Source organism: Taklimakanibacter albus (genome assembly GCF_016595235.1).
Taxonomy (GTDB): domain Bacteria; phylum Pseudomonadota; class Alphaproteobacteria; order Rhizobiales; family Aestuariivirgaceae; genus Taklimakanibacter; species Taklimakanibacter albus.
This window is the reverse complement of record NZ_JAENHL010000007.1, coordinates 1017341-1130323: the sequence shown is the minus strand read 5'-3', so window position 1 is coordinate 1130323 and position 112983 is coordinate 1017341. Positions and strand designations below refer to the sequence as shown.

109 protein-coding genes and 1 riboswitch (2 of these 110 only partly in view) are annotated in these 112983 nt (G+C 63.2%); of the genes, 50 read left to right on the top strand and 59 right to left on the bottom strand.

Annotated features, from left to right (window positions below):
• On the bottom strand, window positions 1-1094 hold the 5' portion of the coding sequence (locus tag JHL16_RS16995) for a 4-hydroxyphenylacetate 3-hydroxylase family protein (protein ID WP_200186062.1). The gene continues 358 nt to the left of window position 1, outside the view; the window shows 1094 of its 1452 coding nt (coding positions 1-1094); the start codon lies at window positions 1092-1094; its stop codon lies off the left edge, out of view.
• Between the two features lie 64 nt (window positions 1095-1158).
• Entirely contained in the window at window positions 1159-1791 is a 633-nt protein-coding gene (locus tag JHL16_RS16990) for a HutD/Ves family protein (RefSeq protein ID WP_200186061.1), read from the bottom strand.
• Window positions 1792-1932: 141 nt separating this feature from the next.
• Between JHL16_RS16990 and JHL16_RS16985 the strand changes: the two genes are divergently transcribed.
• Both JHL16_RS16985 and JHL16_RS16980 read left to right on the top strand, forming a co-directional pair.
• Entirely contained in the window at window positions 1933-2355 is a 423-nt protein-coding gene (locus JHL16_RS16985; protein WP_137856107.1) for a GlcG/HbpS family heme-binding protein, read from the top strand.
• Between the two features lie 5 nt (window positions 2356-2360).
• A complete protein-coding gene (locus JHL16_RS16980) occupies window positions 2361-2978 on the top strand; it encodes a glutathione S-transferase (protein ID WP_200187169.1) in 618 nt (205 codons plus the stop codon).
• 2 nt (window positions 2979-2980) lie between these two features.
• Here the strand turns inward: JHL16_RS16980 and JHL16_RS16975 are convergent, their stop codons facing one another.
• From JHL16_RS16975 to JHL16_RS16960, 4 genes are all read right to left on the bottom strand, one after another.
• Window positions 2981-3670: an alpha/beta hydrolase gene (locus tag JHL16_RS16975; RefSeq protein WP_200186060.1), complete on the bottom strand. Its 690-nt coding sequence runs from the start codon at window positions 3668-3670 to the stop codon at window positions 2981-2983.
• 126 nt (window positions 3671-3796) lie between these two features.
• Window positions 3797-5428 (bottom strand): L,D-transpeptidase family protein, encoded by a 1632-nt coding sequence (locus tag JHL16_RS16970; protein WP_200186059.1) that lies wholly within the window; start codon window positions 5426-5428, stop codon window positions 3797-3799.
• Window positions 5429-5569: 141 nt separating this feature from the next.
• Window positions 5570-5968 carry a DoxX family protein gene (locus JHL16_RS16965; protein ID WP_420884542.1) on the bottom strand — a complete coding sequence of 133 codons (399 nt, stop codon included), beginning with the start codon at window positions 5966-5968 and terminating at the stop codon, window positions 5570-5572.
• A 113-nt stretch (window positions 5969-6081) separates the two neighbouring features.
• Complete coding sequence (locus tag JHL16_RS16960) at window positions 6082-6726, bottom strand: TetR/AcrR family transcriptional regulator (RefSeq protein ID WP_200186058.1); 645 nt, start codon at window positions 6724-6726, stop codon at window positions 6082-6084.
• Between the two features lie 83 nt (window positions 6727-6809).
• On the opposite strand from JHL16_RS16960, the gene JHL16_RS16955 reads away from it, so the two are divergent.
• Together JHL16_RS16955 and JHL16_RS16950 are read left to right on the top strand one after the other, a co-directional pair.
• Entirely contained in the window at window positions 6810-7550 is a 741-nt protein-coding gene (locus tag JHL16_RS16955) for an SDR family NAD(P)-dependent oxidoreductase (protein ID WP_200186057.1), read from the top strand.
• Between the two features lie 89 nt (window positions 7551-7639).
• On the top strand, window positions 7640-7885 hold the full coding sequence (locus tag JHL16_RS16950; protein ID WP_200186056.1) for a GlsB/YeaQ/YmgE family stress response membrane protein: 246 nt from the start codon (window positions 7640-7642) through the stop codon (window positions 7883-7885).
• Between the two features lie 61 nt (window positions 7886-7946).
• Here the strand turns inward: JHL16_RS16950 and JHL16_RS16945 are convergent, their stop codons facing one another.
• The gene (locus tag JHL16_RS16945; protein WP_200186055.1) at window positions 7947-8936 is read right to left on the bottom strand and encodes a zinc-dependent alcohol dehydrogenase family protein; all 990 of its coding nucleotides are present in this window, start codon (window positions 8934-8936) and stop codon (window positions 7947-7949) included.
• Window positions 8937-9041: 105 nt separating this feature from the next.
• Between JHL16_RS16945 and JHL16_RS16940 the strand changes: the two genes are divergently transcribed.
• On the top strand, window positions 9042-9941 hold the full coding sequence (locus JHL16_RS16940; protein ID WP_200186054.1) for a LysR family transcriptional regulator: 900 nt from the start codon (window positions 9042-9044) through the stop codon (window positions 9939-9941).
• Window positions 9942-9948: 7 nt separating this feature from the next.
• Here the strand turns inward: JHL16_RS16940 and JHL16_RS16935 are convergent, their stop codons facing one another.
• Window positions 9949-10977, bottom strand: coding sequence for a trans-3-hydroxy-L-proline dehydratase (locus tag JHL16_RS16935; protein WP_200186053.1), 1029 nt, complete (start codon window positions 10975-10977; stop codon window positions 9949-9951).
• 66 nt (window positions 10978-11043) lie between these two features.
• Between JHL16_RS16935 and JHL16_RS16930 the strand changes: the two genes are divergently transcribed.
• Window positions 11044-11553, top strand: a complete 510-nt coding sequence (locus JHL16_RS16930; protein WP_200186052.1) for a TIGR00645 family protein — start codon at window positions 11044-11046, stop codon at window positions 11551-11553.
• Window positions 11554-11565: 12 nt separating this feature from the next.
• On the opposite strand, the gene JHL16_RS16925 is transcribed toward JHL16_RS16930, so the two are convergent.
• From JHL16_RS16925 to JHL16_RS16910, 4 genes are all read right to left on the bottom strand, one after another.
• On the bottom strand, window positions 11566-13008 hold the full coding sequence (locus tag JHL16_RS16925; protein ID WP_200186051.1) for a sodium:proton antiporter: 1443 nt from the start codon (window positions 13006-13008) through the stop codon (window positions 11566-11568).
• 79 nt (window positions 13009-13087) lie between these two features.
• Window positions 13088-14248, bottom strand: a complete 1161-nt coding sequence (locus JHL16_RS16920; protein WP_200186050.1) for an acetyl-CoA acetyltransferase — start codon at window positions 14246-14248, stop codon at window positions 13088-13090.
• 40 nt (window positions 14249-14288) lie between these two features.
• On the bottom strand, window positions 14289-15665 hold the full coding sequence (locus JHL16_RS16915; protein WP_200186049.1) for a glutamine synthetase family protein: 1377 nt from the start codon (window positions 15663-15665) through the stop codon (window positions 14289-14291).
• 20 nt (window positions 15666-15685) lie between these two features.
• Window positions 15686-17038 carry an aspartate aminotransferase family protein gene (locus JHL16_RS16910; protein ID WP_200186048.1) on the bottom strand — a complete coding sequence of 451 codons (1353 nt, stop codon included), beginning with the start codon at window positions 17036-17038 and terminating at the stop codon, window positions 15686-15688.
• Between the two features lie 126 nt (window positions 17039-17164).
• On the opposite strand from JHL16_RS16910, the gene JHL16_RS16905 reads away from it, so the two are divergent.
• A complete protein-coding gene (locus tag JHL16_RS16905) occupies window positions 17165-18022 on the top strand; it encodes a D-amino-acid transaminase (protein ID WP_200186047.1) in 858 nt (285 codons plus the stop codon).
• Between the two features lie 2 nt (window positions 18023-18024).
• Here JHL16_RS16905 and betA read toward each other — a convergent pair whose 3' ends face one another.
• Window positions 18025-19680, bottom strand: coding sequence for a choline dehydrogenase (gene betA / locus JHL16_RS16900; RefSeq protein ID WP_200186046.1), 1656 nt, complete (start codon window positions 19678-19680; stop codon window positions 18025-18027).
• Between the two features lie 83 nt (window positions 19681-19763).
• Window positions 19764-20642, bottom strand: coding sequence for a MurR/RpiR family transcriptional regulator (locus JHL16_RS16895; protein ID WP_200186045.1), 879 nt, complete (start codon window positions 20640-20642; stop codon window positions 19764-19766).
• A gap of 83 nt (window positions 20643-20725) precedes the next feature.
• Between JHL16_RS16895 and JHL16_RS16890 the strand changes: the two genes are divergently transcribed.
• The 7 genes from JHL16_RS16890 to JHL16_RS16860 all read left to right on the top strand — a co-directional run bounded on the left by JHL16_RS16890 (window position 20726) and on the right by JHL16_RS16860 (window position 29573).
• Entirely contained in the window at window positions 20726-21523 is a 798-nt protein-coding gene (locus JHL16_RS16890) for an N-formylglutamate amidohydrolase (protein ID WP_200186044.1), read from the top strand.
• A 30-nt stretch (window positions 21524-21553) separates the two neighbouring features.
• Window positions 21554-23299 carry an amino acid permease gene (locus JHL16_RS16885; protein ID WP_200186043.1) on the top strand — a complete coding sequence of 582 codons (1746 nt, stop codon included), beginning with the start codon at window positions 21554-21556 and terminating at the stop codon, window positions 23297-23299.
• Between the two features lie 78 nt (window positions 23300-23377).
• On the top strand, window positions 23378-24859 hold the full coding sequence (locus JHL16_RS16880; RefSeq protein ID WP_200186042.1) for an amino acid permease: 1482 nt from the start codon (window positions 23378-23380) through the stop codon (window positions 24857-24859).
• Window positions 24860-24931: 72 nt separating this feature from the next.
• Window positions 24932-26308: a glutamine synthetase family protein gene (locus tag JHL16_RS16875; protein WP_246770958.1), complete on the top strand. Its 1377-nt coding sequence runs from the start codon at window positions 24932-24934 to the stop codon at window positions 26306-26308.
• Between the two features lie 12 nt (window positions 26309-26320).
• On the top strand, window positions 26321-27715 hold the full coding sequence (locus JHL16_RS16870; protein WP_200186041.1) for an aldehyde dehydrogenase family protein: 1395 nt from the start codon (window positions 26321-26323) through the stop codon (window positions 27713-27715).
• A 6-nt stretch (window positions 27716-27721) separates the two neighbouring features.
• Window positions 27722-28882 (top strand): iron-containing alcohol dehydrogenase, encoded by a 1161-nt coding sequence (locus JHL16_RS16865; protein WP_200186040.1) that lies wholly within the window; start codon window positions 27722-27724, stop codon window positions 28880-28882.
• Between the two features lie 85 nt (window positions 28883-28967).
• Complete coding sequence (locus JHL16_RS16860) at window positions 28968-29573, top strand: hypothetical protein (RefSeq protein WP_200186039.1); 606 nt, start codon at window positions 28968-28970, stop codon at window positions 29571-29573.
• A gap of 1 nt (window position 29574) precedes the next feature.
• On the opposite strand, the gene JHL16_RS16855 is transcribed toward JHL16_RS16860, so the two are convergent.
• The 4 genes from JHL16_RS16855 to JHL16_RS16840 all read right to left on the bottom strand — a co-directional run bounded on the left by JHL16_RS16855 (window position 29575) and on the right by JHL16_RS16840 (window position 32820).
• A complete protein-coding gene (locus tag JHL16_RS16855) occupies window positions 29575-30009 on the bottom strand; it encodes a copper chaperone PCu(A)C (RefSeq protein ID WP_200186038.1) in 435 nt (144 codons plus the stop codon).
• A gap of 5 nt (window positions 30010-30014) precedes the next feature.
• Window positions 30015-31130 (bottom strand): nickel/cobalt transporter, encoded by a 1116-nt coding sequence (locus tag JHL16_RS16850; protein WP_200186037.1) that lies wholly within the window; start codon window positions 31128-31130, stop codon window positions 30015-30017.
• Entirely contained in the window at window positions 31127-31762 is a 636-nt protein-coding gene (locus JHL16_RS16845) for a DUF1007 family protein (protein WP_200186036.1), read from the bottom strand. Before JHL16_RS16845 ends, JHL16_RS16850 begins: the two co-directional genes overlap by 4 nt.
• 107 nt (window positions 31763-31869) lie before the next feature.
• The gene (locus JHL16_RS16840; RefSeq protein WP_200186035.1) at window positions 31870-32820 is read right to left on the bottom strand and encodes a zinc ABC transporter substrate-binding protein; all 951 of its coding nucleotides are present in this window, start codon (window positions 32818-32820) and stop codon (window positions 31870-31872) included.
• Window positions 32821-32971: 151 nt separating this feature from the next.
• Here JHL16_RS16840 and JHL16_RS16835 point away from each other — a divergent pair, with 151 nt between their 5' ends.
• Window positions 32972-33694, top strand: a complete 723-nt coding sequence (locus JHL16_RS16835) for a cytochrome c biogenesis protein CcdA (RefSeq protein ID WP_200186034.1) — start codon at window positions 32972-32974, stop codon at window positions 33692-33694.
• Here the strand turns inward: JHL16_RS16835 and JHL16_RS16830 are convergent, their stop codons facing one another.
• A complete protein-coding gene (locus tag JHL16_RS16830) occupies window positions 33695-34546 on the bottom strand; it encodes a LysR substrate-binding domain-containing protein (protein WP_200186033.1) in 852 nt (283 codons plus the stop codon). It lies immediately after the preceding gene.
• Between the two features lie 99 nt (window positions 34547-34645).
• Here JHL16_RS16830 and JHL16_RS16825 point away from each other — a divergent pair, with 99 nt between their 5' ends.
• The gene (locus tag JHL16_RS16825) at window positions 34646-34810 is read left to right on the top strand and encodes a hypothetical protein (RefSeq protein WP_200186032.1); all 165 of its coding nucleotides are present in this window, start codon (window positions 34646-34648) and stop codon (window positions 34808-34810) included.
• Between the two features lie 12 nt (window positions 34811-34822).
• On the opposite strand, the gene JHL16_RS16820 is transcribed toward JHL16_RS16825, so the two are convergent.
• From JHL16_RS16820 to nthA, 5 genes are all read right to left on the bottom strand, one after another.
• The gene (locus JHL16_RS16820; RefSeq protein ID WP_200186031.1) at window positions 34823-36265 is read right to left on the bottom strand and encodes a sugar-transfer associated ATP-grasp domain-containing protein; all 1443 of its coding nucleotides are present in this window, start codon (window positions 36263-36265) and stop codon (window positions 34823-34825) included.
• 121 nt (window positions 36266-36386) lie between these two features.
• The gene (locus tag JHL16_RS16815; RefSeq protein WP_200186030.1) at window positions 36387-37298 is read right to left on the bottom strand and encodes a Kdo hydroxylase family protein; all 912 of its coding nucleotides are present in this window, start codon (window positions 37296-37298) and stop codon (window positions 36387-36389) included.
• A 154-nt stretch (window positions 37299-37452) separates the two neighbouring features.
• A complete protein-coding gene (locus tag JHL16_RS16810) occupies window positions 37453-37749 on the bottom strand; it encodes a nitrile hydratase accessory protein (RefSeq protein ID WP_210346032.1) in 297 nt (98 codons plus the stop codon).
• Complete coding sequence (gene nthB, locus JHL16_RS16805; protein ID WP_200186028.1) at window positions 37736-38395, bottom strand: nitrile hydratase subunit beta; 660 nt, start codon at window positions 38393-38395, stop codon at window positions 37736-37738. The genes JHL16_RS16810 and nthB overlap by 14 nt, the downstream gene beginning before the upstream one ends.
• Window positions 38392-39018: a nitrile hydratase subunit alpha gene (gene nthA / locus JHL16_RS16800; protein ID WP_200186027.1), complete on the bottom strand. Its 627-nt coding sequence runs from the start codon at window positions 39016-39018 to the stop codon at window positions 38392-38394. Before nthA ends, nthB begins: the two co-directional genes overlap by 4 nt.
• Window positions 39019-39078: 60 nt before the next feature.
• Between nthA and JHL16_RS16795 the strand changes: the two genes are divergently transcribed.
• Both JHL16_RS16795 and JHL16_RS16790 read left to right on the top strand, forming a co-directional pair.
• On the top strand, window positions 39079-39756 hold the full coding sequence (locus tag JHL16_RS16795) for a haloacid dehalogenase type II (RefSeq protein WP_200186026.1): 678 nt from the start codon (window positions 39079-39081) through the stop codon (window positions 39754-39756).
• 10 nt (window positions 39757-39766) lie between these two features.
• Window positions 39767-40324, top strand: coding sequence for a DUF1349 domain-containing protein (locus tag JHL16_RS16790; protein WP_200186025.1), 558 nt, complete (start codon window positions 39767-39769; stop codon window positions 40322-40324).
• 131 nt (window positions 40325-40455) lie between these two features.
• Here the strand turns inward: JHL16_RS16790 and JHL16_RS16785 are convergent, their stop codons facing one another.
• On the bottom strand, window positions 40456-41235 hold the full coding sequence (locus JHL16_RS16785; protein ID WP_200186024.1) for a gamma-glutamyl-gamma-aminobutyrate hydrolase family protein: 780 nt from the start codon (window positions 41233-41235) through the stop codon (window positions 40456-40458).
• A 56-nt stretch (window positions 41236-41291) separates the two neighbouring features.
• Here JHL16_RS16785 and JHL16_RS16780 point away from each other — a divergent pair, with 56 nt between their 5' ends.
• Window positions 41292-42494, top strand: a complete 1203-nt coding sequence (locus JHL16_RS16780) for an acyl-CoA dehydrogenase family protein (RefSeq protein ID WP_200186023.1) — start codon at window positions 41292-41294, stop codon at window positions 42492-42494.
• A 34-nt stretch (window positions 42495-42528) separates the two neighbouring features.
• A complete protein-coding gene (locus JHL16_RS16775; RefSeq protein WP_200186022.1) occupies window positions 42529-43728 on the top strand; it encodes a pyridoxal phosphate-dependent aminotransferase in 1200 nt (399 codons plus the stop codon).
• Window positions 43729-43747: 19 nt separating this feature from the next.
• Here JHL16_RS16775 and pdxR read toward each other — a convergent pair whose 3' ends face one another.
• Window positions 43748-45157: a MocR-like pyridoxine biosynthesis transcription factor PdxR gene (gene pdxR / locus JHL16_RS16770; RefSeq protein ID WP_246770957.1), complete on the bottom strand. Its 1410-nt coding sequence runs from the start codon at window positions 45155-45157 to the stop codon at window positions 43748-43750.
• A 101-nt stretch (window positions 45158-45258) separates the two neighbouring features.
• On the opposite strand from pdxR, the gene JHL16_RS16765 reads away from it, so the two are divergent.
• Both JHL16_RS16765 and JHL16_RS16760 read left to right on the top strand, forming a co-directional pair.
• Window positions 45259-45708, top strand: coding sequence for a carboxymuconolactone decarboxylase family protein (locus tag JHL16_RS16765; RefSeq protein ID WP_200186021.1), 450 nt, complete (start codon window positions 45259-45261; stop codon window positions 45706-45708).
• Window positions 45705-46175, top strand: a complete 471-nt coding sequence (locus JHL16_RS16760; protein ID WP_246770956.1) for a cupin domain-containing protein — start codon at window positions 45705-45707, stop codon at window positions 46173-46175. Before JHL16_RS16765 ends, JHL16_RS16760 begins: the two co-directional genes overlap by 4 nt.
• Before the next feature lie 78 nt (window positions 46176-46253).
• On the opposite strand, the gene JHL16_RS16755 is transcribed toward JHL16_RS16760, so the two are convergent.
• The 12 genes from JHL16_RS16755 to JHL16_RS16700 form a co-directional block, all read right to left on the bottom strand.
• Window positions 46254-46625: an endonuclease domain-containing protein gene (locus JHL16_RS16755; RefSeq protein WP_200186020.1), complete on the bottom strand. Its 372-nt coding sequence runs from the start codon at window positions 46623-46625 to the stop codon at window positions 46254-46256.
• A gap of 124 nt (window positions 46626-46749) precedes the next feature.
• Window positions 46750-47649 (bottom strand): MurR/RpiR family transcriptional regulator, encoded by a 900-nt coding sequence (locus JHL16_RS16750; RefSeq protein WP_200186019.1) that lies wholly within the window; start codon window positions 47647-47649, stop codon window positions 46750-46752.
• A 2-nt stretch (window positions 47650-47651) separates the two neighbouring features.
• Window positions 47652-49253, bottom strand: coding sequence for a dipeptide ABC transporter ATP-binding protein (locus JHL16_RS16745; protein WP_200186018.1), 1602 nt, complete (start codon window positions 49251-49253; stop codon window positions 47652-47654).
• A 2-nt stretch (window positions 49254-49255) separates the two neighbouring features.
• On the bottom strand, window positions 49256-50086 hold the full coding sequence (locus JHL16_RS16740; protein WP_348647225.1) for an ABC transporter permease: 831 nt from the start codon (window positions 50084-50086) through the stop codon (window positions 49256-49258).
• A gap of 17 nt (window positions 50087-50103) precedes the next feature.
• Window positions 50104-51069, bottom strand: coding sequence for an ABC transporter permease (locus JHL16_RS16735; RefSeq protein ID WP_246770955.1), 966 nt, complete (start codon window positions 51067-51069; stop codon window positions 50104-50106).
• Window positions 51070-51266: 197 nt separating this feature from the next.
• A complete protein-coding gene (locus JHL16_RS16730) occupies window positions 51267-52787 on the bottom strand; it encodes an ABC transporter substrate-binding protein (RefSeq protein WP_200186017.1) in 1521 nt (506 codons plus the stop codon).
• A 112-nt stretch (window positions 52788-52899) separates the two neighbouring features.
• Window positions 52900-53340 (bottom strand): YqaA family protein, encoded by a 441-nt coding sequence (locus JHL16_RS16725; protein WP_200186016.1) that lies wholly within the window; start codon window positions 53338-53340, stop codon window positions 52900-52902.
• A 3-nt stretch (window positions 53341-53343) separates the two neighbouring features.
• Window positions 53344-54660 carry an MFS transporter gene (locus tag JHL16_RS16720; protein WP_200186015.1) on the bottom strand — a complete coding sequence of 439 codons (1317 nt, stop codon included), beginning with the start codon at window positions 54658-54660 and terminating at the stop codon, window positions 53344-53346.
• Window positions 54661-54753: 93 nt separating this feature from the next.
• Window positions 54754-55020, bottom strand: coding sequence for a metal-sensing transcriptional repressor (locus tag JHL16_RS16715; protein ID WP_200186014.1), 267 nt, complete (start codon window positions 55018-55020; stop codon window positions 54754-54756).
• 75 nt (window positions 55021-55095) lie between these two features.
• Window positions 55096-59022 carry an autotransporter domain-containing protein gene (locus tag JHL16_RS16710; protein WP_200186013.1) on the bottom strand — a complete coding sequence of 1309 codons (3927 nt, stop codon included), beginning with the start codon at window positions 59020-59022 and terminating at the stop codon, window positions 55096-55098.
• Between the two features lie 173 nt (window positions 59023-59195).
• Window positions 59196-60461: a chromate efflux transporter gene (gene chrA / locus JHL16_RS16705; RefSeq protein WP_200186012.1), complete on the bottom strand. Its 1266-nt coding sequence runs from the start codon at window positions 60459-60461 to the stop codon at window positions 59196-59198.
• A 23-nt stretch (window positions 60462-60484) separates the two neighbouring features.
• Window positions 60485-61303: a chromate resistance protein ChrB domain-containing protein gene (locus tag JHL16_RS16700; protein WP_200186011.1), complete on the bottom strand. Its 819-nt coding sequence runs from the start codon at window positions 61301-61303 to the stop codon at window positions 60485-60487.
• A gap of 259 nt (window positions 61304-61562) precedes the next feature.
• On the opposite strand from JHL16_RS16700, the gene JHL16_RS16695 reads away from it, so the two are divergent.
• Both JHL16_RS16695 and JHL16_RS16690 read left to right on the top strand, forming a co-directional pair.
• The gene (locus JHL16_RS16695) at window positions 61563-65039 is read left to right on the top strand and encodes an indolepyruvate ferredoxin oxidoreductase family protein (protein WP_200186010.1); all 3477 of its coding nucleotides are present in this window, start codon (window positions 61563-61565) and stop codon (window positions 65037-65039) included.
• Between the two features lie 262 nt (window positions 65040-65301).
• Window positions 65302-65397: riboswitch (yybP-ykoY riboswitch) on the top strand.
• Window positions 65398-65474: 77 nt separating this feature from the next.
• The gene (locus tag JHL16_RS16690; RefSeq protein WP_200186009.1) at window positions 65475-66032 is read left to right on the top strand and encodes a manganese efflux pump MntP; all 558 of its coding nucleotides are present in this window, start codon (window positions 65475-65477) and stop codon (window positions 66030-66032) included.
• On the opposite strand, the gene JHL16_RS16685 is transcribed toward JHL16_RS16690, so the two are convergent.
• Window positions 66001-66408 carry a GFA family protein gene (locus JHL16_RS16685; protein WP_200186008.1) on the bottom strand — a complete coding sequence of 136 codons (408 nt, stop codon included), beginning with the start codon at window positions 66406-66408 and terminating at the stop codon, window positions 66001-66003. The two genes, JHL16_RS16690 and JHL16_RS16685, sit on opposite strands and share 32 nt — an antisense overlap.
• 105 nt (window positions 66409-66513) lie before the next feature.
• On the opposite strand from JHL16_RS16685, the gene ku reads away from it, so the two are divergent.
• On the top strand, window positions 66514-67350 hold the full coding sequence (gene ku, locus JHL16_RS16680) for a non-homologous end joining protein Ku (RefSeq protein WP_200186007.1): 837 nt from the start codon (window positions 66514-66516) through the stop codon (window positions 67348-67350).
• A gap of 3 nt (window positions 67351-67353) precedes the next feature.
• Here ku and JHL16_RS16675 read toward each other — a convergent pair whose 3' ends face one another.
• Window positions 67354-68751 (bottom strand): DUF1254 domain-containing protein, encoded by a 1398-nt coding sequence (locus JHL16_RS16675; RefSeq protein ID WP_200186006.1) that lies wholly within the window; start codon window positions 68749-68751, stop codon window positions 67354-67356.
• A gap of 168 nt (window positions 68752-68919) precedes the next feature.
• Between JHL16_RS16675 and JHL16_RS16670 the strand changes: the two genes are divergently transcribed.
• Both JHL16_RS16670 and JHL16_RS35265 read left to right on the top strand, forming a co-directional pair.
• Window positions 68920-69576 (top strand): hypothetical protein, encoded by a 657-nt coding sequence (locus JHL16_RS16670; protein ID WP_200186005.1) that lies wholly within the window; start codon window positions 68920-68922, stop codon window positions 69574-69576.
• 13 nt (window positions 69577-69589) lie between these two features.
• Entirely contained in the window at window positions 69590-69721 is a 132-nt protein-coding gene (locus tag JHL16_RS35265) for a hypothetical protein (protein WP_281436018.1), read from the top strand.
• Window positions 69722-69762: 41 nt separating this feature from the next.
• Here the strand turns inward: JHL16_RS35265 and JHL16_RS16665 are convergent, their stop codons facing one another.
• Window positions 69763-70251, bottom strand: coding sequence for a hypothetical protein (locus JHL16_RS16665; protein ID WP_200186004.1), 489 nt, complete (start codon window positions 70249-70251; stop codon window positions 69763-69765).
• A gap of 248 nt (window positions 70252-70499) precedes the next feature.
• Between JHL16_RS16665 and JHL16_RS35260 the strand changes: the two genes are divergently transcribed.
• The 7 genes from JHL16_RS35260 (at window position 70500) to JHL16_RS16640 (ending at window position 75035) form a co-directional block, all read left to right on the top strand.
• Window positions 70500-70625 carry a hypothetical protein gene (locus tag JHL16_RS35260; RefSeq protein ID WP_281436017.1) on the top strand — a complete coding sequence of 42 codons (126 nt, stop codon included), beginning with the start codon at window positions 70500-70502 and terminating at the stop codon, window positions 70623-70625.
• Window positions 70626-70698: 73 nt separating this feature from the next.
• Window positions 70699-72225, top strand: a complete 1527-nt coding sequence (locus JHL16_RS16660) for a PAS domain S-box protein (protein WP_200186003.1) — start codon at window positions 70699-70701, stop codon at window positions 72223-72225.
• 70 nt (window positions 72226-72295) lie between these two features.
• Window positions 72296-72475, top strand: coding sequence for a hypothetical protein (locus JHL16_RS16655; protein WP_200186002.1), 180 nt, complete (start codon window positions 72296-72298; stop codon window positions 72473-72475).
• Window positions 72476-72502: 27 nt separating this feature from the next.
• A complete protein-coding gene (locus tag JHL16_RS35255) occupies window positions 72503-72634 on the top strand; it encodes a hypothetical protein (protein WP_281436016.1) in 132 nt (43 codons plus the stop codon).
• A 13-nt stretch (window positions 72635-72647) separates the two neighbouring features.
• On the top strand, window positions 72648-73547 hold the full coding sequence (locus JHL16_RS16650) for a hypothetical protein (RefSeq protein ID WP_200186001.1): 900 nt from the start codon (window positions 72648-72650) through the stop codon (window positions 73545-73547).
• Window positions 73548-73669: 122 nt separating this feature from the next.
• A complete protein-coding gene (locus JHL16_RS16645) occupies window positions 73670-74680 on the top strand; it encodes a DNA topoisomerase IB (RefSeq protein ID WP_200186000.1) in 1011 nt (336 codons plus the stop codon).
• Window position 74681: 1 nt separating this feature from the next.
• Window positions 74682-75035, top strand: a complete 354-nt coding sequence (locus JHL16_RS16640) for a hypothetical protein (RefSeq protein ID WP_200185999.1) — start codon at window positions 74682-74684, stop codon at window positions 75033-75035.
• 293 nt (window positions 75036-75328) lie between these two features.
• On the opposite strand, the gene map is transcribed toward JHL16_RS16640, so the two are convergent.
• From map to JHL16_RS16625, 3 genes are read right to left on the bottom strand one after another with little or no spacing between them, the layout of a single operon-like run.
• Complete coding sequence (gene map, locus JHL16_RS16635; protein ID WP_200185998.1) at window positions 75329-76078, bottom strand: type I methionyl aminopeptidase; 750 nt, start codon at window positions 76076-76078, stop codon at window positions 75329-75331.
• On the bottom strand, window positions 76075-77001 hold the full coding sequence (locus JHL16_RS16630; RefSeq protein WP_348647224.1) for an arginase family protein: 927 nt from the start codon (window positions 76999-77001) through the stop codon (window positions 76075-76077). The genes map and JHL16_RS16630 overlap by 4 nt, the downstream gene beginning before the upstream one ends.
• Window positions 77002-77022: 21 nt before the next feature.
• A complete protein-coding gene (locus JHL16_RS16625; RefSeq protein ID WP_200185997.1) occupies window positions 77023-78861 on the bottom strand; it encodes a sensor histidine kinase in 1839 nt (612 codons plus the stop codon).
• A gap of 132 nt (window positions 78862-78993) precedes the next feature.
• Here JHL16_RS16625 and hemH point away from each other — a divergent pair, with 132 nt between their 5' ends.
• The 3 genes from hemH to JHL16_RS16610 all read left to right on the top strand — a co-directional run bounded on the left by hemH (window position 78994) and on the right by JHL16_RS16610 (window position 81568).
• Window positions 78994-80022, top strand: coding sequence for a ferrochelatase (gene hemH, locus JHL16_RS16620; RefSeq protein WP_200185996.1), 1029 nt, complete (start codon window positions 78994-78996; stop codon window positions 80020-80022).
• Between the two features lie 89 nt (window positions 80023-80111).
• The gene (locus tag JHL16_RS16615; protein WP_200185995.1) at window positions 80112-81101 is read left to right on the top strand and encodes an SPFH domain-containing protein; all 990 of its coding nucleotides are present in this window, start codon (window positions 80112-80114) and stop codon (window positions 81099-81101) included.
• Between the two features lie 17 nt (window positions 81102-81118).
• Entirely contained in the window at window positions 81119-81568 is a 450-nt protein-coding gene (locus JHL16_RS16610) for an NfeD family protein (RefSeq protein ID WP_200185994.1), read from the top strand.
• 270 nt (window positions 81569-81838) lie between these two features.
• On the opposite strand, the gene JHL16_RS16605 is transcribed toward JHL16_RS16610, so the two are convergent.
• Window positions 81839-82846 (bottom strand): KpsF/GutQ family sugar-phosphate isomerase, encoded by a 1008-nt coding sequence (locus JHL16_RS16605; RefSeq protein WP_200185993.1) that lies wholly within the window; start codon window positions 82844-82846, stop codon window positions 81839-81841.
• A gap of 206 nt (window positions 82847-83052) precedes the next feature.
• Here JHL16_RS16605 and JHL16_RS16600 point away from each other — a divergent pair, with 206 nt between their 5' ends.
• Window positions 83053-84327 (top strand): outer membrane beta-barrel protein, encoded by a 1275-nt coding sequence (locus tag JHL16_RS16600; protein WP_200185992.1) that lies wholly within the window; start codon window positions 83053-83055, stop codon window positions 84325-84327.
• A 65-nt stretch (window positions 84328-84392) separates the two neighbouring features.
• Here JHL16_RS16600 and galU read toward each other — a convergent pair whose 3' ends face one another.
• Entirely contained in the window at window positions 84393-85283 is an 891-nt protein-coding gene (gene galU / locus JHL16_RS16595) for a UTP--glucose-1-phosphate uridylyltransferase GalU (protein WP_200185991.1), read from the bottom strand.
• Between the two features lie 127 nt (window positions 85284-85410).
• On the opposite strand from galU, the gene galE reads away from it, so the two are divergent.
• The 5 genes from galE (at window position 85411) to JHL16_RS16570 (ending at window position 90437) form a co-directional block, all read left to right on the top strand.
• A complete protein-coding gene (gene galE / locus JHL16_RS16590) occupies window positions 85411-86403 on the top strand; it encodes a UDP-glucose 4-epimerase GalE (protein WP_200185990.1) in 993 nt (330 codons plus the stop codon).
• A gap of 85 nt (window positions 86404-86488) precedes the next feature.
• Window positions 86489-87697, top strand: a complete 1209-nt coding sequence (locus JHL16_RS16585; RefSeq protein ID WP_200185989.1) for a lytic murein transglycosylase — start codon at window positions 86489-86491, stop codon at window positions 87695-87697.
• Between the two features lie 10 nt (window positions 87698-87707).
• On the top strand, window positions 87708-88688 hold the full coding sequence (locus tag JHL16_RS16580; protein ID WP_200185988.1) for an SGNH/GDSL hydrolase family protein: 981 nt from the start codon (window positions 87708-87710) through the stop codon (window positions 88686-88688).
• A gap of 204 nt (window positions 88689-88892) precedes the next feature.
• Window positions 88893-89576 (top strand): methyltransferase family protein, encoded by a 684-nt coding sequence (locus JHL16_RS16575; protein WP_200185987.1) that lies wholly within the window; start codon window positions 88893-88895, stop codon window positions 89574-89576.
• An 87-nt stretch (window positions 89577-89663) separates the two neighbouring features.
• Window positions 89664-90437: a sterol desaturase family protein gene (locus tag JHL16_RS16570; protein ID WP_246770954.1), complete on the top strand. Its 774-nt coding sequence runs from the start codon at window positions 89664-89666 to the stop codon at window positions 90435-90437.
• Window positions 90438-90453: 16 nt separating this feature from the next.
• Here the strand turns inward: JHL16_RS16570 and JHL16_RS16565 are convergent, their stop codons facing one another.
• From JHL16_RS16565 to gltB, 10 genes are all read right to left on the bottom strand, one after another.
• A complete protein-coding gene (locus tag JHL16_RS16565) occupies window positions 90454-91350 on the bottom strand; it encodes an ROK family protein (RefSeq protein ID WP_200185985.1) in 897 nt (298 codons plus the stop codon).
• Between the two features lie 5 nt (window positions 91351-91355).
• Window positions 91356-92147, bottom strand: coding sequence for a 6-phosphogluconolactonase (locus JHL16_RS16560; protein WP_200185984.1), 792 nt, complete (start codon window positions 92145-92147; stop codon window positions 91356-91358).
• A gap of 23 nt (window positions 92148-92170) precedes the next feature.
• A complete protein-coding gene (locus JHL16_RS16555) occupies window positions 92171-92950 on the bottom strand; it encodes an ABC transporter permease (RefSeq protein ID WP_200185983.1) in 780 nt (259 codons plus the stop codon).
• A complete protein-coding gene (locus tag JHL16_RS16550; protein WP_200185982.1) occupies window positions 92950-93840 on the bottom strand; it encodes an ABC transporter permease in 891 nt (296 codons plus the stop codon). The genes JHL16_RS16555 and JHL16_RS16550 overlap by 1 nt, the downstream gene beginning before the upstream one ends.
• Window positions 93818-94921, bottom strand: a complete 1104-nt coding sequence (locus JHL16_RS16545; RefSeq protein ID WP_200185981.1) for an ABC transporter substrate-binding protein — start codon at window positions 94919-94921, stop codon at window positions 93818-93820. Before JHL16_RS16545 ends, JHL16_RS16550 begins: the two co-directional genes overlap by 23 nt.
• Before the next feature lie 68 nt (window positions 94922-94989).
• A complete protein-coding gene (locus tag JHL16_RS16540) occupies window positions 94990-96042 on the bottom strand; it encodes an ABC transporter ATP-binding protein (RefSeq protein WP_348647222.1) in 1053 nt (350 codons plus the stop codon).
• 5 nt (window positions 96043-96047) lie between these two features.
• Window positions 96048-97307 carry an ROK family transcriptional regulator gene (locus JHL16_RS16535; protein ID WP_200185980.1) on the bottom strand — a complete coding sequence of 420 codons (1260 nt, stop codon included), beginning with the start codon at window positions 97305-97307 and terminating at the stop codon, window positions 96048-96050.
• A gap of 111 nt (window positions 97308-97418) precedes the next feature.
• A complete protein-coding gene (locus JHL16_RS16530) occupies window positions 97419-98837 on the bottom strand; it encodes a glutamate synthase subunit beta (RefSeq protein ID WP_200185979.1) in 1419 nt (472 codons plus the stop codon).
• A gap of 9 nt (window positions 98838-98846) precedes the next feature.
• Complete coding sequence (locus tag JHL16_RS16525) at window positions 98847-99440, bottom strand: glutathione S-transferase family protein (protein ID WP_200185978.1); 594 nt, start codon at window positions 99438-99440, stop codon at window positions 98847-98849.
• A complete protein-coding gene (gene gltB / locus JHL16_RS16520; RefSeq protein WP_200185977.1) occupies window positions 99440-104119 on the bottom strand; it encodes a glutamate synthase large subunit in 4680 nt (1559 codons plus the stop codon). Before gltB ends, JHL16_RS16525 begins: the two co-directional genes overlap by 1 nt.
• Window positions 104120-104616: 497 nt before the next feature.
• On the opposite strand from gltB, the gene JHL16_RS16515 reads away from it, so the two are divergent.
• Window positions 104617-105669 carry a threonine aldolase family protein gene (locus tag JHL16_RS16515; RefSeq protein ID WP_200185976.1) on the top strand — a complete coding sequence of 351 codons (1053 nt, stop codon included), beginning with the start codon at window positions 104617-104619 and terminating at the stop codon, window positions 105667-105669.
• On the opposite strand, the gene JHL16_RS16510 is transcribed toward JHL16_RS16515, so the two are convergent.
• Window positions 105666-106544: a phosphotransferase family protein gene (locus JHL16_RS16510; protein WP_200185975.1), complete on the bottom strand. Its 879-nt coding sequence runs from the start codon at window positions 106542-106544 to the stop codon at window positions 105666-105668. The two genes, JHL16_RS16515 and JHL16_RS16510, sit on opposite strands and share 4 nt — an antisense overlap.
• Window positions 106545-106563: 19 nt before the next feature.
• A complete protein-coding gene (gene gcvA, locus JHL16_RS16505) occupies window positions 106564-107469 on the bottom strand; it encodes a transcriptional regulator GcvA (RefSeq protein ID WP_200185974.1) in 906 nt (301 codons plus the stop codon).
• Window positions 107470-107556: 87 nt separating this feature from the next.
• Between gcvA and solA the strand changes: the two genes are divergently transcribed.
• The 4 genes from solA to JHL16_RS16485 are packed head-to-tail and all read left to right on the top strand — an operon-like array spanning window position 107557 to window position 110682.
• A complete protein-coding gene (solA, locus tag JHL16_RS16500) occupies window positions 107557-108729 on the top strand; it encodes an N-methyl-L-tryptophan oxidase (RefSeq protein ID WP_200185973.1) in 1173 nt (390 codons plus the stop codon).
• Window positions 108726-109487 (top strand): ABC transporter substrate-binding protein, encoded by a 762-nt coding sequence (locus JHL16_RS16495; RefSeq protein WP_200185972.1) that lies wholly within the window; start codon window positions 108726-108728, stop codon window positions 109485-109487. The genes solA and JHL16_RS16495 overlap by 4 nt, the downstream gene beginning before the upstream one ends.
• Before the next feature lie 23 nt (window positions 109488-109510).
• The gene (locus JHL16_RS16490; RefSeq protein WP_200185971.1) at window positions 109511-110311 is read left to right on the top strand and encodes an amino acid ABC transporter permease; all 801 of its coding nucleotides are present in this window, start codon (window positions 109511-109513) and stop codon (window positions 110309-110311) included.
• A 35-nt stretch (window positions 110312-110346) separates the two neighbouring features.
• Entirely contained in the window at window positions 110347-110682 is a 336-nt protein-coding gene (locus JHL16_RS16485; RefSeq protein ID WP_200185970.1) for an antibiotic biosynthesis monooxygenase family protein, read from the top strand.
• Here JHL16_RS16485 and JHL16_RS16480 read toward each other — a convergent pair.
• Entirely contained in the window at window positions 110679-111683 is a 1005-nt protein-coding gene (locus JHL16_RS16480; RefSeq protein WP_200185969.1) for a 4-hydroxyproline epimerase, read from the bottom strand. The two genes, JHL16_RS16485 and JHL16_RS16480, sit on opposite strands and share 4 nt — an antisense overlap.
• Before the next feature lie 380 nt (window positions 111684-112063).
• On the opposite strand from JHL16_RS16480, the gene JHL16_RS16475 reads away from it, so the two are divergent.
• Entirely contained in the window at window positions 112064-112921 is an 858-nt protein-coding gene (locus JHL16_RS16475) for an FAD binding domain-containing protein (RefSeq protein ID WP_200185968.1), read from the top strand.
• Between the two features lies 1 nt (window position 112922).
• Window positions 112923-112983, top strand: partial view of a (2Fe-2S)-binding protein gene (locus JHL16_RS16470; protein ID WP_137856202.1) — the 5' end (the start) only. It continues 416 nt past the right edge of the window; the window shows 61 of its 477 coding nt (coding positions 1-61); it begins with the start codon at window positions 112923-112925; its stop codon lies beyond the right edge, outside the window.

The window sequence follows — 112983 nt, the reverse complement described above, 5'->3', positions numbered from 1 at the left end:
ATGCGGCCGGCATAGAGGATCGACTGATGCGGCATCAGCAGGCCGCCCGGGCTCTTCTGCGCCAGCGCGATAGAGGCGGTGAGATGGGCGTTGATGCCTTCGCGGTAGCAGACGAGGTCGGCAAGCTTCTCGCGCACCGCCTGCAATTTGTCGAGGCCGGTCTGCTTAGCGTTCCACAAGGCCGCGCCGATCATCATGTCGGCGACGTAGAGAAGACGCAGCGTGTAGGGGAAGGCCGAATAACGATGCAGCGTGCCGCGGATATAGGCGGCGGCGCGGGTGTGGCGATAGAAGAAGATGTCCTCCCAGGGGATGAGGACATTGTCGAGGACCATCAGAAAGTCGACTTCGTCATATTTGTTGGCGAGCGGATAGTCTTCCTTGCTGCCTTTGCCGGCGAAGCCCGAACGAGCGATCATCTTCACGCCGGGCGCGCCCATCTTGACGATGCCGCCGACCGCATAGTTCGACAGCTTCTCGTTGGTCCAGGCGCCGACCGTCGGCTTGAGGAAGGCCTGGTCGGCATAACCCGCCGCCGTCTCATATTTGGCGCCGCGCACGATGATGCCCTTGTCGGTCTCCTTGACGACATGGACCATCATGTCGGGATCCTGATCCTGCGGCGGCTTGGAGCGGTCGCCCTTGGGGTCGGTATTGGCCGAGACGTGGAAGACGTCGGTCTCGATCACGCCCTGGATATGGCGGGCGATGTTTTCGGAGAATTGCGAATCGATTTCGTTGAGTACGTCCTGGCCGTCATAGAGCGACCACATCTCGCCGACCGTCTCGTCGCCGACGCGGGTGACGACGCCGCTGATATCGGAGATGACGGTGTCGACCGCCTTCCACTTGTCGTGCCAGTCCTTCTGCTCCTTGGGCAGGCGGTTGAAGATCGAATGGGTACCGGCGGTATCGCTGTAGGTGAGGGTGTCGGCGTGGCTGTTGTCATGCTGCATGTCATACATGCGGGCGCGGATGTCGATGATCGGCTTCATCGCCGGATGTCTGGTCACATCCTTGACGCGTTCTCCGTCGACCCAGACCTCGCGTCCGTCGCGGATGCCTTCCCGATATTGCTCACCTGTTCTGATCATTGTCTTCACGCTGTTTCTTGAGGATGCGGGAAGCCTAGGAGAGGACGTTGGATAGCGAAAATAATTAATTCCTGCGGATTGCTTCAAAAAAACCAAAGGCCCGGTCTTTGCCCTGGGCGGCAGGTTCCAGCCGGGCCAGGAGGGCCTTGGCGCCCGGGGCGCCGGTCAGGTCGATTCCGGCCGGACCCATGGCCAGCAAGGTCTCGCCCGGAGCGCAGCGGAGGATGAAGGTGCCCGTTTCGGCGGTCCAGGGACCGGCGGCGGCGAAGAGCAGGAGCACGCCCCCTGCCGGTGGCGCGACCCGGTGCCGGCCTTCCGTCAAAAGTTTTACCGATGAGCGCCAAACGGTTTCCCGGGTCATGACATTGAGGACACGGGTATCGGCGCCGGAGGCCTCGCAGTCTGGGGCTTTGCCGCTGTCGAAAGTGAGGGGCGTCAGGAGCGCGAGCCGTTCCACGTGGCCGTCAGCGAAAGTGAGCGCCATCGCATCGCCCGACAGGCGGGTGATGTGCCGGGTAATGCCAGGAAAAGCGGAGAAGGTGCTGGCGGGCGGGATGTCGGCGAGGCTGATACGGATATCGAAATCATCCGACGCCGGCCACAGAATCACATCGCGCGTGACGCCCTGGCCGTTTTTCCAGGGCTTCGTCACATAATCTTCGGCGCCAAGCCGCCGCAACGTCGTCTGGTCGGTCATTCTCTTACCTTAGACGATAGAGCGCTGAAGCGAGGGGAGCCATGAATAGGATTTTCCGATCCAGACGGAAGCGGAAAAGTTATTTATCGCCAGTCCCGCGTGATCCATCGTCATGCCCAAAAGACAAGGAGCGACAAGCAGATGACGACCAAACCGGCGCTGAAGCTGACACATGAGGGCGCGCTCAAGGCGCTTTTGGGAGCGGTCGCCAAGGCGAACGAGCTCGGCGTGCCGCAGAACATCACCGTGGTCGATGAGGGCAGCAATATTCTGGCCTTCCTGCGCATGGACGGCGCCAAGCTGCTGTCGATCGAGACGTCGCGGTCGAAGGCGATCACCGCTGCCTCGCATCGCCAGCCGACTTCGAGGCTCGACCCCAAGAATGAGATCAAGCTCGCCATCGCGGCCGGCGGCCGGCTCACCAATCTCGAAGGCGGCCTCCCGATCATCATCGACGGCTTCTGCGTCGGTGCGATCGGCGTGGGTTCCGGCACCGGCGCGCAGGATGTCGAAGTGGCGCGCGCCGGACTCGCCGCCATCGGCGCCGAGGACCAGGTGCCGTGACCATGCTGAAGCTTTTCTATGCGCCGACCTCGGCCTATGTGCGCAAGGTCATGGTCACCGCGATTGAATTGGGCCTCGCCGACAGAATAGAGAAGCTGCCAAGCGCCGCGCATCCGGTGAAGCGTGACGAGCGCATCGCGCTCGCCAATCCGCTCGCCAAGATCCCGGCGGCGATCACGCCCGAGGGCGACACGCTCTTCGACAGCCGGGTCATCTGCGAATATCTCGATGCGCAGGCGCCCGGTCTCAATCTGTTTCCGGCCGAGCCCAGGACGCGTTGGCAGGCGCTCACTCTGCAAGCTTTAGGCGACGGGCTTGTCGATGCCGCCTTGCTGTCGCGTTATGAGATGGCGATGCGGCCGCCGGAGCGGCAATGGGACGATTGGGTGCAAGGACAGCTGGCCAAGGTCGATGCCGCGGTGGCGCGGCTCGACGAGAAGATCGAGATGGTCGCGGGGCCATTGACCATCGGCCAGATCGCCATCGGCTGCGCGCTCGGCTATCTCGATTTCCGCTTTGCCCACCGGCCCTGGCGGGAGAAACATCTGCGGCTCGCGGCCTGGTATGCGGCCTTCGCCGAACGCCCGTCGATGCAGGCGACGATCCCGCGTGACGCGGCCTGAGGTCAGGATGCCGCGACGGCCTCTTCGATGAGCGCCACCACGGCATCGGGCTGCGAGGCGAGCGAGGCATGGCTCGCCTTCAAGGTGATGACCCTCTTGGCGCCGAGGCGGCCCGACATCATTTTCTGATTGTCGGGCGCGATCATGTGATCCTCGCTCGATATCTGATACCAGGATGGTTTCTTCTTCCAGGCGGGCTTCGAGATGTTCTCGCCGAAGGTGCTGGCGAGCGGCGCCTTCTGGGTCGCCGCCATCACCAGCGCCTCGTCAGCGGTGAGATCCTGGCAGAAACTCTCATGGAACTTGTCGCGCTTGATCCACAGATAGCCGTCGCTGTCGGGTGCGAGATTGGCGGCGGCGGCCGGCGGGTTCTTGGCGGTGATGGCGCCCGGGCTCTCCCCGGCATCGGGAGCGAAAGCGGCGATGAAGACGAGACCCGCCACATTGGGCTGGTCGCCGGCTTCGGTGATGACGGTGCCGCCATAGGAGTGGCCGACCAGGATCACCGGCTGCTTCTGCTGGGCGATCATCTTGCGCGTGCGTTTGGCGTCGTCGGCGAGCGAGGTCAGCGGATTCTCGACGGCGATGACGGAGTTGTGGCCTTTGCGCGCCAGAGCCACGATGACCTTGCTCCAATGAGCCGCGCCGCCCCAAAAGCCATGCACGAGAATGATGCTGGTTTGCTTGGGCATGGAACTCTCCTCGAACTGTTGCTGGATCGTGCCGGGAGCCGATCTTGATCGCGCCCGCGACCGAACGCAAGCAAGCGTTGCCTTACAAAGAGGTTACACTACTCTGTGAGAGAGGTGGTGACGCAATCACCCGCCGGCTTCCGCTCCGGCCAGCACGCGCGCCAGTTGCTCGTCGCGCTTATAGACGTCGCGGCGGAAATGGATCGAGCCGTCCTTGTTGGCCCAGGCGGTCATGTAGGTCACATGCACGGGCACCTGTGTCTTCAGATTGATGATGCGCTGTCCGCCCTCGGCGATCTGGGCATCGATGCGGGCCTTGGACCAGCCTTGATCGGCGAGCAGCAACTCGGCGAGCTCGAGCGGGTTCTGCACCCGGACGCAGCCATGGCTGAAAACGCGCAGATCGCGGTTGAACAGGCTCTTCGACGGCGTGTCGTGCAGATAGACATTGAAGCGGTTGGGGAACATGAACTTCACCCGCCCCAGCGCGTTCTTCGGTCCCGAATCCTGGCGCAGCGAATAGGGCATGCGGTTGATCGACGACCAGTTCACGCTATAGGGATCGACTTCCCTGCCGCTGTCGCCATTGCCGGCGAAGACGCGGATGCGCTCGCGCTTGAGCACGCCCGGGTCACGCCGGAGCTTGGGCAGGTATTCATTGTTGGCGATATTGGGCGGCACATTCCAATAGGGGTTGAGAACGATGTATTTCATCTTCTCGGAAAAGACCGGCGTGCGGGTGAAGGGCTTGCCGACCACGACGCGCGCGGTGTGCACGGTCTTGCCGTCCTTCACCACCTTCAGTTCCTGATCGGCGATATTGACCAGGATGTAATATTTGCCGAGATCGTCATCCATCCAGCGCCGGCGCTCCATATTGAGCTCGAGCTGCTGGATGCGGTCGGCGACCGGAACATTCATGGCCTCGAAGGTGGTCTGCGCCATGATGCCGTCTTCGGTCAGGCCGTGGCGGTACTGGAACCATTTCACCGCGGCGACGAGATCGGCGTCGTAGAGGTCGCTCTCCTTGTTGGCGCCTTCGGGAAGATCGCCGGTGAGGATGAGATATTTGCGGATGGCGGGGACGCGCTTGTCATTCATGCCGGGCTTGAGCGCCGCGCCCTTGCCGATCACCGGGAAGCCGCCCTTTACCTCGATCTCGCGATAGGCGGCGAGCGCCGATTTGAGGCGTTGATATTCGGGCGTCTGCGGCTCGAGCGAGCGCACATAGTCGGCAATGTTGTCGGCACGTTCGGCGCCGTCGATCAACGTCAGCGCGCCCATCTGCTTGGAGGTGATGGCGTTTTCCTTGCCGGCCGTCTGCGGCTCGACGATGCCGCGATTGATGTCACGGCCGAAATCGAGGAAAGCGCGGGTCAACAGGAATTCGAGCTCGGCCAGCTCACGCGGCGTCTTTGCCGTCTCCAGCTTCTGTTCGATCTCGCCGACGCGGTAGGCGACGGGATCGAGCCCCATATCGGCCGCGCCCTTGATCGCCATGAGGATATCATGGGCCTTGGCCTTGGGACCTGAATCGCGCACCCAGAGCGGCTTGTAGTCGCGATCGTCGGCATAGAAGACATAGACCTCGACGATGCGGTCATCCGACTGCTGGTCGCCCATCAAAGGCTCGCCATTGTCGATGATCTTGCGGATCTCGGCGGCGACCTGCTCATTCTCCACGGCGTGCGCCAAGGGCGCTGCGACCAGCAGTAGAATGAATACCGGCGCCCAGGCGATCAGGCGGGCAAGGGACATGGATGTTCCTCCGTAAACTCCATGTCCTGAAGCTTATGGGGGAAGCATGATCCGCGCCAGGGTCAATCTGCCCGATACGTAAGAATTAAGAAAAAAGGCCCGTCTTGCGAACGGGCCCTCTTGTCTCGATCAGGGAAAGGCTCAGGCCTTGCCGCGACTCGCATCGACGCTCCAGGGGCCAGGGCCTGCGGCGGCGATATAGAGGAACACGAAGCTGAACATGATGGCCAGCTCGCCGCTGTTGAGGATGGGGTGGAAGTTCTGCGGCGCGTGCACCATGAAATAGGCGACCGCCATCAGACCCGACAGGATGAAGGCGGTGAGACGGCTGAATAGGCCAATGACGAGGAGGGCGCCGCCGACGATCTCCAGGATGCCGGCGATGCCGCCGGGCGACCCGACCGGTATACCGTACATCCCTTCGACGGCTGGGAAGCCGAAGAATTTTGCCGAGCCGTGGGCAAAGAAAAGCAAGGCGGCGATGATGCGCAGCACGCTCAACAGCTGCGGCGCGAAGCGCGATAGAAACATAAAGTCCATGGAATCCCCTTGTCCGTTGGTTACCGCCAACCATGCCTCTTATCCGGTGGGCCGGCGCAATTTCGCTAGCGAGGCCAACCTAGAATGGCAACGCCGCGGGTTTCACTTTCTCGTTATCGCTCGGGTAAGGTTTTTCGGCAAGCCACCAGCGGCTCCCAGGCAGCCATGGCCCCGTCGATGATCGCTTCAAGGTCCAGGCGCGAGGCGCCGTCGCGCGCCTGGATCGACAGGCCTTCGAGCAACGTAGCGTAAAAACCGCCGATGCGCTCGGCATCGGCCGTCTGCGGCACGTCACCTTCCACCATGCCGTGGGCGATACGGGCCTTGAGGGCGACACGCGATTCGCGGCGGTGCCGGGCGAGGTGATCGCGCACATCCTTGTTCTGGGGTGTGCCGAGAAGCGCCGACAGCACGATCATGCAGCCCGGCGGCTTGCCCGCCTGCGTATAGGTCGCCGCATAATCGCGCAGCATCGTCTCGATCGCCTGGCGCGCCGTCGGCGCGGTTTCGAGGACGCGCTGGGCCGGGACACCTTCGATCTCATTGTAGAGATCGACCGCCTCGCGAAAGAGCGCCTCCTTGCAGCCGAAGGCGGCATAGAGGCTCGGCCGCTCGATGCCCATGGCCTCGGTCAGGTCGGAGAGCGAGGTGCCCTCATAGCCGCGCTCCCAGAATACCTCCATCGCCCGGCGCAAAGCCAAGGCGCGGTCGAAATTGCGCGGCCGGCCGCGCTCTACCGGGGGGCGATCCTTTTTCATACCAATCAGTAAATAATTCTCTTGACGGATTGATGCAAGGCCTCCAGATATATTTACCTATCAGTACATAAATGGAGAGTTCCATGAACCACCTGTCCGGAAGAACGGCCCTCGTCACGGGCGCCAGCCGCGGCATCGGCGCGGCAATTGCCAAACGCCTGGCGGCGGAAGGGGCGGATGTCGCCATCACCTATGCCAAGGGCGCGGACGCAGCGGCGAAGATCGTCGCCGAGATCGAGGCTCGGGGCCGCAAAGGCCTCGCCATCGAAGCCGACAGCGCCGATCCGCAAGCGGTACGCCGCGCCGTCGCCCAAACGGTACAAGAGCTCGGCCGCCTCGATATCCTGGTCAACAATGCCGGCGTGTTTCCCTACGGCCCCTTCGAGGCGATGACCCTCGAGGAATTCGATCGCACCATGGCGATCCATGCGCGCGCCGCCTTCGTCGCCGCCCAGGAGGCCTCGCGCCATATGAGCGAGGGCGGACGCATCATCTCGATCGGCAGCAATCTCGCAGAGCGCGTGGCGCATCCGGGTGTCACCCTCTATGCGATGAGCAAATCGGCGCTCATCGGCTTCACCAAGGGACTGGCGCGCGATCTGGGACCGCGCGGCATCACGGTCAATCTCGTCCAGCCGGGCTCGACTGAAACCGATATGAACCCCTCCGACGGCGAAAGTTCCGATGAGCAGCGCGGCCTCACCGCGCTCGGCCATTATGGCGCGGCGAGCGACGTCGCGGCGGCCGTCGCCTATCTGGCGAGCGACGGCGCGCGCCAGGTCACCGGGGCTTCGTTCCTGGTCGATGGCGGCGCCAATGCATGACCAAGATGTCGGGGTAAAACCGTCTTTCGGCTCTGGTGGAGGGTGGCAATTCTGATAGGCTCGCCGATGTAGGCAACCCGGAGGGCTATATGAGCATCATCATTGCGATCCTGATCGGCCTCGTCGCCGGCTGGCTGGCCGGCCAGATCGTCAAGGGCGGCGGCTACGGCCTCATCGGCGATATCATCGTCGGCATCGTCGGCTCGGTCATTGCGAGCTGGCTGTTTCCGCGGCTCGGCATCTCGCTCGGCGGCGACATCGTCGGCGCGATCATCTCGGCCACGATCGGCGCCATCATCCTGCTCGTCATATTGCGGCTCATCAAACGCGCCTGAGCAGGCTTGATTGTGTTCGAATGAAGCTCCCGGCCGGCAACGGCCGGGAGCTTCATTTTCGTCACAGTGTGACGACGATCTTGCCGAACTGCTCGTTCGATTCGAGATAGCGATGCGCTGCGACGATCTCCTCGAATGGAAACACCTTGGCGATGACGGGTCGGAGCGTACCGGTCGAGAGGCCGTCGAGGATGAAGACCTTCGCCGCGTCACGCCGGGCCGCATCGGCGATGATCTCGTGGACGAGATAGCCGCGCAGCGTCAGGCGCTTGCTGAGCACGGTGAAGAGTGGAAAGGGCGTGGGCTCCGGGCTCAGCCCGCCATATTCGATGAGGATGCCGCCCGGCGCCATCGCTGCCGTCAACGGCTCGAATATGGGTCCGCCGATCGGATCGAACACGACGCGGACACCTCGCGTGCCGGCGATCTGCCGCAGCCGTTCGCCCAGATCCTCTTCGGCTGAGGCGACGACATGATGAGCGCCCTCGGCGAGCAGGGCGGCCTGCTTGCGCACGGTCCGCGTGACCGCGATCACGGTCGCGCCCACCTGCCTGGCGATTTCGATCGCGGCGAGGCCGACGCTGCTCGAGGCGGCGGTGATGATGACGATGTCGCCGGCCGTCAGCTTCGCGATGTCGATCAACGCGCCATAGGCGGTGAGATACTGCATCCAGCTCGCCGCCGCCTGCGCGAAGCTCAGGCCCGGCGGGTGCTTCACGACGAATTCGGCCGGAAAGCGGATGAGCTCGCCATGGACCGGACAGCGCACCATCGAGACGGGCGGCAGGACGCTGACGGCATCGCCGATGGCGAACCCCGTGACACCATCACCCAGTGCCTCGACGAGACCTGCCGCCTCGAGGCCCAGGCCCGAGGGCAGGGCCGGCGTTTCGATATAGGTGCCCCGGCGCATCAGCGCCTCGGCCCGGTTCAATCCCAAAGCCTTGACCTGGATACGGATTTCGCCCGGACCCGGCGCCGCAACGGCGATGTCCTCGATGCGCAGGACATCGGGCCCGCCTGTCTCATGAAACCGGATGCTTCGTGCCATTGGGTGCCTTCATTCCGAACTGATTACGCTGAATGAGCTATGCCAACCCAGGAATTGGCGATAAATAAGCATTCAGGCACAACAGTAGAAACCATTGGTTCTGAAATGGATCGCCTTGCCAGCATGGATGTCTTCGTCAAAGCCGTCGATCTCGGCTCCTTCGCGGCCGCCGCCGCGGCGCTCGATCTCTCAGCCCCGATGGTCGGCAAACATGTGCGCTTTCTCGAAACCCGCCTCGGCGTCCGTCTCCTCAACCGCACCACGCGCCGGCAGAGCCTGACCGAATTCGGGCGGGCTTATTATGAGCGCTGCCGGCTCATTCTGGCCGAAGCCCAAGCCGCCGACGCGCTGGCCGCCGATCAGTTCGCTGAGCCCCGCGGCCGCCTGCGCGTCGCCTTGCCGGCTCTCTATGGCCGCTATTGCGTGGCGCCGGTCCTCCTTGATTTCGCGCGCCAGCATCCGGCGCTCGAGCTCGATCTCTCATTGGGCGATCCGCTGATCGATCTGGCTGAAGGCAATTTCGATCTCGCCATCAGGACCGGCGACCTCAAGGACGAGGCCGGCGTGATGACGCGCCGCGTGGCGCGCCAGCTGATGATCGTCTGCGCCGCGCCTGCCTATATCGCGCAGCATGGCGAGCCGCGGCAGATCGCGGATATCCACCAGCACGCCACCATCCTCTATGCCCGCGGCGGCCGTGTCCGCTCCTGGCTGTTTCCGCGTGGCGGCGAAGTTCCCGCGGAAATCACACCGCAGAGTCGCTTCCGGCTCGACGACATGGCCGCGATCGCCGATGCCGCCGCCGCCGGCATGGGGCTCGCCTGGCTGCCGAGCTGGCTGGTCCGCGCCGAGCTGCGTTCAGGTGCGCTCAGGCAGGTTCTGCAAAGCGAAGCTGAGTTTCCTTATGATTGCCACGCGCTGTGGCTCGCGACACCACATCTGCCGTTGAAGATCCGCGCCGCTATCGACGCGCTGTCGGCGCGGTTGCCGGCCTATACGGCGTGACGGAGCCTCAAAGCTTCGGCCAGGTGTCGGCGATCTTGTAGCCCGCAGGCCAGGGATCGTCAGGATCGAGCAACAAGGTCGATGTGCCGGTGATCCAGGCGCGCCCGGCGATCGAGGGGATGATGGCCTTGCGACCCGCAATTTCCGTCTCCTCCTCGAGGCGGCCGTCGAAGCGCGACTCGATGATCGAGCGGCCGATGAAACGCTCGCCTTTCTTGAGCAAGCCCTTGGCGTGCAGCACCGCCATCAGCGCCGAGCAGCCGGTGCCGGTCGGCGAGCGGTCGAGCTTGCCGGGATTGACGACACAGGCGTTGCGACTGGACAGCTGGCCGTCGATCTTTTCGAGCTCGCCCGTCATGAAGCAGAAGGAGATGTGATCCCAGCCGGTCAGCACCGGATGGCGGAAACCCAGCTGCGCATTGGCGGCGGTGACGAGCTTGCGGCCCATGACCGCGATGTCGCGCGCCTCTTCCGGCTTCATCGCGAAGCCGAAGTCTTTGGCCCGTGCGATGACGAAACTGTCGCCACCAAAAGCGATGTCGACGGTGACGGTGCCGACTCCCGGCACGTCGAGTTGCACGCCGAGCTTGTCGGCAAAGGAAGGCACGTTGCGCAGGCTGATGCGCTCGGCCTTGCCATTGCGGCACGACGCACGGATATGGATGAGGCCCGCCGGGGCTTCGAGCACCAGATCGGTTTCCGGCTCCTGCATCGGCAGAATGCCGGTATCGAGCAGCACGGTCGCGACGCAGATGCAGTTCGAGCCCGACATCGGCGGGGTATCCTCGGGCTCCATGATGATGAAACCCATCTGGGCGTCCGGATGCTTCGGCGGAACCAGCAGGTTGACATGGCGGAATACGCCGCCCCGGGGCTCGTTCAGCACGAAATTGCGCAAAGTGCCGTCGCTGGCGATGAAGCGCGACTGGTCCCACAAAGTGGCGCCGGGCGGCGGCGCCACACCGCCTACAATGACGTCGCCGACCTCGCCCTCGGCATGGCAGCCGACGATCTGGATCGCCTTGCGGCTTCGCATGATTTCTGCCTCTTGATTGCCCAATTTGATAGGTTATGAGAACCTCGAAGACAACGGAAGGGCCCCATGAAATCCATCGAACATTTCATCGAATCGATCATCCTGGCATCGCGCTGGCTGCTCGTGGTGTTCTATCTGGGGCTCGCGGTGGCGCTCGCCATCTATGCCTTCTCCTTCGCCAAGAAGCTCGTCGAATTCGTCAGCGTGGTCATGGTGCTCGAGGACACCGACACGATCCTCAAGATGCTGGGCCTCATCGACGCCGCATTGGTCGCGAGCCTTGTCGTCATGGTGATCATCTCGGGTTATGAGAACTTCGTCAGCCGCTTCGACAATGCCGATGGCGAAGTGCATTGGCTGGGCAAGATCGACGCCGGCTCGCTCAAGGTGAAGGTCGCCTCGACGATCGTCGCCATCTCCTCCATCCATCTGCTGCAGGTGTTTCTCAACTCGGCGCAATATACGTCCGATCAGATCATGTGGCTGACCATCGTGCACATGGCATTCGTCGTCTCGGCGATCTTCCTCGCCGTCATCGATAAGGTGATGTCGGGCACCAAGAAAACAGACGAGTAGGGCGCAATCCCGTTACATATAGAAGATGAAGGTCAGCACCGCGAAGAGCGGCAGCAGGATCGCCATCGACCACAGCATGTAGCCGAAGAAGCCCGGCATCCGCACGCCGGCGCGCCGGGCGATCGAATAGACCATGAAATTGGGCGCGTTGCCGATATAGGTGAGGGCGCCCATGAAGACGGCGCCGGCCGAGATCGCGGTCAGGGTCATCGCGCCCTCGGTCATCAGCGACTGCGGATCGCCGCCCGCCAGCTCGAAGAACACCAGATAGGTCGGGGCATTGTCGAGAAAGGCCGAGAGCATGCCGGTCAGCCAGAAATAGGCGGCCGGATTGGCCTCGCCGTCGGCGCCGGTCACCAGCGCCACGAGCGGCGCGAACATGCCGTTCTCGCCCGCCTTCAGCATGGCGAGCACCGGGATGATGGTGATGAAGATGCCGGCGAAGAGCTTCGCCACTTCCTTGATCGGCTCCCAGGAAAAGGCATTGGCCTCGCGGTCCGACTTGGGAGTTACCGCAAGTGAAACGAGCGTCACGGCGACCATCACGATATCGCGCAGGATGTTTACGATCTCGGCATCGACGCCCATGATGTGGACCGTGCCGAGCGAGGTCGAGGCGCTGAGCAGGATGGCGCCGATGATGACGCCGAGCAGGATGATGTTGAGGCCGCCCGACATGCGCAGCGGCTCGTCACCGGGCGTAGGATCCGGCTTCGAATGGCCGTCCTGGCGGTAGATGACGCTGTCGAGGACGAAGAACAGCACGAGGAGAACGGCGACCAGGAACAGCGTTTCGGGGAAAAGGTGCTCGGTGGTCCAGAAGAAATCAACGCCGCGCAGAAAGCCTAAGAACAGCGGCGGATCGCCGAGGGGGGTGAGCGAGCCGCCGATATTGGCAACCAGGAAGATGAAGAAGATGACGACATGGGCGTTGCGCTTGCGGTCGTCATTGGCGCGCAGCAGCGGGCGGATCATCACCATGGCCGCACCGGTGGTGCCGGTGAAGCTCGCCAGCGCCGAGCCGATGGCGAGAAGCCCGGTATTGACGGCGGGCGAGCCATGCAGATTGCCGCGCAGCACGACGCCGCCGGCGACCGTGAAGAGCGCCAGCAGCAGCAGGATGAAGGGGATATATTCGAGGATGATGGCATGGCCGATCGATGCGATTGCCGTGCCCGAATCGAACAGCGCGAAGAGCGGAATGATGATGAGGGCCGCCCAGAAGGCGGCGATCTTGCCCTGGTGATGCTCCCAGAAATGATGCGCGAGGAGGGGAAGCAGCGCGATCGACAGAAGAATGCCGACAAAGGGGATGGCCCAGGGCAGGATCAGCTCGGCGCCGTTGAGTTCCGCGGCCTGGGCCTGGCTTGGCCAGAAGAGGACAGGGAGGAGTGTCAGGAGAGAGAGCACGCGGCGTTCTTTGGGGTGAGCCGATGCCGACCGTGCGTGAAACATAGCTGTCTTCAAAGCCCCTCACCCTCCCCATTGCCGGCGCAATGGGTTCCCCTTTCCCCGCTCATGCGGGCGAGGGAATTTACCGCAACCGCTCCAGGATCGAAACATAATTGGCGACCGCGGCACCACCCATGTTGAAAATCCCGGCCAGCTTCGCGTCCTTGACCTGCATGCCCTCGGCCTTGCCTTCGAGCTGCAGCGCCGCCATCACATGCATCGACACGCCGGTGGCGCCGATCGGATGACCCTTGGATTTGAGGCCGCCCGAGGGATTGACCGGTAATTTGCCGTCCTTCTCGGTCCAGCCCTCGGCAATGGCGCGCGCACCCTGGCCACGCGGCGCCAAGCCCATCGCCTCATATTCGAGCAGCTCGGCGATGGTGAAACAGTCATGCGTCTCGACGAAGGAGAGATCGGCAAGGCTTGTGCCGGCGCGCTCATGGGCTTTTTTCCAGGCGACTTCGCAGCCTTCGAAATTGACGATGTCGCGCGCCGACATCGGCAGATAATCCTGGACATGGGCGAGACCGCGCAGATGCACCGCCTTTGGAAAACGCAAGGCTGTCTCCGTGTCGCACATCACGATGGCCGCGGCGCCGTCCGATACCAGCGAGCAGTCGGTGCGCCGCAACGGACCGGCGACGATCGGGTTCTTGTCCGACACGGTATTGCAGAACTCGACCGACAATTCCTTGCGCAACTGCGCATAAGGATTGGCAACGCCGTTCTTGTGGTTCTTGGCGGCGATGCGGGCCAGTGCCTCCGACTGATCGCCATGGCGCTGGAAATAGAGTTCGGCGATGCGCCCGAAGATGCCGGCGAAGCCGCCCGGCGTGTCGCCTTCCTCGGCGCGGTAGGAGGCATTCAGCAGGATGTCGCCGATCTGGTCGCCCGGTGCTGTCGTCATCTTCTCAGCGCCCACCACCAGCACGAAGCGGGCGGCGCGCGCAGCGATCGATGTATGCGCGGCATGGATGGCGGCGGAGCCGGTGGCGCAGGCATTCTCCACCCGCGTCGCCGGCTTGAAGCGCAAAGCGGGCGACGCATTGAGCGCAAAGGAGGCCGGGAAGGACTGCTTCTCGAAGCCGCCGAAATTGCCGACATAGATGGCGTCGATATCGGCAGGCGCCAGGCCTGCATCGGCGATCGCTTCCGTCGCGGCACCGACGATCAGGCTTTCGAGTGTCTCGGCTTCGAGCTTGCCGAATTTCGAATGCGCCCAGCCAATGATGGCGGTCATGGGTCAGCTCCCTGAATGAGGTCACTGACCCATAAGATAATCAAATCGTCCGCAGATACCACTCGTAATCGCGCGCCGTCGGCTCGGCGAAGAAGCGGTCGGCCTCGACCTCCTTCAGCGTGCAGAAGGTGTCGACGAAGTCCTTGCCGAAATAATCCTTGAGGATCGAGGCGCGCCAGAAGGCATCGATCGCCTCGAACCAGTTGCCGGGGATGTATTTGGCGCGCTTCTCATAGCCGTTGCCGGTGACGGGAGCACCCGGATCAAGCTTCTCGGAGATGCCGTAATGCATGCCGGCGAGGATGGAGGCCATCACCAGATAGGGATTGGCGTCGGCCCCGGCCGGACGGTGCTCGATATGGCAGGTCTCGGGCGCTCCCGCCGGGATACGCAGCGAGACGGTGCGGTTGTTGATGCCCCAGCTCGCCGAGACCGGCGCGTAGGAATTGCGGCGGAAGCGGCGATAGGAATTGGCGTTGGGTGCGAAGATCAGCATGGATTCGGCCATCGACGCCTTGAGGCCGCCAAGCGCGTTGAGCAGCAGCTGGTTCTCGGTCGGGTCGGCGGCGGCGAAGAGATTCTTGCCGGCTTCGTCGGCCAGGCTGACATGGATGTGCATGCCCGAGCCCGTCCATTCGGAATAAGGCTTGGCCATGAAGGTGGCGACGAGGCCATGCTTGTCGGCCGCCGCCTTGATCAGCCGCTTCAGCATGATGCCTTCATCGCAGGCTTTCAGCACGTCGGCGCGGTGGCGCAGCACGATCTCCATCTGGCCCGGCGCATATTCCGAGATCAGCGTCTTGGCCGGTAAGCCCTGGATGTCGGCAAAGGCATAGAGGTCCTGGAAGAAGGGTGCGAAATCGTCGAGATCCTGCAGGTGATAGGCCTGGTAGTGTTGCGGGCGGGCGCCGTTGGTGAGGGCCTTGGGGGCTCTCGGCGTGCCGGCGAAGGCCGCCTCGCGGTCCATCAGGAAGAACTCGACCTCGACGGCGCCGACCGGCGTCATGTTGAACTCGGCGAAGCGGCCGACGATCTTTTCCAGCGTATTGCGCGGATCGGCGTAATGGGGAACGCCGTCGAGATCATGCGCGGCGGCGATATATTGCGCCGCCGGCTGCGCCGCCCAGGGAATGGTCGTCATGCTGCCGGGAATGGGCCACAACAGCAGGTCGCGGTCGCCTTCGTCGAAGACGAGACCGGTCTCGGGTACATCCTGGCCGGTGGCGTCGAGGACGAGCGCCGAGATCGGCAGGAAGCGGCCGTCGCGCCAGCCGGGCACCAGCTCGTCGCGGCGCAGGATCTTGCCGCGCTGGATGCCGCACAGGTCGGTCCAGATCAGATGAAAACTTTCGATACCCGGATTGGCGTCGAGAAAGGCCTGAGCTTCACTCTGGCGCTGCGGGGTGATGACGGTCATGATTCAAGGACTCCATCCCGTCAGACGAGCTCGGCAAGGCACTGGTCGAGGCCGGTGATCAGGCTCTCGACATGCGCTTCGCTCGTCGCGGGACATATCAACATCATATTATGGAACGGCGTGATCACCACGCCGCGGTTCAGGAGATAATGGTGAATGGCCATGTCGATCGGGCGGTGAATGATGCGCCCCGCTTCGCCGCCATTGCGCGGACGGTCCGGGCTGCACATGAATTCGACACGCGCGCCGACGCGCACGACATGCCACGGTGCCCCATATTTGATGATGACATTCGCGATACCTTTTTCGAGCCTTCTGGCGAGCTCGATCAAAGGGGCGAAAGCCTCCCGGGTAAAATAGGTCTCGAGCATGGTGCGCATGAGCGCCATTTGCAGCTTCGAGCCTGAAAGCGTGGTGCCGATGCCGGAACGGCCCGGCTCACGGTGTTCGAGATATTTCCTGATGCGCCCGGCAGTTTCTTCCGAGAAACCATAGACCGCCGCGGGCACGCCGCCGGCGATCGGCTTGCCGAGCACGATGGCGTCGGGTTCGAGCCCGTGGGCGCCGGAATAACCGCCGGGGCCCGACGACATGCAATGGGTCTCGTCCATCACGAGCAGCGTGCCGGTGCGCCTTGTGATCTGGCGCAGTGCGTCATGGAAGCCCTCATCGGGTAGCACCATGCCAATATTCGTCATCAGAGGCTCGGCCAGCACGCAGGCGACATCGCCTGGCGCCAGCGCCGCCTCGAGCGCTGGAATATCGTTGAACTCGACGACCTTGGTGAATTGCGTGATGTCGCGCGGCTCACCGATCAGAGCCGGATCGGCGACTTCCTTGCCGTCTGCGAGCGTGACGAAGGTTTCATCCACGGCGCCGTGATAGCAGCCATTGAAGACGAGGATCTTCTTGCGCCCGGTGATGGCGCGGCACCAGCGCAACACCGCGCGATTGGCGTCGGATGCGGTCGCCGTCACCTGCCACATGGGCAGGCCAAAGCGTTCGGCGAGGAGACGTCCGACGACGGCTGCGTCGGGCGAGGGCAGCATGGTGGTGAAGCCGTCGAAGCTCGCCTGACGCAAGGTTTCGGCCAGCGCCTTGGGGCTGTGGCCGAACATGGCACCGGTGTCGCCGAGGCAGAAATCAATGTAGCTGTTGCCGTCGGCATCGGTCAGATCGACGCCCGAAGCCTTTTCGATGAAAAGTGGAAAGGGCGTTTCCCAATCGGCCATCCAATGCATCGGCACGCCGCGCAGCCAATGTTTGGAGGAGTCTTCGGCCAAGGTCCTGGATTTCGGGTTGCGCTGGAGAAAATGAGCTTTTTCACGCGTCAGCATCGCCTCGATCGAGGCGTCCGTGATCCGGGAGGCCATGATATCCTTTAAAGTTGTTAGTCCGGGGCACTTACCTAGCCGGGCTCAGGGGGCGAACACAACCCCCATGGATTTCTCGTCCAGAATCTGGTTTGACAACGCGTCCACACGATAAGGAAAAGTCCAATGAGCCGCGTCGTCTATGTGAATGGAAGCTATGTCCCTGAAAATGAAGGGAAAGTCTCAATTTTCGATCGCGGCTTCCTGTTCGCCGACGGCATCTATGAGGTGACGGCCGTCATCAACGGCAAGCTTGTGGATTACGAACCGCATGCCGAACGGCTCGAACGGTCGCTGAACGAGATCAGCATGGCGTGGCCGTGCAGCAAGGCGGAACTCCGCCAGATGCATGAGGAGCTCATCAAGCGCAACAAGCTCGATGAAGGCATCATCTATATCCAGGTGACGCGCGGCTCAGCCGACCGCGATTTCAAATTCCCCAAGGAAGCGAAGTCGACCCTCATCGGTTTCACCCAGGTGCAGAAGCTGCTCGAGAATCCCAACGCGCCGGCGGGCGTCAAGGTCGTCACCATTCCCGATATCCGCTGGGCACGTCGCGACATCAAATCGGTGATGCTGCTGGCGCCGGTGCTCGGCAAGCAACGCGCGTATGAAGAGGGCGCCTTCGAGGGCTGGATGGTCGAGGACGGCAAGGTCACCGAAGGCACATCGTCCAACGCCTATATCGTCAAGGACGGCAAGGTCATCACGCGGCCGCTGTCCAACAGCATCCTCGCCGGCTGCACGCGCCGCTCGCTGTTCCGCATGGCCAAGGAAGAGGGTGTGGTCATCGAGGAGCGTCTGTTCACGCCGGAAGAGGCCTATGCGGCGGACGAAGCCTTCCTCACCAGCGCCTCCAATTTCGTGCTGCCGATCGTCGAGATCGACGGCAAGCGGGTGGGCGGCGGCCAGCCCGGCCCGGTGGTACGCAAGCTGCGCGAGATCTATCTCGACGAGGCGCGCAGGCAGGCGGGGTTGAAGTAACTTTACCTCTGGCTCATCCGCCAATTCGGATTGATCCACGGCTCCTGGTTGGAGGCGGGCAGGGGCGTGCGGCCGAGGATGTGATCGGAGGCCTTCTCGCCGATCATGATCGAGGGGGCGTTGAGATTGCCATTGGCGATCTGCGGCATGATCGATGAATCGGCGACGCGCAGATTCTCGATGCCGATGACGCGGCATTCGGGATCGACGACCGCTTGCGGATCCGACGCGTCGCCCATGCGGCAGGTGCCGCAGGGGTGGAAGGCGCTTTCGCAATGATCGCGGATGAAGCCGTCGAGCTCGTCGTCGCTCTGGAGATGCGCGCCCGGCTGGATCTCGCGGCCTTTATAGGGCTTGAGCGCGTCCTGCTCGAAAATCTCGCGCGTCAGGCGCATGGCGGCGCGGAATTCCGTCCAGTCGTCCTGATGCGACATGTAATTGAACTTGATGGTCGGCGCTTCGCGGGGCTCGGCCGACTTCGCTTTCACGAAGCCGCGCGACTTAGAGCGCATCGGTCCGACATGGACCTGAAAGGAATGGCCTTTGGCGGCGGCCTTGCCGTCATACCGGATGGCGATCGGCAGGAAGTGATATTCGATGTCGGGATATTCGACGCCGGCATGCGAGCGGATGAAGCCGCAGCTCTCGAAATGATTGGTGGCGCCGAGGCCGGTCTTGAACAGCAGCCATTCGAGGCCGATCAGGCCTTTCGAGAACAGATTGAGGCTCGGCAACAGCGAGACGGGTTTAAGCGACTCGAGCTGGAAATAGACTTCGAGATGGTCCTGCAGATTCTGGCCCACACCCGGCAGCGCATGGACCGGCGTGACGCCGATCGACTGGAGATGCGCCGGTTCGCCGATGCCGGAGATCTGCAGAAGCTTCGGCGAGTTGATCGAGCTCGCCGCCAGGATCACCTCGCGGCGCGCTTGCGCCGTGAGAATCTCACCGCCGCGCTCATATTCGACGCCGGTGACGCGTTTGCCGTCGATCAGGAGGCGGCGCACGAAGGCGCGGGTGATGAGCTTGACATTCGACCGCTTGAGGGCCGGGCGCAAATAGGCATTGGCGGCCGACCAGCGCCGGCCCTGCCAGACGGTGCGCTCCATGGCGCCGAAGCCTTCCTGCTGGCGGCCATTGTAGTCTTCAGTGACGGGGTAGCCGGCCTGGTGGCCCGCCTCGACAAAAGCCTGGTAGAGCGGATTCTTGCGTGCCCCACGCGTCACATGCAGTGGCCCGGCGGTGCCGCGCCAGCCCTCCTCGCCGCCATGCGACGTCTCCAACCGCTTGTAATAGGGCAGCACGTGACGGAAGCCCCAGCCCGTGGCGCCCATCGCCTCCCAGGTGTCGAAATCGCGCGCGTGGCCGCGCACATAAACCATGCCGTTGATCGAGGAGGAACCGCCGATCACCTTGCCGCGCGGCGTCACCAGGCGGCGCCCGCCCAAAGCCGGCTCGGGCTCGGCGACGAAGCCCCAGTCATAGGTCTGCATGTTCATCGGATAGGACAATGCCGACGGCATCTGGATCAGCGGGCCCATATCGGTGCCGCCATATTCGAGCACCAGCACGCTGTTCCGGCCGTCTTCCGACAGGCGATAGGCCATGGCCGATCCGGCCGAGCCCGACCCGATGATGATGAAGTCGAACGACTCCATTAGATTTCCCCTTTTAGGCGCTTATCCTTGCGCGCTCTTCTTGAGGCTAGTGGATCGCATAGCGGCGGGCGTTGCGCAATACGTCATGAATTGCGGCGTAAACGTCCGGTGATCCCTTCCAGCTCGCGGATGCGCTCCTCGGTCTCGGGCCAGCGGCGGTCGACGATGTCGGCGATGAGCGCCTCGATCATGAAAAGTGTCGCGACGTTCGAGTCCCAGCCCGACGGCGCGTCGATGCGCAAGGGGAAGGCGTGTGCCGCGACGCCCGCGATCGGCGACATCCATTGGTCAGTGAACAGGACGATGCGGATCTTGCGCTCGTGCGCGAGGTTCGCGAATTCGGCAAGCCTTGGGTCGTAACGGCGCACATCGAAAGCGATGAGCACGTCGCCGCGCTTCATGTTGAGGAGATATTGCGGCCAGGCGGCGGGTTGGCCCGGCACCAAAGTCACACCCGGCCGGATCATATGCAGATGGGTGTGGAAATATTCGGCGAGCGGCCTGGTGATGCGCCCGCCGGCGATATGGACGGCATGGCCCAGATCGGCGATCAGGTCGGCAATGCGGTCGAAGCTCCGGTGATCGACGAGCTTCAGGGAGCCGCGCAGATTCTCCATTACCGCCGCGGCGAAGCGGTTGAGCACATGGGTGTCGGGCGCGTCCTTCGACCAGCGCTGGTGGCGCGCGATCGGGTCCTGCAATTGCGCCTTGACCTCGCCGCGCAAGGCGGCCTGGAAGCCGGGAAAGCCGGTAAAGCCCAGCTTCTTGGCGAGGCGAAGCGCCGTCGGCGTCGACACCCGTGCCGTTTTGGCGAATTCGGTGATGCTGGAGAGCCCCGCCACCGGATAATTGGCGAGCAGCGCATGGGCGAGCTTGTGCTCGGCAGGGGTCAGTTTCGATGTGCCGAGCCTGATGCGCTCAGCGACGGTTTCGGGTTGGGCGATGGTCTTGCGGGTCGTCATGCCCGATCTTGTAACGAATTTGACAGGCGCTGGCGATTCTGAAATGATCGTTCCAGGTGGGATGAGGGAGAGAAGATTTCTCCATGGGTGGGTTGCTTCGGCCCGATGAGGGCGATCCGGTCATAGTGGTGAATGAGAACGGGCAGTCGCCCGTCGTGCTGGTGTGCGAGCATGCCGGCAAGGTCATCCCGCAGGCGCTGGGCGACCTGGGCCTGTCGCCTGAAGATCTGACGCGCCATATCGCCTGGGATATCGGGGCGGAGGTGGTGTCGCGCCGGCTTTCCGAGGCACTCGACGCGCCGCTTTTGCTGCAGCGCTATTCGCGCCTCGCTTATGACTGCAACCGGCCGCCCGAATCGCCCGATGCCATGCCGGTGAAGAGCGAGACGACACGGGTGCCCGGCAATGAGAACCTCTCGCCCGATGCGCGGCTCGCCCGCATCCGCGGCATTTATCGCCCCTTCCATCACGCGGTGTCGGAGCTGCTGGATCGTCGGGCGGCGCGGAATATCGCCTCGCTCGTCGTGACGATGCACAGTTTCACGCCGATCTACCGGGGGATCCGCCGCCATCTCGATCTCGGCGTCCTGCATGACCGCGACACGCGTCTGGCCGATCTGGTGCTGGGCCTGTGCGGTCGCATGAAGGATGTCGTGGTCAGGCGAAACGAACCTTATGGGCCCCAGGACGGCGTCTGTCATACGCTCAACCTGCATGGCGGCGCCCGGGGACTCCATCACGTCATGCTGGAGATCCGCAACGATCTCATCAACCATGAGGCTGGTCAGGTGCAATGGGCGGGACGGCTCGCCCAAGTGCTGGAACAGGCCGTATCGCTCGTATTCCCTTCAATATCAGTGAGGACGCAATTGAGTTCGTAGGACTGTCGCGGGGCAATACCGGAGGAAACAATGACACCTAAGGGTTATTCAGATTCCGAGCATCATGAAGACGTGAAAGTCCTGCACAGCATGGGCTATGCGCAGGAATTAACGCGCCGCATGGGCCCGTTCCAGAATTTTGCGATCTCCTTCGCCATCATCTGCATCGTCGCAGGTGGCATCACGGCGTTTCCCGCCGCGCTGAGCGCCGGGGGCGGCGGCTCGATCGGCTATATCTGGCCGCTTGGCTCGCTCTTCGCGCTCTTGGTGGCGGCCGCCATGGCCCAGGTCGCCTCATCCTATCCCACGGCCGGCGGCATCTATCATTGGTCGTCCATCCTCGGCGGACGGGGCTTCGGCTGGGCCGCCGCCTGGTTCAACCTGCTTGGCCTTCTGTTCGTCGTCTCGTCGGTGAATTTCGGCTTGTTCAACCTGACCCGCGACCTGCTGCTGGCGCAGGTTCTGGGCATGGACGTCACCAACTGGACGCCCAGTGGCGAGTTCTCGACCGGCTGGTGGGTCCAGACGGCCTTCATCACCTGCGTCACGGTCGCCCAGGCGCTTCTCAATCACTACTATCTCAGGATCACCACGATCCTCACCGACTGGAGCGGCTATATCATCCTGGCGACGGCGGTGGTGCTGACCTTGGCGCTGCTGGCTTTCGCGCCGTCGCTCAATTTCGCTCGGCTGTTCACTTTCACGAATTTCACCGGTGACTCGGGCGGCGGTGTGTGGCCGCAAGCCCAGGTCTTCCTCTATGTGGTGGCCCTTGGGCTGTTGCATGCCGTCTACACGATCACCGGCTTCGACGCCTCGGCGCACACGTCGGAGGAGACGCGCAACGCGCAGCGCGAAGTGCCGAAAGGCATGATCCGCTCGGTCTGGTGGTCGTTCCTGTTCGGCTATTTCATGGTCTGCGCCATGGTGCTGGCGCTGCCCGATCAGACGGATGCGTCCGGCACGGTCACCGATGGCGTCGCCGCGGCGGCCAAGCAGGGCTGGGCCTCGTTCAACTGGCTCATCCAGGTGTCCGCCATGCCCTTCATCCTGAAGGCGGCGATCATCATCGGCATCGTCGTGTCGAACTTCCTCTGCGCGCTCGCCGGTCTCACCTCGTGCTCGCGCATGATGTTCGCCTTCGCGCGTGACGGCGGCCTGCCGATGTCGAATGTGCTGAAGCAGGTCAGCCCGACCTATCGCACGCCGGGCGCCGCGATCTGGGTCGGTGGTGCGCTGTCCATTGTGGCGACGCTCTATGGCGGTGCTTTCCTGGTGCTGTCGACGGGCTGCGCCGTGTTCCTCTATCTCTCCTATCTGATGCCGATCGGTGCGGCATTGAAGGGTGAGCTGGGCGGGGAGTGGACCAATAAAGGTCCGTTCAATCTCAAAAGTGCGTCGATACCGGTTGCGGTGCTGGCCATCCTCGGCTGCGCATTGCTGATCTTCGTCGGCGTGCAGCCGCCGCAGGAGAAGGTGGGCTATCTGATCGTGCTGATGATCCTCGCGCTGACCGCCTTCTGGTTCGCGATGGAAGGCAAGATGGCGGTCGGCGCCGTCTTTGCCGCCCTGACCGTCGCCATCGTCTACTATTTCTGGCGGGACCCGGAGAGCAATTTCGGGCTGTGGGCGGCGGTCGTCGTGGCGGTGGTGATGGCGGCGTTGCTCGTCGTGCTGCGCGGCAAGCGTTTTGCCGGACCGCCGGTCGGCGACGAGATCGCCAAGCGCCGGGCCGAGATCGCAGCGGCCGAGGCGGCGATCGCGCAAGGCAGCTGAGCAAAGTTTTACGAGAGCCGGCGGCGTCCGGGAAGGACGCCGCCATAGGGAGCAAACTAGGGAAAACAGGGGATTTTCATGTCTCAAACGGAAGGTGGTGGCGTCAGCTATACAAGAGCTGATGCCGGTTATTTCGAGAAGCGGCATCTCCAGCGTTATGCGGGGATCTGGTCGCTCTGGGCTTTGGGTGTCGGCGCGGTGATTTCCGGCCATTTCTCCGGCTGGAATTTCGGTTTTGCGACCGGCGGCTGGGGCGGCATGCTGGTGGCCGGCGCCATCATCGGCATCATGTATATCGGCCTTGTCTTCTGCATTGCCGAAATGTCGCCGGCGCTGCCGCATACGGGCGCTGCCTATTCCTTCGGCCGCACAGCCATGGGCCCGTGGGGCGGCTTCATCACAGGCCTTTGTGAGAATGTCGAATATGTGGTGACCCCGGCGGTCATCGTGACCTTCATCACAGCCTATGTGAACAGCATTTTCGGTTTCGATCCCGCCTATTCGCCGATCATCTGGATCGTCACCTATCTGATCTTCCTCGGCCTCAATATCTTCGGCGTGGCCCTGTCCTTCCGGGTGACGCTGATCGTGACGCTGCTGTCGCTGGCCGTGCTGATCATCTTCTGGATCAGCGCCATTCCGAACATGGATTTCAGCCGCTGGGCGCTCAATATCGCGCCTGATGGCAGCGAACTCCCCGAGGGCAACGGGTCGTTCTTCCCGATGGGCTTCTCCGGCGTCCTCGCCACGCTGCCCTTTGCCGTGTGGCTGTTCCTCGCCATCGAGCAGTTGCCGCTGGCGGCTGAAGAGTCGGTCGATCCGAAGCGCGACATGCCGAAGGGCATTCTCCTCGGCATGCTGACTCTGGTCATCTCGGCCTTCATGATCGTACTGCTCAATCCCTCGGTCGCGGGAGTCGGCGCCCACAAGCTCGGCACCTCGCTCGAGCCGCTGCTCGATGGGTTCCGTGCCGTCTATGGCGATGTCGGCGTCACCGTGCTCGGCATCATGGCGCTCACCGGCCTCATTGCGAGCTTCCATACGATCCTGTTCGCGCAAGGACGGCAGATCTATTCGCTGTCGCGGGCGGGCTATTTCCCGTCGGCCTTGTCGATCACCCATTCGACCTACAGAACGCCGCATGTCGCGATGATCGTCGGTGCTATCGTCGGTCTCTTGATCATGCTGGCGATCTGGTTTGCGCTCGGCGCCGAGAAGGGCGGGTCGATCATCGGCAGCGTGCTTCTCAACATGGCGGTGTTCGGGGCGATGTTCTCCTATATCCTGCAGGCGATCTCCTTCATCCTGCTCAGGAAGAACCAGCCCCATATCAACCGGCCTTATAAGAGTCCGCTTGGCATCGGTGGTGCGGTGGTGACCATCGTGATCGCGCTGGTGACGCTCTATTATCAGGTCCAGGATCCGCTCTTCAGCAAGGGCGTCCTGTGGGTCGGCGTGTGGTTCGTCCTGGCGATCATCTATTTCGCCCTGGTCGGCCGTCACAAGCTCATCCTCTCGCCTGAGGAAGAGTTCGCGATGGAGCATCGCGCCAAGGCATAAGAACGACGACGGCGGCGCGGGAGAGTTCCCGCGCCGCTTTCTTTTGGTTTTCCCCTCGAGAAAGAGAAACAGATGGTTCAAGGCATGCTGACGCTCGCCCAGCTCAAGAAAGAAGTTGCGGCCGGCACAATCGATACGGTCGTCGCGGCGTTTCCCGACATGCAGGGGCGGCTGATCGGCAAGCGCTTCCATGCGCAGTTCTTCGTCGACGGCGCCTATGAGGAGACGCATGGCTGCAATTACCTCCTCGCCGACGACATCGATATGGAGCCCGTGCCCGGCTACAAGGTGGCGAGCTGGCAGAAGGGGTATGGCGATTTCGTCATCAAGCCGGATCTGGCGACGATGCGGGTTACGCCGTGGCTCGACAAGACGGCGCTGGTGATCTGCGACGTGCTCGACCATCACGATCATTCGCCGTTGCCGCATGCGCCGCGCAATATTCTCAAGAAGCAGCTCGAACGGCTCAGCAAGATGAAGATGAAGGCCTATATGGCCTCGGAGCTCGAATTCTTCCTGTTCGACGAGTCCTATCAGAGCGCCCATGACAAGGCCTATGCCAATCTCAAGACGGCGGGCTATTATATCGAGGACTATCACGTCCTGCAGACGACCAAGGAAGAAGGCGTGATGCGCGCCATCCGCAACGGTCTCGCGGGCGCCGGCATTCCGGTCGAGAATTCCAAGGGCGAATGGGGGCCGGGCCAGGAAGAAATCAATGTCAAATATGCCGAGGCCCTCGACATGGCCGACCGGCATGTGATCATGAAAAACGGCTGCAAGGAGATCGCCTGGGGGCTCGGCAAGGCCATCAGCTTCATGGCCAAATGGAATTACGGGCTCGCCGGCAACTCCTCCCACATTCATCAGAGCCTGTGGACGGCCGACGGCAAGAGCTCGATGTTCCATGACGCCAAGGGCGATCACGGCATGTCGGCCATGATGAAGCACTATCTGGCGGGCCAGCTCGCCCATGCCGGCGAGATCACCTATTTCCTCGCGCCCTATATCAACTCCTATAAGCGCTTCATGGCCGGTACTTTCGCGCCGACACGGGCGATCTGGAGCTTCGACAACCGCACTGCCGGCTACCGCCTGTGCGGCGCCGATACCAAGGCGATCCGCGTCGAATGCCGGGTCGGCGGCGCCGATCTCAATCCCTATCTCGCTTTCGCGGCGCTGCTCGCCGCCGGCCTCGACGGCATCGAGAAGAAGATGGCGCTCGAGCCTGCCTTTGCGGGCGATGCCTATGACACGTCGAAGAAGCTGCGCGAGATCCCCAAGACCTTGCGCGAGGCGACCGAGCTTCTCGACAAGTCGAAGCTGCTGCGCGGCGCCTTCGGCGACGATGTGATCGATCACTATGTGCATACCGCCAAATGGGAGCAGTTCGAATATGACCGGCGCATCACCGACTGGGAATTGAAGCGCGGCTTCGAGCAATATTGAGAGGAAGAAAGAGTGGCAGAGAAGATCAGATGCGTATCGCCGGTCGACGGCTCGGTCTATGCCGAGCGGGCGGTGGTGAAGAAGAAGGAAATCGAGGCGGCCTTCGCGGCGGCCCATGCCGCGCAGGACAAGTGGAAGCGCCTGCCTCTGGCGGAGCGGGCGAAATACTGTTCCGCCGTCGTCGACGCCATGCTCGCGATGAAGGACGCCATCGTCCCGGAGCTCGCCTGGCAGATGGGCCGGCCGATCCGGTATGGCGCCGGCGAGCTGCGTGGCTTCGAGGAGCGGGCGCGTTACATGATCGCGATCGCCGAGCGCTCGCTCAGCGACATCAAGCCTGAGCCCAAGGAAGGCTTCCTGCGCTACATCAAACGCGAGCCGCTGGGCGTCGTGTTCACCATCGCGCCGTGGAACTATCCCTATCTCACCGCGGTGAACTCGATCATCCCGGCGCTGATGGCCGGCAATGCGGTCGTTCTCAAGCACGCGGCGCAGACGATCCTGGTCGGCGAGCGTTTCGCCAAGGCCTGCAAGGCGGCGGGGCTGCCCAAAAATGTCTTCCAGAATCTGGTGCTGTCGCATGATCAGACGGCGGCGATCATTTCGGGCGGCCATGCCAATATGGTCTGCTTCACCGGTTCCGTCGCCGGCGGCAAGGCGATGGAGAAGGCGGCGGCCGGCCGTTTCATCAATGTCGGGCTCGAGCTCGGCGGCAAGGACCCGGCCTATGTGCGCCCCGACGCCAATATGGCGCATGCGATCGAGAATCTGGTCGACGGCGCCTTCTTCAATTCGGGACAGAGCTGCTGCGGCATCGAGCGCATCTATGTGCATAAGAAGGTGTGGGGTGATTTCATCGACGGCTTCGTCGACCTGACCAGGAAATATGTGCTGGGCTCGCCGCTCGACGAGGCGACAACGCTTGGCCCGATGGTCAAGCCGGACGCCGCCGATTTCGTGCGCAAGCAGATCGCGTCGGCCGTCCGCTCCGGCGCCAAGGCCCATATCGATCCGAAGAGCTTCGCGCGTGACCGCAAGGGCTCGGCCTATATGGCGCCGCAAGTGCTGACCTCGGTCAATCACCAGATGTCGGTGATGACGGAGGAGAGCTTCGGACCGGTCGTCGGCATCATGAAAGTGAGCGACGATGAGGAAGCGATCGGGCTGATGAACGATTCACCCTACGGCCTCACCGCCGCGGTGTGGACCGAGGATGCCGACGCCGCCGAACGCATCGGCGATGAGATCGCCACCGGCACGGTTTTCATGAATCGCTGCGACTATCTCGACCCGGCCTTGACCTGGACCGGCGTCAAGGATACGGGCCGCGGCGCCACGCTTTCCGTTGTCGGCTACGAAGCCCTGACCCGGCCCAAGAGCTACCACCTCAGAACCAGAACGAAGTGACATTCCATGACCATTCCGAATCGCAATATCAACTTCCCCACCGCGATCAAATTCGGCGCCGGGCGCGTCAAGGAACTGGCCGAACTGTGCCAGGCCAACGGCATCAAGCGGCCGCTCTTCGTCACCGATCCGGGCCTTGCCCAGATGCCGATGGCGGCGGCGATCCTCGCCGATCTCAAGAAAGCGGGCCTCGGCGTCGCCTTGTTCTCGGATGTCCGTCCCAATCCGGTCGAAGCCAATCTCCAGGCCGGCATCAAGGCGTTCAAGGCCGGCAAGCATGACGGCGTCATCGCCTTCGGCGGCGGTTCCGGCCTCGATATCGGCAAGCTCATTGCGCTGATGCATGGCCAGAAGATCTCGGTCTTCGATCTGGAAGATATCGGCGACTGGTGGACGAGGGCCGATGCAGCCAAGATCGTGCCGATCATCGCGGTGCCGACCACCGCCGGCACGGGCTCGGAAGTCGGCCGCGCCGGCGTCGTCACCCATCCCGAGACGCATGAAAAGAAGATCATCTTCCACCCGGCGATCATGCCGAAAGTGGCGCTGCTCGACCCTGAGCTCTCGGTCGGCCTGCCGCCCAAGCTCACCGCGGCGACCGGCATGGACGCGCTGGCGCACTGCCTCGAATCCTATTGTGCGCCCTTCTATCATCCGCTCGCCAAGGGCGTGGCGCTGGAAGGCATGCTGCTCATCAAGGAGAATCTCGCCAAGGCGGTGAAGAAGGGCGCGGATATCGATGCGCGCGGCAATATGCTGGTCGCCTCGTCGATGGGCGCCACGGCGTTCCAGCGAGGCCTCGGCGCCATTCATGCGCTGTCGCATCCTTTCGGCGGCCTCTATGACGCGCATCACGGGCTGCTCAATGGTATCGTGATGCCCTATGTACTGAAAGCCAACCGCAAGAAGATCGAGAAGGACATCGAGCGCGCCGCCGCCTATCTCGGCATCAAGGGCGGCTTCAACGGCTTCCTGAAATGGATCCTGGCCTTGCGCAAGGAAGTCGGCATCCCGCACAAGCTCGCCGATATCGGCATCGACACCAAGCGCCTCGACGAGGTGGCGAAGATGGCGATCAAAGATCCGTCCGCCGGCGGCAATCCGATCCAGTTCAGCGAGAAGCAGTACAAGGCGCTCGCCAAGAAATGCGTGACCGGGGATCTCTGAGGCGTCCGTCCGTCATTCACCTGTCATCGACACCAATCAGTTCTGCCGTTTCGGCGGCAGGACTTTTACGTTCCGGGGGATCTTCATGCATATCGCAAAAAGCCTGAGCGTGGCGCTCTTCGCTGTGGTCCTGGTGGGCTGTGGTGAGGAATCCGACAAAAGCGCGAAATCATCGAGCGAGAGCAAGACGGCGGTCGTCGAAGCGGCCGGCGCGCCGACGGGTGACTTCGATGCGAGCAAGGTCGCGGTGTCGAGCGCCGATCTCGGCGCCTTTCCCTATTTCGCACGGCCCGACAGCGTTGCGCCCATGGGCGGCGAGCAGACGCTCGAGCAAGGACGCTTTCCGTTCTGGACGGGCGCCAAATTCGAGCCCGTCGAAGGCCGCATCTTCATGGGTGGCCTCAATGGCGCGGAAGGCAAGACCTATTCCAGCGTCGCGGTGCGCAATTATATCGAAAATCGCGTCGCCGAGGCGGGCGGCGTGAAGATCACCGAAGGGCGCATCCCGACGGCGGCATCCGATCTACTCGGGGATGAGGTGAAGGTCGGTATGATCCTGGGCCTCGGCGACATCTATAACGATCCGACCTCGACCTATGTCATCCGGCGCGCCGACAGCACCATCTGGATCCATTTCGTGACCAACGACCTGTTCGGGTCGTGGACGATCGCGGAGAGCAAAGCGCCCTAGTTCAATGCCCCGAGCCGTCCTCGACGATCACCTCGACGGTGATCTCGCCGGCTTTCTCGAAATCGAGGATCATGTCGAAGCGGTCGCCGACCTTGAGCGGCTTGGTGAGGCCGATGAGGCGGAGGTGCCTCGCGCCTTTGCGCATCGCGACCGGTTTGCCGGGATCGGCGACGACCGACGTGAGCGCCGGATCATCATAACGGTTGTTCTGGCGCAACTCGATCATCGAGCAGACGGTTGAGCGCGCGGCGACCAGCGCATCTGTTTCCTTGCCGCGGTTGGACAGAGGCACGAAGACCTGGGTCTCGCGCGTCTCCGACGGCAGGCCCCAGACATGGCCGATCGCGATCTCGCCGATCTTGAAGGAATGCGCCAGGGCCTTGGACGCGGTGGCGGCCATGGCGATGAAAGTGAGAAAAACGCGCCGGGTGAGCATGAAACTTACATCATCATATTGGTGGAATAGAGCGAGCCCCAGAAGAGCAGGCCGCCGAGCCCCAGAATCGCCAGGCCGCCGATCACCCTGAGGCCGAAGGCGGCGTGATCGAGCCAGGCGGCTTCCTTCTTGGCGAGGCGCAGCGCCAGCTTCTTCGAATAGACGGCGATGGCGGCGATGACCGAGACGGTGATCGCCGTGCCGAGCGCCATCACGAGGGTCGAGGTGATGCCGGCCCAGTAGAGGCCGAGCGCATTGGCCGCGATCAGCACCAGGAGCGCTCCGGTGCACGGCCTTATCCCGACCGCGAAGGAGAGCGACAGGGCCTTGGTCAACGACCAGTCGCCCTTGACCTCGCTCGCCTGCGGCACATGGGAATGACCGCAGCCGCATTCCTGCCCGTGATCATGGTGATGGTGATCGTGGTGAGCGTGATGATCATGGCCATGATCATGATGATGCCCGTGACCATGATCGTGAGGGTGATCATGCGCGTGCGCGTGCGCTGGTTCAGATGCATGCGCATGGGCATGCGGGCGGAAGGCCGACCAGATCAGATAGGCACCCATCAGCGCGATCAACGCGTAGCTGGCGGTTTCGAGGAACCCGGCGACATCGCGCGCGGTCGACCCCACCGCGGTCACCAGCAGCAGAAGCAAGCTGATCACCACGATGGCGGTCAAAGCCTGGATGAGGGCGCTCATGAAGGCGATCAGGATGCCGCGGCGCAGTTCATTCTCGGTGGCGAGTAGCCAGGCGGAGATCACCGCCTTGCCATGGCCCGGACCCGCGGCATGAAAGATGCCATAACCGAAGCTCAACAGCATCAGCGTATAGGCGGGAAGCAGCGAGGATTGCGCCTTCATCTGGCGCAGCGATTGCGACATGGCGCCATAGAAGCTGCGCTGCTGCTCGATGACCCAGAGGACCGGATCGCTCCAGAAAGAGGGCATGATGATGGTGCCGTCGGCATTGCGCGGCTGGACCAGAAGCTTGCGCTTGTCGATCTTCGGCGCCGTCTCACTCGGCTGCTCCTGGGCGTGAAGGGGCACGGTGAGGAAGCCGGGACTGGCGACACAGGCCAGCAGGAAGAGAGCGAGAAGCCGGGCGATCAGGGTCATTGGCCGCAGATGATCAAGGCCGGTTGCGCGAACATGCCGCCGAAATCCTCATCCTCGGGCGGTTTCCAGTCGGTGCCTTTGGTGGAGAGCATTTCGCGCGTCTGGTTGAGCTGCTGGTCGGAAACGACCGGCTCGACCTTGAGCCGGCAATCGGCGGGCAATGTGCCGATGACGCCGACCGGATCCTGCTCGACATAGTCGAAGGCGATGTAGAATTCCGGGTCATAGACCTTGTAGTGGAATTCCACCTTATGCGGGTCGACCGGTGTCGCGAGCGGTACGGTGAAATGCAGCTCGAGCTTGCCGCTGCTGTAGATCTGGCCGGGCTCGACGGGCTCGCCGATCGGGACGACCTTGCCATTCACACGCGGCACGACGAAATAATTGTAATCCTTGAGCGAGCTCAGATTTTCCTTCGTCAAGGGCTCGAGCTCGTCCTGGCTGTAGACGCCGTCGCCATTGGTATCGAGGCCGTCGAGCGCCATTTGCGCGTAGCCGTCATCGAAAGTCCATTCCACCGCGATGCCGCTCACCTGACCCTTGTCGTTGAAGACGACGTCGGAGCGCATGACGATCCAGACATGGGGATGGGCGAAAGCGGGCGCGGCGCTGCCCAAGGCCATGGCCGACATTGCCGCTCCGAAAAGGATACTCCGCCGCATTCCCGAACATGTCCCAAATCACTGGATGAGTGAGGGATGATGGGGGAATGCGGCGGAAAAGTGAAGTTACGGCTGCGTTATCCCTTCAGGCAGCCGGTGAGTGACGTCACAAAACGGCGCATCATGCCGGCATAGGCGTCAGGACCTTTGGGTTCCTGCGCGCCCAGGCCGTCGAGCACGGCGGTTTTGGCTTTGGTGCCTTCGATGACGGTCTCCACATATTTCGGCTCGAATTGCGGTTCCGCAAAGACACAGACCGCCTTCGTCTCGGCGATACGGTCGTGAATTTCCTTCAGGCGCTTGGCGCCCGGCGTCACTTCCGGATTGACGGTGACGCTGCCGGCCGGATTCATGCCGAAACGCGCTTCAAAATATTGATAGGCATCGTGGAAGACGATGTACCGCTTGTCCTGAACGGGTGCGATCTCGGTTTTTATCTCAGCCGAGAGCGCGTCGAGACTGCTCGCGAATTTGGCGGCGTTCTCCTGGTATCTGCCGGCATTGGCGCTGTCGAGACCGGCCAGCGTCTTGGCGAGCTCATGAGCGATCGCCTTGGCGTTCTCAGGGTCCATCCAGATATGGGGATCATGGCCGCCATGATCATGGTCATGACCTTCCTCTGCGTGAGCCTCCTCGCTTTCGCCTTCATCGGAATGCGGCTCCCACAGGCCGCCATCGCGGGCAGGGAGCGACTTGACGCCTGGGGCTTCACCCGCCTCGAAGACCTTCTTCTGGCCGATCTCGGGATTCTCCAGCGCCTTGTGCAGGAAAGCCTCGAGATTTTCGCCCACCGCCACGATCAGGTCGGCATTCTGCATGGCGCGGACCTGGGAAGGGGTGAGTTGGGCGGTGTGCTCGGACACCGCGGCATCGAGCAGCAAGTCGGGCTCGGCCACGCCAGCCATGACATTGGCGGCGATGGAGTGGATCGGCTTGATGGTGGCCACTACTTTGGGGGCGGCAAGGCTGGCGGTGCTGAAGGTGGTGGCAAACAGGCAGGCCAAGGCAAAACGGGCGGTCGCGGGCATCACTTTCTCCTCTATGTTATATTATAACATAACATAGATCGACCCTTGTCAAGTGACAGCTTGTTGAAAGCCCTGCGGCCTTTCGTGAGTTGTGCCGGCCGTTGCAACCGGCCAAGGGAGGAAGCGAGACGATGTCGCGAGGCTTTCTGACGTGTTTTCCATTCTGACGGCGTTTTTCGGCGGGCTCCTGAGCTTTCTCAGCCCGTGTGTGCTGCCGCTGGTGCCGCCTTATCTGTGCTTCATCACTGGCGCCTCGCTCGACGACCTGACCGAGAATCAGGCGATCTCGCGCCGGCGCACGCTCTTTGCCTCAGTCGCCTTCGTGCTCGGCTTCTCGACCGTCTTCGTACTGCTCGGCGCCACCGCTTCGGTTGCCGGACAATTCCTGCGTGAGCATCTGCCGCTGCTCGCCCAGCTCGCCGGCGTCGTCATCATCCTGATGGGCCTGCATTTCCTCGGCGTCTTCCGCTTCGCCTTCATCAACCGAGAGAAACGCTACCAGCAGGAGGCGCGGCCCGCCGGGCTCCTCGGCGCCTATGCGGTGGGACTTGCTTTCGCTTTCGGCTGGACGCCCTGCATCGGGCCGGTGCTCGCCACCATTCTGGCTGTCGCGGCGAGCGAGGACAGTGTCGGGCGCGGCGCCTTCCTGCTCGCCGTCTATTCGGCGGGCCTCGGTGTGCCGTTCCTGCTCGCGGCCCTCGCGGTCGGCCGGTTCCTCACCTTCCTCAAGCGTTTCGCTAAACATCTCAACATCGTCGAGAAAGCGATGGGCGTGCTGCTCATCCTGGCCGGCATCGCTTTCCTCACGGGCCTCCATCAGAATTTCGCCTATTGGCTGCTCGAGACTTTCCCGATCTTTTCGAAGATCGGGTGATCATCTTTCCTCGGAAAAGCGCGTCATCAGATGCGCTTCCAGCCGGTCGATGATGGCGCTCTTGCGCCCATGGGCGCGCTCCAGCCGGATGTTGAACTCGGCGAGCGGCGGAAAACCTTCCGCCTCGGTGAGCTCGCGCATATCGGAGGTGACGCTGCTGCGCACCATGGCGCTTAGCGCGAGGCCGCCGGCTACCGCGGCGCGCAGGCCCGTGATGCTGCGGCTGATGACGGCGGTGCGGTAGCGGCGCTTCATGGCCTGGAGCGATGAGACCATGAAGCGGGTATAACTGTCGTCCTCGTTGCGTATTGCGATGGGCACCGGTTCGCGCTCATGCAGATTTCCCTCGCGCGGCGCCACCCAGACGATCTGGTCGCGGAAGGCGATCGGGCCGCCGCGCACCGGGCCCTCGCCCTCGGTGATGAAAGCGAGGTCGACAGCACCTTCGGCCAGCTTCTTCACCAGGAGCTTCGAGTCCTCCAGCACCAGATCGACGGTGGCGAGCGGATAGAGCTCAATAAAGCTTCTCAGCACCTCGGAAAGGATGCGCGGCGCATAATCCTCCGACAGGCCCAGCACCACGACGCCTTCCACCGAACCGCGGTTGAAGGCGGTGAGTGCGCCATTATAGGACGCCATGATGTCCTTGGCGTAGCCCAGAAACAGCTCGCCATGCTCGGTGAGCGCGACGCTGGCGCTCGAACGCAGCAGCAGCGGGCGGCCCAGCAGGTCCTCGAGGCGCCGGACCTGCAGGCTCACCGCCGACTGGGTGCGCCCGACCTGGCGGGCAGCCTGGGTGAAGCTGCCGGTTTCACAGATCGCGATGAAGCTCTTCAGAAGGTCGATGTCCATGGGTGATGAGTTTCCCTCATGGCCCATATTTCAACTACTTGTTGGACAGATCAACTGCCCAGGTGTCCGATAGCGTGAGGAAATTGGAGGTGCCGTGTCATGATCATCCAGGCGTTTGCCGCTCTGCGCCGCGTATCGGGGGCGATCGACAGCTGGTGCGCCACGCGCCGCCTGCGCGGTACCGATGACGCCATGCTGGCCGATATCGGTGTAGCCCGTGGCCATATCGACTGGCTCGTCCATCATGGACGGAAGCGGAGCTAGATCAATTCCCGGTTATCCCGTGCCGTCGTTGATCAATGCCATCGTCTCGGGATCATTGCGGAGATGAAAGGCGATCAGCTCACCCAGACGCGAATTGCCGATGGGTTCGCGATAAGCGCGTTGCGGGAGATCGATGCCGGGAGCGCCATTGCCTTCGATCAGCACCGGTCCATTCGAGGTGATGGCGATGTCCCAGCCGATGATGACCCGTGGCGCGAAAGCCGCATGCGCCCGGCATGCCAGGGCGACCGTTTCCGGCCAGAAGGGCAGGATTCGACCTTCGATCGCGGCACCGGTGTCGGGATGATGCGTGCGCCATCCGACATCGGGCCGCAGGCCGATATCGGTGGCCGGGCCCAATCTCCCTGATTCCATCCCGACGGCGGCAATGATGCCGCCGGCATGAGAATTGTCGACCAGCCGGTTGGCGCCAATCGCCATGCGGAAGCCGGCATGCGTCGCCTCGTAACCGCCTTTCTCGTTGAGAAGGGTCAGGATGCGCACCGTTGTGAGGGCGCCATTGCTCAGATCACGGAGGGCTTCGTGACTGCGCAGCCGGGTCTGGACGATGACGTCCTGATCGCGTCCGTTGATCCGTTCGAGAAGTTCGTCCCGGCCGATCTGCTCACCATCGAGGAGCGATCGATAACGGCCATCCGGCATATAGAGCCACGCTTCCGCGCCGGTGCCGCCATTTCCCCGCAAGGTCTTGATGAAGAGATCGCAAGGCGGCAGCTCGATGGTCGCGAAAGAAGCGCCGGCCTTATGGACGAGATGGTTCGCCGGCACCGGCAGATCGTTGGCTCTGCAGCGCTTGATGAATTCGTCTTTCCTGGCGATGTTGGGAACGGCTTGCGATTTCATCAGGCGGTAGATGCCGCCCTTGAGCTCGAAACGATGCAGGTAGTCGCCGGCGCGCGCCAGCCTTTGCGCGTCGAAAAGCTCGAACATGTAGTAGGACGGCGGCAGACAGCCGAACCGCCAGGCGACGCTCAGCTGTTCCATTGCCTGTCTGGCCATGGGCTTGCCGGTGCGCCGGGCAATGGCCCGGCCGTTGAGGGTGGTGAACCAGATGCTCGTGAAGGCAAAGGTCGGCGGCCACGCCAGATACCAGGCCAACAGGCCGATACGCGCCAGAAAACCACGTTCACGCCAGAGGGCGCGGCAGTAGGCCTGATGAATGAAGCGGGCATTCGTTTCGGCGTGCCGCCGCATCATCCACAACAAATGCGGCGGGAGACAATGTACGACACGGGAGCGGTAACTTTCGCCATGTTGTCTGTCCACGATGGCCTCGACGATGTGGAAGGCCAGGCTCGATCGTACGCGCGGATCGCAGCTGGCGAGATAGATCTGTCCGAGATCGCTGCGAAACACCGCCTTCCAGAAGCCAATTCTCGTCCGCGCCCGATCGATCGGCGAGCCATCTGCGGGTGGTGGACGGAGGGAACGCATGATCAGGCGGCAGCCAGCATTACCAGTTGTCCAGATTCACAAGGTCTCAGAGGCCCCCGGCCCAGACAAAGTCGTCGATAGTTCACTCGCGCGGGTAGTGCCCGTAAATCCTGGGGCGCCGCTAAACCAGCGTGTGGCCGGAAAGGCGCTCGAGGATTCGCAGCGCGGACCGCGAGGGATCGCGCATGACCTCCGGCGGCAGGAAGAAGACCTGATCGAGCGCGTGCTGGCCGCTGACGCCGCCATGCAGGACGACGTCGGTCAGCGCCACCCATGCCGATCCGGCCGGGAAACTGAAATTGCGCCGCGGAGATTTCTTTTGGAAGTCGCGATCCTGCTTTCCCAGCTGGCGCATTTTTTCGAGCACGTGATCGTAGCCGGTGCGCTGACCCGTCACGATTCTGGCGAGACTGGCGGCGCGGTCGGTGGTCTTCTCGAACCAGCTGCGCTCGATACGAATCGAGGGCAGGTAGCGTTGCGCGAAATTCTCGAACCGCTCGCCGAGCTCCCATTCGCGCGGCCGGCCCGACGGGTCGATATTGCAGAATATGCGTAGCTTGCTGCGTCCCTGGGTGGGGTAGAGGTAAGTCGTATCGACATGGAGGCCCTGTCGCTGGGCGCGCTCGGCGGGGCGATAGATGATGCGGTTCTGCTCGCAGGCGCGCGCGAAGTCCGGCACCAGTTTTTCCAGCAAGTCGCGCGACCATACGGAATATCGGCGCAGCATCGCCTCGATCTCCCGCCTTTCGGGCATCCGGATGGAATTGAACAGCAGCCGATCGACGGCCATGTCGAAGGTCAGGGTCGGACGCCCAGTGCGCTTGGCGCGCTGCTCATTACCGCGAAAAATGATCTTCGGATCGGTAATGATGGCGCGCTCACGTTCGGTCAGCTCGAATCCGCAGCCTTTGAGATACAGCACATTGCCGTTCTCGAGCGCGTCGCGGACCTGAGCGCGTATGTCGGGAGCGGAGAAGTCGGTCCGTTCATCGAATTCCAGGACTTCGGCAATCGTACTGTCTGCAGCGGCCATGGAACCAAAGCTCACATCTGCACCGGTCGATGACGGAACCTAGCGCCGTTTGATGGGCCATTCCAGCGGAATCAGGACGTTGACCGATGTCCCGGTTTCTCCGTCCAATCACGCGCCAATCATGAGATTCCGACCATTTTTGCCGGGAGGAGCGTCAGCGGCCGAGCTCGATCGGCTTTCCGTGCGGCGTTGCCTTGGCGGCGCGGTCCCAGGCCTCGATGCGCGCCAGGCGCTCATCCGCGCTCATGAGGCGTTTCTCCTCGACGAGCTTCTCCAGGGCGGCGAGCCAGCACTCATAATAGCTTCGCGTGCCCTGCATCTTGATCTCGCGGCCGAGTGCTTCGGCCCATTCGGTCCAGGTGAAGAGGCCTTTCGCCTCGAGGCTCACCGCCATGGCGAAGGCCTGCGCCTCCCAGGGCTCGTTGAAGACCGGTTCGTCAGGCGGGTTCAAGATAAGGCTCCCAGAGATCGGCCGATACCGTGTCACGCGGATGGCGCGCTTCGCCCCATATGTCGCGCGCCGGAAATTTCACCGTGTAGAGCGTCGTCGGATTCTCGCCCTTGCCATGCGCATTGGTGTCGGGAAAGACATGGGCGCCATGCAGCCGCACGATCTCGCCCACATGGCCACGCAGATAACGCGGCAGGCGGGTATGGCCTGTCGGATGCATGTTCCGTGTACGCACTTTATCCCCGGGCTTGAAGCGCGGCGCCGCCGCGGCGGTCCGCGAGGTCGGTCCGCCTTTGGCAAGCACCGCCGCCACGTCCTTGGCGAGAAGCTTGCCCGCCACCGGCTTGGGCGGAACCGCCATCTTGCCGGCGGTGGCTTCCTCGCGCGTGACGAGGCCTTGCCCGACCATCAGCTCGATCAGCCCCGAGATCCAGATCTCATAATAGCTCATCGAGAGATATTTGGCGGGCGGCAGGCTTTCGCGCGCATGGCGTGATTTGTCGATGTTCCACTCCCGCGTGGCGCCCATGGCGAGGGTGAGCGCCAGCGCCCGACTCTCCCAGTCTGCATGGAAAAGCGGCTCGTTCGTTTCGGGCGCCATCGGGCCGAAGCCCATCTGGCCGCCCAGATCCTGCGGGCCGTTCATGAAGTGGCTCCCGGCTTCAAAGCAATGCCGGTGCCGATCATCGAGTCACGCGTCACCAACTGGCTGAGCTTCTCGGCGCTCCAGCCTTCGGTACCTTGGGGCCGCATCGGCAGTACCAGATAACGGATCTCGGCGGTCGAATCCCACACGCTGATGGCGGTGTCGTCGGGCAGCGTCAGGCCGAATTCGGCGAGCACGCCTCTGGGATCTATGACGGCGCGTGAGCGATAGGGCGGCGCCTTGTACCAGACAGGCGGCAGGCCCAGCACCGACCACGGATAGCAGGAGCACAAAGTGCAGACGACGAGGTTGTGCGTCCCCGGCGTATTCTCGACCGTCACCATATGCTCGCCCTGGCGGCCGGTATAACCCAGCGAGGCGATCGCCGCCGTCGCATCCGCGAGTAGCCAGGCCTTGTATTTGGGATCGCTCCAGGCCTTGGCGACGACACGGGCGCCGTTGCGCGGGCCGATCTTGGTCTCATAGGTCTCGATCAGCGTGTCGAGAGCTTCCGGTTCGACATAGCCCTTCTCGACGAGAAGGGATTCCAGCGCCTTCACCCGGAGCGCGATGGGGGAAAGCTCCGATCCTTCGTCATGGTCGTGATCATGGTCATGCGGCATTGTGTTTCTCTCCGAGGCGGCTAGCATAGGCCTCGGGCAGCGGGGAGAGAAGCGGTCATAATGGCGAAACTGGAGGGCATCAGGGCCTGCGTCTTCGACGCCTATGGCACGCTGTTCGACGTGCATTCGCCGGTGCAGAAGCTCGCCGCCGAGATCGGCGCGAAGGCCGACGCCCTGTCGCAACTCTGGCGGCAGAAGCAGCTCGAATATTCCTGGCTCCGGAGCCTGATGGGCGTCCATGCCGATTTCTGGCATGTGACCGGAGACGCGCTCGATTATGCGTTGGCCTTTCACGGCATCGACGAGCCGGGGCTCAAGGACGAGCTCCTGGCGCTGTATCTCAAGCTCGACGCTTATCCCGACGCCAGGGAAGCGCTGGGCGCGCTCAAATCGCGCAATATGCGCACCGCCATCCTGTCCAATGGCAGCCCGTCGATGCTTGATGCGGCGGTGCGCTCGGCCGGCATCGACAAGCTCCTCGATGAGGTTCTGTCGGTCGAAGATGTCGGCATCTACAAGCCGAGCCGGCGCGTCTATCGCCTGGCGATGCAGAAATTCGTCATCCATGACGCGCCCGCCATCTGCTTCGTCTCGGCCAATAGCTGGGATGCGCAGGCGGCGGCGCAATTCGGCTTCCAGGTGGTCCGCATCGACCGTTTCGGCCTGCCTCCTGACAAGATCCCGGGCAAGCCCGCCCGCCTCGTGAAATCGCTCACCGAGCTGCCGGCACTTCTATAGGAGTTACCTCATGCAATGGCTCAACGAACCTGCGCAATGGCGGGTGGACGGCAAGGACCTTTCCTTCGTCACCGGCGACAAGACCGATTTCTGGCAGCGGACCTTCAATGGCTGGCGCAATGACAACGGGCATTACTACCACGAGTCCGTCACGGGCGATTTCTCCGCAGAGGTCGTTTTCGCAGCAGGCTACAAGGCGCAATATGACCAGGCCGGCCTCATGCTGCGGATCAGCGCCGACCAGTGGATCAAGGCCGGCGTCGAATTCGCCCATGGCCATGCGGCGCTAAGCTCGGTCCATACGCAAGGCGCTTTTTCCGATTGGGCGATCGCGCGCGAGGTCGATGTCGGGGAGTCCGTTCGTCTGCGCCTGACGCGCAAAGGTGATGCCGTCTGTGTGCAATACAAGGCGGAGAAGGGATTCCGCACCTTGCGGCTCTGCACCATGCCCGGCGCAAGTACGGCGCTCATCGGCCCGATGGCCTGCTCGCCGATCGAAGGCGGCATGAATGTGCGCTTCTCGGGTTATTCGCGCGGGCCGGCGGTGGATTTCACCAGCGAGGTTTAGCTCGTGTCATCTGCCCTCATGCTGAGGTGGCCGCGAAGCGGCCCTCGAAGCATCCTTCAAGAGAAAGCGAGAGTGCTGAAGCAAACCCTTCGAGGCTCGCTTCGCTCGCACCTCAGGGTGAGGGGAAGTGCTTAGCTCGCGCGCGCCAGCTTGTCGTTCACGCGGCGTGCCGCATGGAGGCGGACGGCGTCGCCGAAGGCCTTGAACATCTTCACCGAGTCCGGATTGTTGGCGGCCTTGTATTCGGGATGCCATTGCGCTCCGAAAGCGAAGGCCTTGGCGCCCTTCACCGACACGGCCTCGATGATGCCATCGGGCGCGCGCGCTTCGACATTGAGGCCGGGCGCCACCTTGGCGATCGCCTGGCGGTGCAGGCTGTTCACCAGGGTCTCGCTCTTGCCGAGCATGCCTTCCAGCACGCCGCCCGGGGTGATGGCGATCGGATGCACCGGGCCATATTTGACGTCCATGTCCTCGACCTTGCGCGAGCGGTGGTCGAGCCGGCCTTCGCCGCGCTGCACCTCGGTCTCGAGCGTGCCGCCCATGACGACATTGAGCTCCTGGAAGCCGCGGCAGATGCAGAAGAGCGGCATGCCGCGGTCGAGCACGGCGCGGATCAGCTTCAAGGTGAGTTGGTCGCGGTGATGGTCATAGGGCTCGTGATCGGCGGTCGGCGTCGAGCCATAATGCGGCGGGTGCACATTGGAGACGGCGCCGGTCATCAGGATGCCGTCGAAATGGTCGAGCAGCGCCGAAAGGTCCATCGCCTCGGCAATGGCCGGGATCATCACCGGCAGGCATTGCGCCACGTCAGAGACGGCGCGCACATATTTGTCGCCGAGGGAATGGAAAAGGAGGTGGCTGTTTTCATAGGTGTCGGAGGGCAGGCCGACGAGGGGATGTCTGATCATGGTGGCCATTTGATACTCTAGAATGCGTGGCAAATCCATGGCACCTTGCCAGCCCCATGGATTTCACACTTCCCCCTGATATTGAGAGCCTCCGGCGCCGGACCCGCGATTTCATCCGCGGCGAGGTCCTGCCGCTCGAAGCCCGTTCCGACGTCTATGACGAGTTCGAGAATATCCGGCTCGACCGGTTGGACGAGTTGCGCGCCAAGGCCAAGGCCGCCGGCCTCTGGGCGCCGCAAATGCCGAAAGAGCGGGGCGGGCTCGGCCTGCCGGTCATCGGGTGGGCGGCGCTTTACGAGGAGGCCAATCACTCGATCTTCGGGCCGGCGGCGCTCAATTGCGCCGCGCCCGATGACGGCAATATGAGCGTGCTCAACAAGGTGCTGGCCACTGACGCGCAGAAGGACAAATGGCTGCAGCCGATCGTTGACGGAAAGGTCCGGTCTTCTTTCGCCATGACGGAGCCGGCGCCGGGCTCGGGCTCGGATCCCGGCGGCATGATGCTGACGCGCGCCGAAAAGAAGAACGATCGTTATGTGATCAGCGGTCGCAAATGGTTCATCTCGGGCGCCGCCGCGGCGCGGCATTTCATTCTCATCGCGCGGACATCGGACGACGCGCGGCATGGCCTCTCGGCCTTCCTCTATCATGGCGATGATCCGGGCTGGCGCATCGTCCGGCGTATCGACATCATGGGGCCGCAGGAGCATGGCGGCGTCTGCGAGCTCGAACTCGACGGCCTCGAAATACCGGCGGAGAACCGGCTGCTCGAGGACGGCGACGGTCTCAAATTCACACAATTGCGCCTGGGGCCGGCGCGCCTCACCCATTGCATGCGCTGGCTCGGCCTCGCCAAGAGATGTCTCGAGATCGCGCAGGCGCATGTGGCGGAGCGCCAGGCCTTCGGCACCAAGCTCGCCGAGCGGGAGTCAGTGCAGATGATGCTGGGCGATGTCGCCAAGGACATTGAGGTCGGCCGTCTTCTCACCATGAAAGCCGCCTGGGCGCTCGACAAGGGCGACAAGGCGCAGAGCGCCATCTCGATGGCGAAGATCCACGCGGCCGACACGTTGCACAAGGCGGCCGATACCGGCATTCAGCTCCTCGGCGCCAAAGGCTATTCCAAGGACACGGTGCTCGACTGGATCTACCGCTATGCCCGCGCCGCCCGCCTCATCGATGGCGCCTCGGAGGTGCATCGCATGCTGATCGCGCGCGCGCTCGGCAAAGAGGGCATCGATTTCTGGAAATGGAGCTAGGCCCGTCGGGCTAGCCAAGAGGAGCAGCACCATAATGCGTTTTGCGTCGCGGATACGGCCGGCCAGCCCGTCAGGGCGATCGTCATGGGACATTCACAGCGTCGCCGAGGAGATGATGGCAAAGGGCGAGGAGGTCATCGTCCTGACGGTGGGCGACAGCGATTTCGCCAGTCCCAAGGCGGCCGTCGATGCTGTCACCGATAGCCTGGCGCGCGGGCGTACCTATTATACCGCGCCCGCCGGCGATGACCCGTTGCGCGCCACGATCGCGCGCCAGCAGAGCCGGCTGATCGGCCGGGAGATTGCACCGGAGCAGGTCATCGTCACGGTCGGCGCGCAGAATGCGCTGCTCATCGCAAGCCTGTGCCTTCTCGATCCCGGTGATGAAGTCATCGTGCCCGAGCCGCTCTATTCGACCTATCCGGGCACGCTCGGTCTCGCCGGCGCGCGTATGGTCACCGTCGCCAGTCCGGCGGCGCAGGACTTTCATCCGCAGGTCGACGCCATCGCCGCCGCCATCACCCCGCGCACCAGGGCTATCTTTCTCGCCACGCCCAACAACCCGACCGGCGCCGTCTATCGCCAAGACGAACTGCGCCGGATCGGCGACATCTGCAAGCAGCATGATCTCTGGCTCGTGTCGGATGAGGTCTATGCCGGCATCGTTTATGAAGGGCATCATTTCTCGGCCGGCAGCCTGGCCGACATCGCCGATCGCACCGTCACCATCGGCAGCCTTTCCAAATCGCATGCCATGGCGGGCTGGCGGCTCGGCTGGATGGTGGCGCCCCTGGCGCTCGCCCGGCAAGCCGAGAGAGTCAGCACCTGGGTCACCTTCGGCATTCCGACTTTCATCCAGGATGCCGCGGTGGTGGCGCTCGAAACACAGCCCGACGGCATGCCCGAACTCAAGGAAGCCTATGCGCGCCGGCGGCAGTTGTTCTGCGACCGGCTCATGAATGTCCCGGGCGTGGTGCCGCATTGGCCGGAGGGCGGCATGTTCGTGATGCTCGATGTCAGCGGCTCCGGGCTTCCGGCCTATGAGTTCGCGATGGGACTGGTCCGGGAAAAGCGCGTGGCAACTGTGCCCTCGGATGACTTCGGCGCCAGCGCACAAGGTTATCTGCGGGTCAATCTGGGCGCCGCCGACGCGCTGATCGAGGAAGCGGCGGCGCGTATCGCCGACTACGCCTTCGCCCTCCATGAAGAGAAAGCGACCCCTACGCCCGCGTGAATTGCTGCCGGACTGATGTCTATCCGTGCCGGATCAGATTTTCGAGGTCGGCAAGGGCAGAAGCGAGCCGCTTTTTGTCCGGCAGGTTGGTCACGCTGAGCACAAGGCCGGTATCGCTCGGGCGCGGCTCCTTGTACCAGGTCGATAGAGCGTTCGGACTTATGCCCAGCGTCAATGCCTCGCGGGCGATGCGCCGGTCGTCGGTGCCTTCCGGCAGGTGCAGCAGAAGGCCCAATCCCGCCATCGCTTCGGTGCCGCCAAGCGCGCCTTTGATTGCGGCGCGCAGAACATCGCGGCGGGCGGCATAGAGCCGCTTCATGCGGCGCAGATGGCGCATATAGTGGCCCTCGCGCATGAAGAGGGTGACCGCGCGCTGGATCTGCGGAGCGGGTGCCGGCGACAGTGCCGATGCGACGTCTTTGAAATGTGAGCTGAGCTCGGCCGGCGCCACGATGAAGCCCAGGCGCAAAGCCGGGCTGATCGTCTTGCTGAAGGTGCCGATATGGATGACGCGCCCCGCCTGATCGACGGCGGCGAGGGCCGGCGTGGCACGGCCCTTCAACTGCAACTCGCTCAGATAATCGTCTTCGATGATCCAGGCATTCGCGCGCATCGCCCAGTCGAGCAAAGCGCGCCTTCGCGCCAGCGACAAGGTCATGCCGAGCGGCGCCTGCTGGTCGGGAGTCACCAGAGCCGCCTGCGCATCAGGCGCCTGACGGATGCCGTCTTCGACGATGAGGCCCTCCTGATCGGTGCGCACCGGCACGATGGTAGCGCCGGCCAATTCCAGCGCCTGGCGCGACAGTGGATAGCCGGGCTCCTCCATCCACACGGTCTTGCCCTCGAGCGCCAGCGCGCGCAGCACGAAGCCCAATCCGCCGGAAAAGCCGTTGGTGATGAAGATCTGCGCCGGCGCCGCCCGGATGCCGCGCGCGATGGCGAGATAGGCGGCGATCTCCTGGCGCAGCTCCGGCTCACCCTTGGGATCGGGATAACTCGCGGGCAGGATGGCGGTCTCGCGCGCCGCCCGCGCCATCAGGCGCGACCACAGCTTGAACGGGAACTCGTCCTGCGCCGGCACGCCCATCTGAAAGGGCAGGGGTGCGGTGGAGAAGTGATCGAACAATCCGGGGAACCGCTCCGTTGGTTCGATTTTCTCAACCGGCGGCTTGGCCGGCAGGTAGTCGGCGACATGCGTTCCGGCCGAGCCCGAGGTGACGATGAGCTGCGCATCGACGAGGCCGTCATAAGCCGCTCTCACGGTACCGCGCGCCACACCGAGCTGGGCGGCGAGGTCGCGCCAGGACGGCAGGCGCGCACCGGGCTTGAGCCGGCCTTCGCCGATGGCGAGCGCTATGCCATCCCGGATCTGGCGGGTGAGCGGCGCGCCGCTGCTCCGGTCGAGGCTCAGGAGGAAAGGATCGGTCATGGTCGGATGGTACAGCAGTTTATGCCATTCTTGGTGCTTTTTATTGGCCCTGCCAGAGCGCATCTCAAGCTCGACATTACAGCTCATCAGGAATGACACTCATGACCCTCCGCCTCGATTATATGAAAGCCGCTCCCGCCGGCATGGCCGCCATCAGGGCCACGCGCGACTATGTCGCCAAAAGCGGCCTGCCGCAGACCCTCATCGATCTCGTCAATCTGCGCGTCTCGCAGATCAATGGCTGCGCCTATTGCATCGACATGCATTCGCGTGACCTGCTGAAGCACGGACTCGACGTGGCGAAGCTGGTGCTGGTGCCGGCGTGGCGCGAAGGCGGCAAGCTCTTCGACGCGCGTGAGCAGGCGGCTCTCGCCTGGGCCGAAACGGTGACGCGTGTGGCCGAGACCGGCATTCCCGATGCCGACTATGCAGCGGTGGCGGCCGCGTTCACCGAAAAGGAAGTGGCCGATCTCACCATCGTGATCGGCCTCATGAATCTCTACAACCGCATCGCCATCGGCTTCCGCTCGACGCCCGAGGCCGCCAAATGACCGGGCGCGCCATCCACCCCGCCGCACTGGCGATGCTGGCTTCCGGCCTCATCGTCATTGCGGGCTTGGCGGCGCTCTCCCGTCATGGTCCGATCGCGATGAGCACGGGCGTGGAAGAGAGTGCGGCGCCCTCACGCGCGCGCGAGCAGGTGATATCCTGCGAGAAGCTGCCCAATGTGCCGGGCAAATCCATCACCACGACGCTCGTCGAATTTCCTCCGGGCGTCGTGGTGCCGAGCCATCGTCATGCCGGCTCGGTCACCGCCTATGTGCTCAAAGGCACGCTGCAGTCGCAGTTGAACAGCGACCCCGTCGGCACATTCGGTCCGGGCGGCAGCTGGTTCGAGCCGCCGGGCACGCTGCATACCTACGTCGCCAATCCGAGCCCGACCGAGCCCGCGGAGATCATGGCGATCTTCGTCGCCGACAGCGATTGCGGCAAGCTGACGATCTTCGAGGATGAATAAGAGAGCGGCACTCTTGCAGTGTTTCCCCTCTCCCGTCCGAAGGATGGGAGAGGGTGCCCGAAGGGCGGGTGAGGGCTCTTACTGGGCGTGAGAAACTGTGCCTTCGAGTGCCAGCAAAATCATATCCATGACGTCATCAAAACGGCGATAGATATCATCGTTCAATATGCGAAGAATCCGATAGCCTTGTAGTTCGAGATAAGCTGATCGTCGATCGTCATAGGCGATTTCTTCGTCGGTCGAATGCGTTACGCCATCGACCTCAACGACGAGGCGAGCCTCGCGGCAGAGAAAGTCCACTGTATACGGGCCGATCGGATATTGTCGAGTGAACTTGTGGTTCTGGAGTCTTCGGTCACGTAGGCCTGACCACAGTCGTGCTTCAGCCGGAGTTTGAACGCGGCGAAGGCGACGCGCCTGATCGAGGCGCTTTGATTGGGTAATTCCCATCTTGCGTTCAATTCTGCCACAAAGCTCAGGTGGAACAATGAGCCCTCACCCGGCCTTCGGCCACCCTCTCCCATGCTGCGCACGGGCGAGGGGGAAAATCCTTCATGCGCCAACGCAAGAGGTCTCACTTCTTCGGTCTGGGCACGCGGACGAATTCGTCGAAATGGCGGCCGAGATCGCGCATGACCTCGAAGCGTTTCTTGGCTTTGGCGCCGAGCCTCGTCGCCACAGCATTGGTGAGAAGATTCAGCAGCACGCTCAAAGCGGCGGTCGAGTCGAAGAAGGTCTGCACATGGGTATGGCCTTCGAAGACATATTTCGTGTAGCCGGCCGCCCAATGGCTGAACCGGTCGGTCACGATCACGGTCGGAAGTCCCATCTGTTTGACCCGGTCGAGCAGCTTCACGCCCCGCGTGGCATAGGCCGCAGTGTCGACATGGACGAGCAGGCTCTTCTTCGGATCGGCGGTGAGGATCTCGGTATAGGTGCCGGTGTTGTCGTCGATATGGAAGACGTCGGGCCTCGCATAAAGCAGCCGGCTGGCGAAATCGAGCGCCAGACCCTGCGAGGCCTGGAAGCCGACGACGAAAATCGTCTCACGCCGCGCGATCTCATCGACCGCCTCGGCCCAAAGTTCGGAGCCAGCCAACGCATAGGCCTTGCGCACCGCATCGAGCTCCAGCTCGAGGCTGCCCTTCAGGCTTTCGGGCTCGCCGCCGCGCACCCGGAAACGGTCATGGATGTCGTCGACCGTGCCGGGATCGGTCTGGACGCTGCCGCGCAGCCGGTCCTTCAAGTCGCGCAAGCCCGCAAAGCCCAGGCTGCGTACGAAACGCGATACCGTCATCTCGCTCACCCCGGTCGTCTGGGCGAGGCTCGCGCCGGTCTCGAAGGGCAGCAGATGCTCGTTGCTCAGCATGTGGGTGGCAAGGGCGCGCTCCGACTGCGACAGGCTTTCGAGGCGCGGCGCCAGGATCGCCTTGAGGTCGAAGTTCCGTGGTTCGTTCTTTTTGCTTCTGGACATGGTCAGTCCTCTATCGCATCGAGCCGCGGAATGGATCGCACGAGCTCCCTCGTATAGGCATCGGCAGGTTCGCGCATGACCTTGGCCGCCGGACCTTCTTCCACGATTCGTCCCGCCTTGAACACATAGACACGCTGGCAGAAGGCGCTCACCACCGAGAGATCATGCGACACATAAAGCATGGTGAGGCCACGCTCGCGGCGCAGACGGTCGAGCAGCTTCAGGATCTGCGCCTGGGTCGTGACGTCGAGCGCCGAGGTGATTTCATCGGCGATGAGAAAACGCGGTTCGACCGCGAGCGCGCGGGCGAGGCCGGCACGCTGGCATTGCCCACCCGACAGCTGGCTCGGATAACGCTCGAGCAAAGCGCGCGGCAATTCGACCTTGTCGGCGAGGTCGTCGACGCGCCGCGCGATCTCCGCACCTTCCGCCAGACGGTGACGCCGGATCGGCTCGGCGATCGCTTCCTTCACCTTGAGGCGGGGATTGAGCGAGTCGTAAGGGTTCTGGAAAACCATCTGGACGGCGCGGCGGAAGGCGCCATCAGTGGAAGCCTCTTTGCCGTCGAAGACGATCTCGCCCGCGGCCGGCGTTACGAGTCGGACAATGGCGCGCGCCAGCGTGCTCTTGCCTGAACCGGACTCGCCCACAATGCCGACCGTTTCGCCGGCCTCGACGGTGAGACTCACTCTGTCGAGCGCCCGGAAGGGTTCGGTGTCTTTGCCCGTGAATCGGCTGACAAGATCACGCCGCTTCGGGAAGGTGACGGTGAGGTTCTTCACTGTGAGCAGAGGCCGTGTCGAACCGGAAGAGATAAGTGAGCTGCTGGCCTTGCTGCGGGACGGCTGCGAGTCGAGAAGCAGCCGCGTATAGGGATGCTTCGGCGCTTCGATAATTTCACGGGTCGAGCCTTGCTCGACGATCTCGCCCTGGCGCATCACGATGATACGGCTGCAATTCTGCGCGATTACGCCCAGATCATGCGAGATCAGCACGATCGAGAGACCATTATTCCGGTTGAGATGGCGGAGCAAGTCGAGGATGCGCGCCTGGACGGTCACGTCGAGGGCGGTGGTGGGCTCATCAGCGATCAGAAGTTTTGGTCCGCAGCCGATGGCGGTGGCGATCATGGCGCGTTGCTTCATGCCGCCGGAGAATTCGTGAGGGTAGGCCTGTGCCCGCTGCGTCGGCTCGGTGATGCCGACCTGGCGCAGCAGATCCACCGCCTGGGCGTTAGCGGCTGCCTGGCCGGTCGCCAGATGCCGGCGGATCGGTTCGGCGATCTGCGCGCCGATGCGCAGCAGGGGATCGAGATGAGAGGCCGGATTCTGGAAGATCATGCCGATATCGCGGCCACGGATCCGGCGCAGATCTTGCGTGCTCATGGCCGAGATCGACTGGCCGTCGAATGACACATCACCGGTGACCGCGGCGGAAGGCGGCAGGAGGCGCATGAAGGCCCGGCAGGTCACCGACTTGCCTGAGCCTGATTCACCGACGATGCCGAGCACCTCGCCCTGATCGACACGGAGCGAGACATTGCGCACCGCGGTCGTCTCGCCGAAACGCACGGTGAGATCCTTGACCTCGAGCAATCGCGCCATGGTCAGCTCCTCACCGGCCGGCGCAATTGCGCCAGCGCATCGCCGAGAAAAGCGAGGCCGAGGCCCAGTGAGATCGCCGCGGCACCGGGGAAGAAGCAGATCCACCAGGCCTGGTCGATGAAGGATTGGCCGTCGGCGATCATCACACCCCATTCGGCGGTCGGCGGCTGCGCGCCCATGCCGAGGAAGCCGAGGCTGGCGCCTGCCAGCATGACCAGTACCGCGTCGCTCACCGCATAGGTGATGACGGGCGACAGCGCATTGGGCAGCACATGGTTGAGCAGGATGACGCGTTTGGAGAAGCCCAAGACTTTGGCGGCGAGCACATATTCGCTCTCGCGCAGCACCAGCACCTCGGCGCGCACCAGCCGCGCATAGGTGACCCAGCCGACGATGGCGAGGGCAATGAAGTAATTGGTGAGACCCGGGCCCAAGAGGCCGACGATGGCGAGCACGAGGACGAAGAAGGGAAAAGCGACGGTGATATCGTAGACACGCATGAAGACTTGATCGGTGAGGCCGCGGAAGTAACCGGACAGCAGGCCGACCGTGGTGCCGATGATCAGCGGCGGCAGGACGCCCAGCGCGCACATCAGGAGATCGATGCGCGCGCCGTAAATGACACGCGAGAGGATGTCGCGGCCGACCTGATCGGTGCCGAACCAATGGCTGGCGCTGGGGGCGCCCAGCAAGGTCAACATGTCGATGGCGTCGGGATCATAGGGCGCGACCCAGGGCGCGAAGAGCGCGGCGAAAATCCAGCCGCCGAGAATGAGCAGAGCGACGAAGCCGCTGCCGACGAGGCGCCAGTTCCGCCGGTCGGGCGCGGCCACTTGATTTTCCGCCGCCGTCACAGCTCCACCCTGGGATCGATGAAGGTCGAGATGATATCGACGATGAGGGTGATGGCCACGGTGACCAGCGCAAAGACGAGGGTGAGACCCTGCACGACATAATAATCACGTCCCATCAGAGCAGCGATCAGCAGCCGCCCGAGCCCTGGGACCGCATAGACGGTCTCGACGATCACGGTGCTGCCGATGATGAGGGCGACCATCACGCCCAGGAGATTGAAGGTCGGCAGGATGGCATTGGGCAGCATATGGCGCCAGAAGATCTCACGCTCGCTCGCCCCTTGGGCGCGCGCCGCGGTGATGAAGTCCGCTGCCGATTTTTCGATGAGGGCCTGACGCAGGCTCTGGGTCAGCACCGGGATGAGCCAGATCGAAATCGAAACCGCCGGCAGAAACAGGTGATGCAGATGCGCGGTGAAAGTCTGGCCGTAGCCTGAGACCGGAAACCAGCCGAGCTCGGCGCCAAAGAACCGCGCCATCATGATGCCGAGCCAGAAGACTGGAATGGCGAGGCCCATGATGCCGAGGAAGCGGATCAATTGATCGATGAAGCCGCCGGGACGTTTCGCGGCGGCGACCGCCAGGAGCAGAGTTGGCGGCACGGTGAGGACGACGACATAAGCGGCGAGGAACAAGGTCGGGCCCATGAACTGTCCGATGAGCTCGGCGACCGGGCGCTGGAAGCGCAAGGAGAGGCCGAGATCGCCCTGCAGCACATTGGATACATAGCGCAGGAATTGCAGCGGCAACGGCAGATCGAGACCATATTGCTGGCGCACCGCCGCGATCGTCTCCGGGCTCGCCCGGTCGCCGACGAGAAGCCGCACCGGATCGCCCGGCGCCAGCCGCAAGAGCAGAAACGAGATGACGCTGATGCCGATGAGCACCGGGATCAGCTGCAGCAGGCGGTTCAGAATGGAACGGAGATGCGACAAGGGAGATCCATTTGGGCTGTCGATCATTTATCCGAATATTCCCCCTCTCCCGTCCGCAGGATGGGAGAGGGTGCCCGAAGGGCGGGTGAGGGCTCTTCGTTCGTCGAGATGAGAGCCGTCGAAAGTCTCGTTTGTTTCGAGAAAGAGCCCTCATCCGGCCTTCGGCCACCTTCTCCCACGCGTGCCGCGCGGGAGAAGGGGAATGTTTTGTCAGTAAACGCGCATCACTTCTCGATCGTCGTTTCTTCCAGTGTCCATTGCAGCGACGGCGTCAGCTTGAGGCCCTTCAGCTTCTTGCTGTAGGCCACCGTGTTGGGCGCGTAGAAGAGCGGGATCTGCGCCACTTCTCCGGTCGAGATCGCCTGGATTTCCTTGTAGATCTCGGCGCGCTTGCCGGGGTCCATCTCGCGCGTGCCGGCGTCGACCAGCTCGTCCACCTTCTTGTTTTCGTAATAAGTGTAATAGGAATGCGAGCCGCAGGAGCCGCAGACTGCCCAGCGCACCGCGAGATCGGGATCGGGCGTCTCGTTGAACCACCAATTGGGGGTCGCGTCATACTCGCCCTTGGGGATCGCTTCCCACCAGGCGCCGCCATCGACGGTCTCGATCTTGGGCTTGAGGCCGATCGCCTGCCACTGCGCCTGGAGCAGCAGCGCCATCTGCTGCTGCGCCGGGTCGGCGGCCACCAGGATCTTCACTTCCTTGCCGACCATGCCTGATTCCTCGAGCAGCGCCTTGGCCTTGACGGGATCATAGGCGATGCCGGGATAAGACTTGTCGTGGAAGTCGACCGCGCCCGGCAGCGTCGTATTGGCGGCGGTGGCGAAGCCCTGCGTCACCGCCTGGGTCAGCATCTTGTTGTCGATCGCTTGTGCTGCAGCGAGGCGCGCCTTGGCGTTGGAGAAGGGCTCGCGGCGATGATTGAGGAGCGTGATCCAGATGGTCGTCGAGGGCTCGAGGCGCATATCGATATTCTCTTCCGCCTTCATGGTCGCGACCTGCGACCACGGCACCGAGCGCACCGCGTCGGTCTCGCCCGCCTTCAGCATTGAGATACGCGCATCGGCGGCGGCGACTTCCTGCAGCACCACGCTGTCGGGGCTCTTGGGATATCCGGTGCGCCAGTAATTCGGATTGGGGTCGAGGGTGAGGGCCTCATTGGCGCGCCATTCCTTGACCACATAGGGCCCCGAGGTCAGCGGCTTCTCGGTGAAGGCCTTCTCTTCGCCGCGCGCTTCGACATCCTTCTTCGATACGATGCCCATGTTCCAGATCTCGACATTGCCGAGGAAGGGCGCGAAGGGCGATTTGAGCTTCACCACGACGGTCTTGGCATCCGAGGCGGCGACGCTGTCGACGGCGCCGAGCGGACCCGGATAGGCCGAGCGCTTGTCGGTGCGCACGCGCTCGAGGCTGAAAGCGACGTCATCGGCGGTGATGGCCGACCCGTCGGAGAATTTCGCATCGCGTAGCTTGAACGTGTAGGTGAGACCGTCGGCTGAGGCCTCCCAGCTCTCGGCGAGGCCCGCTTCGAGCGCGCCCGTCTCGGTGTTGCGGCGAAGGAGGCGCGAATAGAGAAGCCCGTAGGTCTCGATATTGCCGGCGCCGGCCGAGCGCATCGGGTCGAGCGTGGTGGTCGGATAGGGCGAGACGATGCGGATCGCTTCGGCGGAAGCGCTGAAAGAGAGGGCGCCGGCGAGGCCGAGCAGGATCGCGCCGGTGAACAGGCTTTTCGGGATGAACATGGCGTTCCTCGATGTTTATTGTTTGGGGCTTCATGCCCCTTAGGCGCAGCCACTATGTTATTCTTCTAACATCGTGTCAATCGGCTCGCGGAAATTATGTTAGTAATCTAACTTATCCGGCGAGGCCCAGTGTGGCGATCGTCAGCACGAGGTAACGGCCGATCTTGGCGAGCGCGACGAGGAACAGAAAGACCGGGAAGGGCTCGCGCAGAACACCCGCGGCAACGGTCAGCGGATCGCCGATAATGGGCAGCCAGCTGAGGAGCAGAGACCATTTGCCATAACGGCGATACCAGGCGCCGGCGCGATCGAGCGCCGCCGGCCTCACCGGGAACCAGCGGCGATCGCGATAACGCTCGATGAAGCGGCCGAGCAGCCAGTTGACGACGGAGCCCAGCACATTGCCGATACTGGCGACGGTGACGAGCAGCCAGGCCGGCTGCGCGTCGAGGAGGAGAAGCCCGACAAGCGCCGCCTCCGATTGCATCGGCAGGATCGTCGCCGCCACGAAAGCGGTAAGGAACAGGCCGGCATAGACGGCGAGATCGGCCATCGCTCAGCGCAGCGCCGGGGCGTTCGGCCATTCCGGGTGATGGCTGTCGATCACGAAGGCATGGCGGTGGCGCTTGTTCCCACCGGCCAGATGCGGGTGGTCAGGTGCCAGCGTCGCATGGACATGCTCGATCTCGTCGGGATCATCGGCCGGCCATACCCGGCTGGCGATGATCACCGCGACAGCGCCGATCACGCCCAGCGCGATGAAGGTGGGGGCAAGGCCCATTTCCGCGCCGAGCCAGCCGGACAGCGGATAGGTGATGAGCCAGCAGGCATGCGACAGAGCGAATTGAGCGGCGAACAACGCGGGGCGGTCCTCGGGTTGCGACGACCGGCGCAAGAGACGGCCCGCCGGCGTCATGGCCAGGGAATAGCCGAGGCCGAGCGCGAACCACAAGATGAGAAGGACGCCATAGCTGGCGACGGCCGCGCCGAGCAGCAGGCCTGCCACCAGGGTGGTGGTTCCGGCCAGCATCGCCTGGCGGTCGGAAAATTTGTCGAGAAGGCGCGGCAGGCCGAGGGCCGCCGTCATCGAGCCCGCGCCATAGGCGGTGAGCGCGAGGGCCGTCTCGCGCTGCCCCAGGCCGAAGTCTGCCTGCACCAGCACGACGGTATTGACGATCACCATGGCGCTCGCGGCGGCGATGGCGAGATTGAGGGCGAGCAGCCCGCGCAGGCGCGGCGTCGCCAGATAGATGCGCAAGCCGCGCGTGGTGCGCTCATAGATTCCGCGCGCCGTGTTGGGTTTGGGGCTCGGCAGCGTGACGGTCAGAACGAGGGCGGCGGAAGCGAGGAAGCCGAAGACCGTACCGGCGAACAGGCTGTGAAAGCTGATCAGGGTGAGGAGGGCGGCCGCCAGCATGGGGCTGAGCGCGCTTTCGAGATCATAGGCGAGGCGCGACAGTGACAGAGCGCGCGTATATTGCTTCTCGTCCGGCAGGACGTCCGGAATGGTCGCCTGGAAGGCCGGGGTGAAGCCGGCCGATGCCGCCTGCAGGACGAAGATCAGCACATAGACCTGCCAGACCTGGGTGACGAAAGGCAGGAGGACGGCAACGCCGGCGCGCACCAGGTCGAGTGAAATCAGCATGGCCCGGCGCGGCACCCTTTCGGCGAAAGCGGCGGCGACCGGCGCTATCGCGACGAAAGCGATCATCTTGATGGCGAGCGCGGTGCCCAATACCGAGCCCGCATCGGCGCCCGCCAACTCATAAGCGAGCAGCCCCAGCGCCACGGTCGCCAGCCCGGTGCCGATAAGGGCGATCAGCTGGGCCAGAAAGAGATGGCGATAGGTACGGTGCTTGAGGATTTCGAGCATGGAGGGAGTATACTATCCCCCAGTATAGTATGATGGCAAGCGACCGTGCCTCTCCCTCCCCGCGCTTCGCGCGGTGGAGGGAGGAGTCTCCGCTCACAAAAACTTCGTGATCGCCTTGAGTTCGTTGAGCTGGGTGCGGCCGGTGCTGCCGGCGGCGGTGACCAGGCAGTGGTCGATATGGTCGCGGATGAAATGGTCCTTGGCGCCGGTGAGCGCGCTGGTGGCGGCGGCGAGCTGCTGGGCAACGTCGAGGCAGCCGCGTCCGTCCTCGATCATCGCTGCGATGCTGCGGATCTGGCCCTCGACCCGGCGCAGGCGCTTGACGATGTCGGGATGCGATTTGTGCTGGTGCTTGGGCATAGAAGCTGCGTCTCCATGGCCGGTCTGGCCATGGCTCTTCTATAACCGGTCTACCGCGCGGCGCAAACTTCCGCGCTAGAAGCTCACCGCCAGCGTGGCATTGAGGCCGTGATCCTCGGCATCCTTGGCGATCTCGCCGCTGTAAGCGAAGCCGAGCGTGGCGTCGGCGGCGATCGAGAGATCGAAGCCCGCTTCCAGCACCGCCGCATCGCGCGCGATCGGGGCGCCGGTGATCACGAAATCCTCCGAGCCCTCGAAGGCGAGCGTCGTTTCCGGCTGCACGTCGCCGAAGGCATGCCGCCAACCGGCCATGGCACGGAACGATGCCGGCATGGAACCCAGCTCGAAGCCCAGCGCGGCGCGCAGGCCCAGCGTGGTGAACGTGTTGTCGTTGGTCTCGGCGTCGCTCTTGAGCGCCGCCGGGCCGCCATGCTCCTCGAAGCCACCCGTATGGGTCGAGATATAAGCGGCATTGGCGAAGGGCTCGAGGCGAATGCTGTCGAGATCGAAGGCATAACCCGCCTCGCCGAAGACCTGCACTGTGCCCGCATCATAGTCGGCGGTCAGCTTGTCGCCCATGGCATGGCGCTCGGTGTCGATATCGTGCCAGGCATAGGCAAGGCCAGCGCGGAGGCCAAAGGCTCCCGCCTGCGTGCCGCCATAGAGGCCGATCTGATAGCTGTCGGCGTCGCCCGATGAATTGCGGTCGTCATCGAAGCTCGACTGGGCATAGCCGGCGAGCGCGCCGAGGCGGACGGTGTCGGCAACGGCCATGTCGGCGCCGGCGAGGAAGCCGCCGGCATTGCGGGTGAATTCCGAGGCATTGCCGTCGCTCTTGGTCTCGCTCCAGGCGCCGAAGCCGCGCGTCCACAGAGCGAGGCCCTGGGTGTCGGCCGGCGCATTGCCAAGGCCGGTGGCGCTGAAACCCATGACCTGCTGGCCGGTGGCGGCGACGCTGCCGAAGGCGGAGCGCAGACGGTCATTGGCGGCATTGCGCCAGAAGCGGCTGTCCTGCGTGAACATGCCGGCGAGGGAGGCATGGACTTCTCCCGACAGCGCGTCGAGTAGAGCGCGCGCCTCATCTTCGCCGGCCGAAAGAGCCAGCGCCCGCCAGACGGCGCTGGCATTGGTCAGCGTTTCGATGGCATTGCCTGCCGCGGCCTGGTTGGGACTCCCGCCAATATCGGCGAAGCCGGTCTGGTTGCGCGACAGCTCGAGCGTCACGTCATTGCCGCTGCCGCCCGTATAGCTCAGCGTCGGATCGAGGAAGATCAGGTTCTGGGTGATCGTTGCGAACTCGCCTGCGACCGCGTCGCTGCCGTCATTCTGGATGATGACGAAGGGACCGTTGAACAAGCTCCAGCTGTTAAGCGTCACCGGTGACAGGTCGAGCTTGAGCGTGGCGCCATTGATGTCGACCGAACCTTCGACGATGAGCTTGTCAGAACTGGTCGGCGTCGCCGCGATCTCGAGCGTGCCGTGATTGAGATAATCGCCCTTGACGGTCTGGTTGCCGAGCCCGTCGCCCACCGCATGGGTGCCGCTTACGGCAATGGTCGTCTTGCCGAGCGTGCCCGAGCCTTCGAGCCGGCCACCCTCGACCTTCATCGTGCCGCCGAGCTCGCTGTTCACGCGGAGCGTGCCGGCGGTGACCTTGGTGTCGCCGTCATAAGCGGCATTGCTGCCGCTCCAGATCAGCGTGCCCGCGCCCTGCTTGGTGATGAGGCCGGTGCCGGTGAGCGCACCCGCATAGGTGCCGGTATCGGCCTGGTCGAAGACGAGATCGGCTTCGTTGAGGATGGCGCCTTTCAGGCTCGCCGTGTCACCGATCAGCGTGCCTTCCGAGACTGTAGTGCCACCGGCATAGTCATTGGCGCCGGACAGCTTGAGCGTGCCGGTGCCTGTCTTGGTCAGCGAGCCTTCGCCGGTAATGGCGCCGGCAATCTCGAATTCACCGGTCTCGGTTTCGATCTCGGCCTCGCCCGTCAAGTCGACGGCGCGGTTGCTGGTGAAGCCGGCGGTCGTGCGCAACGTGGCGTCGCCGATGGCGAGGCCGCCAGTCGTGTCGCCAAGATTGCCGTCGGCGCCGATCTCAAGGACACCTTCGGCGATCGTCGTGCCGCCTTCGTATGTGTTGGTGCCGGTGAGCGTCAGCGTGCCGATGCCGCTCTTGGTCAGCGAACCTGCGCCGCTGACGACGCCGGTGAGCTCGAGATCGCCGGTTTCGGTTTCGATCTCGGCTTCGCCCGTCAGCTCGACGGCGCGGTTGCTGGTGAAGCCGGCGGCCGTGCGCAACGTGGCGTCGCCGATGGCGAGGCCGCCGGTCACGGCGCCGAGATTGCCGTCGCTGGCGATCTCGAGAACGCCTTCGCTGATCGTCGTGCCATCTTCATAGGTATTCACGCCCGTGAGGATCAGCGTGCCGGCGCCAGTCTTGGTAAGCGATCCCGCGCCGCTGACAATACCGGTGAGCTCGAGCTCGCCGGCTTGCGCTTCAATGCCGGCAGCGCCGGTCAGTTCGACTGAACGGGCGCTGGTGAAGCCCGTCGTGGCGCGCAAGGTGCCGTCCTGGATGATGATGCCGCCTGTCGCGGCGCCGAGATTATTATCGGCGGCGACCTGCAGCACGCCGTCCTTGATTGTCGTGCCGCCGGAATAGGTATTGGCGGCGCTGAGGATCAGCGTGCCGGCGCCATCTTTGGTAAGCTTGCCGGCGCTGCCGCCATTGCCGGTGTCATCGGCGATGACGTCGCTGACGGTCTGGGTCTGGCCGTCGCCGGGTGCGAAGGTCAGGCCGGCATTCTGCAGGAAGATACCGGTGCCGCGCGCCATGCCGTTGCCGGCACTGTGGCCGCCCGTGCCGCCTGTCACGCTCCCGCCCGATATCGTGCCGGAGCCGGCGATGCTCAGCGAGCCGCCGTCCTGCACGAAGATCGCACCACCGAAGCCCGCGCCGCCGCCGCCGCCGGCATTGTCGCTGGTGCCGCCATTGCCGCCGCCGAAGCCGCCCGCGCCGGATCCCTGATAACCACCGCCGCCGCCGCCGCCGAAGCCACCGGCACCACCGGGCGTGTTGAAGTTGCCGGCGCCGCCGCCGCCGCCGCCATAGCCGCCGGCGCCGCCCGCAGCGTTCTTGCTCGATGTGCCGCCGCCGCCGCCGCCGTAACCACCGGCGCCGCCGTTGAATCCGTTTGCGGTGGAGGTGGAGCCACCGCTGGCGCCGCCGCCGGAAAGATCACCGCCGCTGCCGGCATTGTTGTTGGCAGTGCCGGCTCCGCCATTGGGGCCGCCACCGGCACCGCCGACAAAACTGCTCGGATTGATACCGTCGCCAAGAATGCCATTATTGCCATTGGCGAATGCGCCGCCGCCGCCGCCGCTGCCGCCGCTGTCATTTGCCGCGCCGCCATTGCCACCAAGGCCGCCGCCGCCGCCGCCGGATATCTTGTCAGCCGGACCAGAGGTGCCGCTATTACCGCCTTTGGCCTGGTTGTCCGTGAAGCTGACGCCGTCAACCGTGACATTGGCGCCCGAGCGCACGTAAAGCGCACCACCCGCACCCATGCCGCCGCCGCCCGCGCCGTCATCGCCGTAGCCGCCATTGCCGCCCTGCGCCAAGCCGTCGGCGATGGTGCCGTTCGATATCGTGAGATCGCCCTTATTGGCGAAGAAGACGCGCGTCGTGTCGTTGCCGGAAATCGTATTGCCGCCGAGATCGATGGCAAGGCCACCGCTGCTGCCGTCCGTGTTGCCGATGGCCGGCAGGAACTTCAGTCCGTCCGAGGCTGGAGTGAGGGTGTTGAGATTGATGTTGCCGGTGAGCGTGATCACATCGTTGCCGGGATTGGCATTGGCGCTGGTGATCGCGTCGGCGAGCTCATCGGCCGTCGAGGCGAAATAGACCGCGGCGTGCGCGGTGTCGGCGCTCCATAGTGCGGTTGCGATCGTCAATGCCGTGGTGGCCACGAGATCGCGCCGGAAGCGCTTCGACAAAGTACGCATCTCTCATCCCTTCGCTCAAGCTGCAATCTCCGCGCGAGGCGCGTCGATGCCGCTCGTTTTCATTTCAGCGAAATGATGAGAATCCCCCCAATCACACGCCGCCCGTTGCATATTTGATGCAAGGTAAGTGGCGATCGCAAGAAATTAATGAGGTAGATTCAAAAAAAGACACCTCAGAACAAGCTTTTCCACGCAAGGCCGAGGATCGCGGTGAGAAGCAAGGTGCGGATGATGCCTCGATGGAAGGCGAAAAGTGCGATCGCCGCAATCACGGATAGGCTCAGTGCTGCGGGATCGAGACTTGAAAACTCGGGCACGAGACCGAATCGCGTCCGCGTCAGCGTGGCGAAGAGCACATGCAGCGCGAACCACACGGTCAGATTGAGGATGACGCCGACGACCGCGGCGGTGACGGCGGCGAGCGCGCCCGACAGACGCGGCATGTTGTGGAGGCGCTCGATATAGGGCGCTCCCGCCATGATCCACAGGAAGCAGGGTGTGAAAGTCATCCAGAGAGTGATGAGCGCCGCGGCGATGCCGCCCCACATGCCGCCGGCATTGCGGTAGCCCGCCATGTAGCCGACGAATTCGGTGACGAGGATCAAGGGGCCGGGCGTCGTCTCGGCAAGGCCCAGCCCGTCGATCATCTGCGGCGCCGTGAGCCAGCCGAAATTTTCGACCGCCTGCTGCGCCATGTAGCTCAACACTGCATAGGCGCCGCCAAAGGTGACGACCGCCAGCTTGGAGAAGAACAGAGCGGTCTGCGCGAAGACGTGATCGCGGCCGAAGCACAGGATGATGAGGCCCAGCGGCACGAGCCATAGAGCAAGCCAGAGCGCCAGGGTGGATGCCGTCTGGCGCCAGGGAACTGGTGTCGTCGTCACCGCCGTTTCAGGCGCCGCCGTGCTCACGCGGAAGAAGCCGAAAAGCGCCGCGGCCAGGATGATCAGCGGGAAGGGTATGGCGAAGACATAAAGCGCCAGGAAAGCCAGACCGGCAATCCACCAGTCGCTCGCATGTTTGAGAGCCCGCTTCGCCACCCGCAGCAGCGCTTCGATGACGATTGCCAGCACCGCCGCCTTGATGCCGAAAAACAAGGCTGCCACTACCGGCACCTGGCCGAAGGCGGCATAGATCATCGACAGGATGAGCACGACGAGCGCGCCGGGCAGCACAAAGAGCGTGCCGGCGGCGAGACCGCCGCGCCAGCCATGCAGCGACCAGCCGGCATAGGTGGCGAGTTGCATCGCCTCAGGGCCGGGCAGCAGCATGCAGAAATTGAGCGCCGCCAGATAACGCTTCTCGTCCATCCACTTCTTCTCGTCGACGAGCACGCGATGCATCAAGGCGATCTGGCCGGCGGGTCCGCCGAAAGAGAGGATGCCGATCTTGGCCCACACGGCCAGCGCCTCGCCGAAGCTCGGGGTTCTGCGATCCATGAATGATGCGGCTTTCGCGGGTCTCACGGCTTCGGCTTGTTGGTCGGCCAATTATGGGTCTCCTCGGTCGCGTCCCGGCACCAGCGATAGAAAGCATCATAGAGCAGCAGTCCGGCATCGAGCTGCTCGAGGTCGTCGGCATACATGCGGGAGAGCCCGAGTGAGGCCGCGAGCAGGCCCGGCGCCTCGGGCGCCAGATCGAGCCTGGCGGTGTCGGCGCCGCGCACGATCAAGGCAAGCCGCTTCAACGGCTCGGTCGTCAATCCGAGTTCCTCGATCATCGTATCGAAGGTGCATGTGTCACTTCGATGACTCCAGAAGACATTCTCGATGTCGAAGGGTGTCGCCTTGAAGCGCTCCCCGACCAAAATGACCTCGCTCGGCGCCACGAAGAGGAAGACGGCTTCGGGGTCGACGAAGCGGCGGATCAGCCAGGGGCAGGCGATGCGGTCGATCTTGGGCCGCGCCCTTGTCACCCAGACGGTGCGGCCCTTGTCGTCGCGGCGCGGCAGCTTGGCGTCCGGCACCAGGGGCAGGCGGGCCGCCTCCCAGGCCTCGAAGCCGCCTTCGAGAACATTGGCCTCCTTGCCGAGATGGCGGAGCCAGGCGGCGGTGCCGTGGCTGAGCTTCAGCCCCTTCTGGCAGATGACGATGGCCGAATTGCCGGAAAGCTCCGACCCCCAGCTTTCGGCCAGAGGATGCGGGCGCCAGACCGAGCCGGGGATCAGGCGTGGGTCGGCGGCGAAATCCTCATCGGTGCGGACATCGATGAGATGCGGGCATTTGGGCAGGCCCACGAGACGGGCGAGTTTGTCCACGGTGATCGTGTTGGGAGATGGCATAAGCGTCCTCCGGAGGAGATTAAGGTTCCTGGACGCGATGCTTCGGCATGTCGCCTTGTGGGGTGATCGCTTCGCCCCATGCATGAGATTAGGCGCCGGAATGACGGACGAGTCAAGTTCGGCGCAAGTCCGTGTCGTGCGCGGTGCTCCGAACGACAGGCCATTGCCCTATGTTGCAGTGCTTCCAGGGCGCTATTTCTTTTTCTCCTTGCGATACCTACCTTATTGTCCGTGAGCCACCGAATGATAGAGTCCGACCATGACTCAGGCAGCCGCGTCTCTCGACGACAAATATGATCTGACCAAGGACCGGGTCTTCATTTCGGGCCCCCAGGTCATGGTGCGGGCGACGCTCGCCCAGAAGGTGCTCGACCGTGAGGCCGGGCTCAACACCGCCGGGTATGTTACCGGCTATCGCGGCTCCCCGGTCGGCGGTGTCGACCAGGCCTTCGAGCGGGCCGAGAAACTGCTCGCGCCGGAAGCCATCAAGTTCCATCCCGGCCTCAATGAGGACCTTGCCGCCACCGCCGTCTGGGGCAGCCAGCAGGCCGAAATGTGGGGCGAGGGCGCCTATGATGGCGTGTTCAGCATCTGGTACGGCAAGGGACCGGGCGTCGACCGCAGCGGCGACGTGCTGCGCCACGCCAATGCCGCCGGCACCTCCAAACATGGCGGCGTGCTGGTCATGGCGGGCGACGATCATGGGGCGGAATCCTCCACCGTGCCGCATCAGAGCGAGATCGCGCTGCTCGACGCGATGATCCCGATCCTCAATCCGGCCGGGTTGCAGGAGCTTTACGACTATTCGATCTATGGCTGGGCGCTGTCACGCTTCGCCGGCACCTGGGTGGGCGTCAAATGCCTGCATGACACGGTGGAATCGACCGGCGTCATCGAGGCGGGGCCGCACCGCATCCGTCCGAAAGTGCCGAAGGATTTCAAGATGCCGCCGGGCGGGCTCAATATCCGTCCCAATGACGACCGGCACGACCAGGAAAAGCGCCTCCATAATTTCAAGCGCCAGGCGGCCATCGCCTTCGCGCGCGAGAACAATCTCAACCAGATCGTCTTCCGTGGCGGACCGCACCCCAAGATCGGCATCGCCAGTGTCGGCAAGAGTTATCTCGACACGCGCCAGGCGCTGGAGGAGCTTGGCATCGACGAGGTCATGGCGGCCAAGATCGGCCTCAGGCTTCTGAAGATCGGCCTCATCTGGCCGCTCGATTCCGCCATCATGCATGAATTCGCGAGCGGCCTCGATCTCATCATCTGCGTCGAGGAGAAGCGCGACCTGCTCGAAACGCATGTGCGCGAATTGCTGTTCAACGACCGCAAGCACGCGATCATCGTCGGCAAGAAGGACGAGCAGGGCGAGTCGCTGTTCCCCGTCTATGGCACGCTCGAGCCCAACCAGATCGCCGTCGCCATCGGCGAACGCATCCTCGGCCACAAGCATTGGCCGCAAGTGGCTGAAAAGCTGGACGTCATCAAAGCGGCACAAGGCCGGATCAGCAATGTGCCCGATCTTCTCGCCCGCACGCCGTATTTCTGCGCCGGCTGCCCGCATAATTCCTCGACCGTGCTGCCGGAGGGCGCGCGTGGCTATGCCGGCATCGGCTGCCACTGGATGGTACAGGCGATGCCCGCCCGCAAGACGCAGGGCTCGACGCAGATGGGCGGCGAAGGCGCCAACTGGGTCGGCGAGGCGCCGTTCTCCAAGCGCCAGCATATTTTCCAGAATCTCGGCGACGGAACCTATAATCATTCGGGCCTCCTCGCCATCCGCGCCGCGCTCGCCGCGGATGTGAACATCACCTATAAGATCCTCTACAACGACGCGGTCGCCATGACCGGCGGCCAGGCGCATGACGGCAAGCTCAACGTGCCGATGATCGCCAATCAGATGCGCGCCGAAGGCGTCGAGCGCATTGCCGTCGTCTCCGATGAGGAAGGCAAGCAATATCCCTCAGCCTTCCCCTCCGGCGTGACCTTCCATCACCGCGACGATCTCAATGCGGTGCAGAAGGAGTTCATGGGCGTCAAAGGTACGTCGGTCATCATCTATGACCAGACCTGCGCCGCCGAGAAGCGCCGCCGCCGCAAGCGCGGCACCTTCCCCGATCCCAATAAGCGCGTCTTCATCAACGAGCTCGTCTGCGAAGGCTGCGGCGATTGCGGCGTGCAGTCGAACTGCGTCGCCGTTGCGCCGGTCGAGACACCCTTCGGGCGCAAGCGGCAGATCGACCAGTCGGCCTGCAACAAGGATTATTCCTGCGTCAAAGGTTTCTGCCCGAGCTTCGTGACCGTGGAGGGCGCCGAGCTGGTGCGCGGCCTCGATACCAAGAGCCTGCCGGGCGGGGCAAGCTTGTTCGAAGTGGTGCCTGAGCCGCAATTGCCGAAGCTCGACCGGCCCTGGTCGATCCTCGTCACAGGCATCGGCGGCACCGGCGTCATCACCATCGGCCATGTCCTCGGCATGGCGGCGCATATCGAGGGCAAGGGCTGCGGCATCATCGACATGGTGGGCCTGTCGCAGAAGAACGGCGCGGTGGTGAGCCACCTCAAGATCGCCGCCAGGCCGGAAGACATCTCCGCCATCCGTATCGCCTCGGGTGCGGGCGATCTCATTCTCGGCTGCGATCTGGTGACGTCGGCGGCGGAGAAAGTCCTGGCCGGAGCTTCGCCCGAGCGCACCCATGCGGTGCTCAACACCGCTGAGATCATGCCGGCCTCCTTCACCCAGAAGCCCGATCTCAAGATCCCGGCGGAAGAAATGCGCCTCAAGATCGAGACGCGGGTGATGAAAGGCGAGGCGCACGCGATCGATGCGACGCGGATCGCCACGCAGCTTCTGGGCGATTCGATCGCGAGCAACCTGTTCACCTTGGGCTTCGCCTATCAGAAGGGGCTCGTGCCGGTCCAGGCCTCCTCGATCGAGCAGGCGATCCATCTCAACGGCCAGGCGGTGAAGATGAATCTCGACGCCTTCCTGTGGGGACGGCGCGCCGCGCATGATCTTGCCGCGGTCGAGAAGATCGTCGAGCCGAAAAAGCCGGCTGCGGCCGACGAGACGCTGGACGAGATGGTCGCGCGGCGCTCGGTATTTCTCGCCAGCTATCAGAACGAGGATTATGCGCAAACCTATCGCGATTTCGTCGCCAAGGTCAGTGGGCGCGAAAGCGAAGCGGCGCCGAAGTCCGAGGCGCTGTCGCGCGCGGTGGCGCGGTATCTCTTCAAGCTCATGGCCTATAAGGACGAGTATGAGGTGGCGCGGCTCTATACCGACGGGTCCTTCGCCAAGGAGCTCGGCAAGCGTTTCAAGGGCGGCAGGCTCACCTTCTATCTGGCGCCGCCTGTTCTCGCCAAGGTGGATCCGGTGACTGGCGTCCCGCGCAAGATGACCTTCGGCCCGTGGATGATGCCGGTCTTCCGGCTTCTCGCTTCGGCCAAGTTCCTGCGCGGCACCGCCTTCGATCCGTTCGGGCGCAGCCATGAGCGGCGCACCGAGCGTGCGCTCATCGGTGACTACCGTGCGATGGTCGACGAGCTTCTGAAAACGCTCTCCGCCGACAATGTGGCGCTCGCCACCGAGATCGCGAGCATCCCGGAACAGATCCGCGGCTATGGCCATGTCAAGGAACGTCATCTCAAGCTGGCGAAGGGACGCGAAAGCGAATTGCTCGATGCGTTCCGAAGCGGCAAGGCGAAGATGCCGGCGGCGCTCGCGGCCGAGTGATTGAGCGCGCTCAAAATCATCGCGGATGCGTGAAAGAATTGCCCAATGCATTGCGTATAGCTGAAGCTAAGAAGCTTAGGTTGATCGTGAGGGAATAAGTCTGTGAACTAGCGCGGGATGCGAAAAAGTGGATGCCGGTTTTTCGCGAGAATCCCGCGCTGACTACGAGAATCGATCACGTTGATGAATTTGGATCGATTCGATCCAAATTCATCGTGATCTAGGCGATCAAGGCTTGAAACGCGTCCGCGGACTCAGTAGCTAGGCCGTCATCGGGGAGTAGCCACCGCTGACCCGGCGGGATCGCATCAACAGGCTCGCGTTTCAAACGCGTGGTGCGATCGGTCGGTTTCGACTCGGCAAGACCGTGGCAAAGCCCGGCGTGCGGACAGCTCGCCTTTGCCCGGTCAATCTGTCCGTATGTTGAGCCCTGTCATGTCTCCGATCTCGATTTCCGTGCTGGCCATCAGCATGTCCATGGATGCGTTTGCCGCCTCGATCGGCCGTGGCGCCGGCCATGGCGAACGCATCAAATTCACGCACGCGTTGCGCACCGGCGCGGTGTTCGGCGCCATCGAAGCCATCACGCCGCTGATCGGCTGGGGCATCGGCGTCGCCGCGAGCGGTTTTGTCCAGGCTATCGATCACTGGATCGCCTTCTTCCTGCTTGGCTGCGTTGGTGCGCATATGATTTATGCGGCCCTTCACAAGAGGGAGGAGAAGACGTCCAATGGCTCGCTCGCCGCACTGATGGCGACGGCGGTCGGCACCAGTCTCGATGCCATGGCTGTCGGCGTGTCGCTGGCGATGCTCAATGTGAACATCATCGTCGTCGCCATTGCCGTCGGTCTGGCGACCTTCATCTTCTCCGCCGGCGGTACCCTGCTCGGACGGCTGGTCGGCGCCAGGCTCGGTCAGTTTGCCGAGATCGCGGCCGGGATCGCGCTCTTCGGCATCGGTCTCAAGATCCTGATCGAGCATCTGACGGCTTGAGCACGGCCGCGACCCAGCCATGCCGGTGCTCCTGATAGACCGCTTGATCGGGGGCGGGGAAGTCCGGGTCGGCGAATGAGCCGACCCCGACGGCTATGTAGTCCGGCTTGCGCTGCGGCTCCCAGAAAACCGTCGAACCGCAATCGGGACAGAAATGGAAGATGACGGGGAAGCCTGAATCCGCTTCACGGGCAAAGGCCCTTGTCGCGCCGTCGATCCGCACCCGTTTGCGCTCGAAGAAGGCAGCGACCCCAAAGGTGCTGCCGGTGCGCTTCTGGCAGGCGAGACAGTGGCACAAAGACACCTTCGACGGTTCGCCCGAGCAGAAGACCCGGAGCTCGCCGCAGGCGCAACTGGCCAGTCGTTCTTTCGTCATGATCGTCAGCCTATAGCAAAGCACGGCGATTATTTCTAAGGACGCTTTTAACCCTTTCGTGATAAACTTCCCTTTTGGTCAGTTTGTCTTCAGTGAGTTTGGTCCATGGCACCCGTTGGTCGGCCCTACTGGAAGGGTTTCATCAAGCTGTCTCTCGTCCAGATCGCGGTCCAGATCTATAGCGCCGTCGAGCCGTCGAATTCCGGCCTCAATCAGATCCACAAGCCGTCCGGCAAGCGCGTCAATTATGTGAAGACGGTCGCCGGCGAACCGGTCGAGGAAGCCGATATCGTCAAGGGTTATGAAGTGAGCGAGGGCACTTATGTGGTGCTCGAGCCCGACGAGATCGCCGCGGTCAGGCTCGAAAGCAAGAAGACGCTGGAGCTGCAGGAATTCGTCTCGGCTACCGATATCGACCCGCGCTTTTTCGAGGCGCCCTATTATCTGATCCCGGAGGACGAGTTCCAGGTCGAAGGCTATCGCGTCATCCAGGCGGCGCTTGCCCATAAGCGCAAGCTCGGCCTCGGCCAGATCACCATGTCGGGGCGCGAATATCTCGTCGCTGTCGGCGCGCTGGATCAAGGGCTCGCCATGTATATCCTGCGCTATGCCAATGAGGTTCGCGCGGCCGACAAATATTTCGGCGAGATTCCGGATGTCGCGGTCAATCCGGAGCTGGTCGACCTCGCCACCAAGCTCATCGCCGAGAACACCCATCAGTTCGACCCGAAGCAGTTCCGCAACACCTATGAGGTACGCCTCCAGGAGCTGGTGCAGCAGAAAGCCAAGGGCAAGAAGCTCGTCGTCAAGTCGGATGAGGAGCGGCCCAAGGGCGCCAATGTCGTCGACCTCATGGAAGCTCTGAAGAAGAGCGTGAAGGGCGACAAATCGGCGAGCAAGCCGACGCCGCCGGCGAAAAAGGGCGGTGGCAGGAAGAAGTAGCGTTCAGCGAACCCTCTCGGCGTCGGGCAGTTTCCAGCTCTTGTCGAAAAGCGGCTTCTCCGGCCCGTAGAGCCTGAACATCAGTTCGAACTTGCGCTTGGGATCGGTCGGTACCCAATTCGCGTCCTTGCCTTTCGGTGGCTTGGGGCCGAAGAAAACGTCGACGGATCCATCGGCATTCTTGGCGACTCCGGGGCTGATCGAGGCGACGCTGGCTTTCGTCATGTTCCGCACCAGCGCGTGAGTCTCGCGATCATAGACCGTCACCGACCAATATTGCTTGACCGGCGCCTTTGCCGGCACGTGCAGGCGATAGGAAGCCTTGCCGTCGAAGACGCGGCCGTCCTTGTCCTTGTTGGTCAGCAGGTAGAATTGCGCGGTACCCAAGCGTTTGATGCCAGTGAAGCCGAGCGTATAGGTGACGCCGCGCGCATCAACCGGATAGGCGTCGGGATCCGAGTATCCGCCTTGCGCGCCCTTGACTATTTCCGGCATGGCGGCGGGAAACCATCGGATTCCCTCATTGATGACGGGAAAGCCGTCTTCATAGCGCTGTGCGAGAAAGGCGTGCGCTTCGCGCGCCGCCTTGTCGAGCAGGCCCTTGGTCTTGGCGTCGGGCTTGAAGGGCTTGCCCTTCTCGATCCCGAGGGTCCGCAACTGATCGATCATGGCGCGATCGCGGTCGAGCCAGGGCTCGGTCTGCACGATACGGTAGAGATTGTCGAAGAAGCTCGCATCATAGCGGATGGTGGAGTCGAACAGGGTGTCATAGGCATCGGAAAAGTTCGTCGCGGGCGGGTTCGCCGCCTGCGCCAGCGGATAGATCCTGACGCGCTGGCCATAGGCGACCGATTTGGCGATATCGGCGTCGCCATGGCTGGGGAGATTGGAGCGTAAGAGCGCGAAGCCGCTGAACGTGTCCGATTGAAGGACGATATAGCCATCCGGCGGCGTGCCTTGATGGCCGGGCGGCAGGATCAGATATTTGCCGCCCTTGCCCTTGTCGGCGCCTTCGGGGCCGGCATCCTCGAGCGGCATCTGCCAGACAGTGACGATATTGCCGGCGATCGACCCGCCTTCCGCCGGTGGGATTTCGATAACGATCGGCCCGTCCTTCACGTTCCAGAAGGACATGAGATAGATGGCGTCCGGATTGGGCGTCAGCGTCTGGTTCTTCCAGTTCACCGGCCGCGACCAATAGACGATCTCATTCGTTTTGGCCGTGGTTTTCCTGAGCATTTCCTGCAGCATCAGGTCGGTATTGACCGCCGGCATGCCCCAGATGACGGCCTCAACGGCGCGCCGCTCGACGGCGCGGCGGGCTAGGTCGTCGGATGAAGCGGCCTCGGTATTGGTGGCCAAAGCGCACAGCATCAGGACCGTCAGAAGCAATCTCGTCATGGCCTGTCTCCACATTCCGGTTTCGGGAAGTGTGCGACATGCCCTGGGGGGAATCGAGTTGGACCAAGGGGCAAGGTCCAATTTCCCTGGCGACCGAAATCTTACGTAAAATTATGTGAAGGAACGGAGCGGGTGGTGGGGGCTTTCCCCTCTCGAAAGGAGACCTTCATGAAGAATTTTCTGACGACAACGACGCTGGCCACCGCATTCATCCTGGGAACTCTGGGGGCCGGTTCCGCCATGGCGCAGGATGCCCAGCCTCCAACCAAGGAATGTGTGGGTGACCAATGCCCCAGCGGCGCCATGGGCGGCAATAAGGAGGCTATTCCCGATCAGGCCGTACCGCGGAAGCGCCTGAAGGCGCCCGAAGAAAACGATCAGATGCAAGGCAAACGGAAGATGCCGGAAGGCAACCAGGTCGAGGATCAGACGAACGATCAGGTCATGCCGCGCAAGAAGAGGGTTGGGAGCGGCCAGCAGGATGACGACAATGTGGACGTGCGGACGCGGACACGCGTCGGCGAAGGCAAATGGCGCTTCGATCCGAGCCGCCATGACCGGCGCCGCAGCAAGACCGCCAGCTTCCGCTTCTATTATGGAGGCTATTGGTATCCGCAGCCCTATTGGGAAGTCTACAGTGTCGGTCCGCGCTATCGCATCAGCTGCGGTGAAGGCCGCGGCATCGTCGCCGAACGCTTCAACCGCGTCCGGGTCATCGAATGCAACGGCGGCACCTACACCTATCTTGGCCACCGGTCGGGTGACACCTATCGCATTCTGCTGAATGCGCGCACTGGCCGGATCGTCGGCCGCACACTCATCTGACGCGTATAGACACGTGTCGGTTCCTCAGAAGGCGGCGGCCAGGGCAGGACGGTCATTCCTGTTCTGGACGCTGGTCGGTCTCATCGCGGCGGTGATCGCGGCGCTCACCATTGCCGGTCTCTTGATGAAGGCTGTGTTGGGCTGAAGGAATGCCGGGCAGCGAGAGTTCCTCTCGCTGCCCGCTTGTCATGGCGTGGTCAGATTCTGCAAATCCAGCAAGCCGCCCTCCAGCGCATCGCTGGCGGCGTCCCCTACCGAGGGCAGGACATCGATCACGTCGATCACATCCGCGGCGAGGTCGAGCCAGAAGGGAATCGCCTCGAGCTTGTCGTTGAGTTCCTTGGCTTCGGGAATGAACTGGCCGATCTCGGCCAGCGGCCGGCCGGAGCGGGCGATCTGCTGGCGCCGCGTGCCCGACATCGGCACCTTCTCGGCAATGCTCAGCACATCGACGGCCCACCGGCGCTCGGCCACGCTGGTGCTCGGTTTCTTGAGCAGGATCATGGCGAATTCGACGCTCTTTTTGTCGAGGCCGCCGACAGTCTTGAGGCGGGCCAACTCGGCGGCGCTTTGCTTCTGGATGTTGATGGTCCAGATCGCGGCGCAGATCGAAATGAAAGCGGCCAGAATGCTCACGATGAGTCCGGTGCGCTGCCAGTCGGATAATCTGCTCATGCCTTGACTCAAGTTCCCCAAGTGGTCGTTTAAAGTTTAGGGCGGCATATCCAGCTTTTTCCGGCATGTCCAGTCTGAGCAGCACTAAGGTTGATCTCGCGGCAACCGTAAAGCGAATAGACATTGGCCCATGGTCCAACTCGCTTATTTCACAGCGAGCTTGGACAAGCGAAGTACGGGCGGCATCACGGAGACAAAGGAGCGCATCCCATGCAGGTGCATTCTGGAGTTGGCCCGGCGGTGCGGCCATGAGCAGAGTTCCCCGCCGGTCAAAAAGCATCGCACCGGCTTTGATGACGGGTGCCGTCCTCATGGCCGGCGGCGCCGTCGCCTGGTCGGCGATGGTCTGGCTCGCGCTGCGAATCTGGAATTGACCGGCGCCATAATTTCCCTGTTCACGTCACGTCGGTATTGCTAGCGTCGCCGCCACGCCTGGAGGGGCGCGAGGTGACCGATACGAAAGTGACAGCTGCCGACAGTCGTATGTCCGACCTGCCGGCGGAACGCATGTTCAAGCGGCGAGCTTTCTATCGCCTCATCGACCGGTTGTATCGGGCGCCCTCACTGCCGGAGGTGTATGAAGCCACGCTGGATGCGATCACCGAGCTGCTCGGCTGCGGCAAAGCCTCCATTCTTCGCTTCGACAAGAGCGGCGTCATGCGCTTCGTGGCCTGGCGAGAGCTGTCGGACGGTTACCGGCAAGCGGTCGACGGACATTCACCCTGGCGCATGGGCGAGCCCGACCCCGACCCCATCTTCGTCGCCGACATCGCAAAGGCCGGAGAGGCCCGGAACCTCATGCCGGTTCTCCGTCAGGAGGGCATCCAGGCGCTGGCTTTCATTCCCGTGACGCTTAACCGGGCGACGGTCGGCAAGCTCATGTTCTATCACGCGGCACCGCATGATTTCGACGAGGAGGAGCGCGAAGTCGCGCTGATCCTCGCGCGCCAGCTCAGTTTCAGCATCGAGCGGCTTGCCGCCGACATGGCGGCCGGCCGGCTCATGGCGCTTATCGAGTCCTCGGACGACGCCATCATCTCCAAGAACCTGGATGGCGTCATTCAAAGCTGGAATCGCGGTGCCGAGCGTCTCTTCGGCTATAGCGCCGAAGAGACGGTTGGCCGTCCGGTCACGCTTCTCATTCCGACGGACCGGCTCGAGGAGGAAACCTCCATCCTCAGCCGCATTCGCAAGGGCGAGCGGGTCGATCATTATGAAACGGTGCGCCGGCGCAAGGACGGGACGCTCGTCCATGTCTCCCTCACCGTGTCTCCGATCATCGACGCGCGCGGCAACATCCTGGGCGCCTCGAAGATCGCCCGCGACATCACCGAACGACAGCGCGCCCTTGAGCGTCAGCAGCTGCTGCTGCGCGAGATGAACCACCGGGTGAAGAATCTCTTTGCGGTGACGAGCAGCATCATCAATCTCAATTCTCGCTCCGCCACCTCCGCGGCCGATCTCGCGACGGCGGTCACCAACCGCCTCAATGCGTTGAGCCGGGCCCATTCCCTGACCATGGTGGTGAACGAAGCCGCCGAGAATGCCAACGACATGGGCGTGACACTGCACGGCCTCGCCGAGGCTATACTCAGCCCCTATGAGGGGCGCTCGCGGATAAACGTCGCCGGCGACGACCTGACCATCACCGGCAAATCGATCACGCCCGTGGCACTGCTTCTGCATGAATTCGCGACCAATGCCGCGAAATATGGCAGCCTCTCCAATGAGACGGGCCGCGTCGATATCGTCTTCGCGCTCGATGGTGAGAAGGTCGAAATCCTGTGGCGCGAGACCGGTGGGCCGCCGCCACCGGCCGACAGCGAAACCGGCTTCGGCAGCCGTCTGGTCGAAGCCAGCGCCCTCCAGTTGGGTGGGCGGGTGGAACGTCAGTGGAGCGCCGACGGCCTGATCATCAGGCTTGAAATATCGCGTCCGCTTCTCGAAGCCAGCGCCGACGCCGCCAAAAGCTGAGCTGTCGCATTTTTTGGAACCAAACCGCCCCGAGCGGCATTGTCCCGTCCGTATCGGGAGGAGAAGCGACTTGCCGACCAGGCGCAAACTGGCACCGAAGGCTTCGCGGCTGACGCAGCAGATCAAGCGAGCGAAGGAACTTGCGCGCATATCGGTGGGACCGGTCGCCGAGCTCTATGCGCTTCACGCCGAGATCTGCGAAAAGAAGCGCAAGACCGCGAAGAAGGGGTCGACGAGTTCCACACTTTAGGCGCCCCGCGGCCTTTCCTTCCGAAAGTTGGAACTTCGTGATCGCCTCGTCCGTTGTCTGGATATTCCCAAGGCGAGGTGTCTCATGAACCAGATCATCTATCTCATCGGCCTCATCGTCGTCATCATGGCGATTCTTTCGTTCCTCGGCTTGCGCTGAAGGGAGAAAACCCATGTCAGTTCACGATTCCGGGCCCGAAGTGGCCGTCGTCGAAACGACGATCAATACCGAACGCTCCTCGGTGGATTGGGGCGCCGTCATTGCCGGCGCCGTGATCGCGGCGGCAATCTCCTTCGTTCTTTTTACCTTCGGGGCTGCTGTAGGTCTTTCCATCACCTCACCATATCCGGCGGAAAGTGTGTCGGCCGTGACCTTCGCGCTCGTGCTCGGTCTGTGGATCGTTCTGGTGACGGTGATGAGTTTTCTGGCCGGAGGATATTTCACCGGCCTCCTGATGCAGAGACGGGCCGCCGGCGATCATGAAACCGAGATGCGCGATGGCATGCACGGTGTGCTCGCCTGGGGCTTCGGCGTGTTGATCGGTGCCGTCATCACCGCTTTCACCATCGCGGGTCCGGCCAGGAGCGGCGCCGATGTGGCCGCCAATGTCGCCGGTACCGCCCTCGCGGGCGCCGATCGAACGCCGGTTGCCTATTATGCCGATCTCCTGTTGCGCAGTGATCGTCCGGAAGCCGTGGCACCGGCCGAGACCGAGGCGCGCCGTGGCGAGGCCGCGCGTATCCTGGCGCGTTATCCCACCGGTGAAGTCGAGACGAAGGACCGCGCCTATCTCAACCAGCTGGTGATGCGCCAGACCGGCCTTGCCGAGGCTGAGGCCACGACGCGCGTCGATACGGCTCTTTCCGATCTGCGTAGCATGGTGACCCAGGCACGCGATGCGGCGGAAAAGGCGCGGAAATTCGCGTTGTTCCTCGGCTTTGCCGTCGCCGGCGCGCTGGCGGTCGCGGCCGCCGCCGCCTGGTGGGCGGCGGTGCAGGGCGGCGAGCATCGCGACCAGAATGTCGATCTTAGGCCCTATATCGGCTGGCGGCGCGAAGCGCGTCTTCGTTAGCAAATTTTGAGCTCGTGCATAGTGCCGGGACCTGGCCACGGATCGGGGCTGGGTTTCGTGCGTTATTGCGCTGACGCAACAGCCAATGCGGAACCGGAATCGCCATTCGGCGTTAGGTCACCATGTCGATCTGGGATGACTCTCCTTTACCGCCCGCGCAACTGAGAAAGGCTGATATCGAGGCCTTTCCGATCCGGCGCGCCCGCCCCGGGCGGATCAGGCATGTCGCCAATGGCAAATCCAGACCGATCAGCGCCCGCGATGCGGCGCGCATCGCCAAACTCGTCATACCTCCGGCCTGGCGCGATGTCCGCATCAGCGCCGATCCGCGCAGTCACATCCAGGCGGTGGGCCGGGACGACGCCGGACGGCGTCAATATATCTACCATCCCGATTGGGAGATCGTTCGTAACGGCGTAAAAGCCCGCAGGCTCAGCCGGCTGATCGCTGTGCTGCCGCGCATCAGACGCAAGATAGCGCGCGATCTCGATGGCGATGCTGACGAACGCGTTCTCGCCACCGCCGCCCGCTTGGTGGATCGCCTGTGCTTGCGGGCCGGACATGAGGAATATGCAGGAGAGGAAAGCGGCCGGGGCGTGGCCACGCTGTTGCGAAAGCACGTTACCGTCTCAGGGTCGGAGATCTCTTTCGATTTTCCGGGCAAAGGCAGGAAACATATCCAGGCCAGCCTCGCCGACGACAAATGTGCGCGCAATATCGGGCAAATGAAAGAAGTGCGCGGCCGGCGCCTGTTCAAGCTGAAGGCCGGCAAAGGCTATAGGAACATGACGGCCGGCGATCTCAATCGTTACCTCGTCCACATAGCGGGCGCGAAGATCTCGGCCAAGGATTTCAGAACGCTGCGGGCGTCCGCCGTGGCTCTTGAGCGCCTCGCCGGCCATGCGGGTGATTCCATATCGGAGAAGCGCCGCCTGCTCGTGACAGTTGCCAGGGAGGTCAGCGGCCTCCTGGCCAATACGCCGGCGGTGACGCGCAAGAGCTATATTCACGCGGAGATCATCGAGCATTATGAAAGCGGTCGGTTGATCGACCAGGCTGGCCGATCTCTCTACAGATGCAGTAAGGCGGAAGCGCGGCTCGACAGATTTCTCCGAACCGCTCGCCGCAGGTGAAGTGGAATTAGCGCGCCTGCTCGTGATCGAGAAGGGCGCGCTGCTGGCTTCTGATCTCGACGAGCCGGTTCAGGCGCTCGGAAATCCTTCGGAGGTCGAGATAACCGTCCACGACGACTCCATCGCGATCGGCACCACCGATAACGGCTTTGCCGAAGCCCACATCTTCTATCAACGTCAAGAGATCAGCACGTGTGATGAGGTTCGATTTCATGTGTGGCAACGCTTCCTCCCCAGTCAGATGCGGAGCCTAAACGCAGCCGGTGAAGTTTCGTTCCAATGGAACCCGGACAATTCCAACGAGACAAAGGAATCGGTACTTTTTCGGGGAACCATTGCACCGGACCGAGCTTGATCTCATGCCCCCCGGACTCCCCGCGGGGAAACGAACGGCCCGTCACAGATTGCCGTCCCTTGGTGGCGGGCCGTTTTCTTTCACGTCAGGTGAAGAGTTCCGATAAAAGCGGCTCGCCACGAGGGACGGCGATGCTCCGTGACGAGCCGCTCCGCTTTCGGCTGCTCAAGAGACCGAAAGCTCAAGGAGAAGTCCGGCAGTATCTCATATGCCACAGCCCTATCGAAGTTGGACTTTGGGGCATGCGGGCGATCGCCAGCGCTATAATTGAACGCTGCTCCAACTACCGGGAGCTATCCCGGCAAGGTAACGACAAGCGGTCCATTGGGCATCGCCACAACCGTGTGCTCATATTGCACTGTCGGCGCCGAGGGCGTGCTCAGGAGAGTCCACGGGTCTTCGCCATCCTCGGCCCATTCGGCGCCGAGCGACAGGAAGGGCTCGACCGTGAAGACGAGTCCCTTGGTCATGACGCGGCGTTCCGAAGAATCCGGCCAGGTCGCGATTTCCTTCGGTTCCTCATGCAGCGAATGGCCGACGCCGTGGCTGGCAAGATTGCGGATCAGCGTATAGCGGTTGCGGCGCGCGAAATCGCCGATCGCCATGCCGATGCCGGCCAAGGGCTTTTCGGCCTCGACCTGACGGATGCCGGCCCACAAAGCGCGCCGTCCGTCGCGGCACAGGCGCTCGATGTTCCTGGCCGCAGGCGGCACGGCGAAAGAGGCTCCGGTGTCGGCGAAGACGCCGCCCTTCTCGGCCGAGACGTCGATATTGATCAGGTCGCCTCTGGCGATCCGGCGGTTTCCGGGAATGCCATGCGCGATTTCCTCATTGATGCTGATGCAGGTCGCGCCGGGGAAATCATAACACAGTTCCGGCGCCGGCCTGGCGCCCGCCTTCTCCAGAAGCCGCCGGCCGATGAAGTCGAGCTCGGCCGTGGTCATTCCCGGCTCGATGGCGGCGCCCATGGCTTCGAGCGTGTCGGCGACGATACGGCCGATGTCCTTGAGCCGGGTCAGCTCTTCTTCGTTCGAGATCGTCATCCCGCTTTCCGATTGGCGAGGCTGCCGATCACATTGCAGATGATGCGCGCCGCAGTGAAGGCGCCGATGCCGTCGCGATCGTTCTTCGGCACGAATTCGATGAGATCGAAGCCGGCGAGCCTGGCTTTGGCGATTGCGCCCTGGATGAGGCGCGTCACCTGCGTGTGGGTGAGGCCGCCGGTCGAGGGATAGGCCACCGCCGGCATGATCGACCAGTCGAGGCCGTCGCAATCGAGCGTGATGAGGAGGGGCGAGCCGGCCTTGATATGGGTCAGCGCCGCGGCGATGCCCTTTTCATGGATCGTGGCCGCGGTGATGAGCTTGGCGCCCCAGGCTTCGGCGTCGCGCACTTCCTGCTCGCGCGCCGAACCCATGCCGCGCATGCCCACCTGGATGATTTTGCCCACATGCGACATTTCAGAAGCGCGGCGCATGGTGCTGGAGAAGCCCAGGGGCTCGCCATAACGCTCCTGGCGCCAGTCGATATGCGCGTCGATCTGCAGGATGGTCAGCGGCCCGTGGTCGGAAAAGGCCTGGATGAACGGAATGGGGGTCGAGTCATCCCCGCCGATCATGATCGGAACCGCGCTTTGGGCAAGGATGCCGCGCGTGCACGCCTCGATCGTTTTGCGGTTCTTGGCGCCCTGCTTCGACTGGGTTTCGAGATCGCCCAGATCGACGAGGCGATATTGGCCGTTCCTGCCGAGCAACGGTCCGCCGAAATCGAAATCCCAGGAATCGAGGAAGGCGGCGTCGTTCTTCAGCGCCTTGCGCAGAATGCCGGGGGCTTGCTCATAGGGGCGATTGTCGATGCCCTTATAGGGTGTGCCGTGCGGTGCGCCGAATAAAGCGGCCTGGGCATTTTTGGCGGACGCCGCGACGCGGCTGCCGAGAAAGGGGATGCGGGGCTTGTTCATGGTCATGTTCCCCTATCCCATAGGGTGTCAGCGGGCGCCAGAGCTTTCCTCGGGCGCGGCCTCATCGGTCACTACAGGTTGCGGCCATTTCACCCGGACCGGCGGCAGGATGAAACGGGCGGTCGTACCGTCGTCCAGGACGCTGTCGAGCACGACATCGCCATCGTGCATGCGCGCGATCTTGCGGGCGATCGCCAGCCCGAGGCCGATGCCGCCATGGCGGCGCGACGAAGAGGCGTCGCCCTGCTCAAAAGGCTCGAAGACACGCTCGAGGTCGTCTGGCGCGATGCCGATGCCGTTGTCCTCGATGACGAAGGCAAGGCCGCCATCCGGCTGGTGCTCGATCCACAAAGCTATGGCGTTGCCGGGCCGTGAGAATTTGATCGCATTGGTGACGAGATTGATGAGCACCTGGCGGATGCGGGTGATGTCGCCTTCGATCTCGGCGGTATTTTCGAGATCGGCCGACAAGGGAATGTCGGCCGCCTTCGCCTGCTCGCGGCACATCTTATAGGCGACTTCGAGGATCTCGGCGGCGTCCATCTCCTGCTCGACCAGATGCAGCGTGCCGCGCTCGATGCGGGTGACATCGAGGATGTCGGCGATGATGTTGCGCAGATGGGTGCTGCTCTGCAGGATCGTCGCGGCATATTCGGCATAGACGGGACTGCCGAGCGGTCCCTCGCGCTGGGCGATGAGCATCTCGGAAAAGCCGACAATGGCGTTGAGCGGCGTCTTCAGCTCGTGGCTGGTGACGGCGAGGAACTGCGACTTGGCGGTCGAGGCGCGCTCGGCCGCTTCCTTGGCGGTGATGAGGTCGAGCTGGGCCCGGCGCTCGAGCGAGATGTCGCGGATCACGCCGCGATAGCCGAGGAATTCCTGCGCATGGCCCCAGAGCGGCTGCGCGGTGAGCATCCACCAGTCGGTCCGGGTGGTTCGTCTCACCTCCAGGCACAGGCCGTCGATGGTCTGGCGGTTGCCGCACAGCAGTGTGAAATCCGACCAGCCCTGGTCGGTCGGCGAGGCGCCGGCCGCTTCCTGCAATGTCCGGCCGAGGAGAAGCTTCGACGTGCCGAGGAGGCTCGGCAGACGGTCCGAGAAATAGATGAGCTTTCCCTCATCATCGGTCTCCCACAGGAGATCGCTGGAGCAGACCTCGAAATCCTTGAGCAGAAGAGCGAGGAACTCGCTCTGACGGTTCATGTGGTAGTTGTCGGCGGCGCGCCGCATCAGCGTGCGGTTGAGGGCCACGCTCATCAGCGACATCAGGAAGGCGACGGCGACGGCGATGAAACCCAACAGCAGATCGACGTCCTCGCCACGCCGGATCTGGCTCACGAACAGAGCCCCGCTCACCACGGCGGCGAAGGTGATCGAGGCCAAAGGCAGCCGGGTCAAGGCGAAGGCGCCGGTCACCGCGGTGATGAAGCACACACCAAGGACCACATGCTGGGCTTCGACCGGAATGGCCGGCATGAGCTCGAGAGTGGGAAAGGCCCAGAGCAGGGCGAAGGCGAGGCTCCCCGCCTCGATAGCGGTGACGGTGCGGCGGTTGGCGCCGGCGAAATTGCGGTTGTGGAACCAGGAATACAGCACCGTGGCGGTGAGGCCGGCCTGGCACATGGCCCAGAGATAGAGCCAGGGGCCGCCGACCGATGTCAGGGTCGACCAGACGACGACCATCACGGCGAGCGCATTGGCGCCCATGATATAGGGGCGGAACTGCGCCAAGGGCGCGATCTGCTCGGCGCGGAACCGGCTGATGTCGAATTTCGGCCTGGAGCTCATGCCGCCGAAAGAGGGCAGCGCGACGTCGCCGACGCGGCGTTCCATCTGCCCCCGTGGGACATCACTTGTCGTCGCCATGACCAAATCAGCCCGTCTCCCCCGGTCAATATATACTGTTTGAACCTATTATTTCGTCAGGGGCTTGGGGTTGCGTTAAGGTGTCACCGGTTCTTCCGCTCTGGTTAACAATCCGCTACTGCAAAGTCCATCATGCTGAACACTGCGGAGACAGGCGAAACTGCGGCCAAGGGCCAGGGCCGCATCGGCGTCCTGATCGTCAATCTGGGAACCCCGGAAGCCACGTCCTATTGGCCGATGCGGCGCTATCTGAAGGAGTTCCTGTCGGATCCCCGCGTCGTTGAGACCAACCGGCTCCTCTGGTGGTTCATTCTCAATGGCGTCATCCTCACCATCAGGCCCACGCGCAGCGGCCATGCCTATGACAAGATCTGGAACCGCGAGCGCGACGAGTCGCCACTCAAGACCATCACCCGCGCGCAGGCCGAGAAGGTCGGCCATGAGCTGGCAGGGGACGGCCCTCTCCTTGTCGACTGGGGCATGCGTTACGGCCTGCCGCCGGTGGGCGAGCGTCTCGCCGCCCTGAAGGAAGCGGGCTGCGACCGCATCCTGGTTTTCCCGCTCTATCCGCAATACAGCGCCGCGACGACGGCGACGGTGGCCGACAAGGTATCCGAGGCCATGGCGAAACTGCGCTGGCAGCCGGCATTGCGCTTCGTGCCGCCCTATTATTCGGAGGGTGCCCACATCGATGCGCTGGCGCACAGCCTCACACGCCATCTCGACACGCTCGACTGGACGCCCGACACCATTCTCGCCTCCTATCACGGCCTGCCGGAAAGTTATGTCGCGGCCGGCGATCCCTATTACGACCATTGCCGCGAGACGACGCGGCTGCTCAGAGCGAAGCTCGAGCTGCCGGAAGCGAAATTGCGCATGGTGTTCCAGTCCCGCTTCGGCAAGACGGAGTGGATCAAACCCTATGCGCAGGATACCGTCGCGGCACTGCCGGGCCAGGGCGTACACAATCTGGTGATGATCATGCCGGGCTTCGCCGCCGATTGCGTCGAGACTCTCGAGGAGGTCGCCATCGGTCTGGCCGAAACCTTCCGCGAAAATGGCGGCGAAAACTTCTCCACAGTTCCGTGTCTCAACGAATCGGATGCCTCGATCGCGATGCTCGCCGCTCTTATCCGCAAGGAATTATCGGGTTGGATATAAAGGGACTTGCGATTCAATAACTTGTCCCTATGTTAACCCGCTGAAGAGGGCGCTTGACTAGTTTCCTAGTTTGAGAGTGGAGCGGCGATATGTTCGAAGGCGCTGGTATTGCAGTCATAATTCTCCTGGCCGTGGTTCTGTTCGGCCTGTTGCGGTCGATCCGGATGGTGCCGCAAGGCTCCAATTACACGGTCGAGCGTTTCGGCCGTTACATCCGCACCTTGCCCCCCGGCCTCGGCGTCATCGTGCCGTTCTTCGACCGCATCGGACACAAGCTCAGCATGATGGAGCGGGTGCTCGACGTGCCGAGCCAGGAAGTCATCACCCGCGACAACGCGATGGTGAAAGTCGACGGCGTCGCCTTCTTCCAGGTCATCGACGCCGCCAAGGCGGCCTATGAAGTGCAGAATCTCGAACACGCCATTCTCAATCTGGTGATGACGAATATCCGCACCGTGATGGGCTCGATGGATCTCGACAGCCTTCTGTCGCAGCGCGACGAGATCAACCACCGCCTGCTCGGCGTGGTCGACCAGGCGACGACGCCCTGGGGCATCAAGATGAACCGCATCGAGATCAAGGACATCAGCCCGCCGCGCGACCTCGTCGACGCCATGGCGCGGCAGATGAAGGCCGAGCGTGACAAGCGCGCCACCGTGCTCGAGGCGGAAGGTCAGCGTCAGTCGCAGATCCTGCGCGCCGAAGGCGAGAAGACATCGGTGGTGCTCGAGGCCGAAGGCCGGCGCGAGGCCGCCTTCCGTGACGCCGAGGCGCGCGAGCGCGCGGCGGAAGCCGAGGCCAAGGCGACGATGCTGGTCAGCGACGCCATTGCCAGCGGCAATATCCAGGCGATCAACTATTTCGTCGCCAACAATTATGTGAAGGCCCTCGAGGCCTTGGCGACCGCACCCAACCAGAAGGTACTGATGCTGCCGATCGAGGCTTCCGCCCTCATCGGTTCCCTCGGCGGTATCGCCGAAATCGCCAAGGAGACCTTCGGCGGCGGTGACAGCGATCAGGTCGCGCCCAGGCGCCGGTCGTCGCCGCCCAGCGTTCCGCCCATTCCGCCCAAGAGCTGACGAGGAACATTCCGGCCATGCAGCAGTTCTTCCCGTTTCTCGGCGGCTGGACCTGGTGGATCATCGCCGGCCTTCTGCTGCTCGTGGAACTCGTGCTGCCCGGTGTCTTCTTCATCTGGCTGGCGCTCGCCGGCGCGGTCATCGGCGTCCTCGACATCTTCCTCGACCTGTCCTGGCAGGTCGAGATCGCGCTCTTCGCCGTCCTCTCCGTGGTGCTTGTCTATTTCGTGCGGCCGCGCTTCTCGCTGCCGGGCGGCGAGCCGAATAACCTCAATCAGCGCATGTATGGCTATGTCGGGCGCAGCTACGTGCTTGACGAGGCGATCGTCAATGGCCGCGGCAAGGTCCGCATCGACGATACGCTGTGGGTCGTGACGGGCGCCGATCGCGGCAAAGGCGAATGGGTGAAGGTCAAAGCGGTCGATGGCGCGAGCTTCGCCGTCGAGCCAGCTAACGGGCCAGGCTGAGCTTCAGTCTCTTCAACTTCCTCCCGCTTAAGGGAGCGACGCTCTTCACCTCGCCCCGCGCGAGCGGGGAGAGGGAGGGGCCCATTGCGAAGCAATGGGAAGGTGAGGGGCACCCGGTCTCTTTGCTGCAACAAATGCCGAATACATCGCGCGTCAGCTGGAAAGAAGGGTAACAGGGATGCCCTTCACCCTCCCAACGCCGATGCATTGGGCCCCTCCCTCTCCCCTCTTCGAGGGGCGAGGGGAAGCCAGCATCTTCTAGGGCCCGGCCTACTTTACGCCAAGGCGCAACAGGTCGTGGACGTGGATGAGGCCGATGGGCCGGTTCTTGTCGTCGACGACGAACAGGCTGGTGATCCTCTTGCCCGCATTCAGGAGATCGAGCGCCTCGGAGGCAAGCGTGTCGGCCGCGATGGTGCGCGGCCCGTGGGTCATCACTTCGGCCACGGTGAGATCGATGAGGTCGCGCGACATGTGACGGCGCAGGTCGCCGTCGGTCACGATGCCGATCAGCTCGCCGCTTTTGTCGTCGACAATGCCGAGGCAGCCGAAGCTCTTCTCGGTCATGGTTACCAGCGCCTCGGTCATCGGCGTCGCGGGGGCGGCCAGCGGCAGCTTATCCGCCTTGTGCATGAAGTCGTTCACATGGGTGAGGGCGGCGCCGAGCAGCCCACCCGGATGGAAGGTCTTGAACTGCGCCGCATTGAAGCCGCGGTCCTCGAGCAGCGCCAGCGCCAGCGCATCGCCCATGGCGAGCTGCAGCATCGTCGAGGTGGTCGGCGCCATGCCGATCGGGCAGGCCTCGCGGGCGTCGGGCAGGCACAGCGCCACGTCGGCGTGGCGGCACAATGTGCTCTCGGCACGGCTCGATATGCCGATCAGCTTCACATGGAAACGTTTGGCATAATCGAGCATGGCGCGCAGTTCCGCCGTCTCGCCCGAATTCGAGATCATGATGATGATGTCGTCGCGCCCGACCATGCCGAGATCGCCGTGACTGGCCTCGGCCGGATGGACGAAGAAGGATGGCGTGCCGGTCGAGGCCAGCGTCGCCGCGATCTTGCGGGCGATATGGCCGCTCTTGCCCATGCCGCTCATGACGACCCGTCCCGAGCCCTGCTTGATCAGGCGCACCGCCTCGCCGAAAGCGCGCCCCAGCGGCCCATCGAGGGCCTGGATGAGCTTGGCCATGGCCTCGCTCTCTATCGTCAGCGTGCGCTTGGCGGAGGCGATCCAGCTCCGCAGTCCCTCGGGGTCGACTTCAATAACTTTTGCCATGGGGCAATCACCTAGCTCATCCGGCGGCAACAATAAACCGGGCTCGATATCGGCCTCCGCAGGGGCGCCGTCAACCGCCCATTAACCATGTTTTCGCTAGGTTGTCAGACCAGTGAGGTGAGTTAATGGTCCGCCAGCGTTTCATATATTGCGGGATCGCGGCGGCGTTTCTCCTGAGTTGCGCGGCGCAGGCCCAGGAGTCCTCTTTGGGGCTCAGGAGCAGCCTCGATGCGTCGGATTCCCCTGAGGAAACCGAGATCACGGTGGCCAAGGCGACGACGCTCGAGGTCAATCCGCCCGACGAGCCGCCGCCGGAACCGGTCCGCAAGCGCCGCGCCGAGGATGACCCTTACGCTGCGCTCGGCCTCGATATGGGCGGCCTCACGGTCTTCCCGGTGCTGCGCGCCGGCGTCATCGCCTCCGACAATCCGGAATCGTCCAATTCCGATCGCAAGGGCGATATCGGCCTCAGGCTCCGGCCGTCCTTGCGCATCACCAGCGACTGGGTCCGGCATGAGCTTCTCGTTTCGGCGGAGGGCGACTTCATCGCCTATGACGATCGCTCCGAGAACGATTCGAACGACGCCTCGGTTCTGGCGAGGTTGAGGCTCGATATGCGCCGCTCGACCACGCTCTCGCTCGATGCCGGTTATCAGCTGTCGCAGGAAAACGGTTCCGACAGCGAGGTGCCGAATACGGCGATCGGCAACCGCACCGATCAGTCCTTCAGCCAGAATGTGGCGCTGACCCATCGTGCCGGACGCATCGCGGCCACGGCGCGTGTGGGCGCCAACTGGCAATATTACGGTGATGTGGATCTCGCCGGCGGCGGCAAGGAAGACAATGCCGACCGCGAATATGTCCAGCCCGTCGCCGCCATTCGGCTCGGCTATGAGGCGTCTCCGGTGCTCGTACCGTTCGTCGAGGCCGCCTATGAGCCGCGCATCCATTTCCAGAAACGCGATCGCAATGGTCTCGAGCGCAGTTCCGATGGATACCGTCTCGCCGCCGGTGTCGCCTTCGAGCCGTCGCCCTTGTGGTCGGGCGAGCTGGCACTCGCCTACCGGCTGCGCGACTACGAGGATCCCGATCTCGACTCGCTCGACGTGTTCGGCCTCAATGGCCGTGTGACATGGCGGCCCACCGAGCTGACGACGCTCGACCTGACGCTCGGCACCGGTCTCAACGAGACGTCGTCGGCGGATTCGAGTGGCGCGCGCAGCTATGACACGAGCCTGGGCATCACGCATGATCTGCGCGACAATCTCACCGTCAACGCCAGCGCCGGTCTCACCTACGAAGATTATCAGGGCATCGATCAGAACGAGCTGACGCTCAGGACCAATACCGGCGTCCTGTGGCGGATGAACCGCTGGATCGCCTGGACTCTCGATTACGATTTCATCTACAACGACAGCAACCTGCCGGGCGAAGACTATTACGAAAACCGCGTCACCGCCGGCATCGAAGTGCGGCGGTAGACGCGGACAGACCTCGCCCGAAGAGTCGTTCTTCGCGATCTTCCCTGCATTCTCCCTGAATCAGTCTAGAATCCGCCGGCGTCCTCGATGATGCTCTTCAACTCACGCTTGAAGGCGCCGGAGAGATCGTCGCGATCGAGGCCATAGGCGACATTGGCGGAGAGGAAGCCGATCTTGTCGCCGCAATCATAGGTCTTGCCGGCGAATTTGAGTCCGGAGAATTTCTGCCGGGCCTGCAGGCGGATCATCGCATCGGTGATCTGGATCTCGCCGCCCGTACCCGGCTCCTGTTTTTCGATCTCGGCGAAAATCTCGGGCTGCAGGATGTAGCGGCCGGAGATGATGAGATTCGAGGGGGCGACTTCACGTTTCGGCTTCTCGACCATCGCATCGATGGTGAAGGCGCGGCCGGACCAGGTGCCGGGCTTCACGACGCCATAACGATGCACATTCTCCCACGGCACTTCCTCGACCGCGATGACATTGCCGCCGCCTTGGGCCTCATAGACATCCATCATCTGGCGCAGGCAGCCGGGCTTGGCGTGGATCAGCATGTCGGGCAGGAGAAGGGCGAAGGGCTCGTCGCCGACGATGTCGCGGGCGCACCAGACCGCATGGCCGAGGCCCAAGGGTTCCTGCTGGCGGGTGAAGCTCGTCTCGCCGGCGCGGGGAAGGGACTTCGCCAGGAGCTCGATCTCGGCCGTCTTGTTACGCTGACGGAGCGTCGCCTCGAGCTCATACTGCTTGTCGAAATGGTCCTCGATGACGCCCTTGTTCCGTCCCGTCACGAAGACGAAATGCTCGATGCCCGCTTCGCGCGCCTCATCCACCACGATCTGGATGACAGGCCGATCAACGATGGTCAGCATTTCCTTTGGGACAGCCTTGGTCGCCGGCAGGAAACGTGTGCCGAGACCGGCCACCGGGAAAACTGCTTTCTTGATGCGGCGCTGCATTGTGGTTTACTCCTTGTTAAGCGTTTTCTTTGCCGATCCCGTCGAGGCGACGCATTTTTGCGCCAATTTGGGTTAAATCGTGAAGATAGAGAAGATTCCTGACGAAAGCTTGTAGAGGAGAAAAAGCATGGCCGTGTTGGTGACCGGTGGGGCAGGTTATATCGGCAGCCATATGGTCTATGCCCTCGCCGATGCGGGCGAGGATGTCGTCGTGCTCGACAACCTGACCACCGGCTTCTGGTGGGCGATAGCCCCCCAGGCCAAACTCGTCGAAGGCGATATCGGCGATGAGGCGTTGGTCGGCCAGCTCGCCAAGGACCACAAGTTCGACGCCATCATCCATTTCGCCGGTTCCATCGTCGTTCCCGAATCCGTCGCCGATCCTCTCAGCTATTATCTCAACAACACGGTGAAGACGCGCAGCCTGATCGCCGCCGCGGTGAAGGCGGGAATCCCGCGCTTCGTCTTCTCCTCGACCGCCGCCGTCTATGGCAATCCCGAGCGCGTGCCGGTGGAGGAGAATGCGGTGCTGGCGCCGATCTCACCCTACGGCTCGTCGAAGCTGATGAGCGAATGGATGCTGCGCGACAGTCATGCAGCCTATGGGCTACAATACGTGGCCTTGCGTTATTTCAACGTGGCGGGCGCCGACCCCAAGGGCCGGACCGGCCAGTCGACGCCGCGGGCCACGCATCTCATCAAGGTCGCCTGCCAGACGGTGCTGGGCGAGCGCGAGCAGATGGACATTTTCGGCAATGACTACGACACGCCGGACGGCACGTGCCTGCGCGACTATATCCATGTCAGCGATCTCGCCCAGGCGCATCTCGATGCGCTGAAGCACTTGCGCCATGGTGGGGCGAGCGGCGCCTATAATTGCGGCTATGGCCAGGGCTACAGCGTGCTCGACATCGTCAGGGCGGTCGAGAAGGCGGCCGGCAAGCCGGTCAATGCGCGCATGGCGCCGCGGCGCGCCGGCGATCCCGCCGCGATCGTCGCCGCCTCTGCCAAGATCAAGCAGGAAATGGGCTGGACGCCCAGGCACCAGGATATCGACCGCATCGTCGAAAGCGCTCTCGCCTGGGAAGATTATCTCCGCCAGCGCAACGAAGCCGCCTGAAAGGGGCCGCATTTGGCGGGTTTCCTCTCCCTCTGATATGACGTTGGGGTGGGCGAATCGGCCCGGCCCCGGGATGAGGACGTTGATGGCGAAGTTCAAATACTTGGCGGCCGTGATTCTGGCGGCGGGTCTCACCGGCATGTTGGCCTCGACGGCCTTTGCCGACGCCAAATTCGAGAGCTTTATCCAGAGCCTGTGGCCGAAGGCCAAGGCGTCCGGCATTTCGCGCGATGTGTTCGACCGCGCCTTCGCCGGCATCACTGAGCCCGATCCCACCGTGCTGAAGCTCGCCAACGAGCAGCCGGAATTCACCTCGACCACCTCGCAATATCTCGGCAAGGCGGTCACCCAGATCCGTATCGATGCCGGCCAGAGCATGAAGTCGTCCGAGGCGGATCTGCTTTCGGCGATCGAGAAGCGCTACAGGGTCGATCGCGCTGTGCTCCTCGCCATCTGGGGCATGGAAAGCAATTTCGGCAAGGACAAGGGACAGATGAGCGTCATGCGCTCGCTCGCCACCTTGCTCTATTCCGGCCGCCGCAAGGACTATGCGCGCAATCAGTATATCGCGGCGCTGAAGATCCTGCAGAGCGGCATCGTCTCGCCGCAGAATTTCACCGGCTCCTGGGCCGGCGCCATGGGGCACACGCAATTCGTGCCGACCTCCTATCTCTCCTTTGCCGTCGACTGGACCGGTGACGGCAAGAAGGACATCTGGAATTCGAGCCAGGACGCGCTCGCCTCGACGGCCAATTATCTTGCCAAGGCCGGCTGGAAGAACGATCGGCCCTGGGGCTGGGAAGTACAGCTGCCGACGAAATTCGACCGCGCGCTCATCGGCCGTTCCAATTGGCGCCCGGTCGCCGAATGGGTGAAGCTCGGTCTCAAACCCGCCCGTGGCGGCAATTTTGGCGCGCCCAAGGCGGACGCCTTCGTGATGGTGCCGCAGGGCGTCGAGGGACCGGCCTTCCTGGTGACCCGCAATTTCATGGCCATCATGGATTACAACCAGTCGCATTCCTATGCGCTGGCGGTGGGCCATCTCGCCGATCGCATCAAGGGCGGGCAGCCCTTTGTGGGTAGCTGGCCCAATGTCGATTACGACCTCACCTTCAACCAGCGCGTCGAGATCCAGACGCTGCTCTATCGCCGCGGCTTCGATCCCGGCGGCACCGACGGGCGCTTTGGTGCTCGCACCTATGAGGCCATTCTCGGCTTCCAGCACAAGACCGGCCTCAAGCTCGACGGCACGCCCACTGTGGCGCTGCTTGAGCGGCTGCGCACCGGCAGCTAGGATCATCCCGATGATCCGGCATCTCCTCATACTCATCGCGGCGGTCTTCGCCGTGGCGCTGCCGGCGGCGGCGCAGGGGACGAAATCGGACAAGCCCTATTTCGCGGCCAAGGAAGTCTACCAGCTCTTCGTGATCGGCGATTCACTCGCCGCCGGCCTGTGGTCGGGCGTGTCGCGCCAGATCGAGAATGACGACCGCATCTCGCTCAATGGACGCTACAAGGAGGATTCAGGCCTCTCGCGTCCGGAATATTACGACTGGAACGGCGCGCTGCCGAAGATCCTCGCCAGCAACAAGATCGACATCGCCATTGTGATGATCGGCTCGAATGACGCGCAGGCGATCCGCGACGGGCAGGCGCGGTATGTCTTCGACACGCCGGAATGGCGCCAAGCCTATGTGAAGCAGGTCGACCGGCTGATGGCGAGCCTCAAGGCGGCGGGCGCTGCCGTCTACTGGATGGAGATGCCTTCGATGCAGGCGGCCAAATATGATGGCGCGATGAAGGTCATCTCGTCCATTCACGAACAGCGCGCCCAGGCGGCGGGCATCCGCTTCATCGCGACGCGTGATGCCTTGTCCGACAAGGGAAAATACGCCGAATCGGGTTTTGATCCGGCGGGCGAGTTCGTGCGCATGCGCTCGCGCGACGGCGTGCATTTCCTGCGCGAAGGCAACAACAAGCTGGCCAGCCTGGTGATGGCGGCGATCAATGCCGATATCGACACGGCGGTGGCGGCTGAGCCGGCCGAGCCGCCGCCCGAAGCCGCGGTCAACCAGACGCCGCCGGGTTCGGGCCTCACCGGTGCGGAGATCCTGGCGCATGCCAAGGGTGACTTCGCCGGTCCGCTCCCACCACCCGCCGACCCGGCCATGGCGCAGCTTGCCAAGACGACGAAGCCCGGCACCGATGCCGCCCGGCTGTTCGGCCGCGGCGAGGCGGTCACGGTAAGGCCCGGCCGCTTCGATGACATGTCGGCGGCGCAATAGCTGCCTCGTATCCGGCTATTTCATTAGAATTGTCTGAGATCCGATAACCCGCGATTAACTCAGAATTGGCAAAGCCGATGGCTGGACCCAAAGGTTAAGATTTGCGTTACGCGTAGCCGTCATCAGTTTCATGTCTGCATCGGAATCCCCCGGTAAATCGGGAAAATCCGAGGAGCAGATTGACCGATGGTGGAGACGGCTGTGATGACTGAAGCGCGTGGAGTTGCGGTTGCAGAGTTTCTGGGCCGTGGCGGACTTGTCGCCTATTTTTCGTTCGCGGCGGTGGTTCAGGCGCAGTCGATCCTGCAGCTGATCGAAGCCTCGCCGGCGCCGGACAATCTGTTCCTGCAGATTCTCTCCCGTATCGCCTCACTCATGTTCCTGTCCTTGATCGTCATTCTGGCCATGTTCCGGCTCAAGCCGTCGCGGAAAGCGGAGGGCATCGAACCCCGCCTGAGCGCAATCGCGGCGACCTTTCTGATGGTGCCGATCGTCATGGTTGAAGGTGGTGCGGCATCGAAGGAGGCCACGGCGATCGGTATAAGCCTCGTCGCGCTGGGAACGGCATTGTCGGCCTATGTGCTCTTCTGGCTCGGCCGGTCCTTCAGCATCATGGCGGAGGCGCGCAAGCTCGTGGACCGAGGGCCTTATGCCATCGTCCGGCATCCGCTTTATGTGACGGAGGCGATCGCGGTGTTGGGCATGGTCATACTGCACTGGTCGTTTATCGCCGTGCTCGCTTTTGTCATCCAGTCCGCTTTGCAATTGCGGCGGATGCATAATGAGGAAAAGGTTTTGCGGGCCGCGTTCCCGGAATATGCGACCTATGCCGAGCGCACCCCACAGTGGTTCCCGATGCCGGTCGGCTGGCGGCGCCAACCAGCATAGGCGTCGCCAATCATGTGGGACATTCTCGGCCTCCAGACTCTCATCCTCGCCTTTCTGATCTTTGCGCCGCTCGAGCATTTCTTCGCTATGCACGAGGGCAAGAAGATTTTCAGGCCGGCCTGGAAGATCGATCTTTTCTACGCTGTGTGCAGCGCCCTCTTCACCAAGCTCGGTCTGGCGCTGGTGATCATCGGCACCATTTATCTCGCGTCACTGCTGGTGCCGTCGTCGCTTAGTGCGGCCGTCGCGGGATTGCCGCTATGGGTCCAGGTCGTGGTGGCCATCATATTGTCCGACCTGGGCTTCTATGCGGTGCACCGGCTGTTCCATAAGATCCCGTGGCTATGGAAATTCCACGCGATCCATCACAGTATCGAAACCCTGGACTGGCTGGCAGGTCACCGCGTTCATCCGGTAGATCAGATTCTGACCAAGGGCGCATCATTGGTGCCGGTCTTTGCGCTCGGCTTCTCCGATTCGGCGATTGTGATCTACAGCATGATCTATGTCTGGCAATCGCTGCTGCTGCATTCGAATGTCAGCGTCAATCTGGGGCCGCTTCGTTACGTCCTGGCATTGCCGCAGTTTCATCACTGGCATCATGCCGACCATCCGGAAGCGCATGACAAGAACTTTGCCGGGCAGCTGGCTTTCCTCGACTTTATTTTCGGCACGCATCACTTGCCGGGGCGGACTCTTCCGGAACGTTATGGCACATCGACGCCGGTCCCGTCTGATTATACGGGTCAGCTGCTCTTTCCTTTCAAGACGGATCAATCCGAACAACCGATCACGGAGTCGCTCGGTCATGCGGATGTCGGGCCGATAGTTGGCGATCTCGACCGGATGACCGTTCGGTGAGTCCGGCCCTTTCCCATCATTTTGCCTGATAGCCGAGCCATGCGGCGCCGATAAGTCCGGCATCGGCGCCGAGCGCGGCAGGCAGTATCGGCGTGTCGCGATTGGCGTCGGTCCAGAGCCTGCCCCGGATGGCGGGCTCCACGCGGTCACACAGGAATCCCTCCGAAAGTCCGAGCCCGCCGCCGATGACCAGAGCGCCGGGATCGATCATGTCGATCATCTGGGCAAGCCTGTCGCCCAGAAGCTCGATGGCATCGGACAACACGCGTCTGGCAATCGGGTCTGCGGACTCCCGGGCGAGAACATCTTCAGCGCTGCTGCCGGTCCGGCCGGACAGGCGGTCATATCTCTCCGCCAGGCCCTTGCCTGAGGCAAACTCCTCGACGATGGCATCGGTGCCTGCCGCATCATTTCCGGGCCAATAGCTGAGGGTGCTGCCAAAATGGATGGCGAAGCCCCGCGCGCCGCGATAGGGCACGCCGGCGATCATCAGGCAGTAGCTCAAGCCGGTGCTGATCGTGACATAAGCGAAATTGGCGAAAGGCCGCCCGGCGCCGAAATGCGCCTCCGCCGCCGCTGCGGCGCGCGCATCCGACTCGAAACAGGCCGGTGCGATGGCCGAGAGATGGGTCAGCAGAGGTCGGCCGTCCTCCGGCAGATAGGAGCTGCTGCGCAGCCTGCCCGTGACGTCGACGAGTTCCGGCATGCCGAGGCCGATGGCGGCGATCGGAGTTCCGGCCGCATCGTCGCGAAGGCCGGCGACCAGTCGCCTGACATCGGCTTCGATGATCTCCGGTGGCCGATGCGCCAGCGTCGGAATGATCCGCTTCGCCAGGACGGTGCCGGTCGAAATGTCGACCAGGCCGGCGGCGATCTTGGTGCCGCCGAAATCTATCCCGATGCAGGTCGCCACGGAGATCAGGCTCCGGCGCCGGCTGCCGGGCGATCGGCATAGACGCGGGGCCCGGCGCAGTCCCAGATGACGGTCGACGGCCAGTTCGGATCATAGGCGTCGGCGGCCATGATCCGCCTGACCGCGGTCTGCTTGTCGTCGCCGATGAGCACCAGAACAGCGGCGCGCGACAGATCGGCGATGGTCGCGATGCCGACCGACACGCCATATTCGGGGACTTGGCTGGCCGATCCGAAGGCGGGATCGGTCACCACATTGTCCTGGCGCGTCGCGTCGGCGAGGCGGATCACCCGTGAGATGCTGTCACGCGGTGAGCCCAGTGGGTTGAAGGCGACATGGCCGTCGGAGGCGCCGCTCGCCAGCAGGAACAGGTCGATGCCGCCGGCTTGCCTGAGGCGGGTATCGAAGGCGGCCGGATCGAGCGGATCGGGGAACCAGATGTTCTCGGCACGGAGGTGAAACGCTTCGGCGAGGCCCGAATTGATCGGCTGACGCAGTTCATATTCGGCGAAATGGAGACAGGTCGTGGGATCCGTCGCGGACAGGAATGCGAACCGGCCGGCGGCATCACGCGTCACATAGTCGTCCATCATCACGATGACGAGCCGGGAGAGATCGGCTTTTTGCTCGGCCGCCAGGCGGGCGAAGGCTTCATAGGTCGATCTCAGGCTGCGGCCGGCCGGGCAGCCGAGCAGGAAAAGCGCATCGCCCTTGGCGGCGATCGCCGCCAGTATTTCCCCGGCGAGCTGCTCGCCAAGATCGCGGGCTGTTTCGAACACATGCAACTTTGCGGGCAAGCGGGTAGTCCTTCCTTAAATGCTCAGCCCCTGAACCTGGTCAGGCGCATGGCGATGAGTGTGCCGCCCAGGGTCACGGCGAGCAGCAGGGTGCCGAGCGCGTTGGTCGCGGGCGTGAGATTGGTGCGGATCATCGACCAGACCAGCGTCGGCAAGGTCGCCGCGCCACTGCCGGTGAAGAAGGTGATGATCAGGTCGTCGATCGACAGCGACAATGCGATCAGCGCGGCGCCGATGAGGGTCGGGGTGAGGATCGGCAAGGTGACGGTCCAGAAGGCGCGCATCGGCGAGGCGCCGAGATCGCGCGCACTCTCGATGACCGAGAGGTCGAAGGTGCGCAGGCGCGAGAAGATGATCATCACGACGAAGGGCAAGGTGAAGAGCAGATGGCTCAATATGACCGTGAAGAGCCCGAGCTTGAGGCCGATGGCGATGAAGAACGACAGAAGCGAGACCGCCAGGACGAGAGCCGGCAGCAACAAGGGCAGACCCAGCAGAAAGGTGACGAATGCCGCGGCGCGCTCGCTGAGCTTCATCATGCCGAGCGCCGTCACCGTGCCGACGGTCGTCGAGATGGCGGAGACGGAGAGGCCGATGATCGCGCTGTTCCGCAAGGCTTCGTAGAATTCGGGCTTGGCGAAGAGAGCCTGCCACCAGCGCAGCGACAGCGACGGAATGGGGAAGGCGGCAATGTCGCCGCCGGTGAAGGAGAACAATACGACGAGCACGAGCGGCGCCGTCATGAAGACGACGAAGATCAGACCCGTCAGCTGCCAGAAGAATGTACGGCTCGGGCTTTCCATCAGCGAGGCCTCCACAGGCGCAGGAGCAGGCCGGCGGTGATCAGCACCAGGGCCGAGGCGAACAGCATGACGAAGGACAAGGCGGCGCCGAGCGGCGCGTTGAAGGCCTGGCCGAACTGGCTTTCGATGATGCGGCCGAACATGCTGATCGTGCCGCCGACGATCGCCGGGGTGACATAGTCGCCGACCGCGGCGAGGAAACAGAGCGAGAAGGCCGCGAGAATGCCGGTCTGGCAGCGCGGCACGAGAATGTCGCTGACGACCCGCCAGCCGGACGCGCCGAGATCGCGCGCCGATTCGATTTCCGCCTCTTCGACGCCGCGCAGCGAGGAGAAGATCGGCAGCACGGCGAAAGGCAGAAGGAAATGAACCAGCGTCACCACCACGGCGCCGGGAGAATAGAACAGGGAGGTGATCGGCTGGTCGATGAGCCCGAGGCCGAGCAGCGCGGTATTGATGACGCCCTCATTACCGAGGATCGTCTTCCAGGCATAGACCTTCATCAGATAGCCGCCGAACAGGGTCAGTAGCGTGACGAGCAGCAGGAAGGGCGCCAGCCGCCCGGCGCGGAAGCGGATCACATAGGCCAGCAGGAAGCCGAGCACGGTCGTCGTCACGGCGGTGAGCAGCGCGAGCTTGAAGGTATAGAGGAGAACCGGAAGATGCTGGCCTAAAGCGCGGGCGTAGTTGGCGAAAGAGAAATCGGGAACGACGCGAAACGCCGCCACGCGCCAGAAGCTCAGCACGAAATAGTTCAGGGACGGCAAGATGAACAGCAGCGTGAAGATGATCGCCACCGGCGTCATCATCCACGCTACCGACCATTGCCCACGGATCCGCATCGCGCCGTCCCTGATCACCAGACCGTCAGGCCGCCTTGAAGCCTTCATAGGCTTCCTGCCAGTCGGTCCATGTCATGATGCCGTCATCTGTCTCGAGCGGCGGCATCTGGTAGAACTGCGCCTTGCTGCCGAAGTCGGCCAGATTGTCATAAGGATAGAACTTCAGCGCCGGATCGAGGGCCGCGATCGCATCGACATTGCAGATACCCTGCGCCGTCTCCTTGGCGAGCGCCAGCTGCGACTGGGTCTCGATCATTTCGTTGAGCACCTTATGCGCGGCGGCGGTGTTCTTGCTGGAGGCCGCCAGCGAGCAGACGTCGAGCCAGGCGAAGGTTCCTTCCTTGGGATAGGTGAACTCGACCACCTTGCCCTTGTCGGCTGCATATTTCTTGACGAATTCGCCGCCGTTGAAAGTTATGCTGATCTCGTTGCGCGCCAAAGCGTCGGCGAGCTCGCCGAAGCTGACCGCGATCTGGCGCAGATGTTCTTTCTTCAGCTTGATCAGGAAAGCGATCGCCTTGTCGAGCTGCGCGCGCGTCAGGCGCGTCGGCACTTCGGCATCGGTGACGAGCTTGGCCGCCAGCAGCAGATTGCCCAGTGGATCGTCCGACATGCCGACCTTGCCGGCATATTCGGGCTTCAGCACGTCGAACCAGCTTTCCGGCGCAGTCTTGATGACGGCCGGATCATAGACCATGGCGCCCGATCCCCAGGTGAAGGGGACCGCATAACGCTTGCCGTCGACCATGATGTTGCGGTCGTTGCGGAACAGCTCGGGCACTTTCTGCAGATTGGGCACCAGCGCATCGTCGATCGGCTGGATGAGGCCGGCGGCGGCGAGCAGCGGCACATAACCCATATAAGGCGTGATGAGATCGATGTCGTTGCCGCCGCTGGCGAGACGGGTGATGATCTCGTCATTGTTGTTCATCGCCGAAAAAGCGAGCTCGACATCCTGCGCCGCGAGATTGGATGTCGCCATGAGGCCGGTCTGGTAGCCGTCCCAGCCGAACATGGTCACCTTGGTCTTTTCGGCGGCGCGTGCAGGGCCGAACGAGCCGAGGGCAGCGGCGCCGCCCGCCATGACGGCCAGCATCTGCCGGCGTGACATGAATGCGACGTGGCGCATGCCGATTATTCCTTCATTGCTCACTGTGAATTCCTCCAGTTGTCTCGATGGTTGATTGATGCCGCGGGCTACGTGTCGAGCAGCACTTGCGCGTCATGCGCCCAGCCGACGGTGATTTCCTCGCCGGGAGCGGGAAGGTTGCGGCGATCGGCGGTGTCGGCGGCAGCCACCAGCCGGCCGCCATCGGCAAGGCCGATCTCGTAGCGCAGATGCGAGCCCAGATAGACCCGGTCGCGCACCCGTCCGCGCAGCGTGAGGCCAGCCGCGCCGGGAGAGGGCGCGATCTTGATCACTTCGGGCCGGACCGCGATCGCGATATCGCCGTCCGCGCCTCTGCTGGTAAAGCTTCCGCCCGCCGCCAGCGTCACATGGCCGGCGCGCCGTGTGGCCGCAAGCACATTGGCCTCGCCGAGAAATGTCGCGACGAAACGGCTCTTCGGTCGCTGATAGATTTCTTCGGGCGAACCGATCTGGACGAGATGGCCCTCATTCATCACGGCGATCCGCGTCGCGAGGCTCAAGGCCTCGCTCTGGTCGTGGGTGACGAAGACGAAGGTGCCGCCGATCTCGCGATGGATGCGGCGCAATTCTTCCTGCATGGTCTGGCGCAGTTTCAGATCGAGCGCCGCCAGGGGCTCATCGAGCAGCAGCACTTTCGGCCGCATGACGAGCGCGCGGGCCAGAGCGACGCGCTGGCGCTGGCCGCCCGAAAGCTTGTCGATCGGGCGATCGAGATATTCCTGCAATCTGACCAGCGCGGCGATATGCTCGACCTCGCGCGCGATATCGGGACGGCCGCGGCCGGCGATGCGCAGGCCATAGCCGATATTCTGCCGGACATTCAGATGCGGAAAAAGGCCATAGCCCTGGAAGACTGTATTGCTCGGCCGTTTCTCCGGTCCGAGCGCCGTCACATCCTGGCCGTCGATGAGGATACGGCCCGACGTCGGCCGCTGGAAGCCACCGATGGCGCGCAGCAAGGTCGTCTTGCCGCAGCCCGAGGGACCGAGGATCGCCAGGAAATCGCCATGTCCGATGGTCAGATCCAAAGGACGCAACGCATGAAACGTGCCGTAGGAAACAGAAACGCCTTCCAGGCGGACAAGCCCGTTCTCACTCACGATCTTCACAACTCCAATGCAGGTTTGCCGGCACGCGCCGGGTGAGGACCGGGGTCCGGCAGCGGGAAGGGACCGCTCGTCGGTATCGCGAAGACCGACTCCTGCAGCTGCGCCAGGCCGGTCGCCAAAGCGCCGATCAATGTGGCGCGATTGCCGAGCGCGCTGGCGGCGATGTGTGGCGGCTGCTCGGAGCCCGCCTTCACGTAAGCGGTGGCGCGCTCGACCAGCTCGGGCTGGATGCCGATGCTGCCGCCGAGCACGATCATGTCGGGATCGATGATCGCGGTGAGCGACAGGAGGCCGAAGGCGAAGAGCCTGGCGGTTTCGTCGATGGTGCGTTCGGCGACCGCATCGCCTTTGCGCAGGGCGGCGAAGATTTCATCGACGGAGCGGGCGGCCCGATCGCCGAGCTGGTCGCCGCCCAGGCGGCGGTAACGCGCCATGATGCCCCGGCTGCCGATGGCGCGCTCGAAGGCGCCCTCGCCAAGGATGTTTTCGTCGAAAGGATCATTCTCGATGGGCAGGAAGCAGATTTCGCCGGCAGCGCCGCGGCGGCCGCGGATGAGCTTGCCATTGATCATCAGGCCGAGGCCGATGCCGGTGCCGAGGGCGGCGAAAGCGAGACTGTCGGCGCCGCGCCCACGCCCCTGCCAGTGCTCGCCCAGGACCGCGAGATTGACGTCGTTCTCCGCCGTCGTCGGCGCGCCGAGCAGCGTCCTGAGCGAGCCCGCTATGTCGGTTCCGGTCAGATCGGGAATTGAGGGCGAGTGATTGAGCCGGCCGCTGCGCGGATCGATGATGCCGGGGCAGCCGATGACGGCGCGCTGGATCTTCGAGCGATCGATGCCGGTCTCGGCGATGAGGCGGTCGACCTCGCCGGCGATCTGCCGCAATGCGGTAATGCCGCCCGCCGGATCGGTGGCGGCGGTCGTCTCGGCGACGACATGGGAGCTCAGATCGGCAAGGGCGATCCGGCATTTTTTGCCGCCCAGATCGATGCCGATGACATAGGCGGCCGAGGGCACGATCTGATAGGTGACGCCGGTGCGGCCGATATTGCCCTGGGTGCGGCCGACCTGGCCGATCCAGCCGGCATCCTCGAGCTGGCGGGCGACTTCCGATACGGCCTGCTTGGACAACCCGGTCCGCCGGGAAATCTCGGCCCTAGTAATCGGACCCGCGGTGACGATCATTTCGACGACGGTGCGCAGGCTGAACAGCCTGGGCAGTCCGGTGGCGGAGGCGGTCGACGGCACGGCGTCCATGATCTGCAGCGTATCACTAATTAGTTCACTCTGGTGACGAACTAATTAGGCGGAGCCAGAGTGGGCTGTCAAGCCGGGGCTTGTCCCGCTCTGGTTGTGGCGTCGGTTGGTCTATCGCGGCAGTTCCGACTCGCCCATCAGGAATTCGTCGATGGCGCGCGCCGCCTGGCGGCCTTCGCGGATCGCCCAGACCACCAGGGACTGGCCCTTGCGGATGTCGCCGGCGGCGAAGACCTTGGCAACCGAGGTGCGATAGTCGTCGGTATTGGCTTTGACATTGCCGCGCTTGTCGCGTTCGAAGGATGTCTCCTTCAGGAGGCCTTCCTCTTCCGGCCCCGAGAAACCGATGGCGATCAGCACGAGATCGGCCTTGATGATGAATTCGGTGCCGGGCAGCGGCTCGCGCTTTTGATTCACGCGGGCGCACTTCACGCCGGTCACCTTGCCCTTTTCGCCGACGATGGCGAGCGTGGCGCAGGAGAATTCACGCGCCGCGCCCTCGGCCTGCGAGGAGGAGGTGCGGAACTTGGTCGGCCAATAGGGCCATACCAGCATCTTGTCTTCCTGCTCGGGCGGGACCGGGCGGATATCGAGCTGCGTCACCGAGAGCGCGCCTTGCCGGAAGGAGGTGCCGACGCAGTCCGACGCCGTGTCGCCGCCGCCGATGACGACGACGTGCTTGCCGGTGGCGACGAGTGGCGCCTCACTCGAAACATCCTCGCCGCCGACGCGCCGGTTGCTCTGGATGAGGAAAGGCATGGCGTAATGGGCGCCCGCCATCTCCAGGCCGGGCAGGCCCGGATCGCGCGGCTTCTCGGCGCCGCCGGCCAGGAGCACGGCGTCATAGGCATCGGTGAGCGAGCGGAACGGACGCGTGACACCGATATCGACATTGTAATGGAAGGTGACGCCTTCGGCTTCCATCTGCTCGACGCGGCGGTCGATCGGATGCTTCTCCATCTTGAAGTCGGGAATGCCGTAGCGCAGCAGGCCGCCGGCCTTGGCATAACGTTCGAAGACATGCACCTCATGGCCGGCGCGGGCGAGCTGCTGGGCGGCGGCGAGGCCGGCCGAGCCCGATCCCACGATGGCCACACGCTTGCCGGTCTTCTCTTCGGCGGGCTCAGGCTTGATCCAGCCTTCCGACCACGCCTTGTCGGCGATCGCCTGCTCGATCGTCTTGATCGTCACCGGGACGTTTTCGAGATTGAGCGTGCAGGCTTCCTCGCACGGCGCCGGGCAGATGCGGCCGGTGAATTCCGGGAAGTTGTTGGTCGAATGGAGATTGACCAGCGCCTCGCGCCAGCTGCCCTGATAGACGAGATCGTTCCAGTCGGGGATCTGGTTGTTCACCGGGCAGCCGGTGTGACAATAGGGGATGCCGCAATCCATGCAGCGCGCCGCCTGCTTCTGCGTGTCGCGGTCATCGAGCGGAATGGTGAATTCGCGGAAATGGCGCACCCGGTCGGAGGCCGGTGCGTATTTCTGCTCCTGCCGGTCGATTTCCAGAAAGCCGGTGATCTTCCCCATCGTCTTCTCCTAGTTTCCTGCCGGCGGGAGTCCGAGCGCCATTTCGGCGCGCATGATCCAGGCCTTCACATCGGGCCGTGCGTTGAGATCGAAGCCGCCCTCATGGGCGAGCCGCGTATAAGCAAGGAGGGCGATGTCGGCGACCGACAGGCTGTCGCCCACGAACCACATCCGGCCCTTGATCAGCCGCTGCATCAAATCGAGCGCCTTCTCGCCACGCTCGACGCGCCAGGCCTCGCGCTCGTCCTTGCTGCGGCCGAGATAGACCATGTGATAGCGGCTCGTCGCCACATAGGGCTCGTGGCTGTATTGCTCCCAGAACAACAATTCGTCGATCTTCGCCTGGGTGAAAGTGTCGTCCGGGAGCAGGCTCGTCCCCTGCGCCAGATAGCGGATGATGGCGTTCGACTGCGCCAGGCAGCGACCGTCATCGAGCTCGATCATCGGCACCTGGCCCATCGGGCTTTTGCGCAGATAGGCGTCGGTGCGGCTCTCCCCCTTGGTGATGTCGATATCGATCCATTGATAAGGGATCTGCAGGAAGTCGGCCGTGAAGCTGATCTTCTGGCAGTTGCCGGAATTTCTGTCGCCATAGACCTTCATCACGCTCTCCGCTGCATGCCGATGGTCATGCCGTCGCTGGTCTCCTGCGCCTTTTCGAGCTCACGCAGAGCCCGGGCATATTCGACGGGCATCACCTTCACGAATTTCGGCAGGTAGTCGCCCCAATGGTCGATGATCTCACGCGCCCGGTTCGAGTTCGTATATTTCAGATGACGGCCCAAGAGATGCCAGATGCGCTCGGCGTCATGGCGGTCCATATGTGCCGTCACATCGACGAGACCGTGATGCTCGAGGTCGCCGCCATGATGATGGAGGCGCTCGATCGATTCCTCTTCAGCCGGCACTGGTGCCAGATCGACCATGGCCAGGTTGCAGCGCTGGGCGAAGTCGCCCTTTTCATCGAGCACATAGGCGACACCACCCGACATGCCGGCGGCGAAGTTGCGGCCGGTCTCGCCGATGACCAGCACGACGCCGCCGGTCATATATTCACAGCCATGGTCGCCGACGCCTTCGACAACGGCGATGGCGCCGGAATTCCTCACCGCGAAGCGCTCGCCGGCGACACCCCGGAAGTAGCATTCGCCGCCGATGGCGCCGTAGAGCACGGTGTTGCCGGCGATGATCGACTTCTCCGGCGCGAAACCGATCTTGTCATGCGGCTTGACGATGAGCTTGCCGCCGGAAATGCCCTTGCCGACATAGTCGTTCGCTTCACCGGTGAGCTCCAGCGTCACGCCATGGGCGAGGAAGGCGCCGAAGCTCTGGCCGGCAATGCCGGTGAGGCCGACACGGATCGTATCCTCGGGCAGGCCCTGATGACCATAGCGCTTGGCCACTTCACCCGACAGCATGGCGCCAATGGTGCGATGGACATTGGTGACCTTGGCTGCGATCTCGACCGGCGTGCCGGTGGTGAGGGCTGCTTGCGCCTGCTCGATCAGATAGGTGTCGAGCGCGTCGGAGAGATCGTGCTTGGGCGGCTCGTCGCGGCGGATCGAAACCTTGCCGATCGTCTGCGGCTTCTCGAAGATGCGGCTGAAGTCGAGACCCTTCGCCTTCCAGTGGTCGATCGCCGCGAGCTTGTCGAGATATTCGCTCATGCCGACGAGATCGTCGAAGCGGCGGATACCCATTTGCGCCATCAACTCGCGCACTTCCTCGGCGACGAAGAAGAAATAGTTGATGACATGCTCAGGCTCGCCCTTGAAGCGCTTGCGCAGCACCGGATCCTGGGTGGCGACGCCGACCGGACAGGTGTTGAGATGGCACTTGCGCATCATGATGCAGCCGGCGGCGATGAGCGGCGCCGTCGAGAAGCCCATTTCATCGGCGCCGAGCAGAGCAGCGACGATCACGTCGCGGCCGGTGCGGATGCCGCCATCGGCCTGGACGATGATGCGGCCGCGCAGGCGGTTGGTGACCAGCGTCTGCTGGGTCTCGGCGAGGCCGATCTCCCAGGGGCTGCCGGCATGTTTGATCGAGGTGAGCGGCGAAGCGCCGGTGCCGCCTTCGAAGCCCGAGATGGTGACGTGATCGGCGCGCGCCTTGGCGACGCCGGCGGCCACCGTGCCCACGCCCACTTCGGAGACGAGCTTGACCGAGATCGAGGCGGAAGGATTGGTGTTGCGCAGGTCAAAGATGAGCTGGGCCAGGTCCTCGATCGAATAGATGTCGTGATGCGGCGGCGGCGAGATCAGGCCGACGCCCGGCGTCGAATAACGCACCCGCGCAATGGTCGCATCGACCTTGTGGCCGGGCAACTGACCGCCTTCGCCGGGCTTCGCACCCTGCGCCATCTTGATCTGGATCTGATCGGCATTGACCAGATATTCGGTGGTGACGCCGAAGCGGCCGGAGGCGACCTGCTTGATCGCCGAGCGCATCGAGTCGCCATTGGGCAGCGGCTTGAAGCGATCCGGCTCCTCGCCGCCTTCGCCCGTATTGGAGCGTCCACCGATGCGGTTCATCGCAATGGCGAGCGTCGTATGCGCCTCGCGGCTCAACGAGCCATAGGACATGGCGCCGGTCGCGAATCGCTTGACGATGTCCTTGGCCGGCTCGACATCATCGATGGAAATTGGCTTCCGGCCGATCTCTTCCGCCGATCTGATGCGGAAGAGGCCCCGCGGCGTCATGAAATGTTCGTTCTGGTTGTTCACCATCTTGGCGAAGTCGCGATAGGTCTCGTCTGACTCGCCGCGCACCGCATGCTGCAGCTTGGCGACCGATTCCGGCGTCCACACATGCTGCTCGCCGCGGATGCGGTAGAGATATTCGCCGCCCACTTCGAGCGACGAGGTGAGGACCGGGCTTTCGCCGAAGGCCGCGGCATGGCGGGCGAAGGCTTCGGCCGCGATTTCGTCGAGACCGACACCTTCGATCTGGCTCGCGGTACCGGTGAAGTAATGCCGGATGAATTCGCTCGACAGACCGATGGCGTCGAAGATCTGGGCGCCGCAATAGGACTGGTAGGTCGAGATGCCCATCTTGGACATGACCTTCAGGATGCCCTTGTCGACCGCCTTGATGTAACGCTTGGCGGCTTCCTCGCGCGTGATCTTCTCGTCGAGCGAGGCGATCATGTCTTCCAGCGTCTCGAAAGCGAGATAGGGGTTGATCGCTTCGGCGCCATAACCGGCGAGAGTGCAATATTGATGCACTTCGCGGGGCTCGCCCGATTCGACCACGAGACCGACCGAGGTGCGCAGGCCCCGGCGGATCAGGTGATGGTGCGTGGCGGAAGTGGCGAGCAGCGCCGGGATCGGCACGCGCTCGGCCGAGACCGCGCGGTCCGACAGGATGATGATATTGTAGCCGTCGCGCACCGCGCGTTCGGCGCCGGCGCAGATCGCCTCGAGCGCCGCTTCCATATATTCGGGGCCGTTCGCGACATCGTAGGTGACGTCGATGGTCACGGTGCGGAAGGGATTGTCCTTGACCACGCCGATGGTGCGGATGCGCTCGAGCTCCTCATTGGTGAGGATGGGCTGCGGCACTTCCAGACGCATATGGGTCGAGGTGCCCTTGAGATCGAGCAGATTGGGCCGGGGTCCGATGAACGACACCAGCGACATGACCAGCTCTTCGCGGATCGGGTCGATCGGCGGGTTGGTGACCTGCGCGAAGTTCTGCTTGAAATAGGTGTCGAGCAGCTTGGGCTTGTCGGACAGCGCCGAGATCGGCGTGTCGTTGCCCATCGAGCCCACGGCTTCCTGGCCGGTCTGTGCCATCGGCGCCATCAGGAGCTTCAGATCCTCCTGGCTATAACCGAAGGCCTGCTGGCGATCGAGCAGGGGAACCGCGATCTTCGGCCGCTTGGTCTTGGCGGCCGGCATTTCGCGCAGAACAACCTGGGTGCGCTTCAGCCAGTCCTTGTAGGGATGCTGGGTCGAGAGCGTCTTCTTCAGCTCGTCGTCGGAAATGATGCGCTTCTGCTCGAGGTCGATGAGCAGCATCTTGCCGGGCTGCAGCCGCCACTTCTGGACGATCTTCTCTTCGGCAAACTGGAGACAGCCCATTTCGGAGGCGAGCAGCACGAAGCCGTCATCCGACACCATGTAGCGCGAGGGCCTCAGGCCGTTGCGGTCGAGGGTGGCGCCAATGAGGCGGCCGTCGGTGAAGACCATGGCGGCGGGGCCGTCCCACGGCTCCATCAAGGCGGCATGATATTCATAGAAAGCGCGGCGGTCCTCATCCATCAGCGGATTGCCGGCCCAGGCTTCCGGAATGAGCATCATCATCGCATGCGGCAGCGAATAGCCGCCCATGAAGAGCAGCTCGAGCGCATTGTCGAAGCAGGCCGAGTCGGACTGACCCTCATAGGAGATCGGCCAGAGCTTCTCGAGATCGCGGCCGAGCATGTCCGACTTCATATTGGCCTGGCGGGCGGCCATCCAATTGTAGTTGCCTCTGAGCGTGTTGATCTCGCCATTGTGGCAGATGAAGCGATAGGGATGCGCCAACGGCCAGGACGGGAAGGTGTTGGTCGAGAAGCGCTGATGCACCATCGCGAGCGACGAGGTGACGCGCTCATCGGTGAGATCCTTGTAATAGAGGCCGAGATCCTTGCCGAGGACGAGGCCCTTATAGACGACGGTGCGGCTCGACACCGAGACCGGATAATAAGCGCGGCCCTTGGTGCCCAGCACTTCGAGGACGCGGTTCGACACCACCTTGCGGCAGACGAAAAGCTTGCGCTCGAAATGCGCCTCATCGCGAATGGTGGGACCGCGGCTGATGAAGAGCTGACGGTGGAAGGGCTCGGTCGGCTTGACGCTGTGACCCAGAACTGTTTCATCGACCGGCACGTCGCGCCAGCCCAGAACCTTGAGGCCTTCCTCGCGCGCGGTTTCCCACCAGATGCGTTCGATGTCCTGGCGGTAGACGGGCTCGCGCGGCATGAAGAGCTGCGCCACCGCATAATGCTGCGGCTCGGGCAGCAGGAAGCCCAGGCGCTTGGCCTCGGCCAGGAAGAAATCATGCGGAATCTGGAGCAGGATGCCGGCGCCGTCGCCGGCCTTGGGGTCGGCGCCGACCGCGCCCCTGTGCTCGAGATTGCGCAGGATGCTCAGACCATCGGCGATGATCTTGTGGCTCTTGATATTATGGATATTGGCGATGAGGCCGATGCCGCAGGCATCATGCTCGTGACGCGGATCGTAAAGGCCATGCGCTTCCGGCAGGCCTTCGGGAAGGAGATGGGTCGCGTGCTTCATGGCCTCGAGCCTTTCACGTTTCCTGAACACTTTTATAAACCTCTGAGCCGGGCCGTGAACCCACCTCAAGAGTATGCTGGTCGTCTGGTGCTGGAGGTTTCGAGCTGTGGGGGCCTTCGCAGGCGTTCCCCGCGCAGCCTGACCTGGATCGAACCTCCGGCACCCTCTTGAGGGTCGTCCCGGAGCTTCAATCCTTTTTCGTTTTCGTCGTCTTAGCTCGGGGCGTGCGCAGGCGATCGACCGGTTTATTGGTCGTCGTGTTCAGAGCCATATTGGCGGCGGTCCGGATCATCCGGGCTGTTCCTGAACTTGTTGCGCTGCAAAAGGACAGTCATGCTGTCCTTTTTCTATATGTCAGATGAAACCCTGGGGCGCAAGTAAAGAATGGCGTTCAGATGCAGATCGAAACAAAATTGCGTGAAGTCAGATTGCGGTTGGGGGTTGGCAGTTTCGCGCGGCTTGAGTAGGCATCTCGTCCTCACCGAAAGGCCCAGCCCATGAATTTCGCGTCCGACAATGTCTACGGCATCCACCCCAAGATCCTTGCCGCCATCGAAGCGGCCAATCAGGGGACAACCCCCTCCTATGGCTATGACGACTATTCGAAGCGCGCGGAAGATAAGCTCTCGGAGGTCTTCGAGAAAGAGGTGCGCGCCTTTCTGGTGACAACCGGCACGGCGGCGAACGGGCTGGCGCTCTCGGCGCTGACGCCGTCCTATGGCGCCGTGTTCACCCATAATGAGGCGCATAGCGCGATCGATGAATGCAACAGCCCGGAGATGTTCACCGGCGGCGCCAAGATCATCGGGCTCGAAGGTGTCGAAGGCAAGCTCACGCCGCCGATCATCGAGAAGGTGCTGAAAGGCTTCCTGCGCGGCGAGCATGATCCGAAGCCGGCGGCGCTGTCGATCACCAACTCGACGGAGCTCGGCCGTGTCTACAAGCCGGATGAGATCAAAGCGCTTTCAACCGTCGCCAAGTCACGTAAGATGAAGTTCCACACCGACGGCGCGCGCTTCGCCAATGCGGTGGCCGCGCTCGGCGTGAAACCCGCCGACATCACCTGGAAAGCCGGCATCGATGTCATGTCCTTCGGCGGCACCAAGAATGGCGGCATGCTGCTCGAGGCGGTCGTCTTCTTCGACACGGCGCTGGCGGAAGATTTCCTCTACCGGCGCATGCGCGGCGGCCAGCTCATCTCCAAGAGCCGCTTCCTCGGCACCCAGATGCTGGCCTATCTCGAAGGCGGCCTGTGGCTCGACAATGCGCGCATCGCCAATGGCCTGGCCCAGCGCCTGGCGAAGGGCCTGCTGCAATCGAACCGCATCCGCATCCCGCTCCCCGTTGAAGCCAATGAGATCTTCGCGGTGATGCCGCTGGCGCTGCACGACAAGCTCCTCGCTGCGGGTGCGCATTTCCATCAATGGGGTCTCGACATTCTGGGGCGGGATGGCATCGCGGAAGACGAAGTCTTCTGCCGCTTCGTGCTGTCCTTCGCGACGCCCGAAGCGGATGTCGATCGTTTCCTCAGCTTGGTGAAGCAAGGCTAGCCCAAGGGGTGACGGTCCTTTGCCCAGGCAGCCAGTTGATCGTGGAGCATTTCCACATAATGCGGATCATCGGCGAGCTCGGCCAGGTCCGACAGCCGGTGCATGCCGATCAGCAGGCTGATCCGTTCTGAATTGATCGGCCTGCCGGTCATGCGCCCGTAGCGATCGACGATTTTCCACGTCAGCTCGGGCGCGATGAGAGACGAATAGACGAAATCCTGATGCAGGGGGCCAAAACCTGAATCGGCGAAGTCGTAGACGCCGTTGAGGCGCTGCGTCCCGTGGTCGAACGCCATGTTCCAGCCATGGCCGTCGAAGAAGCCGTAAGTCATGCCCAAGGGATCGGCCGGCAGTTCCTCATAAGCGGTGATCGTTCTCTCGCACAAAAGGCGAAGCTCATCGGGCATCAGCGGCAGCGCCTTGGCGCGAATCTCCGATACCGGGCGCCAGGGGAGTATCTCTGTTGCGCCGGCCTGGCGCATCGATAGCGGATCGAGCGCGTGGATCTCGGCATAGAAGCGCGCCAGCTCCTCGGCGAGCTTTTCGCGCGCCGCAGGCCTGAGCTTTTCATAATGCTCTCTCAGCAGGTGCTCGCCTTTGATCTTCGTGTGGCGCGAGAACAGCATCGGGTCCTCGATGAGCGCGAGATCCGGTACCGGCATCGACAGATGCGGGCGCACCGCCGCGAGGATCCGCGCCTCGCGGCGCAAGGCGCGCTCGGCCTCGGGCCCCTTCGGAAATTTGAAGATCAGGCGGTCGTCGACGTCGAGCGCCAGCGAATGAAAGCCCATGGTCAGCGGGCGGAAGCTCGCTCCCGCGAGTTCGGGAAAGGCACGAAGGACGGCGTCGCGATAGAGTGTGATGTCTTCAGTCATTGCTTCTGTTCTGGGGATGTCAGGCGGTATGGGCCGTCATTTCCTCGGTGATCCATTCGCGGAAGGCGAGGGCGGCGATCCGGTTCCGGGGCGTCTTGGACCAGACGAGATGATAGGCGTAGCGCGATGGGATCTCGGTCTTGAAAGGCTTCACCAGTCGGCCGACCTTGAGATCGTCGGCAACGAGGAGGCCGCGCACGAGCGCTATGCCTTGCCCGTCGATGGCCGCCGCGATCATGTCGCTCAGGCTATCAAAGCGAGGTCCTTGTGTCACCACGCGCTTGCGGGTGCCGGCCGCGGCGAGCCAGGCCGGCCAATATTCGTGTTTCACATCCGCATCGCGCAGCAAGGTGCAGCCGAAGATATCATCGACGTCATGGAAGCTCGCGGCGAGCAGATCGGGGCTGCAGACCGGAAAGATCGTCTCGCGCAACAGTTCTTCCGAGCGGAAGCCGCGCCAGCGGCCGGTGCCGTAGAGTATGCCGAGATCGGCGCCGCATTCCTGGATCTCGCTCGCCTCGATGGCCGGGAAGAGGGCGAGATCGATATCGGGATGACGTCCGCGAAAGCGTGGCAGCCTCGCGACCAGCCAGCGGGTCGACAGTGAGGGAATGACCGCCAGCGACAGGTCGCTCGCCGGCGCGTCGGCGCAGACATGGCCGGTCACTTCCGCGATCATCTCGAGCGCTTGCCGGACAGTGGGGGCAAAAAGCTCGCCGGCGCGGGTCAGAGCGAGGCGGCGGGTCAGCCGGTCGAACAGCGTCTTGCCGAGTGATTCCTCGAGGAGCTGCACCTGCTGGCTCACCGCGGATTGGGTGATGTTCAGCTCACGGGCGGCAGCCGTGAAGCTGCGCAGCCGGGCGGCGGCCTCGAAAGCCCGCAGGGTCTGCAAAGGCGGCAGCCGGCGCATATCAGGAAATCTCATCCATAAGCATTGCTTATGCATGGTGATCAGGAATCGCCGTTTGTCAAGCCGGGCCGGATCGCGTGCCTATAGCGCATGAACGATGCAATGAATTTCCATGTGGCGGTGATCGGCGGCGGCGTTATGGGCTGTGCCGCCGCCCGCGCGATGGCGGCCCGAAACGAACGTGTCGTCCTCTTCGAAGCGGCGGAGGTCGGACATAAGAAGGGCAGCTCCCAGGGCCAGACCCGCATCATTCGCCTCGCCTATAGCGATCCCTTCTATATCCCGTTGTGCCGCGCCGCCTATCCGGCATGGCGGCGGCTCGAAGCGGAAGCGGGCGAACCGCTTCTCCATGTTTCCGGTGGCCTCGATATCGCGATGGGGGATGTGCCGTCCTGGCAGGCGACAGCCGCCGCGATGAAGGTGGCAGAGGTGCCGCATGAAGTGCTCGACCGCGCTGGCCTCGCCCGCCGCTTTCCGCAGTTCCGGCTTCCGGATGACGCGGTGGGTCTGTTCCAGCCCGATGCGGCTGTCCTGCATGCCGATCGCTGCCTTGCCGCCCTGGCAGACAATGCCCGGCAATCAGGTGCGACCTTCAAGGAATATGAAGCGGTTCTTTCGGTGCGGCCGGTCGCGGCGGGCTTCGAGATCAAGACGAGGAAAGGCAGCTATCGCGCCGATCGCCTGGTGGTCGCCGCGGGCGTCCGTACGAATGAAATGCTCTGTGGATTGGCACTCGATCTGCCGCTCACCGTCTCGAAGGAGCAGGTCGCTTATTTCCAGCCGCGCGAGCGTGCTCACTTCGTCGCCGGAACATTTCCCGTCTTCATCCTTCATCTCGGCGGCAAATTGCTGAGCTCCGGCTTCCCGCTCATCCGCGAGGACGGCATGAAGCTCATGATCGAGAATAAACGCGCGGCGGCGGATGATGACGACGCGCCGGATCTCCGGCTTCTCGTCGATCTCGAAAGACAGGTCCGGCGCATATTGCCGGGCCTTTACCCGGAAGCGGCGCGGGTGGAGACCTGCCGCTACACGCTCACCCCGGATGAGGATTTCATCATCGACCGGCATCCGCGCGATCCGCGGATCACCGTCATTTCGGCCTGCTCCGGCCATGGCTTCAAATTCGCGCCGCTGTTCGGCGAAGCGGTCGCCGATCTCAGCACGCACAGGACGCCGTCGATCGACCTCGGTCCGTTCCGGATCGATCGTCCGGCGCTCAAGCAAAACCTCACGGCAAGTGAGGATGTCGGCAACAGGAGGAGATCGTCATGAAGTCTGCACTATGGATGGCGCTTGCGCTGGTCCTGACGGCCATCGCGCCGGCGGGAGCGCGCGACCTGGCGGAGATCAAGGCCACGGGAACGATCAGGATCGCCACCGAAGGCGCCACACCGCCCTTCAACTATTTCGAAGGCGAGAAGCTCACCGGCTTCGATGTCGATCTCGGCAGTGCCGTCGCTGAAAAGCTCGGCCTCAAGGTGGAATGGGTGACGCTCGCTTTCGACGGTTTGCTCGTCGGGCTCGATCATGATCGCTACGATATCGTCGTCGCCGGCCACGGCATCACGCCCGAGCGCCAGAAGGCGGTCGATTTCAGCACGCCCTATGTGTGCAGCGGCGCCGCCATCGTCGCCAAGGAGGGTGGGGCGCGGACCGTCGCCGATCTCGCCGGCAAGATGGTCGGCGTGCAGGTGGGCACAACCTATCTGACCGCGGTGCGCGACGTGCCGGGTGTGAAGGAGGTCAAGACCTTTCCGAAGGACACGGATGCGCTGCAGAACCTGGTCTCCGGCCGCACCGATGTGTGGATCTCCGACAAGCTGACCGCGCTCACCGCCGCCGAGAAGGCGCCGGACGCCAAACTGCAGATCGGCGATCTTCTCTATGAGGAACGTTACGGCATGGCTTTTAAGAAGGGCAATGACACGCTGCGCGATGCGGTCGATGCGGCCGTGCGCGACATGCTGGCCGATGGCGGCTACAAGCGGATATCCGAGCATTATTTCAAGCAGGACATCCGATGCCCGTGACGGCATCGAGGGAGGAGGCGCCCATGCCGCCAGAGCTGATGATATCCGCGCCGCGCCGAAGCACGCTCCTCGATTGGCTCCCTGATCCTGAAGGCCGCGTCATGATCGGCGCGGCCGCCGCCATGTTCCTCGTGCTGTGGATCCTGCCGGTGCCGCTGGCGGCGATGCCCGAGCCCATCGGGCCGGCGGCGGCGCAATTCGGCAATGGCGCGCGCATGACGATCCTGCTCACCGTCACCTCGGGCAGCCTCGGCCTTCTCGCGGGCGTCGTCGTCGCCCTCATGCGGCTCTCGCGCAACCGCGGGCTCCAGCATATTGCCGGCTTCTATCTCTGGATCATTCGCGGGACACCGCTCCTGGTCCAGATCCTCTTCGTCTATTTCGCCTTGCCGGCGCTCCTGCCGGGGCTCGAGCTGTCCGATTTCTGGTCGGCCGTGCTGGCGCTTTCGCTCAATGTCGGCGCTTACAATTCCGAGGTCATTCGCGCCGGGCTGCTCGGCGTGCCGAAGGGCCAGCGCGAGGCGGCGCAGGCGCTCGGCTTGTCGCCCATCTATGCACTGGCGCTGGTGATCCTGCCGCAGGCGATCCGGCTCTGCCTGCCCCCGCTCGTCAATAACATGGTGTCGCTGCTCAAGGATTCGAGCCTGGCCTATGTGATCGGTGTGGTCGAGCTTTCACTGATCGGCAACCGCGTCCAGGCAGAAAGCTTCCGGCCGGTGCCGGTCTTCATCGCGGTGGCCGGCATCTATCTGACACTGACGACATTGCTGACGGCATTCAGTCATGCTCTCGAGCAAAGACTCGCACGGAGCACGATCAGATGACCCGACCCTGAACTCGACATCCCAAGGAGGACGCCATGACTGCGAAGATCATACTGCGCCGCTGGAGTGGGCGCCTCAGGACCGCCGATGAAGACGATTATCTCGTCTACTTCAACCGGACGGGCGCCGTCGATTACGGCCGCACGCCCGGAAATCTCGGCTTCCAGATCATCATGCGCGCGCTGGGCGACGGTGTCAGCGAGGTCACGACGCTGAGCTGGTGGGAATCGATGGAGGCGATCAAGGCCTTTGCCGGCGATGCGCCGGAAGTCGCCCGCTATTACCCGGAAGATGATCGCTTTCTCGTCGAGCGGCCGCCCAATGTCGATCACTACCGCGTCTTCGGCGGGCGGGTCAGCCTGTCGCTCTAGACGACCTGGAAGCCTTTCACATAGGGATCGCGGTCGTCGAGGAAGATCGTGTTGAAGCCAGTGATGCGGGCCCAGCCTTCGATCGAGGGGATGATCGCGTCAAGGCCGCCGACCTTGGCGCGGCCTTCGATGCGGCCTTTGAAGGTCGAGCCGATGATCGATTCATGGACGAAGACGTCCTTGTCGCCGAGCCGGCCGGTGGCGGCGAGCTGCGCCATGCGCGCCGAGGTGCCGGTGCCGCAAGGCGAGCGGTCGATGGCCTTGTCGCCATAGAAGACGGCGTTGCGGGCCGTTCCTTCAGCCGTCTGCGCTTTGCCGGTCCACAGCACATGGGTCAGGCGGTCGATCGCTGGATTCTCCGGATGCGCGATCTTGTGGCGGGTATTGAAGGCGTCACGGAGCTTGGGCGACCAGCGCAGTATGTCGGCCGGCTTTACGTCGGCCAGATCGCGATAATTCTCCTGTGCCTCGACGATGGCGTAGAAATTGCCACCATAGGCGACATCGACGGTGAGCTCGCCCAGGCCTTCGACCGTGACCGTGTAGCCGCGGCCCAGCAGGAAAGAGGGGACATTGACGATGCGCACACGCTCGACGATATCGCCGTTCTTCTCGTAATGCGCCTCGACGAGACCCGCCGGCGTGTCGAGCTTCAGAACGCCCGGCGTCCTCGGCGTGACGAGACCTTGCTCGAGAATGAAGGTGACGGTGCCGATCGTGCCGTGGCCGCACATCGGCAGGCAACCCGAGGTTTCGATGAAGAGAATCGCGACGTCACAATCTTCGCGTGTCGGCGGATAGAGAATCGAGCCCGACATCATGTCGTGGCCGCGCGGCTCGAACATCAGTCCGGTGCGGATCCAGTCATAGCGCTTCAGAAAATCCTGACGGCGCTCGAACATGGTGGCGCCGGCGAGCCGCGGCACGCTGCCGCCCGTAACCACGCGGACCGGATTGCCGCAAGTATGCCCGTCGATACAGAAAAATGTAGATTTTGCCATGACTTAGCTCGTAAAGCTCAGTTTTTCAGATTTGTACATTGTATAAAATATAAAAACAAGTGAGAATCAGTTGTCCCTGAAATCTTCACGGAAGATGCAGACTTCGAGGCGGTAGCGGAGCCGTTCAAACTGATCGCTCGCTTTCATCCGACAATGTCGTAAGAAAACCGGGTACGTGATGCAGCAATGACATGTCGTAGTGCATTCTTGCAGCGTATCCGTCGGACGAAAAGTCTCACCACACGCAATCTTCGCCGGCTTGTATTGACGGCCAAGGGGCTGGTGGATGACAATCGCGCTTCGGAATGGGGCGGTGCTTTCTCCAAGCCCTGAACGTTCCAGCGTGATCCGCACGCAAGCAACCCAGGTGGATAGGATTTATGCGATACGAAGCACCCAGCTCGACCAAGGCCGCGGTTACCCTCCTCACGAAAGAAAAAGGCAAGTCAGCCATCCTCGCGGGAGGAACCGATCTCCTCGTCCGCCTGAAGGGTGGTTTCGTCGAGCCTGATCTCATCGTCGACATCAAGCGCATTCCGGCCATGCGCGAAATCAAGAAGACAGCCTCCGGCTTCCAGGTCGGCGCCGCGGTATCGGGCAATGAGCTCGGCGCCAGCGTCGTCAAGAAGGCCTGGCCCGGAGTTGTCGAAGCGGCCAACCTCATCGGCTCCAAGCAGGTGCAGGGCCGCTGCACCATGGTGGGTAATCTCTGCAACGCCTCGCCCGCCGCCGACAGCGTGCCGGCGCTGGTCGCCGCGGGCGCCCAGGCCGTGATCGTCGGCCCCAAGAAGAAGCGCACCGTTCCGGTCGAGAAGATCGCGACGGGACCGGGCCGCACCAGCCTCGCCAAGGGCGAGATCGTCGAATCACTGCTGCTGCCGAAGCGTCCGGCGCGCGCCGGTGACGCCTATCTGCGCTTCATCCCGCGTTCCGAAATGGACATCGCGGTGGTGTCGGCCGGCGTCAGCCTCGTGCTCGACGCCAAGGGCGTGGTCAAGGAAGCCCGTGTGGCGCTTGGTGCGGTCGCGCCGACCGTGCTGCTCGTGGCGCCCGCCGCCAAGGCGATCATCGGCAGCAAGCTCGACGATGCGGCGCTCGACAAGCTCGCCGCCGCGTGCTCGGCCGCCTGCTCGCCGATCGACGACAAGCGCGGCACCATCGAATTCAGAACCAAAGTCGCAGGCGTGCTGGCAAAGCGGGCTGCAAAAATCGCGTATCAGCGCGCAGGAGGCAAATAATATGGCTGGCGTTCACGTATCCACCACCGTCAACGGCGATCCGGCCGAATTCGTCTGCGATC

Excerpts from the sequence above, each read along its gene's own strand:
- JHL16_RS16990 (WP_200186061.1), bottom strand. The coding sequence starts at position 1,791 with ATGACCGACCAGACGACGTTGCGGCGGCTTGGCGCCGAAGATTATGTG.
- JHL16_RS16985 (WP_137856107.1), top strand. The coding sequence starts at position 1,933 with ATGACGACCAAACCGGCGCTGAAGCTGACACATGAGGGCGCGCTCAAG.
- JHL16_RS16975 (WP_200186060.1), bottom strand. The coding sequence starts at position 3,670 with ATGCCCAAGCAAACCAGCATCATTCTCGTGCATGGCTTTTGGGGCGGC.
- JHL16_RS16970 (WP_200186059.1), bottom strand. The coding sequence starts at position 5,428 with ATGTCCCTTGCCCGCCTGATCGCCTGGGCGCCGGTATTCATTCTACTG.
- JHL16_RS16965 (WP_420884542.1), bottom strand. The coding sequence starts at position 5,968 with ATGGACTTTATGTTTCTATCGCGCTTCGCGCCGCAGCTGTTGAGCGTG.
- JHL16_RS16960 (WP_200186058.1), bottom strand. The coding sequence starts at position 6,726 with ATGAAAAAGGATCGCCCCCCGGTAGAGCGCGGCCGGCCGCGCAATTTC.
- JHL16_RS16955 (WP_200186057.1), top strand. The coding sequence starts at position 6,810 with ATGAACCACCTGTCCGGAAGAACGGCCCTCGTCACGGGCGCCAGCCGC.
- JHL16_RS16950 (WP_200186056.1), top strand. The coding sequence starts at position 7,640 with ATGAGCATCATCATTGCGATCCTGATCGGCCTCGTCGCCGGCTGGCTG.
- JHL16_RS16945 (WP_200186055.1), bottom strand. The coding sequence starts at position 8,936 with ATGGCACGAAGCATCCGGTTTCATGAGACAGGCGGGCCCGATGTCCTG.
- JHL16_RS16940 (WP_200186054.1), top strand. The coding sequence starts at position 9,042 with ATGGATCGCCTTGCCAGCATGGATGTCTTCGTCAAAGCCGTCGATCTC.
- JHL16_RS16935 (WP_200186053.1), bottom strand. The coding sequence starts at position 10,977 with ATGCGAAGCCGCAAGGCGATCCAGATCGTCGGCTGCCATGCCGAGGGC.
- JHL16_RS16930 (WP_200186052.1), top strand. The coding sequence starts at position 11,044 with ATGAAATCCATCGAACATTTCATCGAATCGATCATCCTGGCATCGCGC.
- JHL16_RS16925 (WP_200186051.1), bottom strand. The coding sequence starts at position 13,008 with ATGTTTCACGCACGGTCGGCATCGGCTCACCCCAAAGAACGCCGCGTG.
- JHL16_RS16920 (WP_200186050.1), bottom strand. The coding sequence starts at position 14,248 with ATGACCGCCATCATTGGCTGGGCGCATTCGAAATTCGGCAAGCTCGAA.
- JHL16_RS16915 (WP_200186049.1), bottom strand. The coding sequence starts at position 15,665 with ATGACCGTCATCACCCCGCAGCGCCAGAGTGAAGCTCAGGCCTTTCTC.
- JHL16_RS16910 (WP_200186048.1), bottom strand. The coding sequence starts at position 17,038 with ATGGCCTCCCGGATCACGGACGCCTCGATCGAGGCGATGCTGACGCGT.
- JHL16_RS16905 (WP_200186047.1), top strand. The coding sequence starts at position 17,165 with ATGAGCCGCGTCGTCTATGTGAATGGAAGCTATGTCCCTGAAAATGAA.
- betA (WP_200186046.1), bottom strand. The coding sequence starts at position 19,680 with ATGGAGTCGTTCGACTTCATCATCATCGGGTCGGGCTCGGCCGGATCG.
- JHL16_RS16895 (WP_200186045.1), bottom strand. The coding sequence starts at position 20,642 with ATGACGACCCGCAAGACCATCGCCCAACCCGAAACCGTCGCTGAGCGC.
- JHL16_RS16890 (WP_200186044.1), top strand. The coding sequence starts at position 20,726 with ATGGGTGGGTTGCTTCGGCCCGATGAGGGCGATCCGGTCATAGTGGTG.
- JHL16_RS16885 (WP_200186043.1), top strand. The coding sequence starts at position 21,554 with ATGACACCTAAGGGTTATTCAGATTCCGAGCATCATGAAGACGTGAAA.
- JHL16_RS16880 (WP_200186042.1), top strand. The coding sequence starts at position 23,378 with ATGTCTCAAACGGAAGGTGGTGGCGTCAGCTATACAAGAGCTGATGCC.
- JHL16_RS16875 (WP_246770958.1), top strand. The coding sequence starts at position 24,932 with ATGGTTCAAGGCATGCTGACGCTCGCCCAGCTCAAGAAAGAAGTTGCG.
- JHL16_RS16865 (WP_200186040.1), top strand. The coding sequence starts at position 27,722 with ATGACCATTCCGAATCGCAATATCAACTTCCCCACCGCGATCAAATTC.
- JHL16_RS16860 (WP_200186039.1), top strand. The coding sequence starts at position 28,968 with ATGCATATCGCAAAAAGCCTGAGCGTGGCGCTCTTCGCTGTGGTCCTG.
- JHL16_RS16855 (WP_200186038.1), bottom strand. The coding sequence starts at position 30,009 with ATGCTCACCCGGCGCGTTTTTCTCACTTTCATCGCCATGGCCGCCACC.
- JHL16_RS16850 (WP_200186037.1), bottom strand. The coding sequence starts at position 31,130 with ATGACCCTGATCGCCCGGCTTCTCGCTCTCTTCCTGCTGGCCTGTGTC.
- JHL16_RS16845 (WP_200186036.1), bottom strand. The coding sequence starts at position 31,762 with ATGTCGGCCATGGCCTTGGGCAGCGCCGCGCCCGCTTTCGCCCATCCC.
- JHL16_RS16840 (WP_200186035.1), bottom strand. The coding sequence starts at position 32,820 with ATGCCCGCGACCGCCCGTTTTGCCTTGGCCTGCCTGTTTGCCACCACC.
- JHL16_RS16830 (WP_200186033.1), bottom strand. The coding sequence starts at position 34,546 with ATGGACATCGACCTTCTGAAGAGCTTCATCGCGATCTGTGAAACCGGC.
- JHL16_RS16825 (WP_200186032.1), top strand. The coding sequence starts at position 34,646 with ATGATCATCCAGGCGTTTGCCGCTCTGCGCCGCGTATCGGGGGCGATC.
- JHL16_RS16820 (WP_200186031.1), bottom strand. The coding sequence starts at position 36,265 with ATGCGTTCCCTCCGTCCACCACCCGCAGATGGCTCGCCGATCGATCGG.
- JHL16_RS16815 (WP_200186030.1), bottom strand. The coding sequence starts at position 37,298 with ATGGCCGCTGCAGACAGTACGATTGCCGAAGTCCTGGAATTCGATGAA.
- nthB (WP_200186028.1), bottom strand. The coding sequence starts at position 38,395 with ATGAACGGCCCGCAGGATCTGGGCGGCCAGATGGGCTTCGGCCCGATG.
- nthA (WP_200186027.1), bottom strand. The coding sequence starts at position 39,018 with ATGCCGCATGACCATGATCACGACCATGACGAAGGATCGGAGCTTTCC.
- JHL16_RS16795 (WP_200186026.1), top strand. The coding sequence starts at position 39,079 with ATGGCGAAACTGGAGGGCATCAGGGCCTGCGTCTTCGACGCCTATGGC.
- JHL16_RS16790 (WP_200186025.1), top strand. The coding sequence starts at position 39,767 with ATGCAATGGCTCAACGAACCTGCGCAATGGCGGGTGGACGGCAAGGAC.
- JHL16_RS16785 (WP_200186024.1), bottom strand. The coding sequence starts at position 41,235 with ATGATCAGACATCCCCTCGTCGGCCTGCCCTCCGACACCTATGAAAAC.
- JHL16_RS16780 (WP_200186023.1), top strand. The coding sequence starts at position 41,292 with ATGGATTTCACACTTCCCCCTGATATTGAGAGCCTCCGGCGCCGGACC.
- JHL16_RS16775 (WP_200186022.1), top strand. The coding sequence starts at position 42,529 with ATGCGTTTTGCGTCGCGGATACGGCCGGCCAGCCCGTCAGGGCGATCG.
- pdxR (WP_246770957.1), bottom strand. The coding sequence starts at position 45,157 with ATGACCGATCCTTTCCTCCTGAGCCTCGACCGGAGCAGCGGCGCGCCG.
- JHL16_RS16765 (WP_200186021.1), top strand. The coding sequence starts at position 45,259 with ATGACCCTCCGCCTCGATTATATGAAAGCCGCTCCCGCCGGCATGGCC.
- JHL16_RS16760 (WP_246770956.1), top strand. The coding sequence starts at position 45,705 with ATGACCGGGCGCGCCATCCACCCCGCCGCACTGGCGATGCTGGCTTCC.
- JHL16_RS16755 (WP_200186020.1), bottom strand. The coding sequence starts at position 46,625 with ATGGGAATTACCCAATCAAAGCGCCTCGATCAGGCGCGTCGCCTTCGC.
- JHL16_RS16750 (WP_200186019.1), bottom strand. The coding sequence starts at position 47,649 with ATGTCCAGAAGCAAAAAGAACGAACCACGGAACTTCGACCTCAAGGCG.
- JHL16_RS16745 (WP_200186018.1), bottom strand. The coding sequence starts at position 49,253 with ATGGCGCGATTGCTCGAGGTCAAGGATCTCACCGTGCGTTTCGGCGAG.
- JHL16_RS16735 (WP_246770955.1), bottom strand. The coding sequence starts at position 51,069 with ATGATCGACAGCCCAAATGGATCTCCCTTGTCGCATCTCCGTTCCATT.
- JHL16_RS16730 (WP_200186017.1), bottom strand. The coding sequence starts at position 52,787 with ATGTTCATCCCGAAAAGCCTGTTCACCGGCGCGATCCTGCTCGGCCTC.
- JHL16_RS16725 (WP_200186016.1), bottom strand. The coding sequence starts at position 53,340 with ATGGCCGATCTCGCCGTCTATGCCGGCCTGTTCCTTACCGCTTTCGTG.
- JHL16_RS16720 (WP_200186015.1), bottom strand. The coding sequence starts at position 54,660 with ATGCTCGAAATCCTCAAGCACCGTACCTATCGCCATCTCTTTCTGGCC.
- JHL16_RS16715 (WP_200186014.1), bottom strand. The coding sequence starts at position 55,020 with ATGCCCAAGCACCAGCACAAATCGCATCCCGACATCGTCAAGCGCCTG.
- JHL16_RS16710 (WP_200186013.1), bottom strand. The coding sequence starts at position 59,022 with ATGCGTACTTTGTCGAAGCGCTTCCGGCGCGATCTCGTGGCCACCACG.
- chrA (WP_200186012.1), bottom strand. The coding sequence starts at position 60,461 with ATGGATCGCAGAACCCCGAGCTTCGGCGAGGCGCTGGCCGTGTGGGCC.
- JHL16_RS16700 (WP_200186011.1), bottom strand. The coding sequence starts at position 61,303 with ATGCCATCTCCCAACACGATCACCGTGGACAAACTCGCCCGTCTCGTG.
- JHL16_RS16695 (WP_200186010.1), top strand. The coding sequence starts at position 61,563 with ATGACTCAGGCAGCCGCGTCTCTCGACGACAAATATGATCTGACCAAG.
- JHL16_RS16690 (WP_200186009.1), top strand. The coding sequence starts at position 65,475 with ATGTCTCCGATCTCGATTTCCGTGCTGGCCATCAGCATGTCCATGGAT.
- JHL16_RS16685 (WP_200186008.1), bottom strand. The coding sequence starts at position 66,408 with ATGACGAAAGAACGACTGGCCAGTTGCGCCTGCGGCGAGCTCCGGGTC.
- ku (WP_200186007.1), top strand. The coding sequence starts at position 66,514 with ATGGCACCCGTTGGTCGGCCCTACTGGAAGGGTTTCATCAAGCTGTCT.
- JHL16_RS16675 (WP_200186006.1), bottom strand. The coding sequence starts at position 68,751 with ATGACGAGATTGCTTCTGACGGTCCTGATGCTGTGCGCTTTGGCCACC.
- JHL16_RS16670 (WP_200186005.1), top strand. The coding sequence starts at position 68,920 with ATGAAGAATTTTCTGACGACAACGACGCTGGCCACCGCATTCATCCTG.
- JHL16_RS16665 (WP_200186004.1), bottom strand. The coding sequence starts at position 70,251 with ATGAGCAGATTATCCGACTGGCAGCGCACCGGACTCATCGTGAGCATT.
- JHL16_RS35260 (WP_281436017.1), top strand. The coding sequence starts at position 70,500 with ATGAGCAGAGTTCCCCGCCGGTCAAAAAGCATCGCACCGGCTTTGATG.
- JHL16_RS16650 (WP_200186001.1), top strand. The coding sequence starts at position 72,648 with ATGTCAGTTCACGATTCCGGGCCCGAAGTGGCCGTCGTCGAAACGACG.
- JHL16_RS16645 (WP_200186000.1), top strand. The coding sequence starts at position 73,670 with ATGTCGATCTGGGATGACTCTCCTTTACCGCCCGCGCAACTGAGAAAG.
- map (WP_200185998.1), bottom strand. The coding sequence starts at position 76,078 with ATGACGATCTCGAACGAAGAAGAGCTGACCCGGCTCAAGGACATCGGC.
- JHL16_RS16630 (WP_348647224.1), bottom strand. The coding sequence starts at position 77,001 with ATGACCATGAACAAGCCCCGCATCCCCTTTCTCGGCAGCCGCGTCGCG.
- JHL16_RS16625 (WP_200185997.1), bottom strand. The coding sequence starts at position 78,861 with ATGGCGACGACAAGTGATGTCCCACGGGGGCAGATGGAACGCCGCGTC.
- hemH (WP_200185996.1), top strand. The coding sequence starts at position 78,994 with ATGCTGAACACTGCGGAGACAGGCGAAACTGCGGCCAAGGGCCAGGGC.
- JHL16_RS16615 (WP_200185995.1), top strand. The coding sequence starts at position 80,112 with ATGTTCGAAGGCGCTGGTATTGCAGTCATAATTCTCCTGGCCGTGGTT.
- JHL16_RS16610 (WP_200185994.1), top strand. The coding sequence starts at position 81,119 with ATGCAGCAGTTCTTCCCGTTTCTCGGCGGCTGGACCTGGTGGATCATC.
- JHL16_RS16605 (WP_200185993.1), bottom strand. The coding sequence starts at position 82,846 with ATGGCAAAAGTTATTGAAGTCGACCCCGAGGGACTGCGGAGCTGGATC.
- galU (WP_200185991.1), bottom strand. The coding sequence starts at position 85,283 with ATGCAGCGCCGCATCAAGAAAGCAGTTTTCCCGGTGGCCGGTCTCGGC.
- galE (WP_200185990.1), top strand. The coding sequence starts at position 85,411 with ATGGCCGTGTTGGTGACCGGTGGGGCAGGTTATATCGGCAGCCATATG.
- JHL16_RS16585 (WP_200185989.1), top strand. The coding sequence starts at position 86,489 with ATGGCGAAGTTCAAATACTTGGCGGCCGTGATTCTGGCGGCGGGTCTC.
- JHL16_RS16580 (WP_200185988.1), top strand. The coding sequence starts at position 87,708 with ATGATCCGGCATCTCCTCATACTCATCGCGGCGGTCTTCGCCGTGGCG.
- JHL16_RS16575 (WP_200185987.1), top strand. The coding sequence starts at position 88,893 with ATGACTGAAGCGCGTGGAGTTGCGGTTGCAGAGTTTCTGGGCCGTGGC.
- JHL16_RS16570 (WP_246770954.1), top strand. The coding sequence starts at position 89,664 with ATGCACGAGGGCAAGAAGATTTTCAGGCCGGCCTGGAAGATCGATCTT.
- JHL16_RS16555 (WP_200185983.1), bottom strand. The coding sequence starts at position 92,950 with ATGGAAAGCCCGAGCCGTACATTCTTCTGGCAGCTGACGGGTCTGATC.
- JHL16_RS16550 (WP_200185982.1), bottom strand. The coding sequence starts at position 93,840 with ATGAAGGCTTCAAGGCGGCCTGACGGTCTGGTGATCAGGGACGGCGCG.
- JHL16_RS16545 (WP_200185981.1), bottom strand. The coding sequence starts at position 94,921 with ATGCGCCACGTCGCATTCATGTCACGCCGGCAGATGCTGGCCGTCATG.
- JHL16_RS16535 (WP_200185980.1), bottom strand. The coding sequence starts at position 97,307 with ATGGACGCCGTGCCGTCGACCGCCTCCGCCACCGGACTGCCCAGGCTG.
- JHL16_RS16530 (WP_200185979.1), bottom strand. The coding sequence starts at position 98,837 with ATGGGGAAGATCACCGGCTTTCTGGAAATCGACCGGCAGGAGCAGAAA.
- JHL16_RS16525 (WP_200185978.1), bottom strand. The coding sequence starts at position 99,440 with ATGAAGGTCTATGGCGACAGAAATTCCGGCAACTGCCAGAAGATCAGC.
- gltB (WP_200185977.1), bottom strand. The coding sequence starts at position 104,119 with ATGAAGCACGCGACCCATCTCCTTCCCGAAGGCCTGCCGGAAGCGCAT.
- JHL16_RS16515 (WP_200185976.1), top strand. The coding sequence starts at position 104,617 with ATGAATTTCGCGTCCGACAATGTCTACGGCATCCACCCCAAGATCCTT.
- JHL16_RS16510 (WP_200185975.1), bottom strand. The coding sequence starts at position 106,544 with ATGACTGAAGACATCACACTCTATCGCGACGCCGTCCTTCGTGCCTTT.
- gcvA (WP_200185974.1), bottom strand. The coding sequence starts at position 107,469 with ATGAGATTTCCTGATATGCGCCGGCTGCCGCCTTTGCAGACCCTGCGG.
- solA (WP_200185973.1), top strand. The coding sequence starts at position 107,557 with ATGAATTTCCATGTGGCGGTGATCGGCGGCGGCGTTATGGGCTGTGCC.
- JHL16_RS16495 (WP_200185972.1), top strand. The coding sequence starts at position 108,726 with ATGAAGTCTGCACTATGGATGGCGCTTGCGCTGGTCCTGACGGCCATC.
- JHL16_RS16490 (WP_200185971.1), top strand. The coding sequence starts at position 109,511 with ATGCCGCCAGAGCTGATGATATCCGCGCCGCGCCGAAGCACGCTCCTC.
- JHL16_RS16485 (WP_200185970.1), top strand. The coding sequence starts at position 110,347 with ATGACTGCGAAGATCATACTGCGCCGCTGGAGTGGGCGCCTCAGGACC.
- JHL16_RS16480 (WP_200185969.1), bottom strand. The coding sequence starts at position 111,683 with ATGGCAAAATCTACATTTTTCTGTATCGACGGGCATACTTGCGGCAAT.
- JHL16_RS16475 (WP_200185968.1), top strand. The coding sequence starts at position 112,064 with ATGCGATACGAAGCACCCAGCTCGACCAAGGCCGCGGTTACCCTCCTC.